Here is a 114,999-nt window from a genome sequence, read left to right on the forward strand (position 1 = left end):
ACTTCGCCGTTGCCGCAGAGCTGGCCCCGGCCGAACAGAGCTCCGCACTGTGCGACAACAACATCGATGCGTTCGCCTACACGGTCGGTCACCCGGCCGGCGCCATTCAGGAAGCCACCACGACCTGTGACAGCGTGATCGTGCCTGTCGAGGGTGAGGCAGTCGACAAGCTCGTTGCCGACAACCCCTACTACTTCAAGGCGACGATCCCGGGCGGCATGTACCGCGGCACCGACAATGACGTGAACACCTTCGGTGTTGGCGCGACCGTCGTGACCTCGGCTGATGTTCCCGATGACGTTGTGGCCGCTTTCGTGGACGCCGTGTTCAAGGACTTCGACGCGTTCAAGGCGCTGCATCCGGCACTTGCCAACCTGACGCCTGAGAGCATGGTCAATCAGGGCAACTCCGCCCCGATGCATCCGGGCGCAGAAGCCTACTACAAGGAAAAAGGCTGGCTCAAATAAGCCGGTTTAAAAAAGGGGCGCCCGCCATGCGGGCGCCCTTCTTTTCCCAATGAAGAAAACGCATCAAGAGGGGATGGCGCATGGCGACGAAACCTGAAACCGCTGGCAAGAATTCAGCGCCACTGAACGACGACGAACTTCAGGATCTTGTTGCGTCATCCGATACCGGTGCGCGCGATCCTGAAGGCACTGCCGGGTACATCATTGCCGGTGTTGCGCTTTGCTGGTCGCTTTTCCAGCTCTACATCGCGTCGCCCCTGCCTTTCACACTGGCCAGCATGACCGGCCTGCCGATGGTGTTGAACGATGCGCAGTCGCGCGCGATCCACCTGGCTTTCGGCCTGTTTCTCGCATTCATGGCGTTTCCGGCGCTGGCCTCCAGCCCGCGAAACCGCATTCCCGTAAGCGACTGGGTGCTCGCCATCGTGGCGGCAAGCTGTGCGCTCTACATCTTCGTTTTCTACCGCGACCTCTCGCAGCGTCCCGGCCTGCCGATCACACAGGATCTGGTGGTGGCGGGCATCGGCATGGTGCTGTTGCTGGAAGCGACGCGCCGCGCGCTCGGGCCACCGCTCGCCGTGGTCGCCATTGTCTTCCTGCTCTACGTCTTCTTCGGCTCGTCAACCTTCGTGCCAGACATCATCCGCTGGGGCGGCGCTTCGTTCAGCCGCGCCATGGACCAGATGTGGCTCTCGCCGAACGGCGTGTTTGGCGTCGCGCTGGGCGTTTCGTCGGCCTTCGTGTTCCTGTTCGTGCTGTTCGGCTCGATGCTGGACCGGGCGGGCGCGGGCAATTTCTTCATCAAGCTCGCCTTCGCGCTGCTTGGCCATCTGCGTGGCGGACCGGCCAAGGCGGCGGTTCTGGCCTCGATGATGACCGGTCTGATTTCGGGTTCCTCCATCGCCAATGTGGTGACGACGGGCACCTTCACCATTCCGCTCATGAAGCGCGTCGGCTTCTCGCCGGAAAAGGCGGGCTCCGTCGAGGTGGCGAGTTCGGTCAACGGTCAGATCATGCCGCCCGTCATGGGCGCGGCCGCGTTCCTGATGGTCGAATATGTCGGCATTCCCTATTTGCAGGTGATCAAGCACGCGTTCCTGCCGGCCGTGGTCTCCTACATTGCGCTGCTCTATCTGGTGCATCTGGAAGCCGTGAAGAAAGACATGCCGGTGCTTGAGAAGCGCCAGTCGCACCCGGCCCTGGTGGCCCTGATGCGCTCGGGCATCGTCATTTCGTCCATCGTCATTCTGATTGGCGTGATCTACTACGCGATCAACTTCATCAAGTTCATGCTGCCGAACCTCTCGGCGCCGGTGCTGATGGCAGCCCTCCTGATCGCCTATGTGGCGCTGATCTGGTATGCGGCCAAATCGCCGGATCTGGAAATGGACGACCCGAATGCGCCGGTGGTGGAACTGCCGCTGCCGGGCGAGGTGATCCGCACCGGTCTGCATTACCTTCTGCCGCTGTTCGTGCTGGTCTGGTCGCTGATGGTCGAGCGCAAGTCGCCCGGTCTCTCGGCCTTCTATGCGGTGCTGCTGCTGATCGTCATCATCGTCACGCAGAAGCCGTTGAAGGCGCTGTTCCGTGGTCTGCAGAGCGCAGACCAGCGGGCGGCCTTCAAGGAAGGTTTCGACGATCTGGTGGTCGGCCTCATCCTCGGCGCGCGCAACATGATCGGCATCGCCTGCGCCACGGCGGCAGCCGGTGTGATCGTCGGCACGGTCACGCTGACGGGCATTGGTCAGGTGATGGCCGAGTTCGTCGAGTTCCTGTCGGGCGGCAACATCCTGCTGATCCTCGTCTTCACGGCGCTGATCAGTCTGGTGCTGGGCATGGGGCTGCCGACCACGGCGAATTACATCGTGGTCTCCTCGCTGATGGCTCCGGTGATCGTGGAGTTGGGCGCCGCCAATGGCGTTCTGATCCCGCTCATCGCCGCGCACATGTTCGTGTTCTACTTCGGCATCATGGCGGATGTGACGCCACCGGTGGGGCTAGCCTCCTTTGCGGCTGCGGCCGTTTCGGGCGGCGATCCGATCAAGACCGGCTTCACGGCGTTCTTCTATTCGCTGCGCACGGTGCTGCTGCCCTTCATCTTCGTGTTCAACACCGATCTGCTTCTGATCGATGTGAGCTGGGCGGGCGCGATCTGGGTGACCATTCAGGCGACCGTCGCCATGTTGATCTTTGCGGCTGCGACGCAGGGCTTCTTCATGGCGCGCAACAGGCTTTGGGAGTCGGCGGCGCTGCTGCTCGTCACCTTCATGCTGCTGCGTCCGGGTTTCTTCCTGGATCTGGTTCAGCCGCCCTATATCGAAACCGAACCGACGAAGATCTTCGAGGCGGTTGCCGAGGAGCCCGATGATGCGGAAATCCGCTTCACGATCCGCGGGCCGAACTTCGACAATCCCGACGAGATCGACGAGCGCACCATGGCGTTCAATCTGGGGGCTGCGGGCGAGCCGGGTGAAGCCCGCTTCGAGGCAGCGACCGGGCTCGTTGCGCAGATCGACGGGGAGCGGGTGCTTCTGGAAGAGCCGTTCGACATGAACAGCCTCGCTGGCAAGACGCTTGCAAGCCTCGATTTCTACGCCGACGAGCCGGTTCAGATCACGGCTGTCGAGGTGAGCGACGAAGGGCGCATGCCGCGTGAGATCTTCTATCTTCCGGCCGCTCTTCTGCTGGCGCTGGTCATGTTCCTGCAGCGTCGCCGCGGGGGCACGCTGACCGGCAATCCAAAAGCCGGTGCGCCGCGTTCGGCAGAAGCCTGAAAGGATTAGGATCCATGTACAAGGACATTCTCGTTTCCATCGATCTGGGGCATGCCGAAGGGGAGGTGCGCACGCTGGAAACAGCGGTCGATTACGCCCGCACCTTCGGCAGCCGCCTGCATGTGATGACGGTCGTGCCCGATTACGGCATGTCCATCGTCGGCGGCTTTTTTCCCAAGGGGCATGAGCATGACGCGATCCAGCACGCCAATGAGGCGCTGCATGAATTCACGAAGAAATATGTGCCGGACGAAATCAAGCATCGGCACATTGTCGGCCATGGATCGATCTACCGCGAGATCCTGCGCTATGCGGGTGAGGTGGAGGCGGATCTGATCGTGCTGTCGGCTTCGCGCCCAAGCCCGGAGGATTACCTCATCGGGCCGAATGCCGCGCGCGTTGTGCGGCATGCATCCATTTCGGTTCTGGTGGTGCGCTAGCGTTTCTTGCGCAATTGCCGAGCCGGTAATCGAACTCAAAAAAACGGCCGTGCTTCCTGAGGGAGCGCGGCCGTTTTTTTGTGTCTGCCTGTCTTGCAGGGATCAGCGTTTCTTCCCGTCTTTCGGGTTGTTCGGCGGGTTGTTCGGCGGGTCGTCGGGGCTGTCGTCATCATCGAACAGGATGCGCTCTGCCGCTCCGTCCAGATCCTCATACTGGCCGCTCTTGAGCGACCAGAGGAAGGCTGCAAGGCCGACTGCGCCAAGGAAGAGGGCAATCGGAATGAGAATGACGAGATTGGTCATGCCGCAGCCTCGGCGAGGGGCGCGTTGTGGCCCTGTGTCGGGGCCTTGGCTTCGGCCGGTCCGACCAGACGCCTGTCGGTGCGCAGGCGCAGCGCATTGCCGATGACGATCAGCGACGACAGCGACATGGCGACCGCCGCCACCAGCGGGGTGACATAGCCAAGCACGGCGATCGGCACGGCCAGCAGGTTGTAGATGATGGCCAGGCCGAAATTCTGGCGGATCAGACGGCCGGCGCGGCGCGATACGTCGCGGGCGAGCGGCACGGCCAGCATGTTGTCGCGCAGGAACACAAAATCGGCGGCGTTGCGGCCAATGTCGGCTGCCGTGGCCGGGGCCATGGAGACGTGTGCCGCGGCAAGTGCGGGCGCATCGTTCAGCCCGTCGCCGACCATCAGAACCTTGCGGCCTTCGGCTGCGAGCGCGCGCATCCGGTCAAGCTTCTCGCCGGGCAGGACGCCCGCCTGAAAACGCTCGACGCCGAGTTTCTCGGCAATGTCGCGGACCTGTTCTTCGCTGTCACCGGAGATGATCTCGACGCTGACGCCGTTCTTCTGGAGGAAGGCGACGGCTTTCTTCGCGTCGGGCCGCAGCCGGTCTTCGAAGCGGAAGGCGGCCAGCTCTTCGCCATTGCGCGAAAGGACGGTGCCGCCGGCGTCATTCTCATGCGCATCTTCGCGGCCAAGCGACCAGCCTGCGCGGCCAAGCCGCCAGACGGTGTCGCCGGAGCGTGCCTCAATGCCAAGGCCCGGCACCTCCTCGACACTGTCGAAGGCGGTGGTTGCGCGGGCGGAACCCGCAGCGCGCAGAATGGCGCGGGAGAAGGGGTGGCGCGAGTGGGAGGCCACGGAGGCGGCGATGGCGAGAACCTGCGGGTCGATGTCAGCCAGATTGCGCAATTCGGGAATGCCGAGCGTGAGCGTGCCGGTCTTGTCGAACACGGCGGTGTCGATCTGGGCGAAGCGCTCCATTGCCGCGCCGTCCTTCACCATGATGCCGTTTTCGAACAGCCGGCGGGCGGCGACGACCTGAACGATCGGCACGGCAAGGCCAAGCGCACAGGGGCAGGTGATGATGAGAACGGCAATGGCGATGGTGATGGCACGGTGCCAGTCGCCGCTGGCAGCCATCCAGCCCAGAAAGGTGATGAAGGCGGTGGCGTGGACCACCGGCGAGTACAGTGCAGAGGCGCGGTCTGCCAGCCGGCGATAATGCGCGCGGCCACCTTCGGCTGCCTCCATGAGGCGCATCATTTCGGCAAGGAAGGAGGTGTCGGCGGTGGCGGTCGATTCCATCACCAGCGGCTGGGTGAGGTTGAGCATGCCGGCGCGCACATCCGAGCCGGGCTTGACCGGCTGGGGCGCGCTTTCGCCGGTGGCCATGGAGCAATCCAGCTCCGAAGCGCCGGTCATGACCACGCCGTCGACGGGAATGCGTTCACCAGCGGCGACGACCAGCTTCATGCCGGGCGTGACTTCCTGCAGCGGAAGATAATCGCGACCGCCATCCTCGGCGACGACCAGCGCGCCGCGTGGAGCAAGGCGGGCAAGCCCCTTCACGGCGGTGCGGGCGCGTTCGCGCATCACGTGGTCGAGCGTGCGTCCGATGAGAAGGAAGAAGAGGAGCGAGACCGAGGCGTCGAAATAGGCGTGCTGGCCGCTGTTGATGGTCTCATGGATGCTGAGCCCGTAGGCGAGCGATACGCCGAGCGCGATGGGCACATCCATGTTCATGCGCCCGTGGCGCAGCGCGTTCCAGGCGGAGCTGTAGAAGATGCCGCCGGCAAAGACGAGCGCGGGCAGGGCGATCAGCGCGGAGAGCCAGTGAAAGAGATCGCGCGTGCTGTCTTCCGCGCCGGACCAGACCGACACGGACAGAAGCATGATGTTGCTGGCGGCAAAGCCGGAGATCGCCACGGCGCGGATCAGCTGCGACAGGACGGGGTCCTTGCCGGATTCGACGCTGTCGAACAGGTGGGCGGCGTAGCCCAGCCTGTTCAGCGTATCGATGATGGGCGGCAGTTCGCCATCGCGCCACTTCACGCTGACGCGCTTGGTGGAGAGATTGACGCGCGCGCCGACAACGCCGTCAAGCTTGCTGAGCGCGCTCTCGATTGTCTGAATGCAAGCACCGCAATGGACACCGGGCACGGAGAGATCCGTCTGCTTCAGGCCTTCGCCGACAGTGCGGCTGGCGAGAAGGATTTCTTCCGAACGCGGCCCGGCATCGCGGGCCTGTTCCGCTTCCAGCGCCATTTCGGTGCCGGGGGCGCAACAGCTCATCTCAGTGCTCCGTCCTTGATGACGATGCGACGCACGTCGCGATAGGGATGGTCGAGACCGGCTTCGGCGGTGATGCTGACGACCCAGGTGCCGTCACCGGGACCATGGTCGACGCCGAAAGCGCCATCGGGGCGGCGCTCAAGCTCAAGCGTCGTGTCTTCGTCCGCCGTCACGGGACGGTGCATGATCAGCTTGACGCCGTCGAGCGGGATCAGGCTGCCGCTGGCATCGGTCAGGCGATAGGTGATCGCGCCGTCCTCAACGATGAGGTCGCCGTTCCAGCCGAGTGCGGCCTGCGCGCGGCCCTCTGCCGCACGCTCGTTGAAGGTCTGGCTCGCCACATAGCTGTTCTTGACGATAAGGCCGGTCCAGCTCGAATTGGCGTAGAAGGCCATGGTCAGGTTCACCGCGATGATGACGCCGAAGAAAGCGATCATGATGGCGAGCATGTGCCACCCGGTGAAGACTTTCTGCTTTTGTGCGCTGCTCATCGTGAGGCCTCCGGAATGTTGAAGCTGGCCCGGTAAACGTCGCTCTCGAAGCTGGCCTTGTCTTCAACAACAAAGCTGAACCTTTCGCCGGCCTCGTCGAGACGGTCCGCAGGCAGGGTGACGAAAATGCGCACTTCACGCAAGCGATCCGGCTCCACGGGCACGGAGGCCGAGCGGCCTTCCGCCTGATCGAGGCCGACCACGTTCATTGTAGCACCTGGCAGGCCGTCGAGCGACAGCACGATTACACGCGGTTCCGGGATCATGTTCAGGAGCTTGACCGTGTAGCCGTTGCGCACGGAGCCGTCGGACAGAAGCACATATTGCGGATTGCGGTCGTGCAGGACGTTCACTTCCAGCCGATCACGGGTCAGGAGGGCGTAGAGCATGGCCAGACCGACCAGCGACCACGCGCCGAAATAGACAAAGGTGCGCGGGCGGAAGATCTTCTTCCAGCGGAAATGCGCGACCTTGTCGGTCAGGCGACCGTTTTCGTTGCGCACGCGGTCGGGGTTGATCGCGTCGGCGCCGCCGGCGGTGGCGAGCGCCATGTTGGCATTGTAGTCGGAAAGGGTCGCATAGGAGATGAGACCACGGTCGCGACCGAGCTTGTCCATCACGCCGTCACAGGCGTCGATGCACAGGGCGCAGGTGATGCACTCGAGCTGCTGGCCATCGCGAATGTCGATGCCCATCGGGCAGACCGCCACACAGGCGTTACAGTCGACGCAGTCACCAACGGTCTGACCGGCTGCCGCAGCCTTCTTCGCGTGGCGGGTGCGGGGTTCGCCGCGCCAGTCATTGTAGGTGACGGTCAGCGAGTTTTCGTCGAGCATGGCCGCCTGAATGCGCGGCCACGGGCACATATAGGTGCAGACCTGTTCGCGCATCAGGCCGCCGAACACATAGGTGGTGGCGGTCAGAACAGCGATGGTGATGTAGGCGACGGGGGCCGCCTTACCGGTCACGAGGTCGATGAGCAGAGCAGGGGCGTCGGCGAAGTAGAACACCCAGGCGCCGCCTGTCGCCACCGCGATCAGAAGCCATATCAGGTGCTTGGAAAAGCGCTTGCCGAGCTTGTTGACCGACATGGGCGCGCCATCAAGCTTGATGCGCGCATTGCGGTCGCCCTCAATGGCGCGTTCCACCACGAGGAAGAGGTCGACCCAGACCGTCTGCGGGCAGGTGTAGCCGCACCATGCGCGTCCCACCGTGGAGGTGATCAGGAAGAGCCCGATGCCAGCCATGACGAGCAGGCCCGCGACATAGAAGAATTCCTGCGGCCAGATCTCAATGAAGAAGAAGTAGAAGCGCCTGTTGGCCAGATCCACGAGCACGGCCTGATCGGGTGCGTAGGGGCCGCGATCCCAGCGAATCCAGGGCGTCAGGTAATAGATGCCCAGCGTGACCAGCATGATCAGCCACTTGAACCGCCGGAACTGCCCGGAGGCGCGCTTGGGGAAAATCTTCTTGCGCGCGGCGTAAAGCGATTGCCGCTTGCCGGCGGAGTTTACAGCTTCGGCATCAAGTCGTTCGACGTCGTTGCTGGCTGCATTGTTCGTAACAAGGGTCATTCGGCGGCTCGCAGACTGCTCGGTATTGAAATTTCTAGTCTCTCAGGGTGCACCAGTGCATTGATCCCGATCAAAGCCCTTTTTGCGCGCAGGGAAAGTCGACGTTACGTCGCTGCGACAAAAAACCCGGCCAGATGGCCGGGTTTTTGCTTTCCGTATGGCGCTGCGGCTACTGGCCGCCACCAAGGGAGTAGACGTAGACGGACAGTTGCTTGACCGTCGGATCGCCAAGGCGGGCCTGCCAGGCTGGCATGACGCCGTGCTTCGGCTGACGCACCTGCGCGGCGATTTCCCGCTCGCTGGAACCGTAGAGCCAGATCGCATCGGCCAGGTTCGGCGCACCGAAGGTGATGTCGCCCTGGCCATTGTCGCCGTGGCAGGAAGCGCAGTTGTCGGCGAAGACCTGTGCACCGGCCTCGGCCAGCGCCGGGTCGGACGGCGTTCCGGTGAAGGACACCACATGGGCGGCCACCTGACGGATCTCGTCAGCGCTCAGGATGTCGCCGAAGGCCGGCATTTCGCCGAAGCGGGTATCGTCGTCGCCAGCAAAGCGCACGCCGTGCGCGATGGTCTGGTGAATCGATTCGATGTCTCCGCCCCACAGCCAGTCATCGTCATTGAGGTTCGGATAACCGGCAGAACCCTGCGCGCCCGAGCCATGGCACTGCGAGCAGTTGACCTTGAACGCGGCGTCGCCTGCTGCGGTCGCGAAGCGGCGCAGCGTCTCGTCGGCGAGAATCTCTTCAAGCGACTTGTCGGCGATGGCCTGACGCAGATCGGCCTGCTGTGCAGAGACCACGTCCATGGTGGTGGAGAACTCGCTGCGGCTGGAATAGCCCAGAACGCCCTGGGTGGCGGAGCTGACCAGCGGCCACGCCGGGTAGGCGACGGTGTAGCCGATCGCCCACACGATGGTGGCGTAGAAGGTCCAGACCCACCAGCGGGGCATGGGGTTGTCGAGTTCCTTGATGCCGTCCCACTCATGGCCGGTGGTCGAGACGCCGGAAACCTCGTCGATATGTTTCTTCTCACTCATCTCAATCGTCCTTAAGCGGGATGCGTGCGGCTTCTTCGGCGCTCTTCTTGCTTCCGGGACGGAAGGCGAAGATGACCACGCCGATGAAGAAGACGGTCATGGCCAGTAGGCCCCAGCTATCTGCGAACTGTCGGAGCGCTGTATAGGCTTCCATGATTTATCCTCCTCACCGATATCCGGCCGTTTCGTCGTAGGTCGAGAAATCAACCAGCGTGCCGAGCATCTGCAGATAGGCGATCAGCGCGTCCATCTCCGTCAGCGCGTTGGGGTTTCCGTCGAAATCACCCAGAACGGCCTTGGGATAGCGTTCTTCGAGCCCGGACGTATCCGCATTCGGATCAGCCTGGGCGCGAATGTCCGCATTGGCGTTGAGCACCATTTCTTCCGTGTAGGGCACACCCACGCGCTGATTGGCGATGAGCTCGGTCGAGAAATCGTTGATCTCGAGCGGGGTGTCCTTGAGGAAGGCGTAGCTCGGCATGATCGATTCCGGCACCACGGAGCGCGGCTCGATCAGATGGTCGACGTGCCACTCGTTGGAGTAGCGGCCACCCACACGGGCCAGATCCGGGCCCGTGCGCTTCGATCCCCACTGGAAGGAGTGATCGTACATCGATTCCGCCGCCAGGCTGTAATGGCCGTAACGCTCCACCTCGTCGCGGAACGGACGGATCATCTGGCTGTGACAGGTGTAGCACCCTTCACGGACATAGATGTTGCGTCCGGCCAGCTCCAGCGGCGAGTAAGGGCGCATGCCCTCCACCTTCTCGATCGTGTTCTCAAGATAGAAGAGAGGCACGATCTCGACGATGCCGCCGACGGTAACCACGAGGAACGATCCCACCAGGAGCAGTGTGGCGTTCTTTTCGATGATCTTGTGTTTGTCCAGCAATGCCATCGTGTGGGCTCCTTAACCGGCGTTTTGAATGGTGGCTGCGGGCTGTACGACAGTGCCGCCGATCGGCTCTTCCTCGCGCTGGTGGCCGAGGATGGTCATGGCCAGATTGTAGGCCATGACGATGCCACCGAGCAGGAAGAGCACGCCGCCGAGTGCGCGCAGCACGTAGTAGGGGTGCATTGCAGCCACGGTTTCGGCGAAGGAGTAGACCAGGAAGCCCTGAGAGTCGTACTCGCGCCACATCAGACCCTGCTGGATGCCGGAGACCCACATCACGGCCGCATAGACCACGATGCCGAGGGTGGCGAGCCAGAAGTGCCAGGTGACGAGCCGCAGCGAGTAGAGACGCTCGCGGTGCCACAGCTTCGGAACCAGATAGTAGAGTGCGCCGAAGGTGATCATGCCGACCCAGCCGAGCGCACCGGAATGCACGTGACCGATGGTCCAGTCGGTGTAGTGCGACAGCGAGTTGACGGCCTTGATGGACATCAGCGGACCTTCGAAGGTGGACATGCCGTAGAAGGCAACGGCCAGAACCATCATGCGGATGATCGGGTCGGTGCGCAGCTTGTCCCATGCGCCCGAAAGCGTCATCAGGCCGTTGATCATGCCACCCCAGGACGGCATCCACAGCATGATCGAGAAGACCATGCCCAGCGTCTGCGCCCAGTCGGGCAGGGCGGTGTAGTGCAGGTGGTGCGGACCGGCCCAGATGTACAGGAAGATCAGCGCCCAGAAGTGAATGATCGACAGACGGTAGGAGTAAACCGGACGGTCGGCCTGTTTCGGAATGAAGTAGTACATCATGCCGAGGAAGCCGGCGGTCAGGAAGAAGCCCACCGCGTTGTGGCCGTACCACCACTGGGTCAGTGCGTCCTGAACACCGGCAAAGAGCGAGTAGCTCTTGGAACCGAAGGGCGAAACGGGAACAGCAAGGTTGTTCACGATGTGCAGCATCGCGATGGTCACGATGAAGGACAGGTAGAACCAGTTGGCCACATAAATATGTGGCTCCTTGCGCCTCATGATCGTGCCGAAGAAGACGATGAAATACGCCACCCAGACAATGGTGAGGAACAGGTCCACATACCATTCCGGCTCGGCGTATTCACGGCTCTGGGTGATGCCCAGAAGATAGCCGGTTGCCGCCATGACGATGAAGAGCTGATAGCCCCAGAAAACGAACCAGGCCAGATTGCCGCCAAACAGGCGCGCCCGGCTCGTGCGCTGCACCACGTAGAACGAGGTGGCGATCAGCGCGTTGCCGCCGAAGGCGAAGATAACGGCCGAGGTGTGCAGCGGCCGGGTGCGGCCGAAGTTGAACCACGGTTCGATGTTCAAATCCGGGTAGGCAAGCTGGAGCGCCACGATGACGCCAACCAGAAAGCCGACAACGCCCCAGAATGTCGTTGCGATGACGCCGTACCGTATCGGACCGTCCATATAGCCGTCGGTGTCGGCCTTGAGCGGTATCGATGCCGCGCCCTCGGGCGCAAAGCTGGTGTTGCGCATCAACACGATCGCCGATCCCAGCAGGACAAAGAACAGAACCCACATATGGGCCTGAAAAGCTGAATCCTGCGCCAGACCCGCAGCGGCCAGAGCTGCAAAAGCAGCCAGGCCGACCAATACGATCTCGGTGCCAAATCTCATTGCTGTTTCCCCAATCCAGAAAAGCTCGCGGGAATCCGTTCCCCGATTCCCACATTCAACGCATCTCTTAACGGGAACCGAACTGCCTTGATCTGCGTCAAAGCTGCGCGCCCCCAGCCATGAAAAACAGTTTCCGTTCATTATGAGGGATGGTCAACATGCAGCGCGCAGGCGAACAGATCACCGGGACAGTGCCGGCAACCCGTTATTCAGAAGCGGTTCCGCGCTATACGAGCTATCCGACGGCCCCGCATTTTCATGCAGGAATCGGCGCAGAAACCTTCCGTGGATGGCTGCAACAGACGGGCAGCAGCGACGACGTGTCGCTCTATGTACACATCCCTTTTTGTGATCGGCTGTGCTGGTTCTGCGCCTGCCACACGAAAATGACCCGCCGTTACGAGCCGGTCGCGGCGTTTCTGGACGCGCTCCTTAGTGAAATAAAGACTGTGGGAAACGTGCTGGATGGCAATGGGCGCATCCGCGCGCTCCATTTCGGCGGCGGCTCGCCCACCATGCTCCGGCCCGAAGACGTGCTGCGGCTGGGCGCGGCGCTGAAAGATGCCTTCAACTTCGCCGATGATGCGGAGATCAGTGTCGAACTCGATCCCAACGATATGGACGATGCGCGCTTCGACGCGTTTGCGGCCATCGGCATGACGCGCGCCAGCCTTGGCGTGCAGGATTTCGACCCGAAGGTGCAGACGGCCATCAATCGCGAGCAGACCTTTGAACAGACCAGGGGCGTTGTGGATGGCGTTCGCGCGCGCGGCGTGCACTCGGTCAATCTGGACCTGCTCTATGGCCTGCCGCACCAGACGCTTGAAAGCGTGGCCGATACGATCAGGCAGGCGCTGACGCTTTCGCCGGATCGCATCGCGCTTTTCGGCTATGCGCATGTGCCCTGGTTCAAGAAGCACCAGACGATGATCGACGAGGCATTTCTTCCGGGGCCGGAAGAGCGCTTTGCGCAGCAGCAGGAAACGGCGTGCATCATCCGCGAGGCGGGATATCAGACCATCGGGCTCGATCATTTCGCAAAGCCGGATGATCCGCTGGCGGTGGCTGCGCGGGAAGGGCGGCTGTTCCGCAATTTTCAGGGCTATACGGAAGATGCCTGCCGGACGCTGATCGGGCTCGGGCCTTCATCGGTGTCGCGCCTGCCGCAGGGCTATGCGCAGAACACGCCGGCGACTGCGAATTACGAGCGCATTGTCAGCGAAGGCGGGCTCGCCACGGCGCGGGGCATCGCGCTCAGCGAAGAGGATCAGGCGCGGGCCTGGGTGATCGAGCGGCTCATGTGCGACTTCGCCTTTTCGGGCGAAGAGGCGATCCGGCTGTTCGGCGAATGCGGGCGGCGGATCGTGAGCGAGGCGCGTCAGGCGGACGAAGAGGCCGGACTGGTGGAAGATGGCGGCACCTTCAGCCTGCGCGACGAGGCGCGGCCGCTGGTGCGTTCGACGGCTGCGCTGTTCGACCAGTATCTGAAGCGTGGCGGCGCGCGCCACTCTGCTGCCGTGTGACCGACGCGCGGCTTGTTGCGTCAGCGCAATGAACCGTGGCCCGAAGGCCGCTACCCTGCGTGTCGAAGCCATCGAGCTGAATGCCTGAGTGGAGGATGTTTCGGTCTGGAGGAGGCGACGATGCGACAGACGCATTTGCGTGCCGGGATGACGCTTGAGGAGATCATGGAGCACTGGCCGGACACGGTCGCGGTGATGCTGCGCCATCACATGCTGTGCGTGGGGTGCCCGATTACCGCGTTTCATTCGGTGAGCGACGCCTGCCAGGAACATGGCATCGATGAAAAGGCGTTCAGGCGTGAGCTGGAACTGGCAATCACGGAGGGCTGACGGGTCCTGACCCTAGCTCTCCTTGCGGGCCTCGGCTTTCAGGAGCAGGCGGTGCGGGCTGATCACCACGACACGCTTGCGGCCACCGCGAACGATGCCGTCCTTCTCCCATGCCTGAAGGACGCGGCTGACCGTGTGCAGCGTCGCGCCGGTCATCTCCGCGATGTCCTGCCGGGTGATCGGAAAGTCGATCTCCACCCCTTCGGCGGTCTTGCGTCCGGTCTGCTTGACGAGGCGCAGGAGAGCATGGGCCACCCGCTGCTCGACCTGCTCGGTCGACATTTCGACAACGCGCGTATGCGCGTCCTGCAGACGGCCGCCGACGGTCTTGTAGGTGTTCGCGCCAAGTGAGGGGAAGCGTGCGGTCAGTTCGTCCCATTTCGCGTTGGGCCAGGCGAGCGCCACGCATTCTGCTGCGGCGACAGCGGACGCCGGATAGGTGCTGCGGCCAAGGGCGGCTGCGATGCCGAACAGTTCGCCGACGCTGATATAGCGCACGATCACCTGTTGCCCCTCGGGCGTTGAGCGAACCACGCGAATGTGGCCATCGAGCAGGACGTAAAACGATTCCGCTTCATCGCCCTGGGCGAAGACGGTCGCGCCTTCGGAAAAGCGCAGGGGCTGGGCATAGCCCAGAAGCGTCTCCAGCTCCCGGCGCTCCAGCCCCGAAAAGCTGGGCAGATCGGCAATCAGCGAAGGGTCGAGGCCCGGCATTTGCAACTCCGCGTTCAAAATCGCGCTTTTTTTAGACCGTCTTTGCGCTAGCGCAAATTCTCGCGGCGCGAAAGCCGCTAGAAAAACACTCAGAGAGCCACCCAAAAGGATATCCAACGGCTCTTCATGAGATGCTGCTGCGACAACCAGCGGCGGTGCGCACCGGCCAGTCCGGTAGCGTCGACGCAGCAGCCGGCCGGACGGAATGGGGGAAGCATCCGTCCGGCCCTACCTTTTCAGGAGTTGGCGATGGCTGTACCGAGATTGCGGGCCTATGAGGGGCCGGCGGTGTTGTCCTATGGGTTCCGACCCTTCTTCCTTCTGGGCGCAGCCTATTCGGGCCTCTCCATTCTCGCCTGGTTGCCCATCTATATGGGGCTTCTTGAAACGCGCAGCCTTTTCCTGCCGGTCGACTGGCATGTGCACGAGATGCTGTTCGGCTTTCTGGCGGCTGTCGTCGCCGGCTTTCTGCTCACCGCCATTCCCAACTGGACCGGGCGGCTGCCCGTGCAGGGAACGCCGCTCGCGGTTCTGGTCGCGCTGTGGATCGCGGGGCGGGTGGCCATCTACTATTCCGCATCGCTTGGATGGTGGCAGGCCGCCATCATCGACAATGCGTTTCTCGTGGCGCTGACGCTGGCGGCTGTGCGCGAAATCGTTGCCGGCCGCAACTGGCGCAATCTCAAGGTGCTGATGCCGCTCGCGGTTCTTCTGCTCGCCAACATCCTGTTTCATGTCGAGGTGCAGACGGCGGGGATCTCCGATGTGAGCCGCCGGCTTGGCCTTGGCGCGGCCATTGTCCTGATCATGATCATCGGCGGGCGCATCATTCCGAGCTTCACCCGCAACTGGCTGGTGCGCGAAAATCCCGGGCGTCTGCCCGTGCCGTTCGGGCAATATGACGTCGCTTCGCTTGTTGTCTCAACTGCGGCGCTTACCCTGTGGGTGTTCCTGCCCGAGGCGCTGCTGACGGGCGTCCTGCTCGCAATCGCCGCAGTCTCGCAGGCCGTGCGCCTGACGCGCTGGGCCGGTGAGCGCACCGTGCGGGACGCGCTGGTGCTCATGCTGCACATCGCCTATGCCTTCGTGCCCTTCGGTCTCGGGCTGCTGGCGCTCTCGGCGCTGTTGCCCGGGAGCGTGCCGCAGGCCGCCGGGTTTCATGCGCTCGGCGGCGGCGCCATTGGTGCGATGACGCTGGCGGTCATGATGCGCGCGACGCTGGGGCACACCGGGCGCATGCTGAAGGCCGGACTGGCGGGAGGCGTGATCTTCGGTGCTGTCTGCGTGGCCGCAATCGTGCGCGTCTGGGCTGCTTTCGAGCCGGGACTGGCCTGGGTTCACATTTCCGGAACGGCCTGGATGATCGCGTTTCTCGGGTTTGCGCTGCTCTACAGCCCGGCGTTGCTCAGGGCGAGGCGTTCGTCCTGAGGCTCTTCCTCAAGCCGTGTCATTTTATCGAAGAGAACTGCGTTCGGGCAGAAGGACGGCGGCTGGCGTTTTGTTTCGCCGGCAGTTGCCGCCAGCCAGCCCTGACAGGAATCGGCATTGCGGCAGCGCGCGCAGGTGCGAACGGCCGAGGCGAGCGTCAGGCCAAGGCGATCGGCAGCGAGGCGCTGCAAATCCACATCGCAGCGGTCCATCATCTTGCCCATCAATTTGGCATGCGTTTCAATTTTCTGGGACAAGCGTTTCATTTCCGACTCCAAACATTAATCGGAGACTATCACCCGTTACGATACAGTGCGCTTTGCGCTGGATCAAACAGTTGGCAATTGTCCATGGCCGAGGCTTGCAGTGACACGCACGTGCGGAAATAATGCGCGCCACAAACGAACCCGTTGCGGAAGGGGCAATCTTGGGTCACGATTTCGATATTGCTGAACCGGCGCGCCGCACCGGGGTGCCGGGCTTTGTCGTTGCCCTTGGCGGCAGTCTGATCCTTCTGGCCGCCCGCCTGTGGATGGGGCCGGCGTTCAGCGGCATCTGGATCATCTTCCTTGCATCGCTCACGGCCCTTTACGCCGCGATCCTTGGCGGGCGTGTTGCCGGAATTGTCGCGGTGGCGCTGGTTGCCGGAGCCGTGGCGCTGGTCGGCGTCGTGGACACGCTGCCGCTCTCGCTTCCCGTGTTTGCCGCGCTCATCGCCTTTCTCATCCTTATCGCCCATGTGGGCGCTGCCTATTTCAACGCCGAGGATGCGGGAAAGCTGGTGCGCCAGCAGCTTGCGGCGCGCGACGCGCATCTGAACTCCATTCTCGACACGGTTCCGGACGCCACCGTCGTCATCGACCACAAGGGAACGATGGTGTCGTTCAACCGCGCAGCAGTGCGCCAGTTCGGCTATACGGAAGACGAGGCGCGCGGCAACAATGTGAAAATGCTGATGCCCGAGCCCTATCGCGGGCAGCATGACGGCTATATCGAGCGCTACAAGACCACGGGTGAACGCCGCATCATCGGCATCGACCGCGTGGTGGTCGGTCAGCGCAAGGATGGCTCCACCTTTCCCATGAAGCTCGCTGTTGGCGAGATGAAGAGTGGCGGGCGCACCTTCTTCACCGGTTTCATCCGTGACCTGACCGAGCGTGCGGAAACCGAAGCGCAGATGGAAGAGGTGCAGGCGGAACTGGCGCGTCTTGCCCGCCTCAACGAGCTGGGGGAAATGGCCTCGACCCTGGCGCATGAACTCAATCAGCCGCTTTCGGCCGTCTCCAACTATGTGCAGGGCTGCAAGCGGCTCCTGAACGATCTGGATGACCCCGTGGCCGAGCGCATGCGCGATGCGCTGGAAGAGACGGCGCGGCAGTCGCTTCATGCCGGACAGATCATCCGTCATCTGCGTGAATTCGTCTCGCGTGGTGAGAGCGAGAAGCACCCGGAAGACCTGCAAAAACTGGTCGAGGAGGCCGCCGCACTCGCCCTGATGGGCTCACGCGAGCTCGGCGTGCACACCGTCTTCGAGTTCGAAGCCGGGCTTGGCAGGGTTTTCGTGGACCGGGTGCAGATCCAGCAGATCTTGATCAATCTCATGCGCAATGCCATGGAGGCGATGCGCGAGAGTGACGGTCGCGAGCTCAAGGTGACCGTGGCTTTCAACGAGGAAGGCGACGCCATAGACATTGACGTGTCCGATACGGGAACGGGAGTGCCCGAGGAGATCGCCGAGAACCTTTTCAAGCCGTTCGTTTCATCCAAGAGGGGCGGCATGGGCGTGGGGCTTGCGATCTCAAAGCGGATTGCCGAGGCCCATGGCGGCATGTTGAAACTGATCGTGAGTTCGGGCGAGGGGACGACATTCCGTTTCACGCTGCCCGCAATGGAAGAGCAGGAATTGCAGAATGCCTGATGATGTGGTGATCCATATCGTTGATGATGAAGAGCCGGTGCGCAAATCGCTGGCTTTTCTGCTCACCATGTCCGGGCATGTGGCGCGGGTGCATGAATCGGCAACGGCCTTTCTCAAGGTTGCGCCCGGGCTGCAGAATGCCTGCCTGATCACCGATCTGAGAATGCCGGACATGAGCGGCGTCGAGCTTCTGCAGCGGCTGAACGAGCACGGCGCCATGCTGCCGGCCATCGTCATCACCGGCCATGGCGACGTGCCGATGGCGGTCGAGGCGATGAAGGCGGGCGCGCTGGACTTCATCGAAAAGCCGTTCTCCGACGACACGCTCATGGAGGCGCTTTCCCGCGCGATCTGCGAACTCGACAAGCGGCCGCCTGCCGCCGCCGATGCGGCGCTGGTGCGGGGCCGGGTGGAGCAGCTTTCGGAGCGCGAACAGCAGGTGATGCGCCGGATCGTGGCGGGCATGCCCAACAAGACGATCGCCTTTGAACTCGATATTTCCCCGCGCACGGTCGAGGTTCACCGGGCCAATGTGATGTCCAAGATGCAGGCCAGAAACCTGCCGGAACTGGTTCGCATGGTTCTGCAGGCCGGTGATCCGGTCGGCTGATTTCGCCTTTCAGGGGGCGTTTTGATCCAACGCAAAGCACGATGGCGACCGACGGCAGAGATTGTACGCTGCCGCGGTGACTGATTTGCGTTGCCCGGCAGTGAGGAGATGCCGGGATGTGCATGCAATGATTCTCGTGGTGGCGCCCGATTCAGCCTTTCGATTGTCACTGCGATTCATGCTTGAATCGGAGGGGTACGACGTTGTCGTGCCGCGCAATCTGGAAGAGGTTGAACGGCTGCGCCGCACGGCTGCCTGCACGATTGTGGATCATGAAGTCCTTGCCGACATGAAGGTGCCGCTTGAACGGCTGCTTGGCGGGGCCGGGCCACTCGTTCTTCTGGCCGATACGCTGGATGAGATGCCGCAGGCCGGGCACATAAGAACCATAGAAAAACCGCTCCTTGGGAGCGCCGTCGTCAACGCGGTTCACGACCTTCTGGAGCAGGCCCGGCATCGCGATCTGAGAGGCGCTACGTAGAATCCCGTAGGGACAAAACCGAATTTCGCGCGTGCGGGCATTGCGGCAGTAATGGAGCATCCAAACGACGGAGGCACCCATGTTTGCACAGGCCGCAACCGCACACGCACCGACAGCTCCTTTCCGGGGGCATCAGCGTCTTGCCGAGGCGCGTCCGGCGCCTGCGTCGTTTTCTCCCGACCAGCCGCACCAGATTGCCTTCTTCGAAGCCAATGAAGAGGTCTATGCGCAGGGCGAGCGCGCCAATGCGCTCTATCAGGTCGAGTTCGGTGCGGTTCGCCTCTATCGCCTCCTGTCGGACGGTCGCCGTCAGATCAGCGCCTTCCATGTGGCGGGCGAAGTGTTCGGTTTCGAAGCCGACGGCCATCATCATTTCTTTGCTGAAGCCGTTGGCCCGGCCGGCATTCGCGTGTTCCGTCAGCCTGCCAATGAAGGCAACTGGCGTCAGACGCTGGACGCCGCTCTGGGGGCGCTCGTTCGTGCGCAGGAGCATCTTCTGGTGATCGGCCGGCAGAACGCCGCCGAACGCGTCGCTGCCTTCCTTCTCGACATGATGGAGCGCCAGGACAATGCCCGCGAGGTGCAGCTTCCCATGTCGCGCACCGATATTGGCGATTATCTGGGCCTGACCATCGAAACGGTTTCGCGCACTTTCTCGAAGTTCAAGAGCAAGGGCCTCGTCCGCCTGGCCAATACCCGCACGGTGGAAGTGGTCGACGAAGCCGCCCTCAGGGCCATGTGCGCCTGAGGGGGCAGGGGGGGCTGGATGAAGCGCGCAAAGAGTTCTTTGAGTAATATTATCCAACTGATGCATTAATACGGTCGCCTTGGCTTTTAGCCGGTGGGCAGGCGATGACGATGCGTCGCGGATGCAACTTTGCGTGCGGTAATGGCTCGTCCGGAAGGCGCATAAGGATGCTCGCCTTTGGTCTGCCCCTTTGGTCTGCCTGCGTGGTGCTTTCGGAAAATACCCGCTCGTCGTTCCTAAATATCTTTCGCCTGGGCGAGCACCCAGAGGGTTCTTCCTTCCTCAAATCTCATGAACGCGGGGTGGGGTGTCGCAGACTTTTTGTGCCAGGTCGATCACGTGGCGGTGGTGGGTGAGGTAGATGGCCTGGCCGCGGCGGCCGATCTGTTCCATCACCCGGCACGCGGCGCTGGTGCGGTTTTCGTCGAATGTCTCGAAAATGTCGTCGCAGAAGAAGGGCAGGCGGGTGCCCTGCGCGATGAGCTGCTCGTGGGCGGCGGCGCGCAGCGCAAGATAAAGCTGGAAGCGCGTTCCCTTGGAGAGTTCCGCCACCCGCTTGGCCGTTCCGTCGCGAGCGACTGCAAGAAGCGTTTCGTCATTGCCGTCTGGCTGTGTCGTCAGGCGTTCATAAGCGCCCTGCGTCAGCGTTGAGAAGCAGCTTTCGGTGGCGGCCATCATGCCGCTGCGATGGGTGTCCCGGTAGCGGCGGATCGCCTCGTCGGCCAGCCGGTAGCCCAGCGAAAGCTCCAGATGATCGCGGGCAGCCTCTTCCAACTCCAGCTCAAGTGTGGCCTTGCGCTCCGTCATGGCGGCAATGTCGGCGTCGCCGGTCACGCGAAGCAGCGCCTGCTCTGCCGTCACGCGCTTCTCGGTCGTTGCGGTCAACTGGCGCTCGGCCTCCGTCGCGTCAGCTTTCAGGCTTTCCGCCTCGGCTTCAAGGGCGGCAGCCGTGACGCCTTGCAGCATATCGCGGGCGCACTCCATGCTTTCCAAACCAAGTTCGGAGAGAACCGTGCGTTCAAGCCTGGCCTTTTCCTGTCGCTCGGCGATGACCTGTTGGGCCTGTGTCGCGGTGCGGCGCAGGGCGTCGAGCGTGTCGACTGGCGCGTCTTCGGGGAAAATCCGCCCCATCACTTCGACCTCGCGGTCGATGTCTTTCAGCCGCTTCTCTTTCTCCGTCAGCCGGGCGCTGGCCCGGTCGAGATTTGCGCTCAGCTCCGCCGCGCGTGTTTCCGCAGCGCGTGCCGCTTCGGAGCGTTCACGCAGCAGCGAGAATGTTGCAGCTGCGGTCTCGGCCACGGGAAGATCGTGGGTGGCGGCGAGCGCCGTGACCCTGCTTTCGAAAAGCGCCTGATCGGCCTCCATGGTCGCGACGCGCTGCGCGGCGTCGGCGCGTTTTTCTTCGCCGTCGCGCAGAGCCCGCAGCGGATCGAGTGTCGCCAGAAGGCTCTCCTCATTTACTGCTGAACCCAGGAGATCGCGGACCAGATCACGCCAGTTAGCTTTGGCCTGTGTGGCCTTTTCCTTTGCAGCTTCCTGCCTTTTCGTTCTGCGGCGCAGCTCTTCGTCAATCGTGCGGCGCGCCTCATGAGCCTGTGCTGCGGCGGCAATCGCCTCGCTTTCCGCCTCGGCCAGAGTGCGGGCTGCGGCAAGAGCGCTGTCCAGATCCGGGTTCTCGAGGTTCAGATGGGGGAGGAGCGCATCAAGCAGATGCTCCGCCCGCGCCAGCGTCGGGCGATGCGTTTCGCGCAGACGCGCGGTTCTGGCCGAAGCCTCTGCCGCCGCCTCGTGGCGTTTCACCCAGTCAAGCCACTCCGCCGGCGACAGCGGGCGCGGCAGGCCGGCGGATTCGGCGGCATCGTTCACGGTGCTTTCAAGAGCAGCCTGTTTTTCGCGAAGCGCTGTCAGTCGCGCCTCTGCCTGATCGGCGCGCGCCTGCAACTCAGCACCGGCCTGTTCGATCTGACGCAGCTGCCCGAGATCGCGCGCCTGCAGGACGCGCGACTGCATCGCCGCATCAAGCGCGTGAAGCGCATGTTCGAAGGTCTGTGCGGTCCCGCCGTTCAATTCCGCGCGGTGTTTTTGCCAAAGCCGGTCCCGCTCGGTCTTGAGGGTGTCTGCCTCGCCATCTGAGACAAGGCTTGTGTCGGAGGCGAGCTGGGCGGCCTGCGCGCGGCGGGCGGCCAAATCCTCACGATGCTGCGAAAGCGCTTCTTCGGCCTGGGCGATCTGCCGCGTAAGTTCCGCGTGGGCCTCGGCCCAGTCCTGCGCCTTCAGGAGGCTTGTCGGGCAGTCCGGCAGCGTCTCGAAACGGACAGCGCCGACCGTGAGGCCTTCGCGTGCAAGGCGCTCGTCAGCGGCCGCCGCATCAATCGCCTGCTCGGCCCGTGCGATAAGGGGAACAAGGCGCTCCACATCATGGCGGGCGAGTATCTCGCCGATCCCGCACGCGGCCGGGATCTTCGCTGCCGCCGCTTCATGTGCGGCTTCCGCATGCTCGAAACGCGCCGCCAGATCCTCGATCTCCCGGGTTTCGGCCAAAAGCGTCTGCTCGGCGCTGCGCAATTCATCGCGCGCGCGTTCAAGGCTGGCAATCTGGGCGGGCGTCAGCACAAGGCTTCGCGGATCGGTGGTCTCGTCAGCGCCAACGTCTCTGGCTGCGCGCAGCATGGCGCTCTCGGCTTCAAAGACATTTGCGCGCCGGCGTTCAAGATCAAGCCCCGCGGTCACGTCACGCGCGCGCAGATCGTCCAGTGCGTCCAGCGTCTCGGTGAGGGCCGCCAGTTCCGGTGCGCGGCTCAGACCATCGCGCGCCGCGCTCGCCTCTTCGATCTCCGTGGTCAGGCGCTCGATGTCCGCCCGTGTCCGGCTTTCCTCGGTAAGCAGTGTGACCAGACTTTCCGGTTCGAAATCCAGCCTTTCGGGAAAGGATGCGAAAGGTGCGATGCGGTCTGCAAGCGCCTCGATTTCGGCCAGCATGGGCAGGGCGTGGCGTCTGGCGGCAATCCGCGCTGCATTCTCAAGCAGCCCATCGCGCGCGGTTCTGGCTTCGCCTTCCGCCTTGCGCGCATCGGTCAGCTCTTTCTTGAGGCTGCGCCATGCGCTTGCTGAAACGTCGCGCTCGCGAATGTCCTTTTCAAGCTGCGCCAGCTCACGCTTGAGAATGGCGATGCGCGTCTTGCTGGCCCTTTTGCGCCAGATCTCGTCCGCTTCTTCGCGCACCTTGTCCAGAACGGTGCTCAGATCCGCCACGCCGGCGGCTGCGGAGAAGAGAAGCCGCCCGATATCGCCGCGCGCCTGCGCGATTTCTTCGCCGCCGCGCTCGATGGTTTCGTCGTCAAGGCACAGAAGGTGGCGGTAATCCTCTTCGGAAAGGCCAGCCAGAAGGGCCGATATGGCGGTCTCGGGCAGGGGCGCGCCTGCCTCATCCACCAGCGCGCCGCTGCGTGTGGGAAGGCGGGTGAACCAGCGCAGGTCGCCGTCGATTTCCAGTTGCCCGGACACCTGCAGATTGCTGCGCTGGTGTTTGAAGGCGTAACCCTCGCGGTTCGGGAAGCCATAGAGGAGGCGCAGCGCCGCCTCCATCGTGGTCGTCTTGCCCGCCTCGTTGGGCCCGTAGATGATGTGGAAATCGGGTTTCTCTCCGGCTTCGCCGAAGTCGAACTGACGGCCCGTGAAATGGCCGAAACGGTCCATGGAGAGTTTGCGCAGACGCATCAGTTTTCCGCACCTTTCAGGCGCGCCAGAACACGCTCGCTTCCGGCTTCGGCAAGGCTTTGGGTGAGCCTTTCCGCTGCGGCCTCATCGGGCACGAGCCGCGCGCGAATGGCCGGCGGCAGATCCATCAGAACCTCATCGATTTCGGTCTGGGCCGCGCTCGCAAAGCCGGGTTCCGCCTGGATTGCGGTGATCGTTGCGGCCAGCTCGTCGGTGGCGCTAAGCGCGCCGTCGTGCTGCGCCGGCGCGTCGAGGCTGAAGTCCAGCTTCTCGATCCAGAGGCGGTCGGTCTCCCGCGCCAGTTCGCTGATCTGCTCGCCCCAGTAATCGCGGTCGCGCAGGAAATGCCAGTGACGTTCCGGCGCGCCCTGCAGGGTGAGGCGCAGAACGCCGGCATCTGCCGTCAGATCACCGGCGGTCGTGCGCAGGTGATCGCGCAGGAGCGTGCGCAACGCCTCGTCGCTCTGCGCCGCCGTGATGTCGAGCGCGGAATTGGTGAACTCCAGCGCCGATGTGGGGATTTCGTCGACGCGAATGCCGGCGTCGTCGATGCTCAGAAGCGTCGCCGATTTCGGGCCTGCCTCTCCGATGTCACGTCCCTGCGGGATACCGGGCATGACCACCCATGGCGCCTGCGAATGGACCTGTCTCTTGTGGACATGGCCGAGCGCCCAGTAATCGAAGCCCATCCCTGACAATTCATCGACAGTGCAGGGGGCGTAGGTGTCATGCCCCGCCGCCCCGGCAAGCGATGTGTGCAGCATGGCGATGTTCATCGCACCGGCCACGGGGGCCGAAAAGCGTGGCAGGAGGCTGTCGGGCGCGTGTCGATCTGCAAAGCTGACGCCGTGCACCCAGACATTTTCCGCAAGCTGCACCTTTCCGCCCCGTGCGTCGAAGACATGCACATGATCGGGCAGGTCGAGCGTACCGGTTATGGGGTTTTCGGCATCGTGGTTGCCCTTGATGTAGAAGACCCGGGTGCCCGCCGCGCGCAGGCGGTCGAGCTGTCCGGTGAGGAAGGCGGCGGTGCGCGCACTGCGCTCCTTGCCATCGAAGAGATCGCCCGAGATCAGCAGCGCCGAAACCTCTTCCGAGAGCGCGGTGTCGATGATCCGCGAAAAGGCGGTGCGGCTGGCAGTTTCCACCTTTTCACGCAGCGTCACATCGCGCAGGGCGAGCGATTTGAGCGGGGAGTCGAGGTGAATGTCGGCGGTGTGCAGAATTTTGATCAATGCGTTTCCTCTGGACACGAACATGTCATCGGCAATCGCCAATCTCAAGCATGTCCCGGCGTCGGTCGTTCAGGTTTTCGGGGAAAACGACGTTGAGTGGCTCAACCCTTTGGTTGCGAAGGGAGATGCGGGGCTGAAGCAGCGTCCCTCGTATAGGTGAAATCTCATATAAAAATCATATTGTGAGAATTATAATTCAAAAAAGGTCAAAAGACTTTGACAGGTATCGCATGGTGATGTTACGAAAATTGCGCCATCGCCAAGATGTGTTTTTTGGGAGGAATTCATGAAACTGCTTAAAGCCGCCGCTCTTTCCGTTTCGGTTGCCGCACTCAGCGCGGGCGCCGTGTCCGCCGCAGAGATCAAGTTCAGCTACCCCGTCGCCCAGGACAGCACGATGGGGCAGACCGTCACGAAGTTTGCAGAGCTTGTGGAGGAGAAGACCGGCGGGGCCGTCACGGTGCGCCAGTTCCCGCAGGCGCAGATCGGTAACGAGATCCAGTCGATCTCCTCGGCGCAGGGCGGCATCGTCGAAATGGCGGTGACCACGACTGCAGGCCTGGCCGCCATGGTGCCGGAATTCAACGTCTTCCAGCTTCCCTTCATGTTCGGCAGCTACGAGCAGCTGGACAAGGTTTCCCGCAGCCCGGTGTCGCAGAAAATTCTGGACAAGATGGAGCCGAACAACCTCGTCGGTCTGTGCTTCTGGGATTACGGCTTCCGCAACATCACCAACAACAAGCGTCCCGTGACCAGCCTCGACGATGTGCAGGGGCTGCGCATCCGCACGATCCAGAACAAGGTCTATATCGACGCGCTTTCAGCCATGGGCATGAACCCGACGCCGCTGCCTTTCCCGGAGACGTTTACGGCTCTGGAGACCGGCGCGATCGACGGCAATGAGATCGCCAACGATGTCACCCGCTCGACATCTTTCTATGAGGTTCAGGACTACCTGACCGAGACCCAGCACTTCACCACCATCTCGGTTGTCTATGCCAGCAAGAAGTTCTGGGATGGTCTGGATGCGTCCCAGCAGGATGCGGTCCGCGCCGCCTGTGCCGAGAGCTCCGACTACAATCGTGAGATCATCAACGCCTCGAGCGGCGAAACGCTCGAATTCCTGAAGGAAAAGGGCATGCAGATCGACACGATCTCGGCCGAAAACCTTCAGGCCTTCCGCGATGCCGTCAAGCCGGTGGTCGAGGAAGTGAGCGCGCAGCTCGATCAGGAGATCGTGGCGGAGTTCATGGCCGAGATCGAAGCTTCGAAGAGCGCCAACTGAGTTTGGCTGTCCTGCCGCGTGGTTCGGCCGCGCGGCAGGATGGGCAGCCTTGTGCTGCGTTTCTCGTGCGTGGGAGAAGTCATTGCTTTTGAAAGACAAGATTGCGCTGGTCACGGGCGCTGGCAACCCTGAAGGCATCGGGTTTTCCGTTGCGCAGACCTTTGTGGCCGAGGGTGCATCCGTCGTGGTCGTGGACCGTGACGAGCGAGCCGTCGACCAGTCCGTAAAGGCGCTCGGCGAACGGGCTGTCGGTGTTGCGGCAGACCTGCGTGACGAGGCCGCCTGCCGGAGAGTTTTTGATGTGACGCGCGAGCGTTTCGGCCGCCTCGATGTTCTGGTGAACAATGCCGGGATCACCCAGCCGCGCAAATTCACCGAAATCACCGCTGCCGATTACGACGCCATCATGGACATCAATCTGCGCGGCACGGTGATGATGACCCAGGGCGCGCTGGGAATGATGGAAAGCGGCGCATCGATCATCTGCATCGCATCCATTGCCGGCCAGCGTGGCGGCGGCCTGATGGGCGGCGCTCACTATGCTGCCTCCAAGGGAGCCGTGCTGTCGCTTGTGAAGTCGGTCGCGCGCGAAATCTCACCGGACGGCATTCGCATCAATGCGGTGAACCCCGGCGTCATCATGTCGAGCATGACGCGTGATTTCTATGATGATGTGCAGACGGCGCGGGTTCTGCCGCAGATCCCGATCGGTCGCTTTGGAGCGCCGCAGGATGTGGCGAACACCTGCCTTTTCCTCGCATCCGACCTGTCGTCCTACATGACCGGCTCCGCCGTCGATGTGAATGGCGGCATGCACATGAACTGAGGCGGCGATTGCCGTCTCACCGAATTCAACATCAATCCAACAGGAGATTGTGATGAGTGGACCCGTCGTCCCCGTCGTTACCCGCGCCAATGAGCTGAGCGACAAGACCGGCCAGTCCGGCGATTGCGTCCGCCGCTCGGGGGTCAGCCCGCAGCACACGCCGGCGACCAAGATCTGGTTTGGTCAGGTTTCCAACGAACCGGGCTTTCGCTCGCCGCCGCATCATCATGGCGAAGCAGAGACGGGCGGCTACGTTCTCTCCGGCCACGGCCGCATCTATTTCGGTGAAGGCTACCGCGACTATGTGGACATGATGCCCGGCGACTTCGTGTTCGTGCCGCCGCACATGCCACATGTGGAAGTGAACATGAGCACGACCGAGGAGCTGGTCTGGCTGACCTGCCGGACGCCGGACAATATCGTGGTCAACCTGCCAGACGTTCCCGACAGCGATCTGGAAGGCTATCGTCGTCCCGCATAAGCGACCAAGCGCAGCGCCCCCGGAAAGAGGGGCGCGCGTGACATTCATGATCCTGGAGGGGGAGGACCAATGTCCAAGGTGATCGAAGCCTATTTCAGACTGCTGAAAATACTGATTGTGGTTTGCCTTGCGGGCATGGTTCTGCTGGTTTTCGGCAATGTGGTGCTGCGTTACGCCTTCAACTCGGGCATTACGGAGTCCGAGGAGTTCTCGCGCTGGCTCTTCGTCTGGATGGTGTTTCTGGGGGCGATTGTCGTTCTCCGGGAAAATGGCCATCTGGGGCTGGAATTCGTGGTCAACAGCCTGCCGCGCCCGCTCCGCAGGATCTGCCTCGGCCTTGCCCATGTGCTGATGATCTTTGCCACATGGCTGATCATCTCCGGCAGCTACACGCAGTTTCTTCTCAACATGCACACCTATGCGCCGGCGACCGGATTGCCGATCTCGTTCCTCGTGGGCGTCGGGCTGATCTTTGGCGTGTCGACCGGCGCCATTCTGGTCTGGCGTCTCTATCTGATCGTTGTCGGCAGGCTCGACCGCGTCGAGACCTTCGATGAAGAGCTGCAGGCTCTCCAGCAGAGCGGGGTGAAGTGAGATGACGCTTGGTGTCTTTCTCGTCAGCCTGCTCGGCAGCATGGCGATCGGCATGCCCATCGCCTATGCGCTGATCATGACCGGTATCGCGCTGATGTGGTATCTGGGTTTCTTCGACGCCCAGGTGATCGCGCAGAACCTTTTGAACGGCGCGGACAGCTTTCCGCTCATGGCGGTTCCCTTCTTCATGCTCGCCGGCGAGGTGATGAATGCGGGCGGCCTGTCGCGCCGGATCGTCAATCTCTCGGTTGCAGCCGTGGGCCATGTGCGCGGCGGGCTTGGCTATGTGGCCATCCTCGCGGCCCTGATCCTTGCAAGTCTTTCGGGTTCGGCGGCAGCCGACGCCGCAGCGCTTGCTGCCATCCTCGTGCCGATGATGGTGAAGGCGGGGCACGATCAGGGGCGCTCGGCGGGGCTTATCGCATCGGCGGGCATTTCCGCCCTCGTCATTCCGCCGTCCATTGGCTTTATCCTGATTGGCGTGGTGGGCAATATCTCGATCACGCGCATCTTCATCGCCGGCATTGTGCCCGGCCTCGTCATGGCGCTCGCGCTGACGGCCACCTGGTTCCTGGTGTCGCGGCGTGAAGAGACGGTGACGCGTGAACGCGTGCCATTCTCGGTTGTCATGAAAGAAGCGTGGTCGGGCATCTGGGCGCTGATGCTGCCCGTGATCATTCTTGTCGGTCTGCGCTTTGGCGTCTTCACGCCGACCGAAGCCGGTGTGATCGCCGCCGTCTACGCGCTGTTTGTCTCGATGGTGATCTATCGGGAACTGAGCGTCGCCCAACTCTTCGACGTGTTTCTTGGCGCGGCCAAGACCACTTCCATGGTCATGTTCCTCGTGGCTGCCGCTCTGGTTTCCAGCTGGATGATCACGATTGCCGGCCTGACCGCGCAGATTTCGGCGCTGGTTGCGCCCTTTGCCGACAATCCCATTCTTCTGATGGCGGCAGTGGTGGGGCTGGTCGTGGTGATTGGCTGTGCAATGGACATGGTGCCGATCATCCTGATCCTCGTCCCGGTCCTGATGCCAACCATCAAAGCGGCAGGGATCGATCCGGTCTATTTCGCAGTGATCTTCATGATCGCGGCGGCCGTCGGTCTTTTGACCCCGCCGGTCGGCAGCGTCCTCAACGTCGTGGCCGGCGTGGCCCGGATACCGCTCGCACGGGTCATTCAGGGCGTGGGACCGTTTATCCTGGCGCAGATTGCCGTGCTTGTTCTCCTTATCCTGTTCCCCGATATCGTTATGGTACCGGCGAACTTCATTTCTGGAAATTAGGGACACGTCATGGCTCCGTTGGAAGACGAAACCGAAGGCAAGATGAACAGTCTCGACAAGATGCTGTCCGTTCTGAACGGGTTCAACGAAGACAATCTGATGATCGATGTCGCCCAGGCGGCGGAATTGTCGGGTTCGTCCCGTGCAAGCGCCTATCGGTATCTGCAGGCGCTGACGCGGTCGGGCCTGCTGACGCCCGCGAGCGGCGGCAGCTACGTGATCGGTTCGCGCGTGATCGAGCTGGAAATGCTGAAGCGGGAGAACGATCCGCTCCTGCGCGCGGCGCGCTATCTCATCCGCTACTATGCCGATTGCATGGGCATGAACATCATGTTGTGCAGCTATTATGGCGACAAGGTGCTCTGCGCGGACAATGCATGGCCCGACCACAGCATCCCGGAGATCTATAAGCCCGGCCGTTCCATGCCGATTTTCAAGGGTGCGATGGCGAAGGTCATTCTGGCCAATCTCTCGCCTTCGCAGCTGAAGAGCATCCATTCGTGGAACGCCGAGCGCATTCGCGAAAGCGGCCTTGGCGAAACGCTGGAAGCGTTCCTCGCGCGCATGGCGGAAATCCGCAGTGCAGGCGTGACGATCACCCAGGGCGAGGTGGTCGACGGTCTCGTCGGAATAGCCGCGCCGATCCGCGACGGTGAAGAACGCGTTCTGGGAAGCGTCGTCTTCGTCCTGTCGATCGAACATTTCAACAGTCTCGAGCGTGATGCGCTGGCACAGGAAATTCGGCACATCGCGTCTGAAATCGAGCACGGCATTCTGCGCGCCAGCAAGTTTGCCGCAACCGCACCAACCGCGGCAGCGCGTCCGCGCCGCGTTCCCGTTTATCGGGGCTGAGTTCGTCGATCAGCGTGATCGCCGACGAAATGCCCGATCCATCCAAGCCCGACCCATTCAAGGAGGAGAAACACAGATGAAGCTGCTGCGCTATGGGCCGAAAGGGCAGGAAAAGCCCGGTCTGGTCGATGCGGAGGGTCAGATCCGTGACCTGTCGCACCATGTTCCCGACATTGCCGGCGATGTTCTTTCTCCCGCAGGTCTTGCGGCGATCGCTGCACTGGATATCGCTTCCCTTCCGCCTGTCGAAGGCTCGCCACGGATTGGCCCCTGCGTCGGTCGGGTCGGCAAGTTTCTCTGCATCGGACTGAACTTCGCCGACCACGCGCGCGAGACGGGCAAGGAGCCTCCGAGCGAACCCGTCGTCTTCGCCAAGGCCGTCTCCGCGATCTGCGGACCCAATGACGATGTCGAAATTCCGCGTGGCTCGGACCGCACCGACTGGGAAGTCGAGATGGGTGTGGTGATCGGCTCGCGGGCGAAATACATCTCCGAAGCCGAGGCGATGGATCATGTCGCCGGTTTCTGTCTCATCAATGACCTGTCCGAGCGCCGTTTCCAGTCGGAGCGAGGCGGGCAGTGGACGAAGGGCAAGAGCCACGACACGTTTGGCCCGATTGGCCCCTGGCTTGTGACGCGGGACGAGATTGCCGATGTGCAGGATCTCGACATGTGGCTGGATCTCGATGGCGAGCGGCGGCAGACCGGCAACACCAGCACGATGATTTTCGGTGTGGCGGAACTCGTCAGCTATCTCTCCCAGTTCATGACCCTGGAGCCGGGCGATGTTATATCGTCGGGCACGCCGCCCGGCGTCGGCCTTGGCATGAAGCCGCCAACCTTCCTGAGGGAAGGGCAGGTCGTGCGGCTTGGCATTTCCGGTCTCGGTGAGCAGCGTCAGACGATGGTGCAGGCGTGAGCACGGCTGCCGAATGGCGGGCGCAGATGACGGATCTCTCCGGCAAAGCGGCAATCGTCACCGGGGGCGCGCGCGGTCAGGGGGAGGCGGAAGCGCGCCTTCTGGCCGAGTGCGGCGCGCAGGTCATGATCTGCGATGTGCTTGTGGATGAAGGAACGGCGCTGGCGGCGGAGCTCGGCGAGCGCGCGTGCTTTCGTCAGCTGGACGTGACCGATGCGGAAGCCTGGGGAAATACAGTCGCGGCAATGCGCGACTGGGCTGGCAGGCTCGATATCCTCGTCAACAATGCGGGGATCATAAATCGCACGCTGATCGCGTCGACGGAGCCCGAAGCCTGGCGCAGGCTTCTTGATGTGAACCTGACGGGCGCCTTTCTCGGCATCCGCGCCGCAGCTCCCCTGATGGTAGAGGGCGGCGGCGGCAGCATCATCAACATCTCCTCCAATTCCGCATTCTCCGGCCATGCGGATCCGGCCTACACGGCCAGCAAATGGGGGCTTCGCGGCCTGACACGGTCGGCGGCGAACGAGTTTTCCGCAGATGGCATTCGCGTGAATGCGGTCTGCCCCGGCCTGATCGTGACGGGACTGAACCGCGAGTCACCGCATCTGCGCCCGATGATCGACCTGACCCCTGCGGGGCGCTCCGGTGAGGCGGAGGAGGTTGCGCAGCTCGTGCTCTATCTCGCTTCGGACGCCTCGCGGTTCGTGACAGGCGAGGATTTCCTGATTGATGGCGGCTTCGTCGCCGGCGCGGCCTATCGGCGGGTCGGCGTTGATACGGGGATACTGCGGGGGTAGGGCGCGGGAGCGGCCGTGTTCGTGATCAGACAGCGCCATCTGTCTCGATCTTCAACAGCTCCCCGCAATGCTTGCAGTGGATCGCATCCGGTTCGTGACGGTTGAGGCCGCATTCCGGACAGGTGTACTTGATCCTTGATGGCTGGAAGATTGCGCGTGCCAATTGCACAAAGAGCGCCACGCCCACGACCATGATGAAGACGGACAACAGCTTTCCGCCTGTGGTCGTCATGGTGATGTCGCCAAAGCCGGTCGTGGTCAATGTCGCAACCGTGAAATAGAGCGCATCGACATAGCCCGTAATGCCGGCCTGATCATCGAAGGCCAGCACGAAGACGAGCGATGTTGTCACGAAAATGAAGACGAACAGGTTCACCGCAGCGAGGATTGCGTCCTCGTGGCGCCGAAAGAACAGGCTCTCGCGCCGAAGATCACGCAAGAGGTGGTAGGCGTGAATCAATCGCAGGCCCCGCAGGACGCGCAGGAAGGCGAGGTTGGCGGCAAGAAGCGGCGCCAGCAGCAGGGATGACACCACGACCAGATCCGCCAGCGTGTAGACGCGCATTATCTCCTTGCGCCGGTTTTCCGAAATCCATAGCCGGGCGGCGAGGTCAAGAAGGATCAGTACGCCAAGAGTGACGTTCAGTGCGGCGAGAGCCGGCGTTGCTGGCAGAGATTCTGCGACGATGAAATAGATGATTGTCAGCAGATCGAAAACGATCAGCCCATAGCGAAATCGCTGCGCGCGCTGGCTTCTACCGGCATAGAGCAGCCTGATTGATCGGTGCAGTTTTTCCATGTCTGCTACATGCCACAGGTCTGCACCTGAAACCACACGCGGTGCCGCCATGCTGCCTTGCATATGGCATCCCGGTTTTGTGCTCCGATGAATGCCCGGTTTTCAGGAACGAGAGGGAGCCGGCAAGTGAACGAAAAGAGGGCGCGCATTGCCGTTTCCCGGCTCGTGCTCAGCTGCGGTGGGATCCGAAAGCGTCTTTGGCGGTCAGGTCTGTGCTGCCGGATTTTCAGGATGATTGGTGAGAGACGCAGCGGCCCCGGACTTTGCCGGTCTCCGGCTGGAAGAGATCAATCTGGCTTTACTGCGCCTGTCTCGTGAGGCAATGCACGCTGCATTCCGCGGTTTGGGTGGGGGAAATCGTTTCGATCTCTCGAGTCGCCAAAACGCCGCGCAAATCAGAGCGCTTATCGAATGTTTGTAAACGTAAGAGAGAGATTGGCTGGGGAACCTGGATTCTAAGCCAGCTTGCACAAGCATCAAGGGCCCTCTTGGAAATCCAAGGGGTTAGCAGCGCCGATCAGCTCTCTGTGCGCCAGTTTTGTGGAGCACTTTCGTGATGCAGTCAAGGGGCATTAATGAAGCCACATAATTGGAGCGTGAGTGCGCCCCTAAAAATCGAAATGCATCTCCGGCACCTCAGATCAATCTGACTTAAATCGTGATGATTTGTGGTCGTCCGATTCAAATTTCCTGTAAGGCGATTCAAAACTCGACACCAACGATTCTGATTTGCGGAAAGGCGTTACCTTTTCAAACGCCGTTTGCTAGAGAGGTGAGGAAGGCAGGTAGAGGAGGGGGAGATGGCTCAGTCCAGAAAATTGCGGCTGGCGCGACAGCGTGATCGGCAACGGGCCCTGCGGGCTGCCAGCAAGAGCCGACGGAAACCGTCTCGAGACGACATAGCCAGGACCCTGCTCCATTTTGCCATCACGAAGAACCTGAGCATGGAGCGGAGGGAGAGGCTTGAAGAGCTTCAGCATCACATTGTTGCAGCTCTGATTGTCCAGGGATTCGATGAGAGGGAGGCGGAGATCGTATGGGATGCTCTGGTCGACAAATACCGGTCGGGGTGGGCCTTCCAACAGAAACGCCACCTTTCAAAGGGTGATGATCTCGATGCTGATGAAGCTGATGCCGATAGCTGATCGGGCAGTCGGCCTTCCGCGCAGGCGCTCGGTTTCGATGCCGGATTGATGGCATCCTCAAGAGATCCCCAATCCCAAATGTTCGGTTCTCCCCCCGTTACTCCCTGAAACGGCGTTTACCGATGAATCGCTTATCTGCAGCCCGTTTCTGCTTACCTGGCCTGAAACTCTCGGCATGTTCTGGTGAGAGATTACCAAAGCGGGTAGCGGAAAGCGTAGTCACGATCATGCCCACATGTGCAGGCACCCTGCTGCGACTGAACCCCGTGGCAAATCTCCGGCATCTCCCTTTGGCGTCTGTACCCGGGTTTCCAACGCCGCGCCAAATCAAAACAACGTGCCGAGACGTTGATCTAACTCGAACTGATTTGGAATAATTTGCGGTATTCCGATTCCAGGTTCTGCATATCCGATTCAAATGTGCGTGCAAGCGATTCTGAATGCACGAAAAGCGTTACACGCCCAAACGGCGTTTGATGGTCTGAGGCGGGGCACCCCAGGCCGATGCTTCCTGATGGCCCAGTGAAACTCTGGGCTACGCGACAGAATGCGTTTCAAGATGAAGTCGTAGTCTTTCTTCAGAAGAACCGCGGTTAACCATCCGATCGCAAGAAAAACGATCGACGATCATTTTAGGGGCTCCGCGGCAATCTCTTATGTGCCAGGATGCTCTTGCTTTCGGGGAACACAACCTCGAAAGCGACCTCCGAAGGTGCTCCAACACCTGCGGAGGCCTGACCCGCAACCTGATAGGAGGCCTTGGGCTATGACAGATACTATTTCCTTTGAACTGACGAATGAAGCCACGGTGTATCGGAACCCCCAACTTCATGCTGACAGCATGATGGTGCTCTGGGCGGAAGGGGATCAACCGATGGGCAGCGAAGATGCCATCGAGCTTTTCGGTCGTGCATCTTATGCGCCTAGTGCAGCGGCCCTGATTGCCGCCCTCGCGGCTGAGCTTGAAGCTGCTGAAAGTCGCCTGCGCCATGCAGAAGAGAAGCTTGCTTTCTGCCGTGAGACGGTGCTCCGCGAAGCGATCACACTTGATGATGTCGATGATGCCAACGAAGCGGAACGGATCAGCGCCTACTGCCTCGCGGCATAGCAGAACCGCTCTTTCATTGGCTTTGAGCTGTCGCTGAACGGACCTCCTCCCTGAACTGGGGGGGGGGGCGTTCACCGCTGCTCTGCGCACCCAAAAATCCCAGCGCAGCCAGCATTGAGACCGTCGTAGCGGTCTCGGCGGCCACTGCTGTGCTGCCGTTTTTCAAGGAAGCTTCATGATTACAACCAGACGCCAATCGGGGAAAACGCTTTCTCGACCAGATTCCGACGCACCGATGATGGACGAAGTGGAGACCCCATCGGCCGCAACGAGCCTTCTGGAAGAGCTGATTTCCGACTTCGAGCGCATCGTCGCGGATACGATTGCGCAGGTCGAGGCATGTCCGGCAAAGCACGACCCGACTTTCGAGGGCTATCAGGAACTGCTTGCCGCAGTCCGCTCGGCAACAAGCCTTGAAGCGGCCCTTGTCAAAAGGGCCATAGCTCTTGTTGTTGGCAAGAACCCCGAGCTCAGCCTCATCAATCTTGAGCGGCCTTTGCCAGTACATCAAGCCGCGAAGGTTCTGTTCCTTCGCGATGACTGGGCGAGGGCATCGATGATCAGGCGCGATGCGGAGGTCACCACACGTGAATATTACCGTCCTGATCTGCTGGTGGTCGACCGTGCGCAGCAGCACGCGCTGCTTCTCGATATCAAGCGAACCGTCTCTTCCTATAGCCCAAGCGCTATCGTCACCCTGCGCAGCAGGATGATGGCAAGCGCACTGGTCGTCCGTGAAGTGCTGGAGCGCAAATACGATGTTCCATCCGTGTCACGCGCAAGCATTGCCATCATCGATGCGGCGGGGGACACCCGTAGTGAGGCTGAAGGCATACTTGGCCTCAACGATCTTGACTGGTTCCTGCGTATCGATGGTGCGGGTCGTGCAATCACGCACCTTCGTGAGCTGTATGGCGCGAAGATACGCGCCATTCTTCGGGAGCATTGTGAAACGATCGTGGAGCCGCAACGTAAAGGGTGGACGGGCGAAAAACCGCAAAGCGGATTTGAGGAAGAAACGAAGTCGACGCCTGGGAACGAGGAGCAGGATGAAAAACTTAACCCGCAGGCGGTCGGTCAGGTCGGAGATCAGGAGGGGATATTCGACGACATAGGCGGAAACTCTGATGAGTCTGCGGGTGCTCATGAAACCACATCGACTCATTCGCCCGCTTTTGCTGTTGGTGTAGCTTCTCGAAGAACCCGCTGACGGGGACTGGGAGCACTCTCTGCGAGCCTAGGCGATCTCGGAGCAGACGATGTCGCATGGAAGCGTTGCGTGCATGCAACCTTCGGCAGCGTTGCGGGTCAGGCTGGTCCCTCGAGAGCTGCCGCACCCTGCCGAGTGGACAAACAAGACAGGAAAGAATGGAGTACCGATGTTGGTTATTGACTGGAATAAGCCGAACAAAGATGAGTGTTTCGAACTTCAACTCCAGCGACTCAAAGCGCTCGTCGCTGACATGGAGGCGGTACAGCAGCAAAAAATGCAAAAGGCGCTTCCAGAAGTAGCGCCTATCCTGGAACAGTGGGCACTTACCTGCCGGCCAACGCTGTGCCTGACTGGCCTGTCGACAGGCCATCCCCGACTGGTGGGCAAAGACCGATCGATCATCACGTCCGATCTGCAACTCGTTTCGGCCGACCAGACTTGGGCACGCACGACGACGAGATGGTATCGCCTCGGCTTGAACGAGGATAACCTCTTGAGGCTACACAGCTAGGCCGGCCGCCAAGCAGTCAGAAAAAACGAGGCACTTCAAGCATCAGAGGCGGAAATTGACAACGGTTTGCCTCCCGTGGGATAGGGGCTCAGATTCTAAATTGCGTTCTCGCCTTGAAAGCCCACCTCGTCTCTTGGATTATTCAGTGCAAATCAACGTCAGCGCACGAATACTTGAGCTTGGAATTACCGCACCCATTCATTGTCACGACCGTCGGATGCGGTCTTTTACGAGCATGTGCCTTGCTGCTTTGGGGCCCTTTGCGAAGTCCAGAACCGGAGACCTGAATGGCCCGCATTTCCATGATTGTCTGGAACGACTTCAGGAACGATGCGCGCGTTCTAAAAGAAGCCCAGACATTGCAGGCCGCTGGCCATGAGGTCACCGTTTTCGCACTCCACACGCCCGGAGTGACCAAGGCCAGCGAAACCCTGGCATCGGGCATCAAGGTGACGCGGGTCCTCAGAAGCCCGTTGTGGCTTTTCCGTAGCCCCGCGAATCCACAAAAACAAACCGGATTCGTTTCTCCCAAGCAGGCAAATAAGGGACCCGTGGGCCAGGCCCTGCGCATCGTCACCCGCTCCCTGACCCATTGCGTGCTTCTCTTCCGCATGATCGCCTCGCGCCCAGGCGCGATACACAGCCACGACGTCAACACCTTGCCCACTGCATGGCTCGCCTCGGTATTCACTCGCACTCCCCTCGTCTACGATGCCCATGAAATCAGTACGGACAGGGAGGGCTACGCAAGGCTCCGCTCGCTGGTCGGCTGGGTCGAGAAGAAACTGATGCCGCGCGCTGCCGCCACCATCACAACCACCGATGCGCGCGCGAAGTTTTTTGCGAGGGCCTATCGCATTCCGCGGCCCGTGGTGCTGCAGAACCGGCCGCGGCTCCTCATCGAAAAGCGCGGCGACAGGCTGCGGCGTGAGCTCGAACTGCAGATGCCCTGGCCTATCGTCCTCTATCAGGGTGGCTTGCAGCAAGGCCGCGGCCTTGCTCGCCTCGTCGACGTAGCCGGCATGATCGAGCAAGCCTATTTTGTCTTCATAGGTGGCGGCAGGCTCGCCCAGTCGCTTGAACAAAAGGCCATAGATGCGGGGCTCAGCGACCGCGTCCGTTTCATACAGACGGTCAGCTTGGACGATCTGCCTAGTTACACAGCTTCTGCGGATATCGGTGTTCAGCCCATCGAAAACACCTGCCTCAATCACTTGACGACGGATTCGAACAAGCTGTTCGAATACATGATGGCGGGTCTCGCCGTAGTCGCTTCCGGCATGCCGGAAATACGCGCTATCGTAAACAGGTACGAATTCGGCATTACTGTTGCTCCGGGGGATACGGAAGCACTGGTCCAGGCAATCCGCACGCTTGTCGATAATCCGGACCTGCGCGCCAGCTGCGCCGCCAACGCGGTTCAGGCCGCCAAAACCGTGAATTGGGAAGAGCAGGAGAGTAAACTCATTTCCCTCTATGAGGGCGTTTTCAGGACATGATAGCCGTTTATCGCCGATGAAAACCGTCTGGATCGTCAATCATTATGCGGAGGAGCCCGGAGGTGCGGGAGGCGGACGCCATTATTCGCTAGCCAAGCATCTTCTTGGCCAGGGATGGAAGAGCTTCATCGTCGGGGCCAGCACCGAACATCTGACCGGCAGGCAACGGCTGGGCCGCTCAGAAAAGGCGCGGCTCGAAGTGCATGAAGGCATACCATTTCTCTGGCTGAAGACCCCTCCCTATTCGGGAAACGGCCTCGACCGTATCCGAAACATGCTCACCTTCTGTGCACGCGCGCTGGTGCCGGCAAACCTTGCCGGACTGGAGCGTCCGGATGTTATCATTGGTTCGAGCATTCATCCGTTTGCTGCCTGGGCCGCTTTGCGGCTTGCAAGGCGGCACAAGGTGCCCTTCGTGTTCGAAGTTCGGGATCTATGGCCCCAGGCACTGATCGATATGGGGCGTCTCAGGGAAAACAGCCCTGTCGCACATTTCATGCGCTGGCTTGAAAAACATCTCTACAACTCGGCTGCGAAGATCGTCGTCCTTTGGCCTAATGCCGGAGATTATATCGGCGGGCTTGGGGTCGATCAGGGGAAAGTGCTTTGGCTCTCCAACGGGATAGATCTGGATGAATGGCCCGAGTGGAGCCCTGCCCCTGAAAAAGACAATTTCACGCTTATGTATTTCGGGGCGCATGGAGGCGCGAACGGGCTGGACAATGTCATCCGCGCAATGAGTCTTGTCAGGGCTTCGCCGCAGGGCGCGCATATCCGCTTGCGCATGGTCGGTGATGGCCCCCAGAAGCCGATGCTGGAGGCGCTCACGCACCAGACCGGGGCAACCAACGTCCTATTTGAACCGCCTGTACCGAAGAGTGCGATACCGGCGCTTGCGGCGGAAGCGGATGGCTTCGTTTTCAACCTGATCGATGCGCCCATGTTCCGATATGGTATCAGCCCGCGCAAGCTGTTCGATTTCATGGCAGCGGGGCGGCCAACGGTCTTCGCTTGCCGCGCGGCGAACGATCCGGTCCAGGAATCGGGCGGCGGCCTCTCAGTGGAGCCAGGGAACCCGCGTATCCTCGCCGATGCCATTTTACGGCTTGCAACCATGCCATCGGTGCAGCGTGGGGCGATGGGAAAATCCGCAAGACATTACGTCTCGGCACATTACTCTTACGAGGTTCTAGCGGAAAGGCTCGCAAACGGGCTCAATGCGGTATCACGTTGAGCACGTTCTCTTTTTTAAGCTTTCCAAGGTAAGAGGCCGTCGCTGCACTGCAGTCCGGCCGTGAGTATTACAAAGACCTCCTACACTCCAATGCCGAGGGAGGCGATCGTATTGGCCGCGCTCGATCCCGTAAAAACAAACGTGGCGCATGGGGCAATCTACGTTCTAAGTCGTGGCTCGAGCCGATCCTATAGGGGCGTCCGGATATTGATCGTCTTGATTTGACTCCTAGAGCAACCGTGTAAGCGAATAGAGGTGTCAAAGGAATTGGGGGTGGTTCGGTTGGTCCCGCTGCTGTCGATAATGGTAGAGGCGACCATGACGTGCGAGCGCTTTCATGCAGAACTGCCCAGCGGATGGCAGGTCGTTTTACGCATCGAGCTAGAATTCTACCGGTCGCAGATATTGGTGTAGGTTTCAGCTCCGTGCCATCTGCTGACCACGCTACCCGCGCGTGGGTTGAAATGCTTATGCCGGAGAGGCGCTTAGCAGGATGTCACAGTTGGGATGTCATCTGATCGGCGGTAAGACCGGACTCGGCCATTTGATCTCCTGACTGGTGCGGGGTGAGGTTGTCGTTAAGGTTCCAACTCATGCACAATGGGGCCATTGACTGGTGGAGCTGAGGGTCTTTGAAAATCATATACTTCGAAGAATTCCAACCTGTTTTCTGCAAGGCCACCAGGATCCAGTAAGTCTCCATAGAGCTGGGAAAATAGCCCAAAGGCGTCCATGAGTACTCGGGCTGCTCAAACCGACGTTCTGAAGGCCTTGCAAATAACCAATTGCACACATATGAAGCGAAATTGTCTCATAGCCTCAGCCTTCTTGTCTTTCGGGTGAAGCTTGGATCGTACTGTATAATGGGGTTCCTATTTGATGAAAGTGTTGTCTGTAATCGGAACGCGGCCTGAGGCGATCAAGATGGCACCTTTGATTCTCGCTCTGGATCAGGATGAACGTTTTGAGGCGGAACTCTGCATAACCGCGCAGCATCGGCAGATGCTCGATCAGGCGCTGGAGCTCTTCGGCCTGTCTCCCAAATTTGATCTGAATGTCATGCAGCCCGGTCAGGATCTGACCGATGTCACGGCAAAGATCGTTGTCGGGATGCGTGAGGTCTTGAGGGAATTTCAACCCGATATCGTTCTTGTTCACGGTGACACCGCTACAACTTTTTCGGCAAGCCTGGCTGCATATTATCAGCGTATCCCAGTGGGGCATGTCGAGGCGGGGCTGCGCACGGGAGATATCTATTCTCCGTGGCCTGAGGAAGCCAATCGCAAACTAACCGGCGCTTTAGCAGAGTGGCATTTCGCCCCGACCGAAACAGCAAAGACAAATCTGTTGTGTGAGGGCATTGACCCAGAGCGTGTACACGTTACCGGCAATACCGTTATTGATGCACTCTTCCATGTCGTTGGCTTGCTCGCAAGCGATGCTTCTATGCAGAAGTGTTTCCGTGAACAATTTTCATTTCTGGATGAAAACAGGCGGCTGATCCTAGTAACTGGCCATCGTCGCGAAAGTTTCGGTGGTGGTTTCGAACGAATTTGTGCGGCCTTGGTGGAGACCGTTTCACGTTTTTCTGATGTCGAAATTGTTTATCCTGTGCACCTCAATCCCAACGTACAAGAACCGGTGCGTCGTCTTCTCGGCGATAACGACCGTATTCATCTGATCGAGCCGCTCGATTATCTGCCGTTTGTTCACCTCATGGATCGTTCGCATATCGTTGTGACGGATTCCGGCGGAGTTCAGGAAGAGGCTCCCTCATTGGGAAAGCCGGTTCTTGTCATGCGCGACACTACCGAACGTCCCGAAGCGGTGGCAGCGGGTACGGTAAAGTTGGTGGGAACGGATGCTGGCAAGATTGCTGGCGAGATCGCTACGCTTCTTTCCAGCAAAGATACTTACGACCGTATGAGCTTTGCTCATAATCCTTATGGTGACGGCAAGGCGTGCGAGCGCATTCTGTCAGCGTTGCTAGCATTCAAGAAGGTTTGATATCAGATGAGCTATGAAACGGTTTCGGTTATTGGACTTGGGTACATCGGCCTGCCGACCGCAGCAGTTTTAGCCTCACGCAGAAAGACGGTAATCGGCGTCGATATTAATGTGAAGGCTGTTGAGACAATCAACAGGGGAGAAATCCATATTGTCGAGCCGGATCTCGACATGGTGGTGCACGCTGCTGTTACGCAAGGTTTACTGCGGGCGACCACAATGCCTGAGCCGGCTGATGCCTTTTTGATTGCGGTTCCGACCCCCTTCGTCGACGGATATCAGCCGGATTTGAGATACATTCGGGAAGCTAGTTTCGCCATCGCCCCAGTGTTGAAGAAGGGGGATCTCGTAATTCTGGAATCCACGTCGCCTGTGGGGGCGACGGAAGATATGGCTCTGTGGCTTCAGGAGAAGAGACCGGATCTCACGTTCCCGCAAACGCATGGTGAGGATTCTGACATTCGGGTGGCGCATTGTCCTGAGCGAGTCCTGCCGGGGCACGTGCTGAAGGAGCTGGTGGCCAACGATCGCGTCATTGGCGGCATGACACGGCGTTGCGCCGATGCTGCGACCGATCTTTACAAGACCTTCGTGGAAGGCGAGTGCATCATTACGAATGCACGCACCGCCGAGATGTGCAAGCTGACCGAAAACAGTTTCCGCGATGTGAATATCGCGCTCGCCAACGAGCTCTCTATCATCTGCGACAAATTGGGCGTCGATGTTTGGGAACTGATCCGTCTGGCTAATCACCATCCACGAGTGAACATCCTGCAGCCGGGGCCTGGTGTCGGTGGGCATTGCATCGCAGTTGATCCGTGGTTCATCGTTGCAAAGACCCCGAACGAGGCACGCCTCATTCGCGCTGCGCGTGAGGTGAACGATAGCAAGCCTGAATGGGTGGTTGAGAAAATCCGCAATGCGGTCAGCGAGTTCCTACTTTCCAATCCAGATAGAACGGCCAGCAGCGTGACTGTTGCCTTCTTCGGCTTGACCTTCAAGCCGGATATTGATGATCTGCGCGAGAGTCCCTCCATTGAGATCGTAAAGCGCATTTGCGCCGATTTTAGTGGGCAAGTCCTCATTGTAGAACCTCATGTCGACAGTTTGCCGAGCAATCTGAGCCCGGCGCAGCCATCGACGCTTGAAGAGGCTGTGAGTGGTGCTGATATTCACGTTGTGCTTGTTGGGCACAAGGCGTTCAAAACCTCACGGCTCTTGCACGGTGTTTCCCCCCTTGATTTTTCAGGTGCCATCTCAGGGATCTGAAATCTGGGAGGGTCGGACTTGCACTGCAGTCCGATTGTTGGTGAGTAGGGGCTGGATTATTACAGAGCATGGAGGACCGTTTGTTATCACGAGCCAATCACTCTGCTTTGTTGCGCAGATAATTCAAAATAGAATTTCTAGTGTTTTGCTTTTTTCAGGAAACGCCAAGTGAATACAATTAAGATATATAATAAATTTCGTATTTTGATGAATCTAATTCGCAGGGGGGATTGGCAATATATAAAAATGCGCTCCTCATTTTATTTTTCGTCAACTAGTATATATGGGCGTATATTTGGTATTAAATATAACTCTCTAAACCGAAGAAAGGGGGTGCTTCTGGGGCCTGTGACCGTTGCGCCAAATGGATCACGTTGGTTTCGTATAACCGGCATCAAGTCCGAGAAGATTCGGATCACCATTTCCCATTCCGACAGTTTCATAAAGGAGAGCCGAAAATCGATCATCGTTGAGATCGATTGCAGAATGAAGGGTAACAAGGGTGTTGCCAGGTCCATGGGACTGAATTTTAATGGCAAGAACGCCTTCCAGTACATGGGTGGGGGGCATGTCCGCGAAGGCATTTTTCAACAAGTGGCGGATATCCGCATTCCGGCTAATATGAGTGAGCTTCGTTTTCGTATTCGGCCTCTAGTAGATCGACACGTTAACATTGATGATTTAACGATCTCGTCGGATGAGACCGTGGGGCTGACAAAAGAACGCCCCCCCCCAAATTGATCTCGATAGGATAGATGTTGAACGCTTGGCAGCAGCTCGCGCGATGGTGGTGGCCAATATCGATCTGAATGTTGTCGATGGATCGTCGGTTTGGTTGTCGTCAATGGCAAGCATTTTATGCAGCCAAGGGCCAGCTATTCTGGTATCTAAAACTGACTTGAAATCCGACCTAGTCACATCCAATATACGCAATGCCCATAACTTATTGCTTATTCAGCCTAAGGATGTTGGTCTTGAGAACCAAAATCTTTCAGTCGGGCAGCTGATAGGTGTGGCGCGTTCTATTGATGGCTACGCTGCACAATTGACAACGGTAGTTTGTCGTGGCCTTGAGGCTGCTGCGATGCTGCTGTCGGACCGCCAGTTTATGGGGCGGGTAGACGCCTACCTCACAGATTTCTATTACCATGAAGGCGACAAAATTATAGTCCCGTCCGAGAACGTGACGGTGATTGATACTGTTTCCCGCCAAGCTAGGCGCATGCTGGTTCAAACAGCAGAGATTGGCCAGAAGTTAAAAGAAACGACGTCTGTTGGCGTCGAATTTTATGAACTGCCGCCAGCTGTCCTGGACAACGCCCCTCCACGAGCGTCTCCTCGACAGCTCGGTACACCGGTTCGGATTGGATACTCCGGGAAAATTGCGCCGCAATGGGGAATAATTGAGCTTCTCGATTGGGTTGAAGCATTGCGCTGCGAGAATATTGATGTCAGATTAACCGTCATTGGCAACAAGATATCCGGCTTTGCGGATCCAAGAGAGAACCGCCGCTTCCGTACTGAAATTCTGCGCCGTTTCCAAGATCTCGACGTCAACTATGTGCCGGGTGTAAACCGCGAAACCGTCAACAGCATCATGTTGAAGCAGGACTTTTCCTGGTGTTGGCGGCCATCGTATTTCGAGGATGCTACGCTCGAGATCTCAACTAAACTGGTCGAAGGCCTCTCTAGCGGGTTGGCCTGTATAGCCTATCCTAGTCGTATTAACCAACGCCTTTGCGGTAAGGACTATCCATTCTTTGTCCGTAGTCGAGCGGATTTTGAGAAGTTGATCTCCCAAAAAACCATCTGCGTGCCGTCGGAAACTGTCCGAGAAATTCGCGCCCGTCACGACATCAACAAGATTGCGAGTGCATTTAATTCTTCTCTTCCAGCACAGGCACGAGCTAAGTTGCCCGTAGTCACAGTCAGTTGTCACGATTTTAAATTTATAGACCCATATCTTGCACATCTGCGCGCGCGCGGTATCCAGTTGTTTCGTGACCCGTGGAACTGGGGGCGGCCCAAAGATCTGAACGCCAGCAAGATGCTTCAATCGAAAGCAGATATTGTGTTTGCCGAATGGGGGCTAGCAAATGCGGTTTGGCATTCGAAAACCCTGCCACCCGGTAAACGGTTGATCATTCGCATTCATCTGCAGGAGATCAATGCACGAGCTGCTCATTTTGGGTATGAGCTAAATCATGATCGTGTTGATCTTTTCATATTTGTTTCGGAGCGTGTCCGCGAAGAAGCGATCAAGATGTTCGGTTGGGTTAGGGAGAAAACAGTAGTTATCCCAAATTTCGTTCTAGGGAACGAATACAAATTTATTGAACGATCGCCGTCGGAAAAAGTAAAGCTCGGGATGGTGGGGATCATTCCGCAGCGTAAGCGTTTTGATCGGGGTATCGATATTCTCGAAGGCCTTCTTAACCTTGGTATTGATGCTGAGCTTCACATCAAGGGGCCGCGACCAGAAGATCTTGAGTATATGCATGCGCCAGGGCGTAGGGAGGAGCTTTCTTTTTACAGGAAACAGTATGACCGAATTGAAAATAATATGGTCATGCGTGGCCGAGTTGTCTTTCATTCTTGGGGGAACGATGTTGCAGGCTTCTATAAGGATGTAGATTATATTCTTTCCCCAAGTGACTTTGAATCTTTTCACTATGCGTTGGCTGACGGCGTGTTGTCGGGCTGCTATCCTTTAGTTTGGCCGTGGGAGGAGGCATCCGATATTTACACGCCCGATTGGATTGTCTCCTCAGGCCAAGATGCCATTGATGCAATCGTATTGCATCGGAAGATGGACAAAAAATCACAAGATGATTTACGAAAGAAGAATAGGAATCTTGTCATTAGTAAATACGGTCATGAGGCTGTTTTTAGATGTATTGATGAATGTATTGGGTTATCTTAAAGGGGGGGGCTTTTGAATATTTACGATTATCTTGAGAAAATCATCCCGTCTGATCATTCGCGCCAAAGTCGTGCTATTGATGTTGTGGGATGGATGAAAGCAGAGAAGAAACTCAGACCTTCGAAGGTACTGGACCTAGGGTGCGGTATTGGCGCGACCAGGTCGATCTTTCAGCGTCTTTTTCCAGAGGCGCAATGGGTAGGGGTAGACATATCCTCCAGTCCCGAAGTCAACGCTCGTCAGGATGAAGGTTCTGAGTTTGTAACATATGATGGGGTTAGTCTACCATTCCCCGATGAATCATTCGACTTAGTGTTTTCCAACCAAGTGCTAGAACATGTCCGTTATCCGGAAAAAGTGCTTTCTGAAGTGCGCCGAGTGTTGGAGGGAGGTGGTCTGTTTGTCGGGCAGACTTCACAGTTGGAGCCGTACCACAGTTTTAGCTATTGGAACTTCACGATTTACGGTTTCGTCGAGATCTGCAAAGAAGCTGGTCTCGATACAATCATGTTGCGTCCCGGTATTGATGGCCCCACGCTCATCGAGCGTTCTTATCTTGGTCGGCCGGAGGCTTATTCTAAATGGTTTAAAGAGGAATCTCCCTTTAACCAGATAATTGAAAGCCAGGTACGCGAGCAGAAGCGCCCTGCAAAGATCGCTAATTTTCGCAAGATTCTATACTGCGGTCAGTTTGTTTTCGTGTGTCGACCAAGCCTTGGTCTTGGCCCCTGAACCTGTGGCGTGCACCCCGAAACTGTGCCGAATTTTGTGCCTGACGCGTTGACCTTGCTCTGAGACCGAACTTTGGAGCGCCGGTGGCTGGAGTTTTCCGGCTTTTGCTCTGAGACCGAACTTTGGAGCGCCGGTGGCTGGAGTTTTCCGGCTTTCTTCACGGTGACTGGCTGGCATCGCCACCGGGATTTTGTAATGCGATCGGGACGTTGTATCCGATCGCCGAGTGAGGCCGAACCTCGTTGTAGTATCTACGCCAATCCTCCAACTTTTCGCGGGCATCCGCAAGACTCAGGAACCAGTGTGCGTTCAAACACTCGGCCCGCAGCTTGCTGTTAAAGGCTTCGATGAAGCCGTTGTCCGTAGGCTTGCCCGGCCGTGAGAAGTCGAGGGTGACATCGTTCGCATAGGCCCACAGATCGAGGTCCCGGGAGATGAACTCGCTGCCATTATCGACCCTGATCGTCTTCGGATAGCCGATACGGCCACATACTCGCTCGAGCGTCTGGACGACATCCTCGCCGCGATAGGAGAAGCGCGGATCGACCGCTGGGCAATAGCGGGAATGAGTGTCGACAATGGTCAGGACACGGAGCTTCTTGCCGGTCGCGAGCTGGTCATGGACAAAATCCATGGCCCACACATCGTTCGGTCCGATGGCCTCCTGGCGATCCTCCCTGAGCTTGGCCTTCACCCGTCGCTTAGGGTGCCTGTTCCTGAGCTGTAGTCCCAACTCATTGTAAATCCTACGGGTCTTCTTCATGTTGATCGTCCATCCCTCACGACGCAACAGCACGTGGACACGCCGGTAGCCGTAGCGAACCCGCGTCTCGCAAATTTCCTTGATCCTTCGTTCGAGCGCGGCCTGACCGGTGCGACGGGACTTGTAGTGGTAGGTGGAGGTCTCGAACTTCAGTGCCTTGCAGGCCCGTCTGATCGATATCCCCCACTCCACCAGCATCCCGTCGACCAGCTTGCGCTTCCGGGCAGGCCTCAGAGCTTTCGGCGAATGACGTCCTGCAGCATCTCGCGATCAAGCGTCAGGTCAGCGACGATCTTCTTCAGCCGACTGTTCTCGTCCTCAAGGGCCTTCAGCCGGCGCATCTCATCTGGCAACAGTCCAGCATACTTCTTCTTCCAGTTGAAATAGGTCGCCTGGCTGATCCCGGCCTTGCGGCAGATCTCTGCCACGGGCACGCCGTCATCGCCCTGCTTCAGAATGAACGCCTTCTGCGCGTCCGAAAACTTCGATGCCTTCATCGCTCTCCGCTCCATTCCAGCCAGGGAAAACTAAGCGGAAAAATCTAACCAAAAGCGATCCAGTTTGTGGGGATCAGAGCAACCTGTGACGTGCGCCCGGATTTTCGGAGCGTTCTGATCTGGAATTTTCCAATTATGATCCCTGCTCTGGGAGAAGGAGAGTTCCATGAAGAAGTCGAAGTTTTCGGAGGCGCAGATCGCGTTCATTCTGCGTCAGACGGATGAAGGCACGCCGGTCGCGGAGGTGTGCCGAAAGGCGGGCATCAGTGACGCGACCTTCTACATCTATGGACGGCTCTCCCGGTGCAAGCGATCTGAACAAGTTTCCGGCGGACTTGGGTGCCAACATCTATCCGGCGTCGCCAGGGATGCTGGCGCGCCCAAATGGGTAATCCGCGCGGCGTGAGCCTCAACAACTGGGCGGCTTCCAAGAGCCATTATAAAAGTCAGGTTCCTCACGCGCCGATCCCGTCGGCCGGTACACTTCTCTGATCGTTCACACCTCTCCGAGCGGCGGTCAGACCACCCGGTATTCAGTTCCCCCTTTCAGCATCGCAAAGATGATGCGGGCATTCTTGTTGGCAACTGCGACGATTGTGACCTGCTCCCCTGAGATGTCCGCATTTCCGGGAACACTTCAATGATTACCGTCCCTACCCGTGAGAGGCAGACGTCCATTGATCTACCTTATAAAGGCCTTTTACCTGCCCTCGTTCAAGCTCCAGAATCTTGTTGCATGTCTTCTTTAGCAGCCCATGGTTGTGGCTTGCTAGGACAATTATGCCCGCTTTCTTCGCCAGGTTATCCATGCGCTCTCTAGCCTTCTCCTGGAATTGTGGATCACCAGCTCCGATCCATTCGTCCATGAGCAGGATTTCAGGCTCAAGGCAGGTAGCGACAGAAAATGCCAAGCGAGCAGCCATGCCCTGGCTGTAGCTCTTGAAAGGGAGTTCGATGAAATCGCCTAACTCGCTAAACTCGATGATCTCCTCCACCCGGCTTTCAATAACGGATGGTGACCAGCCATTTATAAGGCCTCGCAGCTCGATGTTGCGCCTTCCTGTTGCTTCTCTTCTGAAGCCGAGATTGATGTTGAACAGAGCGTCCACCTTTCCGCAGATATCAACACTACCAATCGTTGGCTGATAGATGCCGTAGAGTACCTTCAGTAGTGTTGTTTTTCCCGCGCCATTTGATCCGACTAGGCCTAGGCGATCTCCTGAGGTGAGGTCGAAGTTCACACCGCTTAGAGCTGTCACCTGATTGGCGCGCCCTGTACTTTCAAGCTTTCCACCCGTTGAACCCGACCGAGCTCTGCGCGAAAGTGTAAGTTTCTCACGTAAGCGATAGGAAAGACTAAGGTTGTCTACTTTTATGCTAACCATCAAACTAGAAACACGATCTCTTTTCGGAATTTACCGAGTAGAAAGAGGGCTAAAGCCCAAAGGGACAAGCTTATTGCAAGGCATATATAAAAAGCTTGGGCGGGGAGAGCGTTTTCTACGATAGGCATCCTCACTGTTTCGAGAAAGTATGTGAATGGATTCCAGTAATATAGTAAGTGGCGTACGCCGCCAGAGCCTTCGTATGTCCAAAAAACAGGCGTTAGGAACATGCCAATCCGCATGACGTTAGAAATGATGAATTGGCTGTCAGGAAAGTAAGCTCCCGAAAACGCAACAACCAGTATCGCTGCTGGAGTAGTGATCAAGATCAATATTAAGCCAGCTGCAGCGTACAGCCAATATGTGGTAGGGTAAATTCCGCTGAGAAATAGTATTGCTAGGCAGCCGAGTGACGCGTATCCAGCGCGGGCCACGGTTTGGAAAAATAACCTCATAATGTAGGTGGTTAGAGGGAGGGTTGTGCCTTTTATGAAGCTCTCTTCACGTGTGAATAGCGTCGCACTTCTAGTGATGACTTCCATGATGTAAAACCAAACAAGAAGTCCCGTCGCTACATAGGCCGCGTAACTTGAAGCGGAGCTGTCTCCGCGATGGATCACAAAGATGAACGTACCTGCGAATGCCAGGTAGTTGATTAGAAGCCAAAGCGGACCTAGCGTTGTTCTGCGGTGCTGATCCCCGATATCTTCCTGCGCCAGCGCAATCCATACTCTGTGCATGCGAAGCCCGGCCCACAAATCATCTCTGGCACTCCTTAGTGCAGCAAACATAGTCGTCCTCTAAAAATGTGCTCGGCTTAACGAGTGTCGGTTCTGCTATCGCGCTTTTTCCAAATCAGCAAGGTTTGGTAGCGGATCGCAGCCTACGTGCGTGGCGAAGCCTTTCTCGCTTTGACTGTCCCTCCCAGGGCGCTGCTTCATCCGCTGAGACCCAAGGAAGCAGCTTCGTTGGCCGCGGTTCCAGGTGGCTTGTAATGCTCGGATACTTCGCCAGCGCATCCTTGATAACATTCAGTCCCGCGCGATTGGTATATCGCATGCTCGTTTCGTCGTTGTTGAGCCGCCCTGCAATGTCGCTGATAATGCTTGGATGCACCAGCGCTTGCTTTAGAGTGTCTGCGAGCCCGTGGCGTAGCGCATGCAGCGTACGATTCCAGCGTTCGCTATCCCCCAGGTGCTGATGAAGCTTCGGTACGAAGTCTTTGTAAAAGCGGTCGCCGACATCAGCCTGGCGGGTTTTCCCGAATAGTTCTGGGAACAGCATGTCGTAGCCCATGCCCTTAATCGCCTCGACGTAGTCGATGAATTTGAGTCGCAACACTTCATCTGGAACAGGCAGCAATCGCATCGAGTTTGCATTCTTCAGGCTGCGGTATTTGTTCGGGCGGATATTGATGGCCCAGCCATTTTCTGTCTCCACAATGTCATTGACTGACAGACCAGCAACCTCGTTGCGGCGGGGGCCGAGATACACCATCAGCATGGGTAAGAAAAAATTCGCGGAATGGTAGATGTGTGGCCCTTTGCTCTCCTGTTCCTCCGCACTCCTGCAGCCCGTAAAGATCGGCATGTCGAACATTGGGCGTAGCTGTTCGGGTCTTGGTTTGTCCGTGATGCGCCTTACATCGCTGAGTTTTGGCTTCTTCGGGCGTAGGCCGTCCATGGTCAGTTTCGGCACGTGATAGCCGCGGCCTGTGATGAAATTAAGGAAGGTCTGGATATTGGCGAGATGCTTGCGGATCGTTGACGGCCCCAGGCCCATTTTCGGCGGTTCTCGCCCCGCTTCCATGTCAGATTTCAAGCGTTGTGCTGAGGCTTCGCGTAGCGCCGCTGTGCCGAGATCGCGCAACCGCGCGCTGCGACCGTAATTGGCAAGGATGTGATCAAAATGCTCACGCAGCTTGCCCAGGTGGATTTGGCGCATCTGGCTTGACTGCGTGACGCCTTGTTCTCCCAGTACGCCTACCAGCATGGTGACCGCAACTTTGACATCTTTCGCCGTTGCCGTCTCCCAGTGATGCTGATTGCTCTTCATCAACGCGTCGCATTCAAAAAGGAACTGCGACAGCGGCAGATCAATGCCATCCGTATCGTTCGGTACTGAGGAGGGGGCGGCAGCTGCAGACGGGGTGACGCTTTCAGGCGTCGGCGCGGGGGCATTCACCAGCGCAGGTGGGGTCTCTGCTTCGTGCGTAGCAGGTGCGAGGGAAGAAGGTTGCGGAGGGGGCTCTGACGCCTGCAGTGTTTTCGTCTGGTCATCGGCAGGCGGAATCACTGTGGCCAGGTTCTCTTCTGGCTGCTTCGGTTCAACTGTAGTGGGTGAGGGGTTGGATGAAGCTTCCGGAGCCGATGATGGAGGTGTCTGGGCTTCGGTAAACAGAGCCGCAACATCGCTGTCTCTGCTCAGCGGCCCATAGCGTTCGGGTTCACCCAGCAGGACGTCCGCCTTGGCCCGCATGATCTGTTGGGTGGCTCTCTCTCTGTTCAACGGCGTGTCCTTCACGCCATGTGCGTCCATTTCGGCTTTCAGGAGGTGCTCGAAATACCGCGATCTGCATTCCGTTCGTTCCTGCTCAAAAGTTTCCGTAATGTCGTCAATCTGGAGTTGGGCAAATCCGGCCTCTTTCAGGACGCGCCTGGCAGGGCAGTTTTCATCAAAGCGCATGGGGCGGCCAGTGCCGAAAAGTTGGATCAGGCGATAGACCCAGCCGATGAGGATGTCGGCGCGCACATTGTCTTCCGCCGCCGAGCCTGTGCGGCGTGCGGCAAAGGCGAGATCGTCCATGCTTTCATTCATGCGCTCGATCTCGGCGCGGAAAAGGTTTTCCAGCTGTTCGCGACTTGTCATGCGCGCCCTGTCTTCCTCAGCCAGTTCCGCCAGCAGCATGTTGAGCCGCCGGACCATGCTTTTGGCCTTTGTATGATCCCCGTGGCGCAGAGACAATGCAAGATGGCTGCGCTGATTGGAGGCGAAGGCGGAGGGCACCCTTGCGCGCCAGTAAAAGATATTGCCGCGGCGGGTGAGGTTGGCGAGGCGATGCCGTGCTGCCATGAGGGCTACCTTGTGCATTGGCACGGACGTGCACAGCATTGTGCATCAGTCCTGTGCGACAGTTTTGGGCACAGAGGGCGAAAATCGGCAAAAACACTGCTTTTGAGGATTCGCAGCGGATGAATTCTTCAATGAATCCAATCTGCGGACGTGCGAAATGGCTGTGCTTTTTTATTGCCGTTGACCTTGCTTGCGGCGATGGCATCGAATTTCGTAGCCGATGCGGCTTTGCGCTTTCGCGTATGGTCGATAAATCTTTGTAATATCAATGTTATATCAGGTTTCTCGGTGCGCCTTTCCGGAGATTCCCAAAAATCTTGTCAGGCATCGGCAGGACGGAAATTGTGGTAGTTGGCTCAAATTTTCCAGCGATATCTTGCGCTTATACGGGATGAAATTGTCGTTATGCGGGAATGGCATGCTGTTTGGTAGGATATCCTTGTTGGTTGCTGATTTCCCTTTGTCTGGCAAGGAATGGGAATGCCTTTCGGTGGGATTGCATGCGCGGTCATTGGGGGCTGCCCAACGCTCAGGCGGTCAGAGTTGAAGTGCGTTTGCGTTTTGTTGAAACCAAGGTTCGCGACGGAAACCAAAACCCGAGCGTTGCGAGCAGGGCGCTCACATTGTTGGTCGAGTCGTCTGCCTCAGCTCTGGTGATGCGGTTCGCGAATGCGGCGATGCAATCGACGACCGAAATTTCATGACCGTTGCTACGGTCCCTTATCGTGTCTGTCGGCAATCGTAGCGACGCCACGCTCATGGCGAAGGCGCAAACCCGTCCTCCAGGTGTCGCAGTTGCCGTTCGGCGAAGCGTTGCACCTCTTAGCTGCTAGCGAGGGAGTACTTCCACTCACCGTGGACAGATCACATAAAGCTCTTTCACGTTGATATGCATGAAACTCCTGCATCAGTGTGCTGCGGGTGAAACAAAGCCTTCGGGGCTCCGCTTGGCCACCTTGAGCTAGCGAGGGAGGTAGCGGCCCTCCACCCGTCGTCAGAATTCTTCTTGTTCTTTCGAAATTATGTTTCTCCGTGCCGCCAGCGCGATTGATCGGCGCTTCCCTATGACTTGGCGTCGACCAGTCCGTCTTGCTCAGCGCGATGCAGGACCTGGGTGCCAACGAGGCCCTGAAGTGCTGATGTAATCGCGAAGTTCACAGGGCAGGAGGACTGGATTGAGGGAACAGTACTGAACGGTGGGTGTGACGCGTTCGAGGTTATCGCTCGGGCTCTTGCTGTACCCGGACGCAATGACGACGCAATCGCGAGCAATGGCAAGGGTTATTGCAATTTTGTGTGGAGATTTTGATGGCGGACCTAATTGACGCTGCGAATGATGAGCTTCCGCTCGATCGGCGATTGAAACTCTCGATCAAGTGGAACTCGATTCAAGTACCGGTTACATTTCCCGGGGAGGCCTATGCCAAATTTCAGATTGGCTTCTTTCTCGGGAGCGCACCGCTGTTCTCCGAGGCTGTCTATGGCGAGTCCGAAGCTCGGGCCAGCGGAACCCTGTTGCCTGGCTACTTTCGCGGCTGGGACGAAGACTGCAACTTCCTGACAAGCCTGAGGACGTTTCTTGAGACTGGTGAGGCAGTCGACTTCGAGGACGTTTGTGAACCGGTCTTCCGGTTGATTATCGCTGACGATGCTTTTGATTTGGGTCGAAAGGCCGCTCCCACGGACAATTACTTCGACGTGCTCGCGATTATGCACAATGGTGGCGGGTGGCATGATTGGACTTTGGGTGAAACAGGGCCGGCCATGAAACTAGCGGCGACTCGTGAAACACTTCGCCGTTTTCTCGTCGATCTTCTAAAAGAGGCGGATGATCCTGCTGTTTGCGAGCCGCAAGCCCGCCAGATCCTCAGAGAGCGGTTTTCAGGAATCTGCGCGATATGACACATGCTCGTGTCCTGCAGCATCTCCTTCTCCAATGAGAGATTGACTACCAGCTTTCTGAGCTCGCCGTTCTCGTCCTCAAGCTGCTTCAGTTGCTTCATATCGGTCGGCAGCAGTCCGTCATATTTCTCTTTCCAGTTGAAGTGGGTCACCTGGCTGCTTCCCGCCCGGCGGCAAATATCCAGTTCTGCCCCTCCCAGCCAAAGGACGATACCGCGGTAAAATACAGTTTCGAACGCCCCAGTTTTCAGGGGTCAGAGCAGCAGTGTCCTAACCATGTAGGAGTATTTTGACCCGTATTGCGATGGTCGCATCTGGCATCACCGTAAAGGCGCTTGTGCCGCGTCTACTCAAACGCAACTGTCATCGATATTTGCGGATTGCGTTGTCTGCGCAGCCACTTTGCAGCTATCTCTGGATAGATCGAAGATATTGGTGTCACGCATTCTTGTCAGTGGCGTGCTACTCATTCGGTTCTCCGACGGTGGTGAATGTCTGAAGGTGACGCGTGGGTTGGGCTTTCTTGCGGTTAAGCACCTACTACGGTTGCGACGGGCTGCTTGTCCTGCTCGTAGCGTGTGGACAGGGTCTCTCCCGTGCGCCGATAATGTCTGCACAGGAGGGAGGTCGCCTTATCTGTGTCGCGCGCGATGGCCGCTTCCATGATCTCCTGATGCTCCAGCGCAAGATCGCGCGATGGCCGAGCCAGCGGGCCGCCCAGAACCGGGAACCGATAGCGCTCGGTTTCCACATAGAGCTTGTTAGAGAAATCAAGAAGCCAGTTTGATCGGCAAGCGCTGATGAGCGCATGGTGAAACCGGTGATGCCGGTCTTCCAGCGCCTTCATCTCATCCATTGGCGGCGCGTCCATCTGCTCCAGTTTCCTGGCTTTCAGGGAGAGGCCGTGAAAGGCCGAAATCACCCCTGTCTCCCAGTCGTCGTCTCCGAACTCGATGGCGCGGCGCAGCGCCTCCGCCTCAATGTGGATCCGTGTGTCTACGGCGTCCCACATTTCCGTCAGAGACAAAGGCGCGACGGTGAAGCCGCGCAGCGCGACAGACATGACAAGCCGCTCGCTGTGCAGCCTGTTCAAAGCCTCGCGCAGCGGAGAGTATCCCAGTCCGTATCGCTGTTTGAGGTTATCCAGCCGCAACGGGCTGCCCGCCTGCAGCGTACCGCTGACGATGTCCCAGCGCAGCTTCTGATACGCTTCTTCCGTTAGCGTGGTTTCACGCGGATTTTTCTTCCCCGACACGTCCTGTTCCTGTTCGCGCTGCTTCGCCTTCTTGGATGGAGGGCAGCATAGCACATCGATGCATGCAAAAAACGAAAAAATTCATATTTTCGAAAATAAGCGTTTACAGCGAAAATCCTGCTGTTATCCTTCCCCCCATTGAAAAGTGGAGGTTGAGATGTCGTCGGGCAGGGAAAACTACCGCGAGGACGTGGCGGGCCGCGCCAATGTGGAGGATACGCCGGAGCTTCTGGCTTATTACGACGAGCTGGAGTCTCTGGAGGCTGGCGCGCTCTGGACCGTCGCCAACAAGATTGAGCCGTGGGAGCCGCAATCCTCTTCCGTGCCGATGATCTGGCGCTATCGCGACCTGCGCGAGCATGTCTTGCGCTCGGTCGAACTGGTGACGCCGGAAAAGGCCGGCCGTCGCGTGATCTACCTCAACAATCCAGGCAGGCGCGAATTTGCCGCCGCCGTCGGCTGGCTCTATTCGGGGCTCCAGGTCATGCATCCGGGCGAGGCGGCATCCGCGCACCGGCATTCGGCCTCGGCGCTCCGCTTCATCATGGAGGGTTCGGGCGCTTACACCATCGTCGACGGCCACAAGATGACGCTTAATGCCAATGATTTCGTGTTGACGCCGAATGGCACTTGGCACGAACACGGCGTTGAGGAAGGTGGCAGCCCCTGCATCTGGCAGGATGGGCTCGACATTCCGCTGGTCAACGCACTTGAAGCGAATTTTTACGAAGTTCACCCCGATTTACGACAGGCCGTGGGTTTTGCGGTCGATGATATGACCAAAACCTGGGGCAATCCGGGTCTGACACCGGGCGGCGGCGTGTGGGAAAAGGGCTATTCGCCGCTCTACAAATATGAGTGGGAGCGCACCTATGAAGCGCTGAAGCGCTATGCCGACGCGACCGACGGCTCACCCTATGATGGTGTGCTGATGGAATATATCAATCCGGTCAACTCCGGTCCGGTCATGCAGACCATCGGCGCTAGCATGCAGATGCTGCGGCCGGGCGAGAAGACGAAAGCTCACCGCCACACGGGCAGCTATCTCTATCAGGTGGCCAAGGGCAAGGGTTACTCGGTCATTGGCGGCAAACGGTTCGACTGGCAGGAGCGCGACATTTTCTGCGTGCCCTCCTGGGCCTGGCACGAGCATGCCAATCTGTCCGATGGCGACGATGCGTGCCTGTTCTGTTTCAACGACCTGCCGGTGATGCGCTCGCTCGGTCTCTACCGGGAAGAAGCGCTGGCCAACAATGGCGGTCACCAACCACAAGACTGATCAAGGACATATCTGAATGCGACTGGTTACCTACAGGGCCTCGGTCGAGGCGCCCGCGCGTCTTGGCGTCATCGAGGGTGAAAGCGTTGTCGACGTGGAAGCGCTGGGCATCGCCTTTGGCGAGGATTTTCCCGCCTCGATGCTGGAATTGATCGACCTTGGCCCGGACGGCCTTGCCGCGCTCCGGCGGCTTCTTGATGAGGCGCGCGGCGCCTGGCCGGTGCGCACCACCGTCCCACTCGCCAATGTACGCCTGCTGGCCCCCATCCCGCGGCCGCGCAAGAACATCTTCGGAATTGGTCTCAACTATGTGGAGCATGTGGAGGAATCGAGCCGCACGCTCGACACGTCGAAGGACCTGCCCAAGGAGCCTGTCATCTTCAGCAAGCCACCTATGGCGGTGATCGGACCGGATGATGCGATCGAGCACAACGCTTCGATCACGCAGCAGCTCGACTGGGAAGTAGAACTCGCTGCTATCATCGGGCGCAAGGCCACCAAGGTGAGCGAGGAAGACGCGCTTTCCTACGTGTTTGGCTACAGCGTGATGATCGATGTCAGCGCGCGCGACAACCGCCGCGCCGGTCAGTGGATCTATTCCAAGGGACAGGACAGCTACGCGCCATTCGGTCCCTGTATCGTCACTGCCGACGAGGTGGGGGACCCGCACGATCTCGACCTCTGGCTGACCGTCAATGGTGAGCGCAAGCAGGGATCGAACACGAAGCACATGCTGTTCAAGATTCCGATGCTGGTCTCCGACATCTCGGCCGCCATCACGCTCGATCCCGGCGACATCATTGCCACCGGCACGCCCGAAGGCGTCGGTGCGGGCCGCGATCCGCAGGAATGGTTGTGGCCTGGCGATGTGGTGGAAGCCTGCGTCGAGGGTATCGGCACGATCCGCCATCCGGTGGTGGCTGTCGGTAATGATTTCTCGCGTCAGCGCAAAGCCGGCTGATCCGGCTGCGTCCAAGCCATCCAAGGGAGGAGAACATGACAATGGGACTTAAGGGCAAGGCAATGCGGACCAGCCTTCTGGCCACCGCGCTGGCAACGGTCATGGCCGCGCAGGCATCGGCGGAAGAGTTGCGCATCGGCTTCATCACAACGCTTTCGACACCGGCCGGCTATATCGGTGAGGACATCCGCGACGCCTTCATGCTGGCCATCGGCGACGATGGCAAGCTGGGCGAAACGCCGGTGGTGCTCGAGGTCGAGGACGATGGCCTGAAGCCGGCCAATGCCAAGCAGTCGGCCGACCGTCTTGTGCAGTCGGGCGTCAAGCTGTTCACCGGCGTGAACTTCTCCAACGTGCTTGCTGCCGTGCAGCCGACTGTCATGAAATCGGGTGGTTTCTACGTCAGCGTCAATCCGGGCCCGTCCGTCTTTGCCGGCGAGAAGTGCAACCCGAACTATTTTGTCGCCTCCTACCAGAACGATGCGTTCCATGAGGCAGCGGGCCTGGCGGCCAACAAGCTCGGCTATGGCAAGGTCGTGATCCTCGCGCCCAACTATCAGGCGGGCCGCGACGCGCTGAACGGTTTCAAGCGCACCTATGAGGGCGAAGTGGTGGAGGAGATCTACACCAACCTCAACCAGACCGACTTTTCCGTCGAACTGGCGCGCATTCGCTCGGCCGCACCCGATGCCATCTACCAGTTCCATCCCGGCGGCGCCGGCATCAACTTCGCCAAGCAATACGACAATGCTGGCCTGAAGGGCAGCGTGCCCATGCTCGTGCCGGCCTTCTCACTGGATGCACAGATGGTGAAGGCGACGGGCGATGCCGCCGATGGCGTCTATGCCTCGGCGCTCTGGACCACCGAGTTTGACAACGACGCCTCGCGTGATTTCGTCAAACGCTTCGAGGAAGCCTATGGCCGCGCGCCGACCATGTATGCCGAACAGGCCTACGACACGGCAAATCTGATCGCTTCGGCGCTCAATGCGGTGGGCGGAAACATCGACGATGCAGACGCATTCCGCGCCGCACTCGCCAAGGCCGATTTCGAACCGATCCGTGACAAATACACATTTGGTCCGAACCAGCATCCGATCCAGAACTATTATCTGACGCGGTTCGAAAAGAACTCCAATGGCGAGATCGTCCAGACGGTGGTGGAGCGCATCGCCGAGAACCATCAGGACGCCTACGCCAAAGACTGCAAGATGGATTAATGGCCAAGGCCGTTTCCTGAACGGAATTGCCCGGCGGCAAAACGCTGCCGGGCGCTCCATCCGCCCCGAAGCATTCGGGGCGGGCAGCCATCGACCCCAGACCGGCGAGCATTGGAACGCCATGATCCTTTTCATTGAACAGTTGTTGAACGGCCTGCAATATGGCGCGTTCCTCTTCCTGCTGGCCTCGGGCCTGACCCTCGTGTTCGGCATTATGGGGGTGATCAACCTCACGCACGGCACGTTCTATATGATCGGCGCCTATTGCGGCGCGCTCACCGTTGCCTCCACGGGTTCGTTTCTCATGGGGCTCTTGGCCGCCATGGCGGGCGCGGGCCTCTATGGCCTTCTTGTCGAAAGCGTCGTGGTGCGATGGCTCTATAATCGCGACCATCTCTACCAGGTTCTGGCGACGCTCGGCCTCATCCTGTTCACCAACGAGGCGGTGACGCTAATTGTCGGCCGTTCCCCGATCTTCATGAACATTCCGCCCTTCCTGGAAGGTTCGGTGACGCTCTTCCCGGGTCTCGCCTATCCGCTGATGCGGGTCGCGCTCATCGCGGTCGGGCTTGCCGTGGCCTTTGGCCTCTGGCTGCTCGTCAACCACACGCGCTTCGGCATGCTCATGCGCGCCGGCGCCGATGACCGGCAGATGGTCGATGCGCTCGGCGTCAACATGCGCGTGCTCTATATGAGCGTTTTCGGTCTCGGCGCGATCCTGTGCGGGCTTGCCGGCATCATGGCGGCGCCGCTGCTCGCCGTCGAGATCGCCATGGGTGAGCGCATCCTCATCACCACCTTCGTGGTCATCGTCATCGGCGGTGTTGGCTCCATACGTGGCGCATTCGTTGGCGCGATGCTGGTTGGCATGGTCGACAGTCTCGGCCGGGCCTATGTGCCGCAGATATTCACGGCGCTCCTGCCCCATTCGGTGGCAGACACGCTTGCTGCCGGTCTCGTCTCAGCGAGCATCTATGTCCTGATGGCGCTTGTTCTCCTCGTTCGGCCCTATGGCCTGTTTCCTGCCCGGAGCTGAACCGATGTCCAAATTCGACCGTTTCACGCTGACTGGCCTTGTCATGCTGATCCTGCTCATCGTCGCGCCCTTCGTGGTGGCGCAGATGGGCTGGCATGGCGGCCTGCCGCTCCTCACCCGTATCGTCATCTACGCGCTGGCGGTGGTCAGCCTCGATCTGATCATCGGCTACGGCGCGCTGGTGAGCTTCGGCCACGCCATGTTCTTCAGCCTCGGTGGCTATGTGGTGGCGGTCCTCGCATACCACACGAATATGGGTGACACGATGTTTGGCTGGGAGGGCAGCAATTCGGCGCTTATCCTTTGGCCGCTGGCGCTTCTTGCCTGTGCGCTGCTCGGTCTCGTGATCGGCTATCTGGCGCTCAAGACACGCGGCGTGCAGTTCATCATGATCACACTCGCCTTCGCCCAGATGGTTTATTTCATCCTCGTTTCCCTGCAATATTATGGCGGCGATGACGGGTTGATGATGGACATGCGCAACACCATGCCCGGCATCGATCTCGATGACCCTTTCGCGTTCTATTATCTCGCCCTCGGCCTGCTCGTCGTTTGGGTCGTATTCTGCCGTTTCATCGTCAATTCACGTTTCGGCATGGTGTTTCAGGGACTGCGGCAGAGCGAACGCCGCGCCGTCAATCTCGGCGTCAACCCGTTGCCCTTCCGGCTCACGGCCTTTGTCATCTCTGCCGTCGGCACAGGGCTCGCGGGCGTGCTGTGGGCAAATTATGCCGAGTTCGTCACACCCGATATGGCCACCTGGGCGAAGTCCGGCGAGTTCATGGCCATTGTCACGCTGGGCGGGCTGGGCACGCTTCTCGGCCCCATCGCGGGTGCTGCCGCCTTCATCGGGCTTGAACAGATCCTCACCATCTGGACCGAACACTGGATGATCGTCATGGGCCCCATTCTGGTGCTGATCGCACTGTTCGGCCAGCAGGGGATGCTTGGCCGCTTCCTGAAGGGAGGACGCCATGACTGATGGAGCCGCAATCAAGACGGGCGAGGCCATCCTTTCGCTCGATCACCTGCACAAGGCATTTGGCGCACTCAAAGTCACCGACGATGTCACACTCGATGTGCGCAGCGGCGAAATCCACGCTCTGATCGGGCCGAATGGCGCCGGCAAATCCACGCTCATCGCGCAGATCTGCGGCGAGCTGCGCTCGGATGCGGGCCGTGTCGGCTTCAAGGGGCGCGACATCACCGATCTGAGCGCCTTCAAACGCTCCCGGCTTGGGCTCGGACGCTCTTTTCAGACGACGCAGCTATGTCTCGAATTCAGCGTGCTCGAACACGTCATCCTCTCTCTCGACTGCATGGAAGGGGGATCGTTCAATCTCTTCACCAATCCGCGCAATGATGCCGCGCTGCGTGACGAGGCGATTCATTGGATCGGCAAGGCAGGGCTGGCGGGACGCGAAAACCGGCAGGTTGCCAATCTAGCCCATGGCGAGCGCCGCCAGCTCGAACTCGCGGTGGCGCTTGCGCGCAAGCCGCATGTGCTGGTTCTGGACGAGCCCATGGCCGGCATGGGGGCGGAGGAATCCGCCCGTATGGTCGACCTGCTTCAGGAACTGAAGGGCGAATACCCCATGCTCCTAGTCGAGCACGACATGGATGCTGTCTTCACGCTCGCCGACCGTATCAGCGTTCTGGTCTATGGCCGCGTGATTTTTACCGGCACGGTGGAGGAGGTGCGGCAGAGTGCGGAAGTGCGCAGCGCCTATCTGGGAGACGAAACATGCTGAAAGTAACCGGGCTCGAAGCGGGATACGGCGTTAGCCAGGTGCTGTTCGGTATGGATTTCGAAGTGCCGCGCGGTTCGGTGACTTCGCTGATCGGCCGCAACGGCATGGGAAAGACCACGACCATCCACACCATTCTCGGAATGGTGCGCGCGCGCGGCGGCGACATTCAGCTTGAAGGCGAGAGCATCACCGCCCTGCAACCCAACGCCATCGCCCGGCGGGGCATCGGGCTGGTGCCTGAGGGGCGGCGGGTCTTCCCATCGCTCACGGTGGAGGAAAACCTGGTCGCCACATCCCGGCCCGGCGGGGCGGCTGGCTGGACCCTTGAACGCATCTACGATCTCTTTCCGCGCCTGAAGGAGCGGCGCGGCCAGTTTGCGGCCACGCTTTCTGGCGGTGAGCAGCAGATGCTGGCCGTGGGCCGCGCGCTTCTGACCAATCCCGCGCTCCTGATCCTCGACGAGGCGACGGAGGGGCTAGCACCCGTGATCCGCGCCGATATCTGGGCAACGCTGCGCCAGCTAAAGGAAGTCGGACAATCGATCCTCGTGGTCGACAAGAACTTGAAAGAAATGGCTCCGCTGGTCGACCGGCACCACATCGTCGAGAAGGGCAGGGTGGTCTGGCAAGGTTCGCCGGAGGAGCTTTCGGCCAACGACGACCTCGCCCATCGCTATTTGGGGGTATGAAGATGGATGCAGCCTCACCGCTCTATCGGGGCATGGACCAGCCGACGCTGGAGCGTGAATACAATGCGCGCGAAAGCGTTGCCTCCTACGAGGCGGAACACGCCCGCTACGTTGCCGAGAGCGAACGCGTCCGGCAAGGTCATGTTGCCAAACGCGATATTGTCTATGACCGGCAGAGCGGCGAGATGCTCGACCTTTATCCGGCGGGCGAAGGCAGCCCCGTCTTCCTGTGGATTCACGGTGGCTACTGGCGCGGCGGCTCGAAGGATGACAATGCCTTTGCTGCCGGCGGTCTGACGGCGCACGGCATTTCCGTCGCTGTGATGAATTACACGCTGGCGCCTGAGGCCGGTATTGGCGAAATTGTGCGTCAGGTGCGAAGCGCCGTCGCGTGGCTCAGAAAGAATGGTGCGGAACACGGCCTCGATGTAGGGAAAATCCATGTGGGCGGCTCTTCCGCCGGCGGCCACCTTGCGGGCATGGTGCTCGCCGATGACTGGCTTGATGCGTTCGATCTGCCGTCGGGTGTGATCGGCACGGTTCTCGCGCTGAGCGGGCTGCACGAGCTTTCTCCTTTGCAGCACACGCAAGTGAACGGATGGATGCGGTTTGACGCGGCCTCGATCGCCGAAAATTCGCCCATTCGCCGCATCCCCAAAAAATCGGGTGCGCGGCTTATCGCTTCGGTCGGTGGGCTGGAAACCGGCGAGTTCATCCGTCAGACACAGGACTACGCAGCGGCCTGGCAAGCTGCTGGTCATGCAGCGCGGGTGATCGACATGCCGTCGCACAATCATTTCAATATTGCGCTCAGCCTTTGCGAGCCCGATGGAGTTCTGGTTGAGGCCGTGTGCGCCTCGATCGTCCGAGATGCTCAGGGAGAAACCGTATGAAATCGTTCAAGGCAGCCGTTGCACAGACGGCGTCCAATCCCGTCGACGCGCTCGCATCCGCCGAAAAGGCGGCAGCCATCATTCGCGAGGCGGCGGGCCAAGGGGCGGAACTCATCGTCTTTCCGGAAGCGTTTCTCGGCGGCTATCCCAAGGGTGCTTCCTTCGGCGCTCCCATAGGCATTCGCAAGCCTGAAGGCCGCGCGGCGTTCAGTGATTATTATGAACGCGCCATCGATCTGAACGGTGAGGAAGTCGCCGCGATAGCCGGGGCAACGGCGGAAACCGGCCTCTTTGCCGTGGTGGGCTGCATCGAGCGTGACGGCGGCACGCTTTATTGCACGGTCTTGTTTTTCGATGGCGAGAAGGGGCTTGTCGGCAAGCATCGCAAACTGATGCCCACTGCCGGCGAGCGCCTGATCTGGGGCTTTGGCGACGGCTCCACCATGCCGGTTTTCGAAACCACGCTCGGCCGCATCGGCGCCGTGATCTGCTGGGAGAACTACATGCCCATGCTGCGCATGCATATGTATAGCCAGGGGGTCAGCCTCTATTGCGCGCCCACCGCCGATGACCGTGACACGTGGCTCCCCTCGATGCGGCACATTGCGCTGGAAGGCCGCTGCTTCGTTTTGAGCGCCTGTCAGCACATCACGCGCGGCGCATTTCCCGACGATCATGAATGCGCGCTGGGAGATGATCCCGATACCGTTTTGATGCGTGGCGGCAGTGCCATCGTCGACCCACTTGGAAACGTGCTCGCGGGTCCGAATTTCGAGGGCGAGACGGTGCTTTACGCCGATATCGACATGAGCGCCGTGGCGCGCGGGAAATATGATTTCGATGTGACAGGCCACTATGCGCGCCCCGATATCTTTCAGCTCAGGGTTGATGACCGTCCCAAACGGGCGGTCTCAAACATGAGCGATGAACCCTTGAGTGAATGACGCCATCCCATGCGCTTCAAGCTTGACGAACTCGACCCGCAGATCGGCTACAAGGTGATGACGGCAACCGTCACGCCGCGCCCCATTGCCTGGGTGACGAGCCTGTCGCCGCAAGGCGTGGTGAATGCCGCGCCTTACAGTTTTTTCAATGTGATGGGGCACAGACCGCCCACCGTCGCCATCGGTGTGATGGCGGATCCGGATCGCGGCTTCAAGGATACGGCGCGCAATATCTTGGGCGGTGGCGAGTTCGTCGTGAACCTCGTGCCAGAGCATCTGGCGGAGGCGATGAACATCACATCGATGGACGCACCGGAGGATATCAGCGAACTCGAATGCGCGGGACTGACGGCCTTGCCCGGACAGCAGGTGGCGTCGCCGCATATCGCCGAAGCGCCGGTATCCTTCGAATGTGTCAGCCACAGCGTTCTTGTCACCGGGGCCCATCAGGCACTGGTGGTTGGCCGGGTCGTGGAAATCCGTGTCGCCGACGATTTCGTTCTCGACGCCGAGCGCGGCCATATCGACACCCCGGCGCTAGGTCTCATTGCCCGAATGCACGGGCGCGGTTGGTATGCGCGCTCGAGCGACACGTTCCAGGTCGACCGCCGGAGCTATGCCGACTGGCTTGCCGAGCGATAGCGTTAGAAGAGCATGTCGCGTTAGCCTGCTTTTGGCGCTGCCGGAAGAGAGGGGGCGCCTGTCCAATAGCGGGCCTTTCTTCGATGGATACATAAAGCACAACGTCTCTATTCAGACCAATCGAATAGCGAGGTCTACGGAGCGCACCCCATTTTGACCGGACAGCCAGCATAGCCGATAAGGCATAGGCATGCACCTGTAGGTACGACTATGCCCAAGAGTTCCGAGGTTCTCAACGGAGAAAGAGGATAGCATTTGTCGGGTAGTCTGATGCCGTGTTGGGGACAATATGCGTGGCTGTGGCAGGTACTTTAGACGTCGGATGCACTCATTCGCAGCTCGTTTAGTTTACGCAATACTGCGTCGGCGTCGAATGTGTTGCGTTCCCCAATGAGTATCAGCCTGCAGCCTTTCTCCTGATCCCATGGTGCAGAGGATAGGGTGGCGCGTTTTCCAACGAGCTGGAAGACGTGCCTGCCCTGTCTACCTGCAAAGCTTAGAAGGCCTTTGCCGCGCAGCGCGGTGTCGGAGATCCGTAAAATCGCTTCTTGAAAGGCATGCAGGTCCAGGGGGGCTTCGAACTCCCACTCCACGTGGCGGAACCGGCCGTCATTCTGGAGGTCTACTTCCACCATCGCGCGGGGATTGTCGTCTTTAATGAAAAGGGCGCTCAGCGGGACGGGTGCATCATCCATGTCGAGGATGCAGTTTTTTCCGTATGAGGCCAGATCAGCGCGAAGCGCCTTCAGTTCATCGTCCGAGCATTCCGCAGTCTTAGACAGGAGCAGGATATCAGAGCCCCGCAGCTGTGCCTGCCAAAGCGGGTCATCTGCACGCCAGGCCGAATCGGGAGCGTCAACAACGCCGATCACGGTTTCCAGACGTGCTTCCTTCCAGATGACCGGATCCATGAGCGACTGGACGATGCCGGCCGGGTCCGCGACGCCACTCGCCTCAATCATGATTAACTCGGGTTTCGGCGTGCGGGACAGAACCACCTTGAGTGTGCGCATGAGATCGCCCTGCAAGGAGCAGCAGATGCAGCCGTTCTTCAGGCCAATAACATTCTCGCTCGTCCGGGCGAGCAGTTCGGCGTCGATGTTGATCGAGCCGAAGTCGTTGACGATGGCCGCGATGCGCAGCCCGTGATCTGCCTGAAGCAGCCGATTAATGAAGGTCGTCTTGCCTGCGCCCAGAAACCCGGCAACCAGAAGAACAGGAACACTCACGGCATCTCACGTCGGATCGGCTGTCCGGGCGCAGCGCCGGTGTCCAATTCCCCGTTCAGAATAACGAACTGACCGTTGACCAGGAGCTGCCGAACACCCTCCGATGGTCTGTTCATCGCATTGAATTCTGCCCTGTCCGTGAGGGTCTCAAGATCGAAGACCACAATGTCCGCGTCGCAGCCTTCCTGAAGGCGCACCTTTTTTGCGATCTGCGGGGCGCAGCGGTCGATTACCTTGCCGGGCAGGATAGTGCATTTGGCCAATGCATCCATCAAGGACATGGTCCTGCGTTCGCGGACATGTTCCCGCAGGAACCGGGTAAAGGTTCCGGACGATCTGGGATGAGCGGAGAGATCATCGGGTAGCGGCCATTCGAGGCCTTCGTAAATGCTGCCGTCTTCATTTATCCAAGGCATGGCATCCGAAGCGATGGAACCACCGGGGTAGGTGACCGACAGGTCAAGAAGACGGCGATGCTCGTCATTGGCATCCACATCCAGAAAGTGCCACATCACCAGATCCGTAGGAGATGTTTCTCTGGCCCGGCGCATATCTTCTCGCCCGGTGAAGCGGTGATGATTGCGGATCAGTTCGATGTTCGAGTAGTTGCTTCCGGTGCGTTTGACGAACTCGGGTTCCATGAAGAACCCTGCGCTGACCACGGTCGCACCGGTGCCATAAGGATACGCCTCTGTCGTGACCGGTAGATTCTGCTCCTGCGCCTTGCTGACCAACTCGACCACGCGCTCGATATCCATCAACGAGGTTGAGTTAAGGTGACAGATATGCATGTGCGCTCCGGTAGCGCCGGCCAGCCCTATCAGGCGGACATAACTGTCGACGGAGCTTTTCGGGTCGATATTGCTTAGATATGCGATGTGCGTGAAGGTCGGCGTCCCGTACTGAAAGGCGAGATCGCAGATATCCGCCATCTCCTTCACCCCGGCACCGGGGGCGTAGCCGTTGGGCAATCCGATGCCGATAGCCCCTTCATCAAGCCCCTGTCGCACCAGGGAAACGATCTCGTCCGTCTGCTGGGCATCGGCAGCTTCCGTGGACCAGCACATATCTTCCGAACCGGCACCCATCTGGTCGATCGGATGCACATCTGCATCGAGCTCGATTGCGCCGAAGGCGACCTTGCGTGCGAATATCCAGGCGGCAGCAGTACCGTAATTCAGTGCACGGGGCAGCGTGGCCTGTCTTTCATACCATCCCGCTACCGGCAGCGCGCCGACTTCGAGCTCCAGAGTGGTAGTCACACCATCAAAGGCCTGCATCCGGTCTGCGGCTACGGATTGCCCATGAGCATGCAGGTCGAGGAAACCGGGTGCCACGATCAGTCCGGTGGCGTCGATTTCGCGGGCAGCGTTACCTTCGAAATGTCCAATTCTGGCAATCTTGTGGGCTGAAATCGCTACGTCGCAAACCCTGTCCAATCCGGTTTCAGGGTCCATCACGCGACCGTTGCGCAGTATGATGTCATAGGTTTCGGTCACGGTGCGACGTCCTTTTCGGCAAAGGGGGTTTCCGTCTTGGGCCAGAAGTTTCCGTCCCGCCTGGTGTAGGGCACGATGGTGTAATCCGGGGTGATCGCACCGGGCGTTGCCAGATGTATGACCTCCGCTGCAATGGGCGCAAACCCGTCATAGAAATGTTGCGACGACTTCACGACCACATATTTCATTTTGGAGAGGTCGATACCCAAATTCTCGAAAGCCTCTGGATGGAAGGTCTGCGTGCGCAGCGTGTTGATCACGATATGAACACCGTCAGCTTCCAGCCAGACGCAGTCGCCCATGTTCATTTCTGCTGTACCCAAATGCTGTACGGCGTTGGTGACGATCCCGCGCACGGTCACTGTCAAGTCCACCGGGTCTCCCGACATAGGCCCGATCTTCCCGCCCAGGCGTACAGCCATTTCAGAACCGACCCCCGCGTCCATGCACATGGCGACCAGAACCGGGTCCCAGAATGTTGCGAACGCGATATCCCTGAGGCCACGTTCCAGTGCCGCCCGCAGGACAAATGTCGAATCTGAGGGTGCGCCGCCACCCGCATTGTCCGCGAAATCGGCAAGGACAACCGGATTGGTATCAAGCTTCACCGCCAGATCAAGACCATCCTCCATGTTGGGGAAGCGTCGCAGATCGCCGCGCATCGCCCAGAGCTCCTGTCCGAGTTCTCTGGCGCGACGCTCGGCCAGGCTGGCGTTCCCGTCTGCGATGACCAGCGTACGGGTGCCGCAGCGCGGGCTGTCTCCCCATGGGAAACCGTGCACCAGTGAGACGGAGAGAATGCCGTCCTTGCCCTCCATGGCGGACATGCGGTCGACGTAGCCGCGGATAGGTTCGAAAGGGGTGTGATACATCGCCATCATGCGGCAGTCGTAGTCCCGCATGACCGGTATCACCCTGCCTGCAGCAGCCTCGGCACAGAGTATGAAAAGGTCTTCCGCCCGTTCGACAACATCGACGTGCGGGTATTCCTTGTAACAGACAATCGCGGTCGCATTGTCCAGCATTTGGTTCGTCAGGTGACAGTGCGGGTCAAGCTCCAGTCCTATGATGGCGTCGGGACCCACGATTTCCCGCACACGGGCCATCATGTCGCCTTCGCAATCGTCGTAGCCTTGCGCGATCATTGCTCCGTGCATGGACATTAGGACGATGTCGACCGGCATGGCCGCACGCAAGTCGCTGAGGATATCGTCACGCATCGTCTCGTATACGGCGCGCACAGTCGGGCCTGCGGGTTGTGCATACGTGCAAAGCCCCTCGACAACCTCCCAGCTTCGAGCCTCTGCCATTGCACGCCAACGGGTCACAGCTGCCGCGTAAAGCCCCGCCTCACCGCGAGACGCGGACTTGGTGTAAAGGTGTTCCTTGAACCCACTCCAGCCAGTGGGGATAGGCGAAAAAGAATTGGTTTCCGTCGCCAGCGACGCCATGAAAAGTTTCATTCTTTGTTCCCGAAATTTGCCAGCGCAGTCGCAATATCCGCCAGAACATGGAAAAGGATCACCGCAAAGGCCAGGGGGATTGCAATGCCGAACACCACCATGGGCAGATCCATTGTCTCGGTCTGTCGACCGGCGAGGCGCGCGATATAGCTCCGTGCCGGGTTGGCACCCAGCCCCATAAAGCTGAACCACAGAATAGGCAGGATGAAGCACAGCACGCCGAACGAGCGTGTAAGAGAAAACGCCAGCCCCCGAAACCCGGAGGCTTCCAGTGCATCTGGAAACAGATTGGGGTCGCGACGAAAGCGGTAGGCGCAGGACGCACCCAGAAGTCCGCCCCAGACCATCGAAAATCTTGCAAGCTCCTCCGTCCAGATGGGAGGTTGGTTCAAGAGGTAGCGGGCGATCACCTGCCAACCGGCTGCGGCAAGCATGATTGCCACAGCAAGTGTTGCGCCAAGAAGTGCAAGTCGGTTCAGACGCCAGGAGAACCAGTTCAGCCCGTCCGCGATCGCCGTCACTGTCAGCGCCCCACCGCTTTGTTCCATGCCTCCAGAGCGCCTTCTGGCATATCCGTTGAATCGTAGATGGGCTGACTGGCTTTACGGAATTTTGCGCGTTCCTCAACCGGAAGTTCGATCACTTCGATCCCGGCTTCTTCCAGCTGCTTCAGAACGGCCGTGTCGTCAGACACCAGCTTGCGATTGGCTTTGTGAGCCTTCTCGACCGCCTGCTGGACGATTTCGCGCTCTTCGTCCGTAAGGCTCTGGTACCAGTCTTCCGACGCAATCGCGACGCGGACAGACTGGCTCAGTCGCGCGTTGGTGAAATAATTGATGAAGGCCGTATGTCCGTAGGTCACTGGCACGAAGGCAGGGTTGATATAGCCTCCGGCGACACCGGTCTGCAGCGCGTTTGGCACCTCCGACCAGGAGACAATCGTTCCTTTCGAGCCCCATTGCTCAAAGGTGTTGATCTGCACCTCATCGAGCGCTCGCATGCGAACGCCTTTGATATCGTCGAAGGTGCGGATCGGAACCTCCGTGGTGAAGATGCCCGTGGGGGTGCCGGTCATCACAACGTCCAGTATGCGAACACCTTTGGGTGTCGTGCCTTCGTTCATCCTGGCCAGCATTCCGCCTTCGCCAAGCGCCTTGTCCAATTGTGCGAGATCTTCAAAGAAGTAGGGCATCATCGCGCCGAAGATCGTTCCATCCAGTGTGCCGGCAGATTTTGCGTCCGACATCGATACTTCGAGCAGGCCCTGGCTGACCTGATCGAGACGTTCAGCTTCTTCTCCCAGGGAGTTCCGCTCGAACTCCACGGCTTCTATGCCATTTTCATTGAGATATTCGCCAAAGGTGTGGGCCCACATGTATGTTCCGGAATTTTCCAGATCCGGTGGGCTGTCAAGGGCGATCTTCACTTCCGCCAAGGCCGGAAATGTCAGCGCGAGGCTAACTGCCGATGCCTTGAGGACGTTGGTCAGTTTCAGCATGGTATTCCTCCCAGTGAATTGGTTCTTGCATCACTCCCAAAGCCCCAGGGTTCGGGGCAGCCAAAGGCTGATCTCCGGGGCGTAAACAAGCACTCCTAGTACAATGATCTCTGCAATGATGAAGGGAACGACGGCGCGGGCCAGCTTCCAGTAATTGACACCCGTGACCGTCGACACGATCAGGAGGCAGCCTCCTAGTGGAGGGGTTACCAGACCGATGCACAAATTGAAGCAGATCATGATGCCCAGATGGACCGGGTCAGCGCCGTTGGCCAGGGCGACAGGGGCCAGAAGGGGTACAAGAAGCGCCAGTGCAACTGGCACGTCCATGATCATGCCTGCCACTATGAAGAGCAGGTTCATCGCGATCAGAAACCCGATCGGCCCAAGCCCCATTTCCTCAACCAGTCCTGCAATGGCCTGAGGGATGCGTTCCAGCGCGGCCAGATGGCCGAAAGCGGCGACAGCGCAAAGGATCATGAAGATCGATCCCGTCAGAACGGCACATCGTGAAAAGCTCTCCCAGATGTCCTGGCGCGTGAGCGGCGAGTAAAAGAAGGCAGCGATTGCAGCTGCGAACACGGCGACTGCTGCTGCTTCCGTAGGCGTCATCCAGCCCAAGATGATCCCGCCGACGATGATTAGCGGCAGGCATAACGCCGGTATCGCAGCAACAATCGCTGGCAACAAAGGTCGCGTATCAGACTTCTCGACGCGCGGATGATCTTCACGCCATGCGTACCACCCGTTCACGACGAACAGCGCGGCGGCAAGGAGCAAGCCCGGAACGATGCCGGCCACAAAAAGTGCCGCCACCGAAGTCTGCATCAGGGCACCGTAGAAGATCAGGATGATCGACGGTGGCACGATTGGACCGATGATGGATGAGGCTGCCGTGACAGCTCCCGCGTACTCTGCCGTATAGCCTCGTTCGCGCATTTCCGGAACGAGCGTGTTGGAGAGTGCCGCTGCGTCAGCGACAGCCGAACCCGAGATGCCTGCAAAGAACACGGAGGTCATGATGTTTACATGCCCCAATCCTCCGCGCAGGCGCCCGATCAACGCCATTGAAAGGTCGATCAGTGACTTTGTGACGCCGCCGCGGTTCATCAATTCGCCGGCCAGAATGAAGAGCGGCATCGCCAGAAGCGAAAAAACGCTGATCTGCGAAAAGACCTTCTGTGGCAGGACTGCCAGATAGCGGGTGTTGTCGGTCAGAATGAAGGTCATCACAGCCGCGCCGCCGATGACGTAGGCCAGTGCCAGCCCAGCAGCCAACATTGCAATGGCAACTATCGGGATGAGCCAGATCATGCCGAATACGCCATGCGGTCGGGCTTGATGCAGAGAGGGTCAAGTCCCTGATCTAGAATATGGGTCGGAAGGGTCGTGCCCTGCACCAGGGCGGTTGCCAACTCCGCTGCCGCAGGAGCGGACTGGATGCCATACCCTCCCTGTCCTGCCATCCAGAAGAAGCCGGGCGCCACCTTTGAGTAACCGATTACCGGCTCCTTGTCCGAAACGAAGCTGCGCAGCCCCGCCCATTTGTTGTCGATCCGACGAATATCGAGATCGAAGGCCGTCATGATCCGGTCTGCGCAGATTGCGACGTCAATCTCCTCAGGCTGCGCATCGCACGGAACCGTCGGCGTCTCGTCGGCGGGTGAGATCAGCAGGCGTCCTGCATCCGGTTTGAGGTAGAACTGTTCTTCGATATCGATAGTGATTGGAGCATCGCGACGCGTGAAACCTTCCGGTTCGGCCACGACCATTGCAGTGCGCTGCTTCGGAATGAGCCCGATGCGCTCAGCGCCGGCGAGTTGGCCGATCTCTTCCGCCCAAGCGCCGGCGGCATTAATCACCAAAGGCGCGGTGAGAGTGCCGATCTTTGTTTGAATTTCCCAGTCATTGCCGATGCGCTCAAGCGCCTGCACCGGTGCATTGTTTAGAAGCTGGCCGCCGCGGGCCTTGAAAACGCGCAGAAATCCCTGATGGAGCGCGGCAACATCAATATCCTGGCCATCTTTATCCAGCATTCCGGCTGCTGCGTAGCCCGCTCGTACGAGGGGTTGAAGCGCTCTTAGCGCCTCAGGAACCAATCGTTCCACTCTTGTCTCGCTGGATGCCGTGTCGATCAGTCTGTCAAGCGCCTCCAGCTGATCCTCCCTTGCGAGCATCAGGATCTCTCGCGGGGTCAGAAGCGGATTGTCCGTGAATCCGTCTGGAGGGGCGCCGAAAAAGCTTCGGGAAGCCCGGGTCAGGGCACGGACGCTTTGCGGACCGTAACTGGGGGCAAACACGGCAGCGGATCGCCCGGTCGTGTGGTATCCCGGCTGTGCCTCCATTTCGACCAATACCGTCTGCATGGTTCTTGAAAGCCCGGCGGCCACGGAAGCGCCTGCAATGCCTGCACCGATGACGATTGCGTCTGCTGAAACGGAGCGATCCGGCATGTAGTGTTAGCCCTTCCACAGCTATTCTATTGCCCCAACGCTATCGAAGAATTTTCGGAAATCAACAAAAGTTTTCCTATGCGAAAATAATTTCCAATCGACTGGAGGCTTGATACAACCATCTGAGATTGAAAGAGGAACACCGGCTCATGACCACCACCCAGGCACTGGGGGCACGGCTCAGACACTTGCGCAAGTCCCGTCAATTGACGCTCAGCGACCTTGCTTCACTCTCGGGCGTTGCCGTTTCCACAATCTCCAAAATTGAAAATGGCGCGCTTTCCCCGACGCTGGACAAAGTCCTGCGCCTGGCGGAGGGGCTTGACCTGACAATCGGGCAGTTGATCGGGGATGACAAAAGCGAGAAGTCGTCGCCCAATAGCCGCTTCGCACCGTCGAGGGATGGCGATGGTGTTGTGATCGATACCAAGAACTATGTGTACAGATATCTTTGTGGAGAGTTGACCAACAAGAGAATGGTTCCCATTCACGCGCGCATCAAAGCATCATCCATCAAGGAGTTTGGCCCGCTGGAGAAGCATGGCGGCGAAGAGTTTCTGGTCGTTATCGATGGGGAGGTCGTTGTCCATTCGGAGTTCTATGCACCTGTGAGGCTGGGACCTGGCGAGAGCATCTATCTCGACAGCACAATGGGGCATGCCTACGTCAATGCAGGGGATCGGGACGCCGAGGTTTTTTGCATCTGCACGGAGCCGTTACGGGTTTCAAAAGACTCTGAGGCTGAGAGTGACAGGCTTGAGATCAATTGATTTCAATTGACGTGCACCCCGTTTTTGACCACCCGAACCGGAATCTCCCGGGTGTCTGGCTCATGCGGCGGAAGGTGCCGATGAGCCTTTCATCTCCCTGCGACATGGCCCAGTTCCCCACGGCCGACGAAAGTTTGACGTCTCAACCGCTCAGACGACCAAACTTGCTGCATCATTCGGCCTTCAACTGATAGATAGCGTTGATCGCGAGCATATGCTTTTCCGAACCGATGTGTGTTGGAGTTTTGTTGTCCTTGAAATGCGATGACCGTAACGGCAGAAATGCCGCTTCGATCGTCTAAAACTGCCCTTCCGCTACCCACCCTGTCTCAGACGCCTGGAAGTGGTCTATCCGTTTCCCGACCCATTTGTTGCTATTCCTGCGGCAAAGGATAATTTTCTGAAGCTGACATTGTCCCGTGGGGGCCTAGTCTAGTATGGGGCAGAATGGAAAATGAGCAACGCACTCGTTCCGGAGTTCGCCGTCTTTGATTGGCGGAGATCCAAGTTCTTCTATTGCGAGGTACTCGGCTTCGAGTGTTCTTATGAGCGCCCGGAGGAAGGCTTTTGCTACCTAAAACTTGGCGACGCAGAGCTGATGATCGATCAGATCGGAGAAGGGCGGACGTTCGATGATGGGCACCTACCCGACAGCCACCCCTTTGAAAAAGGGTTAAATATTCAGATTCGGGTTCGCTCGATAGAACCTCTTGTCAAAGCTCTCCGTCAAAACCACCATCCCCTTTATCTTCCTGTCGAGGATAGATGGTATCGCGTCGGTGATCAGGAAGGTGGGAACCGGCAGTTTGTTGTTGCCGACCCGGATGGCTATCTGCTTCGGTTCTACCAAAGCTTTGGATCACGTCCCGCGCCAACTTGATCAAAACTACAGTTTTGGGTCCGCAATTCTTATGCGGGCCCCGAATGCCGTCAGTCCGCTTTCCATCCCATCCCAGTCGTTGGCGTCCCATAGCCTTGCTGAGACTGGGAAGTGTTTTCCCCAACGTCGCTTTTGGGGCCGTCTCCCGACGGTCCGCTTCAGGCAAGCGTTAGGCGGTAAGCTGCCGTTCTGGATCTGCGTGATCAGGCAAAGTTTTCCCGGCCAGCTTTCTACCCCATCACGGAAGTCCGAAGGCGTGCCGTGGTTTGCGGAAAGCTACCTTTCGTTAAGCGCCTGACCTGCGACTAGGTCGGGGCCGTCTGCGGACTGACAGCTGTTAGCAGGCTGGATGCGAACCAGACTCCGTTGAGCTTGGAGCCAACGGGTGTCACGGGGGTGTTACGAAAAATAGACGGTTGAATGCTGGTCATAACCACATTCAATAAGCTACGATGATCGCTTAGACGTCGGATAGCAGGATATGCGACGCCTTGTGGAGCAAGTTGCTTGCCTTAAAGCTTGCGTCGCAGCCATGAAATCCTTCAAAGATGCGCTTCAATTTAAGGGCATCTCAGTACATCGGTCGGGGGGAATTTAGATCGTGGCGGCACCGAGCCATTTGAACTGGCTAGTCGACACCGGGGAACGAAAGGCGACGGCATGCGGCCGCGAAATCGAGATCTGGGAGCTCAATCCACAAGACGATCCTGAGATTCTATCGAATTGGGCTAGGCATTTTCGCAAACATTATATCGCCGATGCTGATTTGCCGTTTATGGCGGGCGGCACCGGGCTCGACCATGCCGATTATCTGCGAACGATTCTCTTCCCCGATGCGACGGCGGCACCTGGGCCGAGTCTCCGATCAGGAGACTTTGGAGAGATCATAGTGGCCGACTTCATCGAATACTTCCTGGGATATTGGTGCCCCCGCGAGCTGCGCTACCAGGATCGCTGGAATCGAAACGACTCGACAAAGGGGTGCGATGTCATCGGGTTCAAATTCGCTAACGAGGACAATCCCGGCCCGGCCGACGAGCTGTTTATCTTCGAGTCCAAGTCCGGCATGTCGGCGACCGACGCAAATCGGCTCCAAGATGCGATCGACGACAGCATCAAAGACAGACTTCGCGAAGGTATGAGCCTCAATGCCATCAAACGGCGCTTCTTCGATCGGGGCGAGATGGGCAATGCCCGCAAGGTCGAGCGCTTTCAGAACCAGGCCGACCGACCCTTCCGCCGGATCAACGGCGCAGCCGCCATTCTCGATGAGGCCGTCTTCGCCGAGTCCGATCTCGCGGCGATCGACGGTGCGGCTCATTTCAACCACGAGAATCTGCGCCTTCTAGTGATCCGCGGACCGTCGCTGATGAAGCTCGTGCATGCGCTTTACGAGAGGGCAGCCGATGAGGCCTGAGGCGACCGCGCACACCATCCTGTCCACCGCGCGAGCACGGGCAAAGATGCACGAATTTCGCGTCGCGCCGGCGGACTTCAATGCGCTGCCGCGCGACCCGTCTATGCTCTTTTCGTTGGCGATCGGCATTCTGGGTGACGTTGCGGCCGCCGTCGCCGACACACTCGAAGGTGCGGCTTTCGCACCGGCCGCGCTTCCCCAGCCGCTCGGCTGGGGGGAGCCGGACGAAAATCCGCATGACGTGCTGCGCTTCGCCTCGATCTTCTTCGATGCCTATCTTAACGCGCAGCTCGACGCTGACCTGGACACCGAGTTTTCCCTGCTGTGCGCCGCGGCTTACTACATCGGCGGGAATGTCGGCAGCGCGACCGTGATCATACGGCAAATGGCGGCGCCCGATCTCGACCTCGCTGGCGGCCTCGGCCATCTCGTCTACAGCATCCTCCAGAACAGCTTCCTCCCCATTGACGCGCCTCACGCTCATCAAGCGGTGACGAGCGAGCTCCTGCAGGCGTTAGACGGCTATTTCAGCTTTGAGGCGGAAGCAGGTGGCATTGCCGAGGTTTGCCGCGGACTCCGTGAGAATTTCCACCGATCTGGCTCACCGCGCGAATTGCTCTACGGCGACATAGCCGGTGCCTTGTGTGCGCTCAAGCTCAGAAACGCTGCGCGGACCATCCTGCCGGATGCATCAGGATTGGAGCCGGACGTCTGGCGCCCGGCGCTCGCCAAGCCGCATTTTCCGATCGAGCTTTGGCCCGCCCAGCAACGGATCGCTGATGCCGGCGTGTTCGCGGGTCGCTCCGTGGTCATCCAGATGCCGACGAGCGCGGGCAAGACCCGCGCTACCGAAATCATCATTCGATCAGCCTTTCTATCGGGTCGAGCGCACCTCGCCGTCATCGTCGCCCCCTATCGTTCGCTCTGCCACGACATCCGGGGCGACTTGATGGCCGCCTTTGCCGGCGAGAATGTGCGGCTGGACGAAGCATCGGACGCCTATCAGTTCGACCTCGCTCTCGATGCGCTGTTCGCCGAAGATTCGGTGCTGATCGTCACGCCCGAAAAGCTCCTCTACATGTTGCGCCGGGCTCCCGACCTAGCCGAGCGGATCGGTCTGGTAATTTACGACGAAGGGCATCAATTCGACGGGATGACACGGGGGCCAACCTACGAGCTCCTCCTCACCTCGCTGCGCATGACGCTCCGCGCGGAGACCCAGATCATTCTCATCTCCGCCGTGATTGGCAACGCGCCGGATGTCGCCGCATGGCTGATCGGCGATGCCAATGCGGTTGTCGGCGCCGAGGGCCTGCTGCCGACGAACAAGAGCATCGCGTTCGCAAGTTGGCAGGACCAGCGCGGGCGGCTCGAATATGTGAAGCCCGAGGATCCGGCCGAGCGAGAGTATTTCGTGCCGCGCATCATCGGCGATCTCGCTCTGCCGCTCCGCGGCAAGGAAACTGCCGAGCGCAGATTTCCCGAGAAGACCGGCGGTGACGTCGGTCTGTTCCTCGGCTTGCACGTCGTGCGCAACGGCAGCGTTGCGATCTTCTGCGGCCGAAAGGACAGCGTAACGAAAATCTGCTCGCGCGCCGTCGAAATCGTCGATCGCGGCGTCGCGCTCGAATGGCCGGTCGAAACCTCGGACGTCGCCGAGGTGGAGAAGATCCGCAGGCTTTGCGAACTCGAGCTCGGAGCCGGCGCGTCGGCGACCCGGGCGGCAGCGCTTGGGATATTCGCCCATCATGCCGACACGCCGCACGGCATCCGGCTCGCGATCGAACATGCTATGAAAGAGGGGCTGGCGAAGTTCGTCATTTGCACCTCGACGCTAGCCCAGGGCGTGAATTTTCCACTCAAATATCTGATTGTCACATCGACGCGCCAGGGCAGCGAACAGATCCTGGTGCGCGACTTCCACAATCTGATGGGTCGTGCCGGTCGTGCCGGAATGCACACCGAGGGCAGCGTCATCTTCTCGACCCCATCCATCTATGATCAGCGCCAGCAATTTCGTGGCCGGTGGACGTGGAATCGCACCATCGAACTCCTCGACGCTCGAAACTCTGAACCGTCTCGCAGCTCTATCCTTGCGCTGTTCGATTCGTATCAGCAGCGCCAGCCGCCGATCGTCCAAGAGATCCCGCCCGAGTGGCTCGATCTGGCCTTCGCCGATGCCGCCCGGATCGATGAGGTCGTGGCCGCAGCGCTCGCGGCGCAACCTAACATCAGCGAACGGGAATTCCGCGGGTTCATCGAAGGCCGCGCCCGCGCTATCCAGAACGTCGCGGCCTTCCTCGTTGCCAACATGACCTTCTCGGAAGGCGAGGACGCCGCAGCGCGGAGCGGTGAACTGGCGGCCAATACGTTGGCCCATCACCTCGCGGACGAGGAGACGCGGGTTCGTCTCGTCGAAGTGTTTCGGTCGATCGGGGAGTCGATCGCGACCAACACGGATGGCGAACAGCGTGCTCTCATTCGACGGTCGCCCCTACCACCTGCGGCGGTGGCCGAACTCAAGACCTGGCTCACCGACAATCTCGAGAACCTCCAGACGGCAGCGCAGGAGAACCGGCTGTTCGCTGAAATTTCTCCGTTGGCGCTCCGTTTCGCCACTTCCCGCGCGATCCGGGCGATAAGCGTTCAGGATATTGTTCCGCGCGCGCTCCAGGAGTGGGTGGCAGGCAGATCCTTTGCCGTGATCTTCGACACATTGGCTGAGGCAAAAGTTCGAGTCGGGCGTGACCATGTCACCGTCGAAGATGCTGTTGCGCTGTGCGAGAGCGGCTTCGGCTACGATGTTGCGATGATCGCTGCATCGATAGCTGATCTGACAGAGGAGCTGGACGACGCAGTGCACACTAGCGCTAGCCTGCTGCAAAAGCAGATCAAATACGGCCTGACCGATCGCGCGGCGATTGCGTTTCACGAGGCGGGGTTCGCAGATCGTCATGTCGCAAGTCTTCTCGGCCTCGTTTGGGGAAATGTCGTCGACCGGGGCGGCGTCCGCGCAGCCTGCCAGCAAGAGGAGATCGTACGCGCGGTGCTCGCACACATGCCAAGCTATTTCGTCGGGGTCGCTGCTGAGCTTGGAGGATGGGCTTGACACGCGTCATCATCGGTTGCGTCGATCGGAACGCGAATCATTGTTTGCGACCGCGCTAGGAAGCACATTCGTCGTGGGGCTTCAAAGTCAATTCGCCTTGGACTAATCTGCAATCAGGTCTATATCGATTATATGAAATCACTGCTCGCATATAATAAAGACTACGCGTTCAACGCCATCTGCCCATATTATACCATGTTCCCGCTCGAATATCCGATTGGGATTATAAGAAAATATCGCCGATACAACCCCATCATACTTGATCCGTTTTGCGGGCGCGGTACGACTATATATGCCGCTCGCAAGTTCAAACTTCGATCTTACGGACTGGATACATCTTTAATCGCCGCGTCTATTGCTCAGGCGAAAGTAGCAAGCGCGAAGCCTGACGCTGTTCTGGAACTTGCAAAACAGCTCTTGGCTACAAAGCCATGTGACGTTCCAGATACTGAGTTCTTCCGCCGGGGGTTTGCCCCATCAACTTTGCTGGAGGTCTGCGCTCTGCGCGAGGGGCTTCTCAGAGCGCCCCGAACCCACACTGCTGCAATCCTCCGCGCGGCGGCGCTTGGCTGCCTACACGGACCAATGAACGTAAGCGGGAACGCGAGCTACTTCTCAAATCAGATGCCTCGGACCTTTGCATCTAAGCCAGACTACTCTGTTCGCTTCTGGAGAGATCGAGGCATGGAACCTCCAGTCGTTTCCGTCCTCAAGGTGCTTGAGAAGAAGCTGGCGCGCATACCCGATCTGGATACGCCTTCCCCTGGCCGTCTAACAGACATCAAATGCGGTGATGCGCGTTTGGCTGCTTCATATCGCCGGGTGCGAAATGCGACCGTGACGGTCACGTCGCCACCCTACTACGGCATGACGACTTATGTTGAAGACCAGTGGCTCCGGAACTGGTTTCTGGGAGGGCCGGCGGAGATCGACTATGGCAATGACCAGCAGATGAGCCACGCAGGCCAGGACGCATTCATTGCCGATCTCGCAAAGGTGTGGCGGAACGTCCTGAAGGCCTCTGAGGACGAGGCCCGCCTCTATGTCAGGTTCGGGGCTATTCCGTCGGTCAAAAGCGATCCTCGCCGCATTCTCAAGGCGTCTCTCGAAGAAGCGGGCGGCTGGAAACTGATCTCCGTCAGGAATGCCAAAACGTCGGGCGCCGGCAAACGGCAGGCAGACCAAATGGGCCGCGAGTCAGACCCCGCCGATGAATTCGACTTCCACGCCATCCGGGCCTAGTGCCAGCGTATCTCCGCAGCTCGCAAGACCCCCGCGCCATCTTGAATATTGACAGCCAAGCGCTGACCGCAGAATTCTTCCAAGTACGACTTCAGCGCGACCGACGTCTCTGCCGCCTTCTGATCGGTTGGCAGGTGATAGGCCAGCGACTTCGGCATCAACACAACACACTTTGCCTTGGCCCGCGACACCGCAACGTTGGTCCGTTCAAGTTGGAGCAGGAACTGTTCCTCTCCCTCGATGATATCCGTGTCGCCTACACCGTAGGACACGATGATGAGGTTGCGCTCGCCGCCCTGAAAGCGCTCAACAGTGTCGACTGCGCTGAACACCAATTCCGGATCAGCTGACGGGAAGAGTTCCGTGAGCTTGCGGACGACGAGGGCCTTCTGCGCCTTGTGTGGTGTGACAATACCGATCCCGGATTCGAAGAAGGTCTCGTCGGTGAAGGCTTCTCCGCTAGTCCCACTGCCCGTATCGAGGTCTTTGGCCATTGCATGCCGCGCAATAAAAGCAAGCCCCGCCACCAGGCCAGCTTCCAAGTCGTTCGCTTGCGACGATGTCGGGTCATCATGAATGAGCGCCGTGACTCGGCGTTCCGGACGGAGAAGCTCGGCGTATGCCTCGGACTGCGGCAAGGCTGCAGGTAACGTTTTCACCACCTCATCGAGAGAGTTGAGGACTGAAAGATCCTTCTTTGGCGCTGCAGCTAAGAGTTGCGCGGGGTAGCCGAGCGAGCGGGCGTAATCGACTAGATCTTGGTTGGAACGATAGTTCACTAGGAGGGGCTGCTGGCCGATGCCAAACCTTTTGTTGAGATAGGTCTGGATGCTGTCGACAAGGTACTCAGCCCCCTTCGGAGGGTCGAGGTTCTGGATCGGCGGCATTTGCTTGTGGTCGCCGGCGACGATCACCTGAGCGTTAGCCTTCATCGCCGCGAGCGGCTTGATCGCCAGAGTCATCGGGATTTGGGAACTCTCATCGAGCACGATGACATCAAACACCTCGTCTAATGCTGAGCCGCTCTGACCGACAGCCTTTGTGAGCCGCAGCACCATATGAGCGGTCGTCGAGATGATCGTTGTGCGCTGGGGATCTCCGATGCTTGTTTGAATGTCGTCGAGTCCTGCGCCGAAATCTAACGTCACGGCGGTGGCTACGAGGTTGGGGTTGGAGCTCGAAACATCCTTCGGCGTGCGGCTCTTGGAATAAAGCCAGAAGAAGTCTCCTGCCGCGGCAGCGTCCGTCTCCAGATTCCTCAGCAGTCGGCCGGAAAGCTCTTCGACAGTGCGGTAGTTCGGGCCTGTGATGAGGATTTTGCGCGGATCTCCTTCGCGGATTATCGCGTGCAGCATGGCCACGAGAGTGTCTGTTTTGCCCGTGCCGGGCGGACCCCAGATGATCGAAAGCTGTCGTTGCCCGCAAATGCGGACGGCTTCCACCTGACTTTCGTTGAGCGGATAGGCGTTAGCGGTTGTTGCGAAGGCAGCAAGCTTCTCAATTTGCTCATCCGTGCGCAGGAATGCCTTTGCAACCGCATCACCTTCCCACAAGACACGCGCCACCGGTGAGACGGCGCCGGTACCCGTTGGAATCCTTTTTGCCGCGCCATGCCCCATCGCGAGCTTCGCTTCCGCCGACGGCGTGGCGATGCTTGGATCGCCGATTTCGATGAGCACTTCTCTAGTCTGATCGTAGTCATCAAACGGCATGGTCGGCAGGAGGTAGATCGGCTCACTACCGATCGGGATCAAACCGCTGGCCATTACGGCCTGAAACGCCGGGGCGACTTTTCCCCAAGATGGCTCCAATCTCACGGTGATCCGCGCCGCAGCCCGGTCAAAGCTCTCGATCTTCGCCGAGATGACCCGGTGCATGGGCGTATAGTCGTCCAGTCCGACGCCAAGCGTCTTTGCATTCTTAAGAGGGAAGCCCGGGTGGCTGACGACGCCGACCGTGCAGAAATCACCTTCTTCGATCTTTGCCTCGGTCGAATCTGCGCTAACCGCGAACTCGTAGCGATTGCCGCCAAGTTCCTTTGTCACCGCCTCGAGGATGACCGCTTGGTAGGCGGCTTCAAGCCATTCCGGGCGTGCGATAAGGGTGTGCAGCCCTTGGGTCTTGCCGACCGCCGCGGACACGCTTGCCCACCTCTCCCAAAGCTTCGAATCATACGCGACGCCAGTTAGGCCAGACGGGATCGACATCGAGAGCTCTGGAGCGTTCCCCGAGATGCAGTTTTTCAGGTCCATTCGCAGACGGGCTGCGATGCTCGAGAGCGCCCAAGTGTGAGCCTTGAGGGCAATACCGTAGCGTTCGACCGCCTCGAACACGCTGACCGGTCTTCCAAACATTCGGACTGTACCCGTTGGGGACTTCCAAATTTCGAAGATGCGCTCCCGAGGGATGCCATTTCCGAGCGGCTCAACGTAGTAGCTGTCGATTTTTCGCGGTGTGAGGCGGTCGTGATGATACGCCTCTGCGGTCCCGAGAAGCGTGACAGCGAAGCGTTGGGGCAGCCGCACAGAAGCGGTGACGATGTCCTTGATGAAGACGATGTTCGGGCAAATCTGCCCGGCCTTCTCCATCAACTCTTCCGCAGGGAATATCCAAGCCAGTGCTCGCTGAGAGCGACCGGACAACTGAAGAATATCCAGCAGGTGACGACCAAAAGCGTTGCAGAGCTCCGTATATTGCCGAAGTTCCCAGAAGCAGATTTGGGTCCTTAGCGTCCCCATGCCGTGGTCGTCGAAGACCCTCCTTGCGTCGTCGATACACGTCGCGAAGCGTTCAATAAACGAGCTGAGTGCAGCCCATTCAGCCACGGCATTGTCCTTCGCCACCACGAATGCGGCCTCGCCGAGGGGGCGGATGGATTGGTCCTCCCCATCCGCCTTCTGAAATTTGTGTCCAAAGGGCGCAAACAGGGTCCCGCGAAGCGCGACGCCTGTCAGGAAGCCAGATCCAGGATCAAAATTCACAACGATGTCGAACTCTGCACCAAGGTACTTGGCCAGACCACCGACCTTGGAGAACTGATCGACTGTTACATTGCCCGTCGCGATGGACTCGGCGCGCGAGCCGATTTGATCCCGATCTTTCTTGAGGAGAGTGTGGCCGCGGAGAACAGTCGCATTGGGTTGGATGCCGACGAGCTTCCCGACCTCGGGGTGACCGCCATCTTTGAGAACACGGGTTGCTCCCTTACTCAGAGTGGGCATCTTGCAGAGGTGGTCGGAGGACTCGGCGCCCTGAAAACAGTACCTAGTCGGGTCCTTATCGAAGTAGACGTGGTCGTCTGGCGAGAGCCATAACCGGTTTCCAAGCCAATCGCAGGCTCCGCACTTCGGGTTTACATGATAGTCGAGGGCAGCCCATCCCTCCCTATCGCCGGTCGCGATAACTCGAGGGAGATCCTCAACGAAGAACTTTCGGACGCTAGGCATATAGACGAGGTAGTTCACAAGTCCGTCGTCGAGGTCGCTTCGGAGCGCTTGGAGCCGAGCCGTCACCTCGCCTCCGTCCTTCTTCTTCATGATCTCGGTGAAGGCCGGCATCTCCGTGTGCCGCCATAGGAAGATGCGGTCAGAGACGAAGTAGCGGTGTTTGAAAGCTGAGCCCTTTGAATGTAGCCAGTTCGCCAGGAAGATGGCGTACAAGCAGACCTCGGCTGAGTAGCTAGCGTTTGCCTCTGTGATGTTCTTGAGATCGATAACGCTGAGAGGTGTCCGGGGGTCATCGGGTGCAACGAGCAGCCGTGATCCATCAGGTAAAATCTCGTAGTCCGCGTCTTGCCGCGCATCTACGAGCAATATGTCGGGTCGAAGCCCGGACAATTGTGGGATCAGCTTCAGAGATGCGACCGACACGCCCAACGCTGACAGTGCGACGTCTCGAAACTCTTCCGGTTCAATCTCCGGCTGAAGGATAAGCGAAGGGTACGTCGCCTTCGCCAATGCTTCATTGAGATCGATACCTGTACGCCCTGCGCTCTTATGGATGACATGCGCCTGGACGGCATTGAGGAGCAGGTCAAACTGTTCGTATTCAAACTCCCGGCCCGAGTTCGTGATCAATTGCACGCCAGGCCTCGACTTTAGAGGCACCGGAATCCCGGCTGCTTCCAAGGCCGACGGGTTATTCGAAAATAGAGAGAGGTAGAGCTCACGGTCGCAAAGCGTCCGCATGAACATCGAAAACTTGCTTTTCGAGACCATCCGCTTTGGAAGCGCCGTTTTCATCTTCCCTCCGACTTCGTGCCAAGCTCGCTCTTACGCACCACACCGACTCACATCCTAGCTAGATCATACGAATGCATCCCCAACTGCGCCAGCTTGCGGTCACGCGGCCGCCAACTGCTCCGAGTCGGGTTCAGTGCGACAGTCGGAATAAGGGAATGCCGCCTTTCGAGATCGGCTTCGAAACAACGGATTCCCAAAATGAGAGCGCAAAGCCGATGCCAGCCCGCTAAGGCGCTACGTCCGCTTCCAGCGCGAGGCAAAGTTTGCATGAACGTCTGCAATGGGGGCGCATAGCTGTCATTCGTAGAGTTGCCGATTGATCCATCTAAAACTTTGTATTCAAAGGATATTGGGTCCTTAATGTCAGACTTTTGATTCGGCCGTTCTTTCACGAAGAACTTTCTTTGGTTGGGAAAGCCTCATCCCCTGTTAGAAAATTATTCTAATATTTCGCCTGATTTTCTGCGGTTTGCCGGATTTCGCTTTTGAAGGGTCTTAAAAGGGTGTTTGAAGGGTCTTCAAAGCCTGTTTGAAGGCGTGTGCGCAAAGCTGAAACAGTTTTGCTATTTGCGACGCGCATATTGCGGCCCCCGAACCTGCCTGGTTATCGTTCGGTCAGTTCAAGCGTTACCAGTACCTAACAAAACTCGGCTTTCCTGCTCCGCGCGGGACCTATGGAGATTGCCCATGCATTCGCCAAGCGAAGACCTGTGCCCGATCGACAGGCTCACCCCTTACGCCAACAACGCGCGCACCCATTCGAAGAAGCAGATCCGTCAGATCGCCGACAGCATCAAGCGCTTCGGCTTCTGCAATCCGGTCCTCGTGTCCGACGATCACTCCATTATTGCCGGCCACGGCCGGGTGGAGGCGGCCAGGCTGATCGGGATGAAGGAGGTTCCTGTCCGCAGACTGTCGCACCTGTCGCGTGACGAGATCCGCGCCTACATCCTGGCCGACAACAAGCTGGCGGAAAACGCCGGCTGGGATCGCGAACTCCTTTCCATCGAGATGCAGGGCCTGATCGATCTCGATTTCGATATCGAGATCCTCGGCTTCTCAACGACGGAGATCGACCTCGTCCTGGACGGAGAAGTTGATGGCGAGCGGGCCGCTGATCCTCACCTCGATGCGCCGGAACCGATCTCCGATGGGCCTGCCGCTGCCAAGGCAGGGGACATATGGCAGCTCGGGCCGCATCGCCTCCTGTGTGCCGACGCGCGATCGAGCGAAGAGATCGGGCGTCTTTTAGGCGGCGAATGTGCCACGATGGTGTTCACCGACCCGCCCTACAATGTTCCGATCGATGGTCATGTGAGCGGCCTCGGCCGCATCCGGCATCGCGAGTTCGCTCTGGCCTCCGGCGAGATGGACGAGATTGCCTTCACAGAGTTTCTCCGTCAGTCGCTTGCTGCGGCGGGCGACCATCTCAAGGATGGGGCGCTCGCCTATGTGTGCATGGATTGGCGGCATATGCGCGAGTTGCTGGAGGCTGGCCATGCCGTCTTCGATGAGCTGAAGAACCTGTGCGTCTGGAACAAGACCAATGGCGGGATGGGGTCGTTCTACCGCTCCAAGCATGAGCTTGTCTTCGTGTTCAAGAAGGGGAGGGCAGCGCATATCAACAACTTCGGGCTCGGCGACGGAGGGCGCTATCGCACCAATGTCTGGGATTATCCGGGCATCAGTTCGCTCGGCGCAACGCGGGACGAGGAACTGGCCATGCATCCGACCGTCAAGCCGGTCGCCCTGGTTGCCGATGCGATCAGGGACTGTTCCAGGCGAGGGGATATTGTCCTCGACATATTCGGCGGTTCGGGCTCGACGCTAATTGCTGCTGAACAATGCGGCCGTGTTGCCCGGTTGGTCGAGATCGATCCAATCTATTGCGACACGATCATTCGTCGCTTTGAGCGTGTGACAGGTGAGCGCGCCGTTCTGGCGGGCGCTGGTTCGTTCTTCGCTGACGTTGTGGCCGAGCGAGGAGAGACTATCAGTGGATCTGCAAAGGAAGCTTTGGCGGAGGTGCAGCCATGACCCGGCGCAGAAAGGCATCACCGGCCACTTCTTCGGAGACGGAGCTTGTCAGCCTCACCCCGATCCAGCAGACATTGCTGGAGGAAGCCGATCGCCAGATCACCATCCTGAGCGAAGGCCGGGAGCTGAAGACGACGGTTGGCAATGTCGTTATCCGCAAGCTAATGCAGACCGCTGCGAACGGTTCGGCACATGCCCTCGGTCACTCGGTCAAGGCGATCACTGTCGCGCAACAGGTTCGGCAGAACGTGATCAAGGAGGATGTCGCATTCGGCCTGCGCTTCAAGGAGTATCAGCAGAGATTGCTGGACGAGGTCATTAGTCGCGGTGGCGATCCTGAGAGTGTGCTGCCGCATCCCGACGACATCGTGATCGTTGAAGGAACGGGCTATCGGATCGACGGTCCCGCGGATGACGAGCAGTTGTTGGTGCTGAAGGACAATTGCAGGCGTCGCAATGTCCTGATCCTGCAGGCCATACTTGAGGAACGGCTAGCGCCGGCTCCAGCAGACGGCCCGGTTGGCCTCTTCTCCGGTGCCACGCCGCTCGTTCTCGTTCAGATTTTGAATGAGGGATTGCCGGCACGCTATCGTATGTCCGACACCGCCATCATCGTGGCGATGGAGCGCTATCGTCGATTGACGAAACGCGAGCTTCTCAAACATGTGCGCAAAGCCTGGGCAACACTCGGTCAATCCAGACCGCGTGGTTGGATCATGCCGCCCCTCGGCGAGACGCGCCGCCAGATCGAACGATTGATCCCTGAGTGCATGGACCTCTATGCCGATATCAGGACTGGCAAGGTGACGAGTGATCGGAAGATCGTGGAGCGGATCGGAAGGATTGCGCGGCAATAGGCGGGGGACCGCTCGCTGACCTCCGCTGATCTGCGTGAGTGTTCGCCCTTGCCGCTGGACTTCGTCTCGTCGGCAAGCATTGCTGGTCTCCGGTCGGGTGCGGATGTTGCGCTCGACCGCGCCCGCCTCGCGGGCTTCACGCGGTGCAAGGACCGGGATGGCCGGTTCTCAAACCGAGTGGAGACCAGAATGATTGACTCTCAACGCAGAGCAGGCATCCGACGGGCGGTCGTCTCGACCGCAGAGCCGCAACCTGTACCTGCCAAGGTCGTTCGACGGACCAAGAAAGACCAGTTGATCACGCTTCTGTCGAAGCCGAATGGCGCGCGGGCTTCGTTAATTGCCGAGCGGCTTGGTTGGCAGGCGCATACTGTCCGCGCTGCTCTGTCGGGTTTGCGCAAGGACGGCCATCCAGTTGTCATGTCCAAATCTCCAAAGACAGGCGAGACCGTCTACGCGATGGCAGCCAAGTCGAGCGAGCAGGCCGGCGCCTCTGACGCGGTGAGCGCATGACCATGCTCGGAGATGACAATCCTGTATGCGACGTGGCGGCGGTCGAGGCCCTGGAGCGTGAAGACTGCACCGCGCGGTGGAGGCAGTACTTCGGAAAGTCGCCACCAAAATACATATCGCTTCGCTTCATGCGCCGGGCTTTGGCCCACGAGATGCAACTGAGGGTCCATGGCGGGCACGCGGCTGGGATCAAAAAAGCGCTCAATGCCGCTTTGATCGAGGGAGAGCGCAAAGGAAATGCGGCAGTGCGAGCGACGAGCAAACGTCTCGTCGCAACGCGCCCGGGCACGCATCTGGTGCGCGAATGGAATGGCCGTACATATCGGGTGGAGATCCTGGAGCAGGGCTTCCTGTTCGATGGCAAGATCTACGGATCCCTGAGCGGTGTTGCGCTCAGGATCACCGGCACGCGCTGGTCGGGGCCCCGCTTCTTCGGACTGGCAAGCTGATGAAGAGAATCCGCTGCGCCATCTACACGCGTAAATCCTCCGAGGATGGGCTGGAGCAGGAGTTCAACTCCCTCCATGCTCAGCGTGAGGCCTGTGCCGCCTACATTGCCAGCCAGAAGCATGAAGGCTGGGTAGAACTGCCAGGCCACTATGACGATGGCGGCCTGTCCGGCGGCAATATGGACAGGCCGGGGCTGCAGCAGCTGCTGCACGATATCGATGAGGGACTGGTCGACCAGATCGTTGTCTACAAGATCGATCGACTGACCCGCTCATTGACGGACTTTGCCAAGCTGGTCGAGCGCCTGGACGCCGCCCAGGCCTCCTTCGTATCGGTCACGCAATCCTTCAATACGTCAACCAGCATGGGCCGGCTGACGCTGAACGTGCTTCTTTCCTTTGCCCAGTTCGAGCGCGAAGTCACGGCGGAGCGCATTCGCGACAAGATCACGGCATCGAAGAAGAAAGGGCTTTGGATGGGCGGTGCCATCCCGCTTGGCTACACCCCCGATGGTCGGACGCTCAAGATTGCCGAGCAGGAGGCTCGGATCGTTCGGCAACTCTTCGATCTCTATCACGAGCACGGATCGGTTCTCGAGGTAATGCGGGAGGCGGAGCGCATCGGGCTGCGCGCGAAACCACGCTTCAGGAAGGGCAAGGCGAAGTCCCTGGGAAATGATGACTCTTCTCATGCGGACGGAGCGAGCGGCAGATCTGCGGCGGAGACTGATGCGCGAGGCGGCGAGCTAGCGCCCTTCGCACGCAGCCAGATCCACTACATCTTGACCAATCCGGTATATGCCGGTCGCATCCGGCATCATGAGAAAATCCATGCCGGACAGCATCCGGCCATAATCGCACCGGAAGCCTTCGATGCGGTGCAGATGAAGCTGAGTGCTGAGGCCTCACGAAAAAGAAACCGCTCGGGAAGCAAACCGAACACATCGCTTCTCGCCGGCAAACTTCGTGATGAGACCGGCGATCGCCTGACGGCAAGCCATGCCGAGAAGAAGGGAAGGCGATATCGCTACTATGTCTCGAACCGGCTGATCTCGGGCAAGGGGCAAGCTGCCGAAAGCGCGCCCAAAGGCTGGCGGTTACCGGCCAAGGCCTTGGAAGACCAGCTCGGCAAGGTCGTTCTTGCGCATCTGCGGAAACATGTTGCGGCCGATCTGTTGCAGCAGCCGTCAGCCGGTGAGATCGCCGGTATCCTGAGGATCCTCGACTGCGATGATGCGGCAGAGACTCCCCGCCAGGAGCTGGCTCTGATCCTGGATGGCATCGAGCAGGCGACGGTAACTCCAGGGGAGATACAGATCGTGTTGCAGGCAGATACCGTGGCTGCGACTTTGAATGTTCCGGCCGGCAGGCTCAATGCTGAAAGGCTGCGTTTTGCGACCGCCTTCCAGTTCCGCAAGCGCGGCGTCGAGACGAAGCTGGTGATCGCGCATACCGAGAAAAGGGCTGTCGATCAGGTTCTGATCCGCAACATTGCACGCGCGCATCGGTATTGTGATGCGGTCAAGGAAGGTTCGACCATCGATCAGATCGCGACAAGAGAAAACCTCTCCAGAGCACGCATCGTGCAACTGATCGACCTCGCCTTCCTCGCGCCCGATGTCCTGCAGTCCATCATCTGGGGTGAACAGCCGGTCAGGCTGACATCGGAATGGCTGCAGCGCAACGACTTCCCCATCGACTGGCAGGCACAACGCCGCCTCGTCGCGGCACTCTGAAAAACACCATCAATAATGTGGTGGCGCGTCGATAAGCTTCAGGCGCCTCCGATGCACCGGCATCGACCGATGCTTCTTTGATGCACGCGCTAGCAAACTCTCAGCGTCTAATGAGTCTGGTGAGACTGCGGGCCATTCCGGCCTCGGTTTGGGCGAGGAACACTGTCTCCGTCTGCCCGACGGTCGTGCAAGCCGCTGAAATATCGCGCAAAACAGCGCGAGAAAGCAGTGCCTAACAATGTTTGGAAAGGAATGGCTGGGGAACCTGGATTCGAACCAGGACTAACGGAGTCAGAGTCCGTGGGTCTACCGTTAACCTATTCCCCAGCGGGCGGCGGTGGCCGCTTTCGACACGCTATTTAACAAGCTGAATTTCATAGTCAAGGGCACATGCGTATTCAATTTCGGGATTGCGCAATTTTCTTTGTAATCATCGAACAGTGCGTTTCAGGCAAACACCGCTATTGGTGAAATCGACGCCGGCTGATACGTTGGCGGCAACTAAACGAAATAAGCTGCCTGACGCGCCCCCGAGGCTTGCGCGGCGGCGAAGGAATAGCGGTGGAAAACCACGACCACGGCGATGTTTCGCCGGTTGAGAGGGTCGTCCGGGATGCCGCGTCGGATGGGGGATCAACCCTCGGCTTCGACGATCGGTCGGCCGGCCCCTCTGCATGCAGGGATGGTGCGTCTGCATCATCCGGCAGCGCGGATGTGCGCGATGGCGATGAGCCCGTGCGCAAGCGGAAGCGCAGAAAACGGCGGAAACGCCGGGCTTTCGTGCGCGATGCGCAGGAAGGCGTCGCCGCACAGGAAGCGCCCCAGAACGAACCCAAAAAGCCAAAACGCCCGCAACAGGCCCGTCGACGCGAATCATCGCAGGAAAGCCAGCGCGCTTCCTATGCGGCGCTCGATCTGGGCACGAACAATTGCCGGCTTCTCGTGGCAACGCCCACGCGGCCGGGATATTTTCGTGTCGTCGACGCCTTTTCGCGAATCGTTCGCCTGGGCGAGGGGCTTTCGATCGAAGGCCGCCTGAGCGACGCTGCGATGGATCGCGCTGTCTCGGCGCTCAGCGTCTGCGCCGACAAGCTCGGCAATCGCCGGCCCAAGCGCATGCGGCTGATCGCGACGGAAGCCTGTCGCTCGGCGCAGAATGGCGCGGCCTTCATTGAGCGCGTGAAGAAGGAAACCGGGCTCAGGCTCGAAATCATCGACCGGCAGACCGAGGCCCGCCTGGCGGTGGCCGGTTGCAGCACGCTGGTCGAGCGCGGCACGGAAGGCGTGGTCCTGTTCGACATTGGCGGAGGCTCGTCGGAAATCGCGCTGGTGGACATTTCGCGCCACCGCACGCCACGGCTCGCCGATCACATCGTCGCCTGGACATCGTTGCCGGTGGGCGTGGTGTCGCTTGCCGAACGATTTGGCGGACACCATGTGACGCCCGAGAGCTTTGCTGCGATGGTCGATGCGGTGAGCGAGATGCTCGACCGGTTCGATGATGGCGGGCGGCTGGCGCAGGTCGCCGCCGGCGGGCGCTTCCACCTGATCGGCACGTCCGGAACGGTGACGACGCTTGCGGGCGTTCATCTGGGGCTGGCGCGCTATGACCGCCGTCAGGTCGACGGTCTTTGGATGGAGCGGGACAATGTGGACCGCATGATCGACACGCTGCTTTCTTGGGATTTCGAGCAGCGCAAGGCCAATCCCTGCATCGGTGCGGACCGGGCGGATCTGGTGCTTGGCGGCTGCGCGATCCTTGAGGCCATACGCCGCCGCTGGCCCTCGGAACGGCTGAGAGTGGCCGACCGGGGCCTGCGCGAAGGCATGTTGAGTGAAATGATGGCGGCCGATGGCGCTTGGCGTCGCCGGCGGCGGACGGGACGGAGTGCATGACCAAGAAACCGGCAGGCAAGAGCGGTGGCGCACGCGCGCTCAAGACGCGCATCAAGAAGACCAAGCTCAAGAATTCGTCGCGCCGCTGGCTCGAACGCCATCTGAACGATCCCTATGTGCACAAGGCGCAGGCCGAGGGCATGCGTTCGCGCGCGGCCTACAAGCTGACCGAGATCGATGACCGCCACAAGCTCCTGTTTCCGGGCGCGCGGGTCATCGACCTGGGGGCGGCTCCCGGTGGCTGGTGTCAGGTGGCGGCCGAGCGCGTCAACTCGACGCCGGAGAACCCGCTGGTGGTCGGCATCGATTATCTGGGTATGGATGCGGTGCCGGGCGCCATCGTTCTGGAAATGGATTTTCTTGACGATGATGCGCCAGAGCGCCTGATGGAGACGCTTGGCGCAGAGCCGGATCTGGTGATCTCCGACATGGCCGCGCCGACAACCGGGCACCGTCAGACAGACCATTTGCGCACCATGCATCTGTGCGAGACGGCGGCGGATTTCGCCCTGTCAGTGCTCAAGCCCGGCGGCCACTTCCTGTGCAAGGCCTTTCAGGGCGGTGCGGAAACCGGCCTGCTCGATCAGCTGAAGCGCAACTTCAAGTCGGTTCATCATGTGAAGCCGCAGGCCTCGCGGGCGGAATCGGTGGAGCTTTATCTGCTCGCCAAGGGCTTCAAGGGCCGCAAGAAGGAAGAACCCGAAGACGAAGCGTAAGGCGTAAAACGCCTTACTCTGCTGCGGGAGCCGGCGTCGCGGATGCGGCGCTTCTGCGGCGTTTGTGGCCCGACACCCTGCTGCCCGTCTCTGGCGGGAGGCTGAGGAACGGAATGGCCGCCAGTGCTGAAAGACCAGCCACGATCAGGAAGGCGTTGAAGAACGCATCGATGCCCAGAGCGGTGCCGGTGACAAGCGCGGTTGCCTCAAGAATGCCGCCGCCCACGGCCACGCCCATTGCAATGCTCACCTGCTGGAAAGCCGCAGAAAGCGTGGCGGCCTGACTGGCCTCCCGGTCGCCGAGCTCTGAGAATGTGAGCGCATTGGATGACGTGAAGAAGAGCGAGCGCAGAAGGCCTGAAAACACCAGAACCGTGATGATGGTCCAGTGCGATGTCTGCGGCGTGAAGAAGGCGTTGACGCCGATGCTGGCGGCACCCAGCAGGGATGCGGTGACCAAAACGACGCGGAAGCCGCCAAGGCGCAGCGCCGTGCTGGCGATGAACTTCATGGCAATGGCCCCAAAGGCCGAAGCGAAGGTCAAAAGGCCGGACTGGAAGGGCGTGAGCCCGAACACGACCTGGAACATCAGCGGCAGCAGGAACGGCACTGCGCCGACGCCGATGCGGAAGAGCGAGCCGCCAATGATCGACGAGCGGAAGGCGCGGTTGGCGAACAGGCCGAGATTGAGAACCGGATGCGAGGTGCGCCGCGCATGACGCACGTAAAGCACGGCTGCAAGCGCGCCGATGAGCACGGTGCAGACGCCCACAATCGGCGGCAGGGCGGGCAGGCTGATGACCGAAAGGCCGAACACCAGGCCGGAGGCGGCGATGCTTGAGAGCATGAAGCCGATTGTGTCCAGCCGGCCGGTCTCCTGTTTGGGAAACTCCGGCAGCACGCGGCCCGAGACATAGATGCCCAGAAGGCCGATGGGCACATTGATCAGAAAGATCCAGTGCCAGGAAAAATAGGTGGTGATGAAGCCGCCCAGCGGCGGGCCGGCCACGGGGCCGATCAGCGCGGGGGCGGCGAGCCACGCCATGGCGCTGACGAGCTTCTCGCGCGGCACGGCGCGCACCAGCACCAGCCGTGCGACGGGCGTCATCATTGCGCCGCCCATGCCCTGCAGGAAGCGCGCCAGAACGAACGAAGCCAGCGAATTGGAAAAGGCGCAGGCGATGGAGCCGATCACGAACACGCCGATGGCGATGCGGAAGACCCGCTTTGCGCCGTAGCGGTCGGCCATGAAGCCGCTGATGGGAATGAAAATCGCCAGCGAGACGAGATAGCTGGTCAGCGCGAGTTTCAGCGTGACCGGGCTGGTGTCGAGGTCGGCAGCGATGGCCGGCAGCGAGGTGGCGATGACGGTGGAATCCATCTGCTCCATGAAGAGCGCGACGGCGAGTATGAGCGGCAGTGTGCGGTTCAAGGCTTTATGTTCCTGTGCCGGTCTGTCGCGGGAAGGGGCCGCGGAGAGGGGGAATTGTGGGCAGACCGGATCAGCGTTGGAGGCTTTAGCACGGCGCGTGCGGCCTGTCCTGTGGCAGTGACGGAGCTGTGTTGGTGCTGTCATGTCATGTGGACAACAATTGTTACGCTTACAAAGCACCACCTTTTCAAGTCGGCGCTGACGTGGTACCAGCCAGCGCCAATCCTGAAAGGGAATCACACAGACGAGGCCTTGCTTTTGAGTGGCGAGGTCGCGTGTCCTCTTATTCCAAAGGGTCGGCCATGGCTAAAATCATCGAGACTGCAACCGGCGCCGAGGCGCTTACTTTCGACGACGTGCTCCTGCAGCCCGGCCACTCGGAAGTGATGCCCGGCCAGACGGATGTACGCACGCGCATTGCCGGCGACATCGATCTCAACATTCCGATCCTTTCCGCCGCCATGGACACGGTGACGGAAGCGCGCCTCGCCATCGCCATGGCGCAGGCCGGTGGCATCGGCGTCATTCACCGCAACCTCTCGCCCATCGAGCAGGCCGAGGAAGTGCGCCAGGTCAAGAAGTTCGAGTCGGGCATGGTGGTGAACCCCATCACAATCGGCCCTGACGCAACGCTGGCCGAGGCGCAGGCGCTGATGCGCGCGCATGGCATTTCGGGCATTCCGGTTGTCGAGAATGGCGGCGCTGGCGGCCACACAACGGGACGTCTTGCCGGTATCCTGACAAACCGCGACGTGCGTTTCGCTTCCGATCCCGAGCAGCGTGTGCGCGAGCTGATGACGCATCAGGATCTCGTCACCGTGCAGGAAGGCGTGGCGCAGGACGAGGCCAAGCGCCTTCTCCACCAGCACCGCATCGAGAAGCTTCTCGTGGTCGATGACGCCGCCAATTGCGTGGGCCTCATCACCGTCAAGGACATCGAGAAGTCGCAGCTCAATCCGCATGCTTCCAAGGATGCGCAGGGCCGTCTTCGCGCCGCCGCCGCGACCAGCGTTGGCGAGGATGGTTTCGAGCGCGCCGAGCGCCTGATCGATGCCGGCGTCGACCTTCTGGTGATCGACACCGCCCACGGCCACTCCCAGCGCGTGCTCGACGCAGTGGCGCGGGCCAAGAAGCTCTCCAGCAATGTGCGCATCATTGCCGGTAACGTCGCAACCGCCGAAGGCACACAGGCGCTCATCGACGCCGGTGCGGATGGCGTGAAGATCGGCATCGGGCCAGGCTCCATCTGCACCACGCGCATCGTTGCCGGTGTGGGCGTGCCGCAGCTTTCGGCCATCATGTCGGCGGTGGAAGTGGCGGACAAGGCGGGCGTTTCGCTGATCGCCGATGGCGGCATCAAGTTTTCCGGCGATCTCGCCAAGGCGCTTGCCGCCGGTGCATCGGCGGCAATGGTCGGTTCGCTGCTCGCCGGCACGGATGAAAGCCCGGGCGAGGTTTATCTGCACCAGGGCCGTTCCTACAAGGCGTATCGCGGCATGGGTTCGGTTGGCGCGATGGCGCGCGGGTCGGCGGATCGCTACTTCCAGGCGGAAGTGCGCGATACGCTGAAGCTCGTGCCTGAGGGCATCGAAGGCCAGGTGCCCTACAAGGGACCGGCTGGCGGTGTTCTGCACCAGCTCACCGGTGGTCTGAAGGCGGCCATGGGTTATGTCGGCGCGGCCAATCTGGAAGAGTTCCGCCGCAAGGCCACCTTTGTGCGCATCTCCGGTGCGGGACTGCGCGAAAGCCACGCGCATGACGTCACGATCACCCGTGAAAGCCCGAACTATCCGGGCGGCGTGTGAGCGCTTCAGGCATCTTCGATTTTGGAAAAAGGGCCGTTCAGGCCCTTTTTTATTGCGTCAGGCGCGCTCCAGGAATCCTGTTCTTCCCAGAATGCCGGCGAGGATCGCCCCGGTAAGCGGTGCGGCGATGAACAGCCAGAGCTGGTTCATCTCGCGCGCGCCGGCAAACAGGGCGGGGCCGATTGAGCGGGCGGGATTGATGGAGGTGCCCGTCACCGGGATGAGGCACAGGTGAAGGACCGCGAGCGTCAGTCCGATCACCATGCCGGAAAGCGCGGTGCGGTGCTTCTTCGCGGTTACCCCCAGAATGACCGTCACGAAAATGAAGGTGCCGAGCGCTTCAAGCGCGAAGGCGGTGGGTGTGGGGTAAAGTCCGGCGGATTCCCAGCCATTCGCGGCGCGTGAAACGGGAGCGACCGCGTTGTTGCCCTGCGCAATGCCCCAGAGGGCTGCAGCGGCGAGCGTTCCGCCGACAATCTGCGCCAGAATGTAGGGAAGCACGTCGCGGGCCGGCATGCGCCCCGAAAGAAAAACGCCGGCGGTGACTGCCGGGTTCATATGCGCGCCGGAAACGGGGCCGATGGCATAGGCCATGGCAATGACGGCAACGCCGAATGACAGGGCGATGCCGATGCCGCCCAGCGGCAGAAGATTGCCGAATCCCCCGGCGATGATGCTCGCACAGCCCAGAAAGACGAGGCAGAACGTGCCGAAACACTCGGCGGCATAAGCTTTCATGATTCGATCCTTGCAATGTGGGCAACCTTGCAAAGGCTCTGGATTTAGGAGCTGATGGGGAAATCAGGATTCACAGTTCACACAGGGGGAAGACCATGTCCCAGACCGCCATTTTCTGGCCGATGATCGCGCAGGTGGCGCTGGTCTATGCGGTTTATCTGCTGATCGGCATGCGGCGGAAGAAGGCGGTGGAAAGCGGCAGCGCCACGGTCTCGCAGTTTCGCGAAAACCGCGATGAGCCGGCGGAAAGCCTCTATGTGCGCAACAATCTGGCCAATCAGTTCGAGCTGCCGGTGCTCTTTTATGCGGTCTGCCTGGCGCTTTTCGTGACCGGGGGCGCCGGCGTGGCGGCGGTCTCGCTGGCCTGGGTCTTCGTTCTGTCGCGCTGCGGTCATGCTTATGTGCATGTTACGTCGAACAGGATACGCCACCGCCAGCCGCTGTTTGTGCTGGGGTTCTTCGCGCTTGGCGCAATGTGGCTTCTGCTCGCCCTGCGGCTGGCGATCTGAGGTTCAGCCGCGCGCCAGAAGTGCCGTGTGAGCCTGCAGGATCGCCTCGTGCAGGGCCGCGAAATCGGCCTTGCGCGGATTGGACTTTCGGCCAGCCAGGCATATGCTGCGGGAAGGGCCGGGGGCGAGAAACGGCAGCACACTGACGGAGGGCAGGAGCTTTGCCGAAGCGCGCGCCATTTGCGGTATGAGGGTTACGCCCATCCCATGCGACACCATGTGCAAAAGCGTCGTCAGGCTGGTTGCGCCAAAGGTCTCCATGGTGACGGGTTTCACCTTGCCGCAGATTTCCAGCGCCTGTCCGCGCATGCAGTGCCCGTCTTCCAGAAGCATCAGCCGTTCGAGCGCCATGCTCTCCTGCGCCACGGGCGGGGCAAGGCGTTCAGCGTCTTCGCTCGGCACGGCGAGATAGAAGGGGTCGTCAAAAAGCGCTTCGGGCAGCAACCGGTTGTCATTGATGGGCCGCGCCGCGATCATGGCGTCGAGCCTGCCGGTCGCCGTGTCCTCGGCCAGCGTCTCGGTAACCGCCTCGCGCACCTCCAGCCGCAGTTTGGGAAACCGCTGTTTGAGAAGCGGCAGAAGCTCGGGCAGCAGGTAAGGCGCAATTGTGGGGATGACGCCAAGGCGGAAACGGCCTTCGAGCGCCTGGCGCTCGCGCCGGGCCTCGCCCTCCAGTTCCCGGATCTCGGAGAGAATGCGCACCACGCGCGGAAGCAGCGTATGAGCCTCGGCGGTCAGGCGCACGGCCCCGCTGCCGCGTTCGAACAGCTTGAAACCGAGCTGCGCCTCCATTTCGGAAATCTGCGCCGAAAGGGCAGGCTGCGTCACGCCGCAGCTCGTGGCCGCGCGTCCGAAATGAAGCGTTTCGGCCAGTCGCTCGAAATACTGCATCTGTCTGATGGTGAGGCGTATCATAACTTCAGATTATCGCATCGAATATGAAAGACAATTGGAATTTATGAGGCGGCGTGACTACCTTCAATTTGTTCCAAGCCATGCCGCAGTCCAACCGGCAACCGGTCAGGCACCGGAGAGCAAGCAAGGGAGTATCTTTCATGGCAGACAAACCCACGATGACCACGTCCGCTGGCGCCCCCGTCAGCGACAACCAGAATTCCGTGACTGCGGGTGAGCGCGGACCGGTTCTCCTTCAGGACTACCAGCTCATCGAAAAGCTTGCGCACCAGAACCGCGAACGCATTCCCGAGCGCGTGGTGCACGCCAAGGGCTGGGGCGCGCATGGCGTGCTGAAGATCACCGGCGATATTTCGAAATACACCATCGCCAAGGCGCTGCAGCCGGGCGCTAAAACGCCGATGCTGGCGCGTTTCTCCACCGTTGCGGGCGAGGCGGGCGCAGCCGACGCCGAGCGCGACGTGCGCGGCTTTGCACTCAAATTCTACACCGAGGACGGCAATTGGGACCTGGTGGGCAACAACACGCCCGTCTTCTTCGTCCGCGATGCGCTGAAATTCCCCGACTTCATTCACACGCAGAAGCGTCACCCGCGCACCAATCTGCGTTCGCCCACGGCGATGTGGGATTTCTGGTCGCTGTCGCCGGAAAGCCTGCATCAGGTGACCATCCTCATGTCCGACCGCGGCCTGCCGGTGGCGCCGATGTACATGAACGGCTACGGCTCACACACCTATTCGCTGTGGAATGACAAGGGTGAGCGCTTCTGGGTGAAATTCCACTTCAAGACCATGCAGGGCCACAAGCATTACACCAATGCCGAGGCTGAAGACGTGGTCGGCAAGACCCGCGAAAGCTATCAGGAAGCTCTGTTCGGCACGATTGAGCGCGGCGAATTCCCCAAGTGGAAGGTGCAGGTGCAGATCATGCCCGAGGCCGATGCGGAGAAGACCGAGTACAATCCGTTCGATCTCACCAAGGTATGGCCGCACGCGGACTATCCGCCGATCGACATCGGTGTGATGGAGCTGAACCGCAACCCGGACAACTACTTCACCGAGATCGAGAACGCGGCGTTCTCGCCCTCCAACATCGTGCCGGGCATCAGCTACTCGCCGGACAAGATGTTGCAGGCGCGCATCTTCTCCTATGCCGATGCGCACCGTTACCGGCTGGGCACGCATTATGAGACGATCCCGGTAAACCAGCCGAAATGCCCGGTTCACCACTATCACCGTGATGGCGAGATGAACACTTTCGGCGGCATCAAGACCGGCAACCCGGATGCATTCTATGAGCCCAATTCCTTTGGCGGTCCGGTGGAAAGCCCGGCTGCGAAGGAGCCGCCGCTCAGAATTTCAGGCGATGCGGATCGCTACAATCATCGCATCGGCAATGATGATTACGGTCAGCCGCGCGCGCTCTTCAACCTCTTCGACGAGGGCCAGAAAAACCGGCTGTTCTCCAACATCGCCGCCGCCATGGGCGGGGTGCCGGGCGAAATCATCGAGCGCCAGCTCGCGCATTTCGACAAGGTGCATCCCGATTACGGGAACGGTGTGCGCAAGGCGCTGAAGGAAGCGCATGGCTATGAGGCCAATGCGGTTCCGGTGACCGGCAAGACACCGCAGCACGCTGCGGAATAGAAAACCGGCAAAAGGCTCGGATCAGTACCGGGGATAAGTGACGGGCGTGGAGCGATCCACGCCCGTTTCACTTGTGCAAATGGCCTGTACCGGCTAGCTGTTCGCCATTCGGGTAACCGGCAAAGGTAAGACATGCGACTTGGCGGACGGCTGGCTGCGGCCATTGAGATTCTGGACGATATCGACCGGCGATACAGGCCGGCAGCGGATGCGCTGAGAGACTGGGGACTGTCCCACCGTTTCGCTGGCTCCAAGGATCGCGCCGCCATCGGCAACATCGTTTACGATGCGCTGCGCCGCAAACGCTCTGCCGGCTGGATTTTTCAGGAAGAAACGCCACGCGCGCTGGCCTTCGGCGCTCTGCTCTTGCAGGGCGAGTGCACGCCGGACATGCTCAACGCCGCGCTGGCTGAAGACAGTTTCGCGCCGCCGCCGCTTTCCAGCGACGAAATTGCCCGCATTGCGGATCATCCGCTTGATGCAGCACCCGATGGCGTGCGTGCGGAAAGCCCTGAATGGTGCGAGCCGCTTCTGAAGCGCACCTGGGGCGATGACTGGGTGGCGGAAGCCGCAGCGCTTTCGGAACGCCCGCCGCTCGACATGCGAACCAACACGCTCCGGGCGACGCGCGATCAGGTCGCAAAGGCGCTTGCCAGCGCCGGTGCGCTGCCCTGCGATCTCGCGCCTCAGGGCCTGCGCGTCCCGGCCATCGAAGGGCAGGGGCGGCATCCCAACGTGCAGTCCGAACAGGCTTTCCGCGATGGCTGGTTCGAAGTGCAGGACGAGGGGTCACAGATCGTCGCAGAGCTGACGGATGCGACGCCGGGCATGCAGGTGCTCGATTTCTGCGCCGGCGCGGGCGGCAAGTCGCTCGCCATGTCCGCAGCCATGGGCAATACCGGCCAGATCCACGCATTCGATGCAGACAGGAAACGGCTTGCCCCCATCATCGACCGGCTGAAGCGGGCAGGGTGCCGCAATGTGCAGGCGGTGGCGGATGATGCTGCCCTTGCGCCCTTCGAGGGACGGCTCGACCTGGTCGTGGTCGATGCGCCCTGCACCGGGGCCGGCACCTGGCGGCGCAGGCCCGACGCCAAATGGCGGCTGGGCGAGAAACAGCTGGAACAGCGTCAGGCCGAGCAGGCCGAAATTCTCGCCAAGGCCGCGCGTTTCGTGCGTCCCGGCGGTCGTCTCGCCTACATTACATGCTCGGTTTTTGCCGAAGAGAACGAAGATCAGGTCCGCGCCTTCATCAAGGCAAATCCGGCGTTTCGCCCGGTGGACCATGAGGCGCTCTGGGAAAGGCACTTCCCCGGCAAGGCGGCCAGGGCAAGAATAGACCAGGCGACCGGCATCGCGCTTTCGCCCCACCGCACTGCAACGGACGGTTTCCACTTCGCCGCTCTGGAGCGCGTCTGAGAGAGGCCGGAACCGCGGCACAGGAGGTCTGCTTATGAACGGGACCAATCCCAACGAGACCAATCCCACGGATGTCGAAGCGCGGGTGCGCGCAAGCTTTGCCCGCCAGAAGATGATGCAGACCATCGGCGCGGAGCTGACGCTCGTGACGCCGGGCATTGTCGAGATCGAGATGCCTCATGCCGAAGGGCTGACCCAGCAGCACGGCTTTCTGCATGCGGGCGTGATTTCGACAGCGCTCGATTCTGCCTGCGGTTATGCCGCCTTTTCGCTGATGCCGGTGGATGCTGCGGTGCTGACCATCGAATTCAAGGTCAATCTGCTTGCGCCGGGGCGCGGAGAGCGCTTTCTGTTTCGCGGCGAGGTCACCAAGCCCGGCCGCACCATCATTGTCGCTGACGGCCAGGCCTATGCCTATTCTTCTGAAGGAGACGCCAAGTTGATCGCCACCATGACCGGAACCATGATGACCATCGTCGGACGGGAAGGGCTGGAAGGATGACGCGGGCTCCCTTGGAACCGGCCACCCTCTCCGGCAAGCGCGTTCTCTTCGTGATGGCGGCGGATGCCGAATATGGCCCGCATCTCAAGAAGCGCTTCACACCGCTGATGACCGGCATCGGCCCGGTCGAGGCCGGTGTTGTTCTGGGCGCCGAGCTTGCGCTGCTTGACGCGGAAGGGCAGTTGCCCGACCTGCTCGTGTCGCTTGGCTCGGCCGGCAGCCGCTCGCTGGAGCAGACCGAGGTGTATCAGGCGACCGCCGTGTCCTACCGCGACATGGATGCCTCGCCGCTCGGTTTCGAGAAGGGCGTGACGCCGTTCCTCGATCATCCGGCGGTCATGCCCCTGCCGCATCGCATTCCCGGCATTCGCGAGGCAACGCTCTCGACCGGCGCGAATATCGTTTCGGGCGCGGCCTATGACGCCATCGACGCCGAGATGGTGGACATGGAGACGTTTGCGGCGCTGCGCGCCTGCCAGCGCTTCGGTCTCGGTCTGGTGGCGCTGCGCGGCATCTCCGATGGCGCTGCCGAACTGCAGCACGTGGCCGACTGGACGGAGTATCTGCACGTCATCGACGAGAAGCTCGCATCGGCCGTGGATCAGTTGGAAGAAGCCCTCGCCAAGGGGCTTTTGTGATGGCGCGCTGCATGATTTTCAGTAAAAACAGACCAGCCGCTTCAGGCCCGGATGCGGCGTTTCGGCACCGGGAAAACTTTGCCCGCCCGCTTGCGCCCACCCGTATCTTTCTCTAAAGGCTCGCCATGAAAACGACATCCCATCCCGACACAGTTCTCATCGTTGATTTCGGCAGCCAGGTCACGCAGCTCATTGCGCGGCGGGTGCGCGAAGCCGGAGTCTATTGCGAAATCGCACCGTTCCAGTCGGCGGAAGAGGCGTTTGAGCGCCTTGCGCCCAAAGCGGTCATCCTCTCCGGCAGCCCGGCCTCGACGGTCGATATCGGCAGCCCGCGCGCGCCGCAGGTGATCTTCGATTCCGGTCTTCCGGTGCTCGGCATCTGCTATGGCGAGCAGACCATGTGCGCCCAGCTCGGCGGCAAGGTCGAAGGCAGCGATCACCGTGAATTCGGTCGCGCCTTCCTCGAAATCGAGGACGATTGCCCGCTGTTCGAAGGCATCTGGGCCAAGGGCACGCGCCATCAGGTTTGGATGAGCCATGGCGACCGCGTGACGGCAATTCCGCCCGGCTTCCGCGTTGTCGGCACCTCCACGGGCGCGCCGTTTGCGGCCATCGCCAATGAGGAGCGCAAATATTACGGCGTGCAGTTCCACCCCGAAGTGGTGCACACGCCGGATGGCGCGAAGCTTCTTTCGAATTTCGTGAACAACATTGCCGGCCTTCAGGGCGACTGGACGATGGCCGCCTATCGCGAGCAGGCCGTCGAAGCCATCCGCAAGCAGGTTGGCGACGGCAAGGTGATCTGCGCGCTTTCCGGCGGCGTCGATTCCTCCGTGGCCGCGCTGCTCACCCATGAAGCCATTGGCGATCAGCTCACCTGCATTCTGGTTGATCACGGCCTGATGCGTAAGAACGAGGCGGCGGAAGTCGTCGCCATGTTCCGCGAGCACTACAATCTCCCGCTCATCCTGGTGGACGCCTCCGACCGCTTCATCGGCGCTCTGGAAGGCGAGAGCGACCCGGAGACGAAGCGCAAGACCATTGGCCGCCTGTTCATCGAAGTGTTCGAGGAAGAGGCCAAGAAGCTCGGCGGCGCCGACTTCCTGGTGCAGGGCACGCTTTATCCCGACGTGATCGAGAGCGTCTCGTTCACCGGCGGTCCCTCGGTCACCATCAAGTCGCACCACAATGTGGGCGGTCTGCCCGAGCGCATGAACATGAGCCTGGTGGAGCCGCTGCGCGAGCTCTTCAAGGACGAGGTGCGCGTGCTCGGCAAGGAGCTCGGCCTGCCCGACAGCTTCATCGGCCGCCATCCCTTCCCGGGACCGGGCCTCGCCATCCGCTGCCCCGGCGGCGTGACCCGCGAGAAGCTCGAGATCCTGCGCTCCGCCGATGCGATCTATCTGGACGAAATCCGCAAGGCCGGTCTCTACGACGCGATCTGGCAGGCCTTCGCCGTGCTTCTGCCGGTGCAGACCGTGGGCGTTATGGGCGACGGACGCACTTATGAGTTCGTCTGTGCGCTGCGCGCGGTAACCTCGGTCGACGGCATGACCGCCGATTTCTACCATTACGACATGGAATTCCTCGGCCGCGCGGCGACCCGCATCATCAACGAGGTGAAGGGCATCAACCGCGTCGTTTACGACGTGACGTCCAAGCCGCCTGGCACCATCGAGTGGGAGTGATCCGGCCATGAACGCTTCGAACCCTGTCGTGATCTACGGCATCAAGAACTGCGACACGATGAAGAAGGCGCGGTCCTGGCTTGAGGCGCATGACGTTGCGCATGCGTTTCACGACTACAAATCCGCCGGCATCGACCGTGAGCGGCTGGAAGCCTGGGTCCGCGAGCTGGGCTGGGAAAAGGTTCTCAACCGCGCCGGCACGACGTTCCGCAAACTGTCCGATGCGGACAAGGCGGATCTCGACGCCGACAAGGCCGTCAAGCTGATGCTGGAGCAGCCCAGCATGATCAAGCGCCCGGTTCTGGATCTCGGCGATCAGCGCATCCTTGGCTTCAAGCCTGAAATCTACGAGACCGCCTTCGCCTCCTGAACGAAGGCGCACCGGCGAGAAAGACAAGGGGCTCCCGCACCGGCGAGAGCCCCTTTTTCATTCCGTTTCTCGACACGCAAAGCCGGTTTCTTGCCAATTCTTCATATAGTTGGGATACATTGGGGCTTCTATCCACGCGGCCGGGAGCTCCTTGCGCATGAAGCGGGTGATACTCACTCTGATTTCCATCGCGATCGCGGCCACCGTGGCGGTGATCATTCTGCGCCTGCTGTTCCCGCTTCCAGACATTTCCAATCGCGCGCCGGAAAAGACGATTGCGGTCGATCCCGCCACACCGCTGGGGCGGTTGATGGCGCAGGGGGCCTCAAGCCACCCCGGCAAAACCGGCGTTCTTCCGCTGGCCGATGGCAAGGATGCGCTGGCGAGCCGGCTCGCGCTGATCGAGCGGGCCGAAGTCTCCATCGATGCGCAATATTACATCTGGCATGACGATACGTCCGGCATCCTGCTTCTGGCGGCTCTGAAAGAGGCCGCCGACCGCGGAGTGCGGGTGCGCCTCCTGCTCGACGACAATGGCGTGCCGGGCCTCGACGGCTACATGGCCGCGCTGAACACGCTGCCGAATTTCGATATCCGGCTGTTCAATCCTTCCACGGTGCGCCGGCCAAAGCTCTTCGGATATACGTTCGACTTTTTCCGCATGAACCGGCGCATGCACAACAAGGCACTGATCGCGGACGGTGCGGCGGCGATTATCGGCGGCCGCAACATCGGCGATGAATATTTCCAGATCGGCGACGCCTTCTATGTGGACATGGACGTGCTGGCGACGGGCCATGTGCTGCCGCAGACGGCGGCCGTGTTCGATCAATACTGGAACAGCGCTTCCGTGTTCAGCGTCGAGACGATCATCAATGGTTCGGGCGATATGGCCGGCTTCGAGACGCGTGTCGCGGAGGTGGAGGGCAGCGAGGAAGCCCGCGCGGTTCTGGCCGAACTGGAAAGCAGTGCGGCGCGTTATGCCGGGGGCGGCGAGGCGCTCGAATGGACCAATGTGCAGCTCGTGGCCGACGATCCGGTCAAGGGACAGGGCATCGCCACGCGCGATCAACTCATGATCATGCGGCTGGGCGCGCTTCTCGGCGAAACGCGCGAGCGGCTTGATCTGATCTCGGCCTATTTCGTGCCGGGAAAGATCGGGGCCGCCTATTTCGGGGATCTGGCGCGCACCGACAGGCAGGTGAACATCCTGACCAACGCGCTCAACACCACGGATGTGCTTCTCGTTCACAGCGGCTATGCCAAATACCGGCGCGAGCTTCTGGAGGCCGGCGTCAATCTTTATGAGCTGAAGCTGCGTGGCGGGGTGACGCCTGAATCGGCGATCCAGTTGAAGCCGCTGGGGCTTTCGGGCGCGAGCCTGCACGCGAAGACCTTCGCGATGGATGGCGAGCGCATCTTTATCGGGTCGTTCAACTTCGATCCGCGCTCGGCGATGCTGAATTGCGAGATGGGTTTCCTGATCGACAGTCCGTCCATGGCGCAGCAGGTGAGCGCCGGCTTTGATGGTCCGCTCGATCTGGTAAGCTATCAGCCTGAACTCACACCGGAAAACAAGATGATCTGGGTAGAGGAGAAGCGGCAGGGCGATCCGGTAATCTATCAGGAAGAACCTGGCGCTACATGGTTCCAGCAGATTGCTACAGTTGTTATCGGCTGGTTGCCGGTGGAATGGCTGCTCTAGGCGGCCTCAAGGAGAGTAAAATGAAGAACTGGTTCTGGTGGTTGCTCGCGGGGATTATCTCGCTTGTCGGTGGTTTTATCGCGCTGGCCAATCCATTGGCCGCAACGCTCACGGCCGAGCTTCTGGCCGGCTGGGTGTTTATCGTTGTGGGCATTCTGACGATCCTGTCGGTGTTCAACGATCAGGGGTGGGGCGGACGGCTTCTGTCCATCCTGCTGGGGCTGGCGCTGCTTTTCGTTGGCGTGAGCCTGATCGCGAACCCGCTTGGCGGCATGGTCTCGCTGACCTTCGTGGTCGCTGCGATGCTTCTGGCCATGGGCGTGATGCGCATTTTCCTGGGCATTGGCGCATCGGATTCGCGTCTGCGCTGGATCATGATCCTGGCTGGCATCGTCTCGCTGGTGCTCGGTGGCATGATTCTCGCGAACTTCCCGCAGTCGGCGCTGGTCGTTCTGGGCATTTTCCTCGCCGTGGAACTGATCTCCAATGGCGTGTCCCTGATTGTGCTGGCGCTTTCCCGCAAAAGCCCGGCAGCGTGAGAGAGATAAAATGAAGCACTGGATGTTGTGGCTGCTGGCCGGCGTTGTGGCGCTGGTCGGTGGCCTGGCTGCCCTGTTCAACCTGAACTCGGCCTCGAACCTGACGATCACGCTGGGTGGCTGGGCGCTGGTCATCGTCGGCGCCCTTCAGGGCTGGGCAGCCTACAAGGCGAAGGACGTTCGCACGATGACCGGCGCAGGGCTGCTGGCGGCAGCCGCGCTTTTTCTCGGCGTGTCGCTTCTGTTCGGACCGTTTGGCGATGGCAGCATACTGCGCGTCCTGCTGGGTGTGTTCCTGCTCGCGTCGGGCCTCGGCAAGGTGTGGATGGGGCGCAGCCTGCGCGGTGACACGGTTTTCCCCGCGCTGCTCGTGGCGGGCGGCGTATCGGCCGTTCTCGGCCTGATCGTGCTCATGGGCCTCAGCCTCAATTTCGGGCTGATCGTTGCACTCGAACTGCTCGCAAGCGGCGCTGCACTCGTGCTTCTGTCGCTGCGTCTGAGACAACATGCTCCAAAAGGCTGATCCGCTTCGTGCCTTCACCACACTGGTCATGGCCGTCGTACTGGCGGTCCTGATCGGGTGGATACTGGTGGTCGGGAAATCGGTTCTGATGCCGATCTTCATCGCGATCATTTCCGTCTATGTCCTGCTCACCGCGACAGCGGCGCTTGCCCGGGTGCCGCTGATCGGCCTGTTGCCGGAATGGGCGCTCAGGGGCGTTGTTCTGGCGATTTTCGTTCTGGTGCTGCTGCTGCTCGCGAGCGTTATGGTCGGCACGGCAGAGCAGGTGATGGCGCGCCTGCCCGTCTACCAGAAGAACCTGACTGATATGCTGGAGAGCATATCGGCCCGTTTTGAAATCGAAGAGATCCCCAATCTCAGCACGCTGATCGAGACGCTCTGGGGGCGGATCAACCTGCAGCGGATTGCAGCTGTCGGCATCGGCTCGGTCGGCTCGCTGGCCGGCGTGATCTTCATGGCCGTGATCTATTCCACCTTTCTGATGGCCGAGCGTGGCGGCTTTGCGCGCAAGATCGCTGCTGTCCTGCCTCAGGAGCGGGCCAGCCAGACGCATATGATGGTGCGCGACATCAACCGCAATATCGGCGAATACCTTACCGTCAAAACGCTTGTGAACGTCATTCTGGGCGTCATGTCCTTTACGGTCCTCAAGCTGTTTGGCGTCGATTTTGCGCTGTTCTGGGCGGTTCTTATCGGCCTCTTGAACTACATCCCCTATGTGGGGTCGCTGCTTGGCGTGGTCTTCCCCGTGCTTCTGACGCTTGCGCAGTTCGGTTCGATCCAGACGACGGTTGTTGTTGCGATCCTGCTCACGGGTGCGCAGATGTGGGTCGGCAATTCTCTGGAGCCGCGCATGATCGGGCGGCGGATCAACATGTCGCCTTTCGTGGTGCTTGTGTCGCTTGCGCTCTGGTCGTCCCTGTGGGGCATTCCGGGCGCCATTCTGGCCATTCCGCTCACTTCGATGTTTGCAATCATTCTGGCAAACTTTGAGGGCACCCGACCGATTGCACTCCTTCTTGCCGAAGACGTGCAGGCGGTGCTGCAAAACGGCGAAGAAAAATGAGGATGATCGCGGAACTCTGGCGGGGGGTGCGTGCGGCCTTTTCCGACAGGAATGTTCTGAGCCTGATGGCTTTCACATGCACCATCGTTCTGTGTGCCGCGATCTTCTATTCCTGGGCTGAAGACTGGTCTTTTCTGGATGCAGTGTATTTCTCGGTCATCACCATCTCGACCGTGGGCTATGGAGACTTCTCGCCGCAAACCTTTGCAGGCAAGATGTTCACCATCGTCTATGTGCTGATTGGCCTCGGTGTCTTCGTGGCCACGGCCACCACCGTCGCCACTGCCATCCTCTCCCATCGTCTCAAGGATGAAGACGGGGCGGACAGGAAAAAGCGTGCAGGGCGCACAAAAAAACGGCCCTGAATGTCAGGGCCGTTTTAGCTGGGAAACAGACAATGTTGCATCAATCGCTGACCACCGTGCGGTTGACCAGGTTCAGGCGACGGTCCGGACCGACGATGTAGATTTCGCGGTAGTGGGTACCCCTGTTGTAGAAGTCATTGAAGGTCACCGAGCCGACCGGGGTGTTGTCCAGCGTTGACATGCTGGCTTCGTAATTCAGGCTTCCCTTGATCGGTTCCACGGCGACTGAAGGTGCGGCGAGAAACAGCGTTGCCAATGCCGTCAGAATGAGGGTTTTCATAACGACCTCCCTGTAGATGGTGATTTTTTGCGGACTTCGGCGCGATCCTACGCATGCCGAAGCGCGGAGTATCGCAGGGCGGGCGATCACTGTGAAATCAAGTGGTTGGGATCGAAAGTCACGCAGCTGTGACGCAATCGCCATTGCAAAATCCGTATCAGCAAAAGCCGGTCTTCAATTCCCCAGAGGTATCACCGGCAGATTGTCGATGAGGCGTGTTTCACCCAGCCAGGCGGCGGCGAGCAGTCTTGCGGGTTGATCGACGCGCTCGATCGGAAGCAGGGTTTCTGCGTCCCTCAGATCGAAATATTCGACACGGTCGAAACCGGCAGCTTCCAGTGCCGAACGCGCCGCCTCGAGCGCGGGCGCGGCCATCATGCCAGAGGCGAGACGTTCGGCGGTCTCCCGCAGCACATTGGCGATGGCGGGGGCCGTGCGGCGTTCTTCCGGCGTCAGGCGCACATTGCGGGACGAGAGGGCAAGCCCGTCGGCCTCGCGCACGGTCGGGCAGCCGATAATCTCTGTCGGGATGTTGAGGTCGGCGACAAGCCGGCGCACCACCAGAAGTTGCTGATAATCCTTTTCGCCGAAGAGCGCGCAGTCCGCGCCGCTTTGCAGCAGAAGCTTGCTGACCACGGTGGCGACGCCGTCGAAATGTCCGGGGCGGTGCGCACCGCACAGGCCCTCGCTCACGCCGGACACCGAAACGGTGGTGGCGAAGCCGTTGCCATACATTTCCTCAACCCCGGGCGCGAACAGAACATCGACGCCGAATGGCGCAAGCTTCGCCGCGTCGTCGGCCTCGGTGCGCGGATAGGCTGCCAGATCCGATGCGTTGTTGAACTGTTTGGGATTGACGAAGAGCGTCACGATCACGCGTTCCGCGCGCTCCCTGCCGGCCCGCACCAGGCTCAGATGGCCTTCGTGCAGCGCCCCCATGGTGGGCACCACCGCTACGCGCTCGCCGGCGCGCCGCCACGTCTGAACCCGGTCGCGCAGATCGGCAACGGTGCGGAGAATGCTGAGGCTCATTCGGTCTTTCCCTTGTGGAGCGCCGGGGCGGTGTCTGAGAAAACATGTTCGGCGGCGGGGAAGCGCCGGGCGCGCACATCGCTTGCATAGTCGGCAATGGCTTCATCCGCTGTCTGACCGAGCTCAGCGAACCGCTTCACGAATTTCGGCCGGAACGTATCGAACATTCCGAGCATGTCGTCGACGACGAGGATCTGGCCGTCGCAGGACGCGGATGCGCCGATGCCTATCGTGGGTATGGGGGTGGTGGCGGTGATCCGGTCGGCAAGTGCGGCCGGCACCTTTTCAAGCACCACGGAAAACGCGCCGGCGTCCGCCACGGCTTCCGCGTCACGCAGAATGTGGAAGGCGTCATCGCCGCGCCCCTGTACCTTGTAGCCGCCGAAACTGTTCACCGCCTGCGGGGTCAAGCCGATATGCCCCATGACGGGAATGCCGTGGCGGGTGAGGAAGCGGATGGTCCTTTCCATCGTCTCACCGCCCTCGAGCTTGACGGCGGAACAGCCCGTTTCGGCCATGATGCGGGCGGCGTTGCGAAATGCCTGCTCCGGCGATTCCTCGTAGGAGCCGAAGGGCATGTCGACCACGAGCAGAGCGCGTTCCACGCCCCGCCGTACGGCCTTCCCGTGCATGATCATCATGTCGAGGGTCACACCGAGCGTGCTTGGCAGGCCATGCAGGACCATGCCCACGCTGTCGCCGACAAGGATGATGTCGCAATGCCTGTCCACGATGCGGGCGAGGGGCGTGGTGTAGGCGGTGAGGCAGACAAGCGGCTCGCCCCCCTTTCTCGCCAGAATGTCAGGCGGGGTGAGAGCTGCAGTTCTTGCGGTGGCGCTCAAGATACTCCTCCCTTCGCTTTCGCCAGACGATCCGGAAAGGGTCGCATCCGTGCGATAGCGAGAGGGATATGACACAGTTTTTCGCAGTTGCGAAGGCGTGAGGCGCAGATTCGCGAATGTCAATCGCCATTGAAGATGTCGGGAGATGTAAGGGTTTGCGCCAGATCACCCGGTGCGATCGGTTGGCCGGCGAGCACGGTCTGGGCCGCTTTCAGGCCGCCGGTGATGCGCCGCAGCATCGGGGTGGGCCCGAGCGTATCAAGCGGCAGACCCCATTGTCCCTTGCCGGGGGTGCGCTGCGGCCAGACCTTCAGTTCGAAGTAGCGCGCCGCCTTCCGGTCCACGTCGCCCCAATACTGGATCACCGTTGCATTGGGAGCGCTCTTGGCGATCCAGCCGAGATCCTGAATGCCCAGCCGGGGTTCGTCATGCGGCCGCTTGGCAAGAAGGATGGCGTCCCAGCTGTGTTCGAATATCTGGTTGGCGTGGGCCACGACAGCCACCTGCGCACCGGCCCGGCGCAGGCCCTGTTCCAGATTGTCGGAGAGGGGATTGTCACAGATGAGCACGATGTCCGCATCCTCCAGCGGAATTTCGGCATCCCTGAAAAGCGCCTGGCAAAGCGCGCTCTGGTATTCCCTGCCGCCCACGAGGGGGTGGGATTCATTGACGGCGGAAATGAGCACCTCATGTTCGAGACAGGCTTCCACATCCACCTCGCCGGTCAGCGTCATCCATGCTTCGTGGAGAAGCGCCACGGCCGAGTGTTCGTGCATGCGCTCGATCAGGGACCGTGTGATGGGGCGAATGGATGGGCCGTTCACCAGAATGTTGGTGGTTCGACAGGTCTCGTCGTCTATGCGCTCTTCAATGGAGAGGGCGTCCGCAAGTCCGGCGGCTTCGGCCAGCGCACGCGTTGCGTCTGCTGCTTCTTCTGCAGGCTGGAAACGCGTGGCGGGCGGGGTGATGGCGGTGACGGCGCTCGCCCCGGCCATGAGTGCGATGGTGGCGGTGGCGGCCAGAAGCCCGTTGTCGACGGGAACCACAACGCGCATTCCCGACAGGCTCAGCTCGAAGGTTCGAATGTTCTCTTCGATGAGCGCGAGCATGTCGGCTGTGTCGGTTTGTTGAGTTGCGCGTTCTGAACTGCCACTGCTTGTCATGAGAATTCTGCCCGGTTCACCGACCTTTCCTGGTCCGCCGTCCGGTGCCTGGTTGGCCGACACCGGCTCACTGCCATCGTTTCGCATATCCTCCCGCTCCCCCGGTTCGCTCCTCTCCGTTTGAACCGGGAGACATCCCTCGCCATTGTCTCGGCGTGACGATCCGGAGCCTCGTTTATCTATTGCGTCAAGCCTGAGAACCTCCCTGAAAACCTCAATGAAGGCGGTGGCTTAACACCCAATGAATTGTGTTGTGCAATGCCTGCAACTGCCTGAAATCATAAAAGCCCGCGCGCGCCGTGCAGATAGAACGTTGGTGCAAATCCCCTGCGCTTAGGTCTTATGCCTTTCATCTTGTCAGCGTATCGGCGGTTCTCCTCTAATCATTTTGAAAGGCATGGCCTGGACGCCGGTTCAGTGGCGCAGTTCTGGTCGCGCCAGCGTATAGGACGGTGTCTCGTCATGGTCGGCGACAAAGCTCTGCGCCATCAGCCGAAGCTGCCCGACAAGGCCGATCTGGCGTTGCAGCGCCGCCATGCGCCGCGTGCAGGTTTTCATGGCGCAGGTCATGTCATCGATCTGCGTGGAGAGCCGTGCCTCACGGGGGTGATCCTCGAAACGCTCCTGCGCAAAGGCGGCGGTGGCCGCCACGCGCTCGCAGCGTTCCTTGAGGCCCTGTCGCTCGTGCCGCAAAGCCGCCTCAAGCTCTTCGAGGTTCGCCAGAAGCTGCGCGAACCGCGCCGCATCGCTGTCCCGGTCGGGCTCTGTGTTGCGTATGCGCAGAGCTGAAAACATGGTCCCGTCACGCTCCGTTTCTCAAATGGGTGTCCCGTTGCATCTTCACGCCGGCAGGCCTTGGATGAAGCGGTGTGCGCGGGCGTCGCGCCGGCATCGGCGAAACGGGCGCGGGCTTTCGCCGTGCGATCTCGTCATCGATGATCTGCTGGAGACGCGCCTTGAAATGCGTGTCGCTGAAGCGTTCGGCATGCTGGCGGATCAGGTCTGGCCGGAAGGCGCTCTCCATCGCTTCGAAACGATGTACGGCGTCGATCAGCCCGGCCTCGGACTGGTCTTCGAACAGAAGGCCGGTTCGGTCGGGCACGATGGAATCGAGCACGCCGCCACTGGCATGGGCGATCACGGGTCTGCCGCTCGCCATCGCTTCCACGGGCACGATGCCGAAATCCTCGGTGCCGGGAAAAACGAGCGCCCGACAGGTCGCCAGCATCTCCTTCAGTTGCGGGAAGGGGGCGCGGCCGAGGAATGTGATCGTGGGACCGGCAAGCCGCTTCAGCGCCTCTGTCTCCGGCCCTTCGCCGATGACGACAAGCTTGCGCCCCATAGTGGTGAAGGCGCGCACGGCCAGATCCACCCGCTTGTAGCCGACGAGCTGGCCGGCAACGAGATAGTGATCGCCAAGATTTGCAGCCGGCGCGAAATCATCGACGCTCACCGGTGGATTGAGCACGGTTGCGCGACGCCGATAATATTTCCCGATCCGGTCGGCCACATGGCGCGAATTGGCGACAAATGCGTCCACGCGCGCGGCGGTGGTGACATCCCAGGCGCGCAGCGCCGGCGCGATCCACGGCATCATCAGGCGGGCCAGCGGCCCGGCATTGGCGCGGTAGAAATGATAGTGATCCCACACATAACGCATGGGCGAGTGACAATAGCAGACATGGGTTGCCTGCGGCCCCGGCGTGATGCCCTTGGCCGGGCCGGATTCACTGGAAATCACCAGGTCGTAGCCGGACACATCAAGGCTCTCCAGCGCAAAGGGCATCAGCGGCAGAAGCGACTGGTAGTGGCGACGCGAGCCCGGGATTTTCTGCAAAAACGAGGGGATGACCCGGTGCCGCCGGATCTTCTCCGAAACCCGGCTCTCGTCATAGACCAGCGTGAAAATGTCCGCATCGGGATACATGTCGCACAGGGCTTCGACGACCTTTTCGCCTCCACGCATGGAGACCAGCCAGTAATGGACAATGGCGACGCGCACGGTGCTCCTCCCGGATTTGTCTTCCGGGATATTGCTGTGAAAGCGTACGCGCGGGCACGCCGACAATACGGTTTAAGGCATGTCTGAACGAGGGAGCGTCACGCGCAAACGGGCTAGGTCATCATCCGATCGGACGGTTGCAAAGGGGCGAGGCTGCCCGCTCTGCCTCAAAAGCCCAATGGGCTTAGACGCCCTAGCCGAAAGGAACTAGCCGCACAGCATTTCAACCGAATTTACCTGACGCCGTTTCGCCCGATGATCGACGGTGGGGGAGGAGGTCTCGCGTCTTCCCCGGAACCGTATCAATCCAGAACCGCATCTATTCGGAACGGGCAGGATGAAGCAGCGCAGCATCAAGTGCACAGTCTCCACCGACCATCTGTCAGGGCGCGTCATCGCGGCCCTCATGCTTCTCCTCGCTTCCCTTCTTATTCTCCTGCCGGGCAATCCGGCCCGCGCTTCCGAGGAGTTTCGGCTCCTGCCGCAGACGCGGGTGAAGATCGCCGTGGTCGAGTGGGTGGAGGCGCAGGGCGAATATCGCGAATGGACGGCGCTCAATGGCGAATATGCGATCTCGCCTTCGGGCCGCATTGCGCTGCCTCTGGTCGGTCCCGTGGAGGCCGAAGGCCGCACACCGCAGGCGCTGGCCGGAGAGATCGCGGCAGCGCTTCAAAAAAAGACCGGTCTTCTCGCGCCACCCGACACCACGGTGGAGGTGGTGCGCTATCCGTCCGTGTTCGTCACCGGCAGCGTGGAGCGGCCGGGCGAGTTCGAGTTCAAACCGGGTCTCAGCGTGCTGCAGGCGCTCGCCATGGCGGGCGGACGGGTGCGCCGAACCGACCAGTCGGGCGGCTATTCGGAGCTTGAACAGATCCGTTACGCCGGTGAGATCGGCCGTATCGACCTCCAGCTTCTCCAGCTTTCAACACGCCGTGCACGCCTTGAGGCGGAGCTGGTGGAGAACGCCGAGGTCGATTTCGAGACGGCGTTGCAGGGCCGTCCGCTGGCGGGTCATGCAGCCCAGTTCGTGCGGGACGAGCAGGCCATCTTCGAGGCCCGGCGCAATGCCTATCAGCGTCAGCACAATTCGCTTTCGGAGCTTGGAACGCTCTTCCGCGAGGAGATCAAGATCCTCGGCGAGAAGATGGTCGCGCAGGACCGGCAGATCCAGATCGCCCAGGACGAACTCGGCAATGTGGCCCAGCTCGTCAAGAAGGGCACGGTCACGAAATCGCGCGAAACCGGGCTTGAACGCATTGTGGCGGATCTGCAGGCAAGCCGCCTGGATCTGGCGGTCGCCTCGATGCGCGCGCAGCAGCGGTTGAGCGAGACCGAGCGCGATGCGCTCAGCCTTGAAGGCGTGCGGCGGACCGAAATCGGCGCGGAACTGCAGAAGGTCAATCTGGAAATCGACGATCTGGA

Annotated in this window: 101 protein-coding genes, 1 tRNA gene and 3 pseudogenes (2 of these 105 cut by a window edge); 68 read left to right on the forward strand and 37 right to left on the reverse strand. The window is 60.0% G+C overall.

Annotated features, from left to right (window positions below):
• The 3 genes from DEJ54_RS09595 to DEJ54_RS09605 all read left to right on the forward strand — a co-directional run.
• Positions 1-467, forward strand: partial view of a TAXI family TRAP transporter solute-binding subunit gene (locus DEJ54_RS09595; protein WP_113154363.1) — the 3' portion only. Its footprint begins 514 nt before the window's first position; the window shows 467 of its 981 coding nt (coding positions 515-981); its start codon lies beyond the left edge, outside the window; the stop codon is at positions 465-467.
• An 80-nt stretch (positions 468-547) separates the two neighbouring features.
• Entirely contained in the window at positions 548-3,241 is a 2,694-nt protein-coding gene (locus DEJ54_RS09600) for a TRAP transporter permease (protein WP_113154364.1), read from the forward strand.
• Between the two features lie 14 nt (positions 3,242-3,255).
• A complete protein-coding gene (locus DEJ54_RS09605) occupies positions 3,256-3,681 on the forward strand; it encodes a universal stress protein (protein ID WP_113154365.1) in 426 nt (141 codons plus the stop codon).
• A gap of 102 nt (positions 3,682-3,783) precedes the next feature.
• Here DEJ54_RS09605 and ccoS read toward each other — a convergent pair whose 3' ends face one another.
• The 8 genes from ccoS to ccoN form a co-directional block, all read right to left on the reverse strand.
• Positions 3,784-3,984: a cbb3-type cytochrome oxidase assembly protein CcoS gene (ccoS, locus tag DEJ54_RS09610; RefSeq protein WP_113154366.1), complete on the reverse strand. Its 201-nt coding sequence runs from the start codon at positions 3,982-3,984 to the stop codon at positions 3,784-3,786.
• Positions 3,981-6,266: a cation-translocating P-type ATPase gene (locus DEJ54_RS09615; RefSeq protein WP_113154367.1), complete on the reverse strand. Its 2,286-nt coding sequence runs from the start codon at positions 6,264-6,266 to the stop codon at positions 3,981-3,983. Before DEJ54_RS09615 ends, ccoS begins: the two co-directional genes overlap by 4 nt.
• Positions 6,263-6,757: a FixH family protein gene (locus DEJ54_RS09620; RefSeq protein WP_113154368.1), complete on the reverse strand. Its 495-nt coding sequence runs from the start codon at positions 6,755-6,757 to the stop codon at positions 6,263-6,265. The genes DEJ54_RS09615 and DEJ54_RS09620 overlap by 4 nt, the downstream gene beginning before the upstream one ends.
• The gene (ccoG, locus tag DEJ54_RS09625; RefSeq protein ID WP_113154369.1) at positions 6,754-8,331 is read right to left on the reverse strand and encodes a cytochrome c oxidase accessory protein CcoG; all 1,578 of its coding nucleotides are present in this window, start codon (positions 8,329-8,331) and stop codon (positions 6,754-6,756) included. Before ccoG ends, DEJ54_RS09620 begins: the two co-directional genes overlap by 4 nt.
• Before the next feature lie 169 nt (positions 8,332-8,500).
• On the reverse strand, positions 8,501-9,367 hold the full coding sequence (ccoP, locus tag DEJ54_RS09630; protein WP_113154370.1) for a cytochrome-c oxidase, cbb3-type subunit III: 867 nt from the start codon (positions 9,365-9,367) through the stop codon (positions 8,501-8,503).
• Between the two features lies 1 nt (position 9,368).
• Entirely contained in the window at positions 9,369-9,521 is a 153-nt protein-coding gene (locus tag DEJ54_RS09635; protein WP_113154371.1) for a cbb3-type cytochrome c oxidase subunit 3, read from the reverse strand.
• 12 nt (positions 9,522-9,533) lie between these two features.
• Positions 9,534-10,265 carry a cytochrome-c oxidase, cbb3-type subunit II gene (gene ccoO / locus DEJ54_RS09640; protein ID WP_113154372.1) on the reverse strand — a complete coding sequence of 244 codons (732 nt, stop codon included), beginning with the start codon at positions 10,263-10,265 and terminating at the stop codon, positions 9,534-9,536.
• Between the two features lie 12 nt (positions 10,266-10,277).
• Positions 10,278-11,918: a cytochrome-c oxidase, cbb3-type subunit I gene (gene ccoN, locus DEJ54_RS09645; RefSeq protein WP_113154373.1), complete on the reverse strand. Its 1,641-nt coding sequence runs from the start codon at positions 11,916-11,918 to the stop codon at positions 10,278-10,280.
• Between the two features lie 158 nt (positions 11,919-12,076).
• Here ccoN and hemN point away from each other — a divergent pair, with 158 nt between their 5' ends.
• Positions 12,077-13,441 (forward strand): oxygen-independent coproporphyrinogen III oxidase, encoded by a 1,365-nt coding sequence (gene hemN, locus DEJ54_RS09650; protein WP_113156198.1) that lies wholly within the window; start codon positions 12,077-12,079, stop codon positions 13,439-13,441.
• A 120-nt stretch (positions 13,442-13,561) separates the two neighbouring features.
• Positions 13,562-13,771: a DUF1858 domain-containing protein gene (locus DEJ54_RS09655; RefSeq protein ID WP_113154374.1), complete on the forward strand. Its 210-nt coding sequence runs from the start codon at positions 13,562-13,564 to the stop codon at positions 13,769-13,771.
• 12 nt (positions 13,772-13,783) lie between these two features.
• On the opposite strand, the gene DEJ54_RS09660 is transcribed toward DEJ54_RS09655, so the two are convergent.
• Entirely contained in the window at positions 13,784-14,485 is a 702-nt protein-coding gene (locus tag DEJ54_RS09660; protein ID WP_113154375.1) for a Crp/Fnr family transcriptional regulator, read from the reverse strand.
• 249 nt (positions 14,486-14,734) lie between these two features.
• Between DEJ54_RS09660 and DEJ54_RS09665 the strand changes: the two genes are divergently transcribed.
• On the forward strand, positions 14,735-15,913 hold the full coding sequence (locus tag DEJ54_RS09665) for an NnrS family protein (RefSeq protein ID WP_113154376.1): 1,179 nt from the start codon (positions 14,735-14,737) through the stop codon (positions 15,911-15,913).
• Here the strand turns inward: DEJ54_RS09665 and DEJ54_RS09670 are convergent.
• A complete protein-coding gene (locus DEJ54_RS09670) occupies positions 15,874-16,191 on the reverse strand; it encodes a DUF6455 family protein (RefSeq protein ID WP_204360785.1) in 318 nt (105 codons plus the stop codon). The two genes, DEJ54_RS09665 and DEJ54_RS09670, sit on opposite strands and share 40 nt — an antisense overlap.
• A gap of 110 nt (positions 16,192-16,301) precedes the next feature.
• Here DEJ54_RS09670 and DEJ54_RS09675 point away from each other — a divergent pair, with 110 nt between their 5' ends.
• From DEJ54_RS09675 to DEJ54_RS09690, 4 genes are all read left to right on the forward strand, one after another.
• On the forward strand, positions 16,302-17,831 hold the full coding sequence (locus DEJ54_RS09675; protein WP_204360786.1) for a PAS domain S-box protein: 1,530 nt from the start codon (positions 16,302-16,304) through the stop codon (positions 17,829-17,831).
• A complete protein-coding gene (gene fixJ, locus DEJ54_RS09680) occupies positions 17,824-18,441 on the forward strand; it encodes a response regulator FixJ (RefSeq protein WP_113154377.1) in 618 nt (205 codons plus the stop codon). The genes DEJ54_RS09675 and fixJ overlap by 8 nt, the downstream gene beginning before the upstream one ends.
• A gap of 127 nt (positions 18,442-18,568) precedes the next feature.
• A complete protein-coding gene (locus DEJ54_RS09685) occupies positions 18,569-18,922 on the forward strand; it encodes a DNA-binding response regulator (RefSeq protein ID WP_113154378.1) in 354 nt (117 codons plus the stop codon).
• A gap of 79 nt (positions 18,923-19,001) precedes the next feature.
• Positions 19,002-19,670: a helix-turn-helix domain-containing protein gene (locus tag DEJ54_RS09690; protein ID WP_113154379.1), complete on the forward strand. Its 669-nt coding sequence runs from the start codon at positions 19,002-19,004 to the stop codon at positions 19,668-19,670.
• A gap of 282 nt (positions 19,671-19,952) precedes the next feature.
• Here DEJ54_RS09690 and DEJ54_RS09695 read toward each other — a convergent pair whose 3' ends face one another.
• On the reverse strand, positions 19,953-23,387 hold the full coding sequence (locus DEJ54_RS09695) for a YhaN family protein (protein WP_113154380.1): 3,435 nt from the start codon (positions 23,385-23,387) through the stop codon (positions 19,953-19,955).
• Entirely contained in the window at positions 23,387-24,622 is a 1,236-nt protein-coding gene (locus DEJ54_RS09700) for a DNA repair exonuclease (RefSeq protein WP_113154381.1), read from the reverse strand. Before DEJ54_RS09700 ends, DEJ54_RS09695 begins: the two co-directional genes overlap by 1 nt.
• A gap of 286 nt (positions 24,623-24,908) precedes the next feature.
• Between DEJ54_RS09700 and dctP the strand changes: the two genes are divergently transcribed.
• The 8 genes from dctP (at position 24,909) to DEJ54_RS09740 (ending at position 31,664) form a co-directional block, all read left to right on the forward strand.
• Positions 24,909-25,907 (forward strand): TRAP transporter substrate-binding protein DctP, encoded by a 999-nt coding sequence (gene dctP, locus DEJ54_RS09705; RefSeq protein ID WP_113154382.1) that lies wholly within the window; start codon positions 24,909-24,911, stop codon positions 25,905-25,907.
• A gap of 88 nt (positions 25,908-25,995) precedes the next feature.
• The gene (locus DEJ54_RS09710) at positions 25,996-26,733 is read left to right on the forward strand and encodes an SDR family NAD(P)-dependent oxidoreductase (protein ID WP_204360787.1); all 738 of its coding nucleotides are present in this window, start codon (positions 25,996-25,998) and stop codon (positions 26,731-26,733) included.
• 52 nt (positions 26,734-26,785) lie between these two features.
• Positions 26,786-27,214, forward strand: a complete 429-nt coding sequence (locus DEJ54_RS09715; protein ID WP_113154384.1) for a cupin domain-containing protein — start codon at positions 26,786-26,788, stop codon at positions 27,212-27,214.
• 69 nt (positions 27,215-27,283) lie between these two features.
• Positions 27,284-27,808, forward strand: a complete 525-nt coding sequence (locus DEJ54_RS09720; RefSeq protein ID WP_113154385.1) for a TRAP transporter small permease — start codon at positions 27,284-27,286, stop codon at positions 27,806-27,808.
• Between the two features lies 1 nt (position 27,809).
• On the forward strand, positions 27,810-29,093 hold the full coding sequence (locus DEJ54_RS09725; protein WP_113154386.1) for a TRAP transporter large permease: 1,284 nt from the start codon (positions 27,810-27,812) through the stop codon (positions 29,091-29,093).
• Between the two features lie 9 nt (positions 29,094-29,102).
• Positions 29,103-29,945, forward strand: coding sequence for an IclR family transcriptional regulator (locus DEJ54_RS09730; RefSeq protein WP_113154387.1), 843 nt, complete (start codon positions 29,103-29,105; stop codon positions 29,943-29,945).
• 76 nt (positions 29,946-30,021) lie between these two features.
• The gene (locus DEJ54_RS09735; protein WP_113154388.1) at positions 30,022-30,864 is read left to right on the forward strand and encodes a fumarylacetoacetate hydrolase family protein; all 843 of its coding nucleotides are present in this window, start codon (positions 30,022-30,024) and stop codon (positions 30,862-30,864) included.
• A complete protein-coding gene (locus DEJ54_RS09740; protein WP_245447471.1) occupies positions 30,861-31,664 on the forward strand; it encodes an SDR family NAD(P)-dependent oxidoreductase in 804 nt (267 codons plus the stop codon). Before DEJ54_RS09735 ends, DEJ54_RS09740 begins: the two co-directional genes overlap by 4 nt.
• A gap of 25 nt (positions 31,665-31,689) precedes the next feature.
• Here DEJ54_RS09740 and DEJ54_RS09745 read toward each other — a convergent pair whose 3' ends face one another.
• On the reverse strand, positions 31,690-32,514 hold the full coding sequence (locus DEJ54_RS09745; protein ID WP_245447472.1) for an ion channel: 825 nt from the start codon (positions 32,512-32,514) through the stop codon (positions 31,690-31,692).
• Positions 32,515-33,263: 749 nt separating this feature from the next.
• Here DEJ54_RS09745 and DEJ54_RS09750 point away from each other — a divergent pair.
• The 11 genes from DEJ54_RS09750 to DEJ54_RS09805 all read left to right on the forward strand — a co-directional run bounded on the left by DEJ54_RS09750 (position 33,264) and on the right by DEJ54_RS09805 (position 46,104).
• Positions 33,264-33,608, forward strand: coding sequence for a hypothetical protein (locus DEJ54_RS09750; RefSeq protein WP_113154389.1), 345 nt, complete (start codon positions 33,264-33,266; stop codon positions 33,606-33,608).
• Positions 33,609-34,374: 766 nt separating this feature from the next.
• Positions 34,375-34,716 (forward strand): hypothetical protein, encoded by a 342-nt coding sequence (locus DEJ54_RS09755; RefSeq protein WP_113154390.1) that lies wholly within the window; start codon positions 34,375-34,377, stop codon positions 34,714-34,716.
• A 175-nt stretch (positions 34,717-34,891) separates the two neighbouring features.
• Positions 34,892-35,926, forward strand: coding sequence for a hypothetical protein (locus DEJ54_RS09760; protein ID WP_162742249.1), 1,035 nt, complete (start codon positions 34,892-34,894; stop codon positions 35,924-35,926).
• Positions 35,927-36,095: 169 nt separating this feature from the next.
• On the forward strand, positions 36,096-36,440 hold the full coding sequence (locus tag DEJ54_RS09765; RefSeq protein WP_113154392.1) for a DUF6634 family protein: 345 nt from the start codon (positions 36,096-36,098) through the stop codon (positions 36,438-36,440).
• Positions 36,441-36,727: 287 nt separating this feature from the next.
• Positions 36,728-37,939, forward strand: a complete 1,212-nt coding sequence (locus DEJ54_RS09770) for a glycosyltransferase (RefSeq protein ID WP_113154393.1) — start codon at positions 36,728-36,730, stop codon at positions 37,937-37,939.
• A 16-nt stretch (positions 37,940-37,955) separates the two neighbouring features.
• Positions 37,956-39,173, forward strand: coding sequence for a glycosyltransferase family 4 protein (locus DEJ54_RS09775; protein WP_113154394.1), 1,218 nt, complete (start codon positions 37,956-37,958; stop codon positions 39,171-39,173).
• Between the two features lie 879 nt (positions 39,174-40,052).
• Positions 40,053-41,180: a non-hydrolyzing UDP-N-acetylglucosamine 2-epimerase gene (wecB, locus tag DEJ54_RS09785; RefSeq protein ID WP_113154396.1), complete on the forward strand. Its 1,128-nt coding sequence runs from the start codon at positions 40,053-40,055 to the stop codon at positions 41,178-41,180.
• Positions 41,181-41,186: 6 nt separating this feature from the next.
• Positions 41,187-42,449: a UDP-N-acetyl-D-mannosamine dehydrogenase gene (gene wecC / locus DEJ54_RS09790; protein ID WP_113154397.1), complete on the forward strand. Its 1,263-nt coding sequence runs from the start codon at positions 41,187-41,189 to the stop codon at positions 42,447-42,449.
• 168 nt (positions 42,450-42,617) lie between these two features.
• Complete coding sequence (locus DEJ54_RS23160; RefSeq protein ID WP_162742250.1) at positions 42,618-43,190, forward strand: hypothetical protein; 573 nt, start codon at positions 42,618-42,620, stop codon at positions 43,188-43,190.
• 25 nt (positions 43,191-43,215) lie between these two features.
• Positions 43,216-45,372, forward strand: coding sequence for a glycosyltransferase (locus DEJ54_RS09800; RefSeq protein WP_162742251.1), 2,157 nt, complete (start codon positions 43,216-43,218; stop codon positions 45,370-45,372).
• Positions 45,373-45,384: 12 nt separating this feature from the next.
• Complete coding sequence (locus DEJ54_RS09805; RefSeq protein WP_113154400.1) at positions 45,385-46,104, forward strand: class I SAM-dependent methyltransferase; 720 nt, start codon at positions 45,385-45,387, stop codon at positions 46,102-46,104.
• A 157-nt stretch (positions 46,105-46,261) separates the two neighbouring features.
• Here DEJ54_RS09805 and DEJ54_RS09810 read toward each other — a convergent pair.
• Positions 46,262-47,364, reverse strand: a protein-coding gene (locus DEJ54_RS09810; RefSeq protein ID WP_113154401.1) for an IS3 family transposase whose coding sequence is annotated in 2 segments (ribosomal slippage) — positions 46,262-47,103 and positions 47,103-47,364 — 1,104 coding nt in all. Because the reading frame shifts where the segments join, the coding sequence is not laid out codon by codon here.
• A gap of 166 nt (positions 47,365-47,530) precedes the next feature.
• On the opposite strand from DEJ54_RS09810, the pseudogene DEJ54_RS09815 reads away from it, so the two are divergent.
• Positions 47,531-47,647, forward strand: a pseudogene (locus DEJ54_RS09815) (transposase); the annotation flags it as partial.
• A gap of 370 nt (positions 47,648-48,017) precedes the next feature.
• Here the strand turns inward: DEJ54_RS09815 and DEJ54_RS09820 are convergent.
• The 3 genes from DEJ54_RS09820 to DEJ54_RS09830 all read right to left on the reverse strand — a co-directional run bounded on the left by DEJ54_RS09820 (position 48,018) and on the right by DEJ54_RS09830 (position 51,821).
• Entirely contained in the window at positions 48,018-48,605 is a 588-nt protein-coding gene (locus DEJ54_RS09820) for an ABC transporter ATP-binding protein (protein WP_245447473.1), read from the reverse strand.
• Positions 48,606-48,748: 143 nt separating this feature from the next.
• Positions 48,749-49,540, reverse strand: coding sequence for an ABC transporter permease (locus tag DEJ54_RS09825; protein ID WP_113154403.1), 792 nt, complete (start codon positions 49,538-49,540; stop codon positions 48,749-48,751).
• 64 nt (positions 49,541-49,604) lie between these two features.
• Positions 49,605-51,821 carry a DUF6538 domain-containing protein gene (locus tag DEJ54_RS09830; protein ID WP_162742252.1) on the reverse strand — a complete coding sequence of 739 codons (2,217 nt, stop codon included), beginning with the start codon at positions 51,819-51,821 and terminating at the stop codon, positions 49,605-49,607.
• A 1,308-nt stretch (positions 51,822-53,129) separates the two neighbouring features.
• Here DEJ54_RS09830 and DEJ54_RS09835 point away from each other — a divergent pair.
• The gene (locus DEJ54_RS09835; protein WP_113154405.1) at positions 53,130-53,723 is read left to right on the forward strand and encodes a hypothetical protein; all 594 of its coding nucleotides are present in this window, start codon (positions 53,130-53,132) and stop codon (positions 53,721-53,723) included.
• An 11-nt stretch (positions 53,724-53,734) separates the two neighbouring features.
• Here the strand turns inward: DEJ54_RS09835 and DEJ54_RS09840 are convergent.
• Together DEJ54_RS09840 and DEJ54_RS09845 are read right to left on the reverse strand one after the other, a co-directional pair.
• Positions 53,735-53,905 (reverse strand): annotated as a pseudogene (locus tag DEJ54_RS09840) (transposase); the annotation flags it as partial.
• A gap of 347 nt (positions 53,906-54,252) precedes the next feature.
• On the reverse strand, positions 54,253-54,978 hold the full coding sequence (locus tag DEJ54_RS09845) for a GntR family transcriptional regulator (protein WP_113156202.1): 726 nt from the start codon (positions 54,976-54,978) through the stop codon (positions 54,253-54,255).
• Positions 54,979-55,135: 157 nt separating this feature from the next.
• Here DEJ54_RS09845 and DEJ54_RS09850 point away from each other — a divergent pair, with 157 nt between their 5' ends.
• From DEJ54_RS09850 to DEJ54_RS09895, 10 genes are all read left to right on the forward strand, one after another.
• Entirely contained in the window at positions 55,136-56,257 is a 1,122-nt protein-coding gene (locus tag DEJ54_RS09850; protein WP_113154406.1) for a cupin domain-containing protein, read from the forward strand.
• A 16-nt stretch (positions 56,258-56,273) separates the two neighbouring features.
• The gene (locus tag DEJ54_RS09855; protein ID WP_113154407.1) at positions 56,274-57,218 is read left to right on the forward strand and encodes a fumarylacetoacetate hydrolase family protein; all 945 of its coding nucleotides are present in this window, start codon (positions 56,274-56,276) and stop codon (positions 57,216-57,218) included.
• Between the two features lie 35 nt (positions 57,219-57,253).
• Positions 57,254-58,438, forward strand: a complete 1,185-nt coding sequence (locus DEJ54_RS09860; protein WP_371685869.1) for an ABC transporter substrate-binding protein — start codon at positions 57,254-57,256, stop codon at positions 58,436-58,438.
• A gap of 121 nt (positions 58,439-58,559) precedes the next feature.
• Positions 58,560-59,474, forward strand: a complete 915-nt coding sequence (locus DEJ54_RS09865; RefSeq protein ID WP_204360788.1) for a branched-chain amino acid ABC transporter permease — start codon at positions 58,560-58,562, stop codon at positions 59,472-59,474.
• 4 nt (positions 59,475-59,478) lie between these two features.
• Positions 59,479-60,456, forward strand: coding sequence for a branched-chain amino acid ABC transporter permease (locus DEJ54_RS09870; RefSeq protein ID WP_113154409.1), 978 nt, complete (start codon positions 59,479-59,481; stop codon positions 60,454-60,456).
• Positions 60,449-61,225 carry an ABC transporter ATP-binding protein gene (locus DEJ54_RS09875; RefSeq protein WP_113154410.1) on the forward strand — a complete coding sequence of 259 codons (777 nt, stop codon included), beginning with the start codon at positions 60,449-60,451 and terminating at the stop codon, positions 61,223-61,225. The genes DEJ54_RS09870 and DEJ54_RS09875 overlap by 8 nt, the downstream gene beginning before the upstream one ends.
• The gene (locus DEJ54_RS09880; RefSeq protein ID WP_113154411.1) at positions 61,219-61,914 is read left to right on the forward strand and encodes an ABC transporter ATP-binding protein; all 696 of its coding nucleotides are present in this window, start codon (positions 61,219-61,221) and stop codon (positions 61,912-61,914) included. The genes DEJ54_RS09875 and DEJ54_RS09880 overlap by 7 nt, the downstream gene beginning before the upstream one ends.
• A 2-nt stretch (positions 61,915-61,916) precedes the next feature.
• The gene (locus DEJ54_RS09885) at positions 61,917-62,807 is read left to right on the forward strand and encodes an alpha/beta hydrolase (RefSeq protein WP_245447474.1); all 891 of its coding nucleotides are present in this window, start codon (positions 61,917-61,919) and stop codon (positions 62,805-62,807) included.
• Positions 62,804-63,751 (forward strand): carbon-nitrogen hydrolase family protein, encoded by a 948-nt coding sequence (locus DEJ54_RS09890; RefSeq protein WP_113154412.1) that lies wholly within the window; start codon positions 62,804-62,806, stop codon positions 63,749-63,751. Before DEJ54_RS09885 ends, DEJ54_RS09890 begins: the two co-directional genes overlap by 4 nt.
• Before the next feature lie 9 nt (positions 63,752-63,760).
• Positions 63,761-64,393: a flavin reductase family protein gene (locus DEJ54_RS09895; protein ID WP_113154413.1), complete on the forward strand. Its 633-nt coding sequence runs from the start codon at positions 63,761-63,763 to the stop codon at positions 64,391-64,393.
• A 311-nt stretch (positions 64,394-64,704) separates the two neighbouring features.
• Here DEJ54_RS09895 and DEJ54_RS09900 read toward each other — a convergent pair whose 3' ends face one another.
• The 7 genes from DEJ54_RS09900 to DEJ54_RS09930 are packed head-to-tail and all read right to left on the reverse strand — an operon-like array spanning position 64,705 to position 72,535.
• Positions 64,705-65,622 (reverse strand): GTP-binding protein, encoded by a 918-nt coding sequence (locus DEJ54_RS09900; RefSeq protein ID WP_113154414.1) that lies wholly within the window; start codon positions 65,620-65,622, stop codon positions 64,705-64,707.
• Positions 65,619-67,079 (reverse strand): amidohydrolase family protein, encoded by a 1,461-nt coding sequence (locus DEJ54_RS09905; RefSeq protein WP_245447803.1) that lies wholly within the window; start codon positions 67,077-67,079, stop codon positions 65,619-65,621. Before DEJ54_RS09905 ends, DEJ54_RS09900 begins: the two co-directional genes overlap by 4 nt.
• Positions 67,080-67,117: 38 nt before the next feature.
• Entirely contained in the window at positions 67,118-68,584 is a 1,467-nt protein-coding gene (locus DEJ54_RS09910) for a M81 family metallopeptidase (protein WP_113154416.1), read from the reverse strand.
• Positions 68,581-69,132 (reverse strand): TRAP transporter small permease, encoded by a 552-nt coding sequence (locus tag DEJ54_RS09915; RefSeq protein ID WP_113154417.1) that lies wholly within the window; start codon positions 69,130-69,132, stop codon positions 68,581-68,583. The genes DEJ54_RS09910 and DEJ54_RS09915 overlap by 4 nt, the downstream gene beginning before the upstream one ends.
• The gene (locus DEJ54_RS09920; protein WP_113154418.1) at positions 69,108-70,082 is read right to left on the reverse strand and encodes a TRAP transporter substrate-binding protein; all 975 of its coding nucleotides are present in this window, start codon (positions 70,080-70,082) and stop codon (positions 69,108-69,110) included. Before DEJ54_RS09920 ends, DEJ54_RS09915 begins: the two co-directional genes overlap by 25 nt.
• A 30-nt stretch (positions 70,083-70,112) precedes the next feature.
• Entirely contained in the window at positions 70,113-71,396 is a 1,284-nt protein-coding gene (locus DEJ54_RS09925; RefSeq protein ID WP_113154419.1) for a TRAP transporter large permease, read from the reverse strand.
• Positions 71,393-72,535 (reverse strand): FAD-binding oxidoreductase, encoded by a 1,143-nt coding sequence (locus DEJ54_RS09930; RefSeq protein WP_113154420.1) that lies wholly within the window; start codon positions 72,533-72,535, stop codon positions 71,393-71,395. Before DEJ54_RS09930 ends, DEJ54_RS09925 begins: the two co-directional genes overlap by 4 nt.
• Positions 72,536-72,684: 149 nt before the next feature.
• Here DEJ54_RS09930 and DEJ54_RS09935 point away from each other — a divergent pair, with 149 nt between their 5' ends.
• From DEJ54_RS09935 to DEJ54_RS23485, 6 genes and pseudogenes are all read left to right on the forward strand, one after another.
• The gene (locus DEJ54_RS09935) at positions 72,685-73,305 is read left to right on the forward strand and encodes a helix-turn-helix domain-containing protein (RefSeq protein WP_113154421.1); all 621 of its coding nucleotides are present in this window, start codon (positions 72,685-72,687) and stop codon (positions 73,303-73,305) included.
• A gap of 454 nt (positions 73,306-73,759) precedes the next feature.
• Positions 73,760-74,185 (forward strand): VOC family protein, encoded by a 426-nt coding sequence (locus tag DEJ54_RS09940; protein ID WP_113154422.1) that lies wholly within the window; start codon positions 73,760-73,762, stop codon positions 74,183-74,185.
• 601 nt (positions 74,186-74,786) lie between these two features.
• Positions 74,787-75,602, forward strand: coding sequence for a Hachiman antiphage defense system protein HamA (locus tag DEJ54_RS09945; RefSeq protein WP_113154423.1), 816 nt, complete (start codon positions 74,787-74,789; stop codon positions 75,600-75,602).
• On the forward strand, positions 75,592-78,711 hold the full coding sequence (locus DEJ54_RS09950; RefSeq protein ID WP_113154424.1) for a DEAD/DEAH box helicase: 3,120 nt from the start codon (positions 75,592-75,594) through the stop codon (positions 78,709-78,711). The genes DEJ54_RS09945 and DEJ54_RS09950 overlap by 11 nt, the downstream gene beginning before the upstream one ends.
• Before the next feature lie 195 nt (positions 78,712-78,906).
• Positions 78,907-79,056, forward strand: a pseudogene (locus DEJ54_RS23705) (DNA methyltransferase); the annotation flags it as partial.
• A gap of 339 nt (positions 79,057-79,395) precedes the next feature.
• Positions 79,396-79,953 (forward strand): hypothetical protein, encoded by a 558-nt coding sequence (locus DEJ54_RS23485; RefSeq protein WP_245447476.1) that lies wholly within the window; start codon positions 79,396-79,398, stop codon positions 79,951-79,953.
• On the opposite strand, the gene DEJ54_RS09960 is transcribed toward DEJ54_RS23485, so the two are convergent.
• Positions 79,950-84,194, reverse strand: coding sequence for an ATP-binding protein (locus DEJ54_RS09960; protein ID WP_113154426.1), 4,245 nt, complete (start codon positions 84,192-84,194; stop codon positions 79,950-79,952). The genes DEJ54_RS23485 and DEJ54_RS09960 overlap by 4 nt on opposite strands.
• Before the next feature lie 687 nt (positions 84,195-84,881).
• Between DEJ54_RS09960 and DEJ54_RS09965 the strand changes: the two genes are divergently transcribed.
• From DEJ54_RS09965 to DEJ54_RS09985, 5 genes are all read left to right on the forward strand, one after another.
• Positions 84,882-86,231, forward strand: a complete 1,350-nt coding sequence (locus DEJ54_RS09965; RefSeq protein WP_113154427.1) for a DNA methyltransferase — start codon at positions 84,882-84,884, stop codon at positions 86,229-86,231.
• Positions 86,228-87,088, forward strand: a complete 861-nt coding sequence (locus DEJ54_RS09970; RefSeq protein WP_113154428.1) for a hypothetical protein — start codon at positions 86,228-86,230, stop codon at positions 87,086-87,088. The genes DEJ54_RS09965 and DEJ54_RS09970 overlap by 4 nt, the downstream gene beginning before the upstream one ends.
• A 189-nt stretch (positions 87,089-87,277) precedes the next feature.
• Positions 87,278-87,601, forward strand: a complete 324-nt coding sequence (locus tag DEJ54_RS09975) for a DUF3489 domain-containing protein (protein WP_245447478.1) — start codon at positions 87,278-87,280, stop codon at positions 87,599-87,601.
• Complete coding sequence (locus DEJ54_RS09980; protein WP_113154429.1) at positions 87,598-88,050, forward strand: DUF2924 domain-containing protein; 453 nt, start codon at positions 87,598-87,600, stop codon at positions 88,048-88,050. The genes DEJ54_RS09975 and DEJ54_RS09980 overlap by 4 nt, the downstream gene beginning before the upstream one ends.
• On the forward strand, positions 88,050-89,786 hold the full coding sequence (locus tag DEJ54_RS09985; protein WP_113154430.1) for a recombinase family protein: 1,737 nt from the start codon (positions 88,050-88,052) through the stop codon (positions 89,784-89,786). The genes DEJ54_RS09980 and DEJ54_RS09985 overlap by 1 nt, the downstream gene beginning before the upstream one ends.
• A 253-nt stretch (positions 89,787-90,039) precedes the next feature.
• On the opposite strand, the gene DEJ54_RS09990 is transcribed toward DEJ54_RS09985, so the two are convergent.
• Positions 90,040-90,113: transfer RNA gene (locus DEJ54_RS09990), tRNA-Gln, on the reverse strand.
• A 234-nt stretch (positions 90,114-90,347) separates the two neighbouring features.
• Between DEJ54_RS09990 and DEJ54_RS09995 the strand changes: the two genes are divergently transcribed.
• Together DEJ54_RS09995 and DEJ54_RS10000 are read left to right on the forward strand one after the other, a co-directional pair.
• Positions 90,348-91,682, forward strand: coding sequence for a Ppx/GppA phosphatase family protein (locus tag DEJ54_RS09995; protein WP_113154431.1), 1,335 nt, complete (start codon positions 90,348-90,350; stop codon positions 91,680-91,682).
• Positions 91,679-92,398: an RlmE family RNA methyltransferase gene (locus DEJ54_RS10000; protein ID WP_113154432.1), complete on the forward strand. Its 720-nt coding sequence runs from the start codon at positions 91,679-91,681 to the stop codon at positions 92,396-92,398. Before DEJ54_RS09995 ends, DEJ54_RS10000 begins: the two co-directional genes overlap by 4 nt.
• Before the next feature lie 13 nt (positions 92,399-92,411).
• Here the strand turns inward: DEJ54_RS10000 and DEJ54_RS10005 are convergent, their stop codons facing one another.
• Positions 92,412-93,830 (reverse strand): DHA2 family efflux MFS transporter permease subunit, encoded by a 1,419-nt coding sequence (locus DEJ54_RS10005; RefSeq protein ID WP_113154433.1) that lies wholly within the window; start codon positions 93,828-93,830, stop codon positions 92,412-92,414.
• Positions 93,831-94,132: 302 nt separating this feature from the next.
• On the opposite strand from DEJ54_RS10005, the gene guaB reads away from it, so the two are divergent.
• On the forward strand, positions 94,133-95,635 hold the full coding sequence (gene guaB, locus DEJ54_RS10010) for an IMP dehydrogenase (RefSeq protein WP_113154434.1): 1,503 nt from the start codon (positions 94,133-94,135) through the stop codon (positions 95,633-95,635).
• Positions 95,636-95,692: 57 nt separating this feature from the next.
• Here the strand turns inward: guaB and DEJ54_RS10015 are convergent, their stop codons facing one another.
• Complete coding sequence (locus tag DEJ54_RS10015; protein ID WP_113154435.1) at positions 95,693-96,373, reverse strand: aquaporin; 681 nt, start codon at positions 96,371-96,373, stop codon at positions 95,693-95,695.
• A 95-nt stretch (positions 96,374-96,468) separates the two neighbouring features.
• On the opposite strand from DEJ54_RS10015, the gene DEJ54_RS10020 reads away from it, so the two are divergent.
• Positions 96,469-96,882: an MAPEG family protein gene (locus tag DEJ54_RS10020; protein ID WP_113154436.1), complete on the forward strand. Its 414-nt coding sequence runs from the start codon at positions 96,469-96,471 to the stop codon at positions 96,880-96,882.
• Between the two features lie 3 nt (positions 96,883-96,885).
• On the opposite strand, the gene DEJ54_RS10025 is transcribed toward DEJ54_RS10020, so the two are convergent.
• Positions 96,886-97,797 (reverse strand): hydrogen peroxide-inducible genes activator, encoded by a 912-nt coding sequence (locus tag DEJ54_RS10025; protein ID WP_113154437.1) that lies wholly within the window; start codon positions 97,795-97,797, stop codon positions 96,886-96,888.
• 140 nt (positions 97,798-97,937) lie between these two features.
• Here DEJ54_RS10025 and katA point away from each other — a divergent pair, with 140 nt between their 5' ends.
• The 11 genes from katA (at position 97,938) to DEJ54_RS10080 (ending at position 108,258) form a co-directional block, all read left to right on the forward strand.
• The gene (gene katA, locus DEJ54_RS10030) at positions 97,938-99,443 is read left to right on the forward strand and encodes a catalase KatA (protein ID WP_113154438.1); all 1,506 of its coding nucleotides are present in this window, start codon (positions 97,938-97,940) and stop codon (positions 99,441-99,443) included.
• Between the two features lie 132 nt (positions 99,444-99,575).
• Entirely contained in the window at positions 99,576-100,862 is a 1,287-nt protein-coding gene (locus DEJ54_RS10035; RefSeq protein ID WP_113154439.1) for an RsmB/NOP family class I SAM-dependent RNA methyltransferase, read from the forward strand.
• Between the two features lie 34 nt (positions 100,863-100,896).
• On the forward strand, positions 100,897-101,364 hold the full coding sequence (locus tag DEJ54_RS10040) for a PaaI family thioesterase (protein ID WP_113154440.1): 468 nt from the start codon (positions 100,897-100,899) through the stop codon (positions 101,362-101,364).
• The gene (locus DEJ54_RS10045) at positions 101,361-102,002 is read left to right on the forward strand and encodes a 5'-methylthioadenosine/S-adenosylhomocysteine nucleosidase (protein ID WP_113154441.1); all 642 of its coding nucleotides are present in this window, start codon (positions 101,361-101,363) and stop codon (positions 102,000-102,002) included. The genes DEJ54_RS10040 and DEJ54_RS10045 overlap by 4 nt, the downstream gene beginning before the upstream one ends.
• A 125-nt stretch (positions 102,003-102,127) precedes the next feature.
• Positions 102,128-103,690 carry a glutamine-hydrolyzing GMP synthase gene (gene guaA, locus DEJ54_RS10050; protein WP_113154442.1) on the forward strand — a complete coding sequence of 521 codons (1,563 nt, stop codon included), beginning with the start codon at positions 102,128-102,130 and terminating at the stop codon, positions 103,688-103,690.
• A 7-nt stretch (positions 103,691-103,697) separates the two neighbouring features.
• Complete coding sequence (locus DEJ54_RS10055) at positions 103,698-104,060, forward strand: ArsC family reductase (protein WP_113154443.1); 363 nt, start codon at positions 103,698-103,700, stop codon at positions 104,058-104,060.
• Between the two features lie 157 nt (positions 104,061-104,217).
• Positions 104,218-105,765, forward strand: a complete 1,548-nt coding sequence (locus tag DEJ54_RS10060) for a phospholipase D family protein (RefSeq protein WP_113154444.1) — start codon at positions 104,218-104,220, stop codon at positions 105,763-105,765.
• Between the two features lie 20 nt (positions 105,766-105,785).
• Positions 105,786-106,304, forward strand: coding sequence for an HdeD family acid-resistance protein (locus DEJ54_RS10065; RefSeq protein ID WP_224873405.1), 519 nt, complete (start codon positions 105,786-105,788; stop codon positions 106,302-106,304).
• Between the two features lie 10 nt (positions 106,305-106,314).
• Positions 106,315-106,827 (forward strand): HdeD family acid-resistance protein, encoded by a 513-nt coding sequence (locus DEJ54_RS10070; protein ID WP_113154446.1) that lies wholly within the window; start codon positions 106,315-106,317, stop codon positions 106,825-106,827.
• Positions 106,811-107,893, forward strand: a complete 1,083-nt coding sequence (locus DEJ54_RS10075; protein WP_113154447.1) for an AI-2E family transporter — start codon at positions 106,811-106,813, stop codon at positions 107,891-107,893. Before DEJ54_RS10070 ends, DEJ54_RS10075 begins: the two co-directional genes overlap by 17 nt.
• Positions 107,890-108,258, forward strand: coding sequence for a potassium channel family protein (locus DEJ54_RS10080; RefSeq protein WP_204360789.1), 369 nt, complete (start codon positions 107,890-107,892; stop codon positions 108,256-108,258). The genes DEJ54_RS10075 and DEJ54_RS10080 overlap by 4 nt, the downstream gene beginning before the upstream one ends.
• A 40-nt stretch (positions 108,259-108,298) precedes the next feature.
• Here the strand turns inward: DEJ54_RS10080 and DEJ54_RS10085 are convergent, their stop codons facing one another.
• The 6 genes from DEJ54_RS10085 to DEJ54_RS10110 all read right to left on the reverse strand — a co-directional run bounded on the left by DEJ54_RS10085 (position 108,299) and on the right by DEJ54_RS10110 (position 113,577).
• Positions 108,299-108,538, reverse strand: a complete 240-nt coding sequence (locus DEJ54_RS10085; RefSeq protein WP_113154448.1) for a hypothetical protein — start codon at positions 108,536-108,538, stop codon at positions 108,299-108,301.
• Positions 108,539-108,712: 174 nt separating this feature from the next.
• The gene (gene panC / locus DEJ54_RS10090) at positions 108,713-109,570 is read right to left on the reverse strand and encodes a pantoate--beta-alanine ligase (protein WP_113154449.1); all 858 of its coding nucleotides are present in this window, start codon (positions 109,568-109,570) and stop codon (positions 108,713-108,715) included.
• Positions 109,567-110,412, reverse strand: a complete 846-nt coding sequence (gene panB / locus DEJ54_RS10095; protein ID WP_113154450.1) for a 3-methyl-2-oxobutanoate hydroxymethyltransferase — start codon at positions 110,410-110,412, stop codon at positions 109,567-109,569. Before panB ends, panC begins: the two co-directional genes overlap by 4 nt.
• A gap of 119 nt (positions 110,413-110,531) precedes the next feature.
• The gene (locus DEJ54_RS10100; protein WP_113154451.1) at positions 110,532-111,521 is read right to left on the reverse strand and encodes a hypothetical protein; all 990 of its coding nucleotides are present in this window, start codon (positions 111,519-111,521) and stop codon (positions 110,532-110,534) included.
• Positions 111,522-111,989: 468 nt separating this feature from the next.
• Positions 111,990-112,370, reverse strand: a complete 381-nt coding sequence (locus DEJ54_RS10105; RefSeq protein WP_113154452.1) for a hypothetical protein — start codon at positions 112,368-112,370, stop codon at positions 111,990-111,992.
• A gap of 7 nt (positions 112,371-112,377) precedes the next feature.
• Entirely contained in the window at positions 112,378-113,577 is a 1,200-nt protein-coding gene (locus DEJ54_RS10110) for a glycosyltransferase (protein WP_113154453.1), read from the reverse strand.
• Between the two features lie 337 nt (positions 113,578-113,914).
• Between DEJ54_RS10110 and DEJ54_RS10115 the strand changes: the two genes are divergently transcribed.
• Positions 113,915-114,999 carry the 5' portion of a polysaccharide biosynthesis/export family protein gene (locus DEJ54_RS10115; RefSeq protein ID WP_113154454.1) on the forward strand. 256 nt of this gene lie beyond the right edge of the window, so the window shows 1,085 of its 1,341 coding nt (coding positions 1-1,085); its start codon is at positions 113,915-113,917; the stop codon falls past the right edge of the window.

The sequence above is a fragment of the Nitratireductor sp. OM-1 genome (assembly GCF_003296175.1).
In the GTDB taxonomy this organism is placed as follows: domain Bacteria; phylum Pseudomonadota; class Alphaproteobacteria; order Rhizobiales; family Rhizobiaceae; genus Nitratireductor; species Nitratireductor aquimarinus.

What these genes read in the sequence shown, in the direction of transcription:
- DEJ54_RS09685 (WP_113154378.1), top strand. Translation starts at nt 18,569, where the DNA reads ATGATTCTCGTGGTGGCGCCCGATTCAGCCTTTCGATTGTCACTGCGA.
- DEJ54_RS10065 (WP_224873405.1), top strand. Translation starts at nt 105,786, where the DNA reads ATGAAGAACTGGTTCTGGTGGTTGCTCGCGGGGATTATCTCGCTTGTC.
- DEJ54_RS09635 (WP_113154371.1), bottom strand. Translation starts at nt 9,521, where the DNA reads ATGGAAGCCTATACAGCGCTCCGACAGTTCGCAGATAGCTGGGGCCTA.
- DEJ54_RS09770 (WP_113154393.1), top strand. Translation starts at nt 36,728, where the DNA reads ATGGCCCGCATTTCCATGATTGTCTGGAACGACTTCAGGAACGATGCG.
- DEJ54_RS09970 (WP_113154428.1), top strand. Translation starts at nt 86,228, where the DNA reads ATGACCCGGCGCAGAAAGGCATCACCGGCCACTTCTTCGGAGACGGAG.
- guaA (WP_113154442.1), top strand. Translation starts at nt 102,128, where the DNA reads ATGAAAACGACATCCCATCCCGACACAGTTCTCATCGTTGATTTCGGC.
- DEJ54_RS09760 (WP_162742249.1), top strand. Translation starts at nt 34,892, where the DNA reads ATGATTACAACCAGACGCCAATCGGGGAAAACGCTTTCTCGACCAGAT.
- DEJ54_RS10000 (WP_113154432.1), top strand. Translation starts at nt 91,679, where the DNA reads ATGACCAAGAAACCGGCAGGCAAGAGCGGTGGCGCACGCGCGCTCAAG.
- DEJ54_RS09940 (WP_113154422.1), top strand. Translation starts at nt 73,760, where the DNA reads ATGAGCAACGCACTCGTTCCGGAGTTCGCCGTCTTTGATTGGCGGAGA.
- DEJ54_RS10015 (WP_113154435.1), bottom strand. Translation starts at nt 96,373, where the DNA reads ATGAAAGCTTATGCCGCCGAGTGTTTCGGCACGTTCTGCCTCGTCTTT.
- DEJ54_RS10085 (WP_113154448.1), bottom strand. Translation starts at nt 108,538, where the DNA reads ATGAAAACCCTCATTCTGACGGCATTGGCAACGCTGTTTCTCGCCGCA.
- DEJ54_RS09775 (WP_113154394.1), top strand. Translation starts at nt 37,956, where the DNA reads ATGAAAACCGTCTGGATCGTCAATCATTATGCGGAGGAGCCCGGAGGT.
- DEJ54_RS10060 (WP_113154444.1), top strand. Translation starts at nt 104,218, where the DNA reads ATGAAGCGGGTGATACTCACTCTGATTTCCATCGCGATCGCGGCCACC.
- ccoS (WP_113154366.1), bottom strand. Translation starts at nt 3,984, where the DNA reads ATGACCAATCTCGTCATTCTCATTCCGATTGCCCTCTTCCTTGGCGCA.
- DEJ54_RS10070 (WP_113154446.1), top strand. Translation starts at nt 106,315, where the DNA reads ATGAAGCACTGGATGTTGTGGCTGCTGGCCGGCGTTGTGGCGCTGGTC.
- ccoG (WP_113154369.1), bottom strand. Translation starts at nt 8,331, where the DNA reads ATGACCCTTGTTACGAACAATGCAGCCAGCAACGACGTCGAACGACTT.
- DEJ54_RS09865 (WP_204360788.1), top strand. Translation starts at nt 58,560, where the DNA reads ATGATCCTTTTCATTGAACAGTTGTTGAACGGCCTGCAATATGGCGCG.
- katA (WP_113154438.1), top strand. Translation starts at nt 97,938, where the DNA reads ATGGCAGACAAACCCACGATGACCACGTCCGCTGGCGCCCCCGTCAGC.
- DEJ54_RS10100 (WP_113154451.1), bottom strand. Translation starts at nt 111,521, where the DNA reads ATGCTCGCGCTCATCGAAGAGAACATTCGAACCTTCGAGCTGAGCCTG.
- DEJ54_RS09825 (WP_113154403.1), bottom strand. Translation starts at nt 49,540, where the DNA reads ATGTTTGCTGCACTAAGGAGTGCCAGAGATGATTTGTGGGCCGGGCTT.
- DEJ54_RS09750 (WP_113154389.1), top strand. Translation starts at nt 33,264, where the DNA reads ATGGCTCAGTCCAGAAAATTGCGGCTGGCGCGACAGCGTGATCGGCAA.
- hemN (WP_113156198.1), top strand. Translation starts at nt 12,077, where the DNA reads ATGCAGCGCGCAGGCGAACAGATCACCGGGACAGTGCCGGCAACCCGT.
- DEJ54_RS09835 (WP_113154405.1), top strand. Translation starts at nt 53,130, where the DNA reads ATGGCGGACCTAATTGACGCTGCGAATGATGAGCTTCCGCTCGATCGG.
- DEJ54_RS09960 (WP_113154426.1), bottom strand. Translation starts at nt 84,194, where the DNA reads ATGAAAACGGCGCTTCCAAAGCGGATGGTCTCGAAAAGCAAGTTTTCG.
- DEJ54_RS10035 (WP_113154439.1), top strand. Translation starts at nt 99,576, where the DNA reads ATGCGACTTGGCGGACGGCTGGCTGCGGCCATTGAGATTCTGGACGAT.
- DEJ54_RS09730 (WP_113154387.1), top strand. Translation starts at nt 29,103, where the DNA reads ATGGCTCCGTTGGAAGACGAAACCGAAGGCAAGATGAACAGTCTCGAC.
- DEJ54_RS09875 (WP_113154410.1), top strand. Translation starts at nt 60,449, where the DNA reads ATGACTGATGGAGCCGCAATCAAGACGGGCGAGGCCATCCTTTCGCTC.
- DEJ54_RS10080 (WP_204360789.1), top strand. Translation starts at nt 107,890, where the DNA reads ATGAGGATGATCGCGGAACTCTGGCGGGGGGTGCGTGCGGCCTTTTCC.
- ccoP (WP_113154370.1), bottom strand. Translation starts at nt 9,367, where the DNA reads ATGAGTGAGAAGAAACATATCGACGAGGTTTCCGGCGTCTCGACCACC.
- DEJ54_RS09870 (WP_113154409.1), top strand. Translation starts at nt 59,479, where the DNA reads ATGTCCAAATTCGACCGTTTCACGCTGACTGGCCTTGTCATGCTGATC.
- DEJ54_RS09850 (WP_113154406.1), top strand. Translation starts at nt 55,136, where the DNA reads ATGTCGTCGGGCAGGGAAAACTACCGCGAGGACGTGGCGGGCCGCGCC.
- DEJ54_RS09830 (WP_162742252.1), bottom strand. Translation starts at nt 51,821, where the DNA reads ATGGCAGCACGGCATCGCCTCGCCAACCTCACCCGCCGCGGCAATATC.
- DEJ54_RS09910 (WP_113154416.1), bottom strand. Translation starts at nt 68,584, where the DNA reads ATGAAACTTTTCATGGCGTCGCTGGCGACGGAAACCAATTCTTTTTCG.
- DEJ54_RS09920 (WP_113154418.1), bottom strand. Translation starts at nt 70,082, where the DNA reads ATGCTGAAACTGACCAACGTCCTCAAGGCATCGGCAGTTAGCCTCGCG.
- ccoN (WP_113154373.1), bottom strand. Translation starts at nt 11,918, where the DNA reads ATGAGATTTGGCACCGAGATCGTATTGGTCGGCCTGGCTGCTTTTGCA.
- DEJ54_RS09715 (WP_113154384.1), top strand. Translation starts at nt 26,786, where the DNA reads ATGAGTGGACCCGTCGTCCCCGTCGTTACCCGCGCCAATGAGCTGAGC.
- DEJ54_RS09660 (WP_113154375.1), bottom strand. Translation starts at nt 14,485, where the DNA reads ATGCCGGGCCTCGACCCTTCGCTGATTGCCGATCTGCCCAGCTTTTCG.
- DEJ54_RS09665 (WP_113154376.1), top strand. Translation starts at nt 14,735, where the DNA reads ATGGCTGTACCGAGATTGCGGGCCTATGAGGGGCCGGCGGTGTTGTCC.
- DEJ54_RS09690 (WP_113154379.1), top strand. Translation starts at nt 19,002, where the DNA reads ATGTTTGCACAGGCCGCAACCGCACACGCACCGACAGCTCCTTTCCGG.
- DEJ54_RS09890 (WP_113154412.1), top strand. Translation starts at nt 62,804, where the DNA reads ATGAAATCGTTCAAGGCAGCCGTTGCACAGACGGCGTCCAATCCCGTC.
- panC (WP_113154449.1), bottom strand. Translation starts at nt 109,570, where the DNA reads ATGAGCCTCAGCATTCTCCGCACCGTTGCCGATCTGCGCGACCGGGTT.
- DEJ54_RS09765 (WP_113154392.1), top strand. Translation starts at nt 36,096, where the DNA reads ATGTTGGTTATTGACTGGAATAAGCCGAACAAAGATGAGTGTTTCGAA.
- DEJ54_RS09975 (WP_245447478.1), top strand. Translation starts at nt 87,278, where the DNA reads ATGATTGACTCTCAACGCAGAGCAGGCATCCGACGGGCGGTCGTCTCG.
- DEJ54_RS09885 (WP_245447474.1), top strand. Translation starts at nt 61,917, where the DNA reads ATGGATGCAGCCTCACCGCTCTATCGGGGCATGGACCAGCCGACGCTG.
- DEJ54_RS09980 (WP_113154429.1), top strand. Translation starts at nt 87,598, where the DNA reads ATGACCATGCTCGGAGATGACAATCCTGTATGCGACGTGGCGGCGGTC.
- DEJ54_RS09895 (WP_113154413.1), top strand. Translation starts at nt 63,761, where the DNA reads ATGCGCTTCAAGCTTGACGAACTCGACCCGCAGATCGGCTACAAGGTG.
- DEJ54_RS09615 (WP_113154367.1), bottom strand. Translation starts at nt 6,266, where the DNA reads ATGAGCTGTTGCGCCCCCGGCACCGAAATGGCGCTGGAAGCGGAACAG.
- DEJ54_RS10105 (WP_113154452.1), bottom strand. Translation starts at nt 112,370, where the DNA reads ATGTTTTCAGCTCTGCGCATACGCAACACAGAGCCCGACCGGGACAGC.
- fixJ (WP_113154377.1), top strand. Translation starts at nt 17,824, where the DNA reads ATGCCTGATGATGTGGTGATCCATATCGTTGATGATGAAGAGCCGGTG.
- DEJ54_RS09985 (WP_113154430.1), top strand. Translation starts at nt 88,050, where the DNA reads ATGAAGAGAATCCGCTGCGCCATCTACACGCGTAAATCCTCCGAGGAT.
- DEJ54_RS10020 (WP_113154436.1), top strand. Translation starts at nt 96,469, where the DNA reads ATGTCCCAGACCGCCATTTTCTGGCCGATGATCGCGCAGGTGGCGCTG.
- DEJ54_RS09725 (WP_113154386.1), top strand. Translation starts at nt 27,810, where the DNA reads ATGACGCTTGGTGTCTTTCTCGTCAGCCTGCTCGGCAGCATGGCGATC.
- DEJ54_RS09905 (WP_245447803.1), bottom strand. Translation starts at nt 67,079, where the DNA reads ATGGACCCTGAAACCGGATTGGACAGGGTTTGCGACGTAGCGATTTCA.
- guaB (WP_113154434.1), top strand. Translation starts at nt 94,133, where the DNA reads ATGGCTAAAATCATCGAGACTGCAACCGGCGCCGAGGCGCTTACTTTC.
- DEJ54_RS10055 (WP_113154443.1), top strand. Translation starts at nt 103,698, where the DNA reads ATGAACGCTTCGAACCCTGTCGTGATCTACGGCATCAAGAACTGCGAC.
- DEJ54_RS23485 (WP_245447476.1), top strand. Translation starts at nt 79,396, where the DNA reads ATGGAACCTCCAGTCGTTTCCGTCCTCAAGGTGCTTGAGAAGAAGCTG.
- DEJ54_RS09600 (WP_113154364.1), top strand. Translation starts at nt 548, where the DNA reads ATGGCGACGAAACCTGAAACCGCTGGCAAGAATTCAGCGCCACTGAAC.
- DEJ54_RS10040 (WP_113154440.1), top strand. Translation starts at nt 100,897, where the DNA reads ATGAACGGGACCAATCCCAACGAGACCAATCCCACGGATGTCGAAGCG.
- DEJ54_RS09735 (WP_113154388.1), top strand. Translation starts at nt 30,022, where the DNA reads ATGAAGCTGCTGCGCTATGGGCCGAAAGGGCAGGAAAAGCCCGGTCTG.
- wecB (WP_113154396.1), top strand. Translation starts at nt 40,053, where the DNA reads ATGAAAGTGTTGTCTGTAATCGGAACGCGGCCTGAGGCGATCAAGATG.
- DEJ54_RS09860 (WP_371685869.1), top strand. Translation starts at nt 57,254, where the DNA reads ATGACAATGGGACTTAAGGGCAAGGCAATGCGGACCAGCCTTCTGGCC.
- DEJ54_RS09605 (WP_113154365.1), top strand. Translation starts at nt 3,256, where the DNA reads ATGTACAAGGACATTCTCGTTTCCATCGATCTGGGGCATGCCGAAGGG.
- DEJ54_RS09935 (WP_113154421.1), top strand. Translation starts at nt 72,685, where the DNA reads ATGACCACCACCCAGGCACTGGGGGCACGGCTCAGACACTTGCGCAAG.
- DEJ54_RS09655 (WP_113154374.1), top strand. Translation starts at nt 13,562, where the DNA reads ATGCGACAGACGCATTTGCGTGCCGGGATGACGCTTGAGGAGATCATG.
- ccoO (WP_113154372.1), bottom strand. Translation starts at nt 10,265, where the DNA reads ATGGCATTGCTGGACAAACACAAGATCATCGAAAAGAACGCCACACTG.
- dctP (WP_113154382.1), top strand. Translation starts at nt 24,909, where the DNA reads ATGAAACTGCTTAAAGCCGCCGCTCTTTCCGTTTCGGTTGCCGCACTC.
- DEJ54_RS09915 (WP_113154417.1), bottom strand. Translation starts at nt 69,132, where the DNA reads ATGGAACAAAGCGGTGGGGCGCTGACAGTGACGGCGATCGCGGACGGG.
- DEJ54_RS09755 (WP_113154390.1), top strand. Translation starts at nt 34,375, where the DNA reads ATGACAGATACTATTTCCTTTGAACTGACGAATGAAGCCACGGTGTAT.
- DEJ54_RS09745 (WP_245447472.1), bottom strand. Translation starts at nt 32,514, where the DNA reads ATGGCGGCACCGCGTGTGGTTTCAGGTGCAGACCTGTGGCATGTAGCA.
- DEJ54_RS09695 (WP_113154380.1), bottom strand. Translation starts at nt 23,387, where the DNA reads ATGCGTCTGCGCAAACTCTCCATGGACCGTTTCGGCCATTTCACGGGC.
- DEJ54_RS09965 (WP_113154427.1), top strand. Translation starts at nt 84,882, where the DNA reads ATGCATTCGCCAAGCGAAGACCTGTGCCCGATCGACAGGCTCACCCCT.
- DEJ54_RS10025 (WP_113154437.1), bottom strand. Translation starts at nt 97,797, where the DNA reads ATGATACGCCTCACCATCAGACAGATGCAGTATTTCGAGCGACTGGCC.
- DEJ54_RS09855 (WP_113154407.1), top strand. Translation starts at nt 56,274, where the DNA reads ATGCGACTGGTTACCTACAGGGCCTCGGTCGAGGCGCCCGCGCGTCTT.
- DEJ54_RS09950 (WP_113154424.1), top strand. Translation starts at nt 75,592, where the DNA reads ATGAGGCCTGAGGCGACCGCGCACACCATCCTGTCCACCGCGCGAGCA.
- DEJ54_RS09880 (WP_113154411.1), top strand. Translation starts at nt 61,219, where the DNA reads ATGCTGAAAGTAACCGGGCTCGAAGCGGGATACGGCGTTAGCCAGGTG.
- DEJ54_RS09675 (WP_204360786.1), top strand. Translation starts at nt 16,302, where the DNA reads ATGCGCGCCACAAACGAACCCGTTGCGGAAGGGGCAATCTTGGGTCAC.
- DEJ54_RS09620 (WP_113154368.1), bottom strand. Translation starts at nt 6,757, where the DNA reads ATGAGCAGCGCACAAAAGCAGAAAGTCTTCACCGGGTGGCACATGCTC.
- DEJ54_RS09720 (WP_113154385.1), top strand. Translation starts at nt 27,284, where the DNA reads ATGTCCAAGGTGATCGAAGCCTATTTCAGACTGCTGAAAATACTGATT.
- DEJ54_RS09930 (WP_113154420.1), bottom strand. Translation starts at nt 72,535, where the DNA reads ATGCCGGATCGCTCCGTTTCAGCAGACGCAATCGTCATCGGTGCAGGC.
- wecC (WP_113154397.1), top strand. Translation starts at nt 41,187, where the DNA reads ATGAGCTATGAAACGGTTTCGGTTATTGGACTTGGGTACATCGGCCTG.
- DEJ54_RS10075 (WP_113154447.1), top strand. Translation starts at nt 106,811, where the DNA reads ATGCTCCAAAAGGCTGATCCGCTTCGTGCCTTCACCACACTGGTCATG.
- DEJ54_RS09925 (WP_113154419.1), bottom strand. Translation starts at nt 71,396, where the DNA reads ATGATCTGGCTCATCCCGATAGTTGCCATTGCAATGTTGGCTGCTGGG.
- DEJ54_RS10045 (WP_113154441.1), top strand. Translation starts at nt 101,361, where the DNA reads ATGACGCGGGCTCCCTTGGAACCGGCCACCCTCTCCGGCAAGCGCGTT.